The sequence below is a fragment of the Blastococcus sp. TML/M2B genome, assembly GCF_016612865.1.
Taxonomy (GTDB): Bacteria; Actinomycetota; Actinomycetes; order Mycobacteriales; family Geodermatophilaceae; genus Blastococcus.
The window spans coordinates 451,253-566,595 of sequence record NZ_JAENZZ010000002.1 but is presented as its reverse complement, the minus strand read 5'-3'; the positions used below and the strand labels follow the sequence as shown (position 1 = coordinate 566,595).

Here is a 115,343-nt window from a genome sequence, read left to right as displayed (position 1 = left end):
GTCCGCGACATCGGCGTCCTCTCGGCCATGTACGGCCGATTCTTCTTCACCGCGCTCACGCTCGTCGCCGCGCTGGCCACCGCCCTGGTCTACGGGCTGGGCGGCTGGCTGGCGTTCACCGGGTCGTTGAGCCCCGGTGACGTCGTCGCCCTGGCGCTGCTGCTGTCCCGGCTGTACGGGCCGCTGACCGCGCTGGCGAACGTCCGGGTCGACGTCATGAGCGCCATGGTCAGCTTCGACCGGGTGTTCGAGGTGCTCGACCTGCCGCCGATGATCCGCGAGGCGGAGGACGCCGTCCCGGTGCCCGCCGATGACCGGTCGATCGAGTTCGACGCCGTCTCCTTCAGCTACCCCGCGGCCGAGGACGTCTCGTTGCCGTCACTGGAAGAGGTGTCGCTGCCCGAGCACGGCGGCCCGGTCGACGTGCTGCACGACGTCTCCTTCCGGGTGGAGCCGGGAGAACTGGTCGCCCTGGTGGGCCACTCGGGTGCCGGGAAGTCGACCGTCGCCGCGCTGGTCTCCCGGCTGTACGACGTCACCGGGGGAGCGGTGCGGGTCGGCGGCGTCGACGTCCGCCGGGCGACGCTGGCCTCGCTGCGGGACGCCATCGGGGTGGTGAGCCAGGACGCGCACCTGTTCCACGACACGATGCGCGGCAACCTGCTCTACGCGCGGCCCGAGGCGACCGAGGAGCAGCTGTGGGCGGCGCTGGAGGGGGCGCACATCGCCGACCTCGTCCGCGGGCTGCCCGACGGGCTGGACACCGTCGTCGGCGACCGCGGCCACCGGCTCTCCGGCGGGGAGAAGCAGCGGCTGGCGATCGCGCGGGTGCTGCTCAAGGCGCCGGGCATCGTGATCCTCGACGAGGCGACCGCGCACCTGGACAGCGAGTCCGAGGCGGCCGTGCAGCGGGCGCTGGACGCCGCGTTGACCGGCCGGACGTCGCTGGTGATCGCGCACCGGCTCTCCACTGTGCGCGACGCCGACCAGATCCTCGTGGTGGACGGCGGTCGCATCGTGGAGTCGGGTACGCACGCTGAGTTGCTGGCGCTCGGGGGTCGGCTACGCCGACCTGCACCGCACGCAGTTCGCCGACGGCGAGGGTCGAGCGGTCGCCGCGACCGGACCACTACCGTCACTTCCGTGACATCCGCGCATCCGCACGACGCCCAGCTCCGATCCCTCTACGCCGCCTACCTCGACGGGTGGAACCGGCGCAGCGGTGCGGCCGTGGCGGCCTGCTTCGCGGACGACGGCGACATCGTCGGCTACGACGGGACGCACCACCACGGCCGGCTGGCGATCGCCGCCCACCTGCGCCAGGTCTTCGGCAGCCACCAGACCGCCGCCTACGTCGCGGTCATCCGCTCGGTGCGCGCGGTCGCCCCGGGGACGGCGCTGCTCATCGCGCACGCCGGGATGATCCCGCCGGGTGCCAGCGACGTGGAGGACCGGTTCCACACCGTGCACACGCTCCTGGCGGTCGACGACGGCGACGGCCGCTGGCGCATCCAGCTGCTGCAGGCGACGCCGGCCGCCTGGCACCAGCACCCCGAGGCCCGCGACGCCCTGACCGAGGAGCTGCGCGGCCTGCTGGCGGCCCAGTGACCCTCCCCCCTGCTCCTCCCGGGAACAGCGGTCTGCCTCTCCGCGGACAGGCAGCGGTACTGGTGTCGGCGGAGCAGCTGCAGGCCGAGGGGGAGCGGCCGGTGCTGCTCGACGTCCGCTGGGCGCTCGGCGACGACCGAGGGCGGGAGAAGTACCTCGCCGGTCACCTGCCGGGGGCAGTGTTCGTCGACCTCGAGACCGAGCTCGCCGACCCGCCGGAACCGGCCCGCGGCCGGCACCCTGTTCCGTCGGTACAGCGACTGCAAGCAGCCGCGCGGCGCTGGGGCGTCACGTTCGACCGGCCGGTCGTGGCCTACGACGACTCCGGTGGTCTGGCCGCCGCGCGCGCGTGGTGGCTGCTGCGCTGGGGCGGGCTGACCGACGTCCGGCTGCTGGACGGCGGGCTCGGCGCGTGGACCCGCGCCGGCGGGGAACTGGCGACCGGCGACGTCGTCCCACCGCCCGGGGACGTCGTCCTGCGGGGCGGCGGGTTGGCGGTGCTGGAGGCGGACGACGCTGCGGCGCTGCCCGGCCGCGGCGGGGTGCTGCTCGACGCCCGCGCCGCGGAGCGCTTCCGCGGCGAGGTGGAGCCGGTCGACCCGCGGGCGGGTCACGTCCCCGGTGCGACGAGCGCCCCGACGACGGCGAACCTGGCCGCGGACGGCACCTTCCTCCCCGCCGCGGAGCTGGCCGACCGATTCGCCGCGCTCGGCGTCCGGCCGGGTGCGGAGGTCGGGGTCTACTGCGGGTCCGGGGTGACCGCCGCGCACGAGGTGGCCGCGCTGGCGGTCGCCGGGGTCGAGGCGGCGTTGTGGCCGGGCTCGTGGTCGCAGTGGTCGGCCGACCCGGCGCGCCGGTGGCCACGGGCGGCTGATCCGCGGGCGGTCGGGCGGTCAGCCGCCGTCGACGAGGCTGTCGATGGAGATCTCCTCGACCTGCGTGACCGAGGCGGTGCCGCCGGTGCGGGCGACGTCGGCCACCACGCCGCCGGAGACGTTGAGCGCCACCTCCAGATCGGTGGGCGGGCCGATCGCCAGGACCTCGTAGGGCGAACTGAGCGGCCGGCCGTCCACGGTGAGCTTGCCGGGGGTGCCGCCGACGTAGCTGGACACCACCACCCGGACGCCGTCGACCTCGATCGCCTCGGCGCCCGCGCCGCGGAGCTCCTGGATGGCGTCGAGCAGGACCGCCGGGGTGACCGCCCCCTCCGGGTCCTTGATCAGCAGCCGCAGCCCGGGGCCGCGCGCCGGCAGGGTGCCGGCCATGATGCCGAGCGCCTCCGCGCGCCGCTGCGCCTCCGCCAGGGCGGAGCCGGACTGAGTGCGGCTGCCGCTGAGCTCCTCGACCGCCTGCTCGCGCTCGGCGAGCTGCTGGCGGAGCTGCTCCTCGCGGGTGTCCAGCTCGTCGAGGATGCGCACCAGGTCGTCCTCGGTGGTGCCGGTGATCGCCTCCTCGCCGGTGCTGCGGATCTGCACGACCAGCCCGAACCCGAGCGCCACCGCGAGCACGGCGGTGACGATGCCGGCGGTCACCCGGTTCCAGCTGCGGCCGCCCGACGGCGTCGTCTCGGCCGGAGCTTCGTCGGCGGGGGCGTCCTGGGCGGGCGCATCCTCCGCGGCCGGGTCCTCGGCGGGAGCGTCGGGGGCCGACGCGTCCTCGAGGGGCGTTGCCGGCCGCCCGCCGTCGTCCGCCGGGCGGTTGTCGGTGGGGTCGTTCATCGTGGCCCCGCAGCAGGTAGCCCGTCCGCGGGGGCGGCCGCCTCCGGGGATGCGCCGACGGCGGCGTCGTAGCGGTCGAGCAGCACGGCCGCGATCCGGGCGTCGGGCAGCAGGGGAGCGGTGACCAGGTCCGCGCCCGCGCCGGCCAGCTTGTCGTGGAAGTGCCCCGGCGCCAGCAGGTAGGCGGCCAGCACGACCCGGTCGGCGCCGGCGCGACGGGCGGCGTCGACGGCGTCGGGCACCGGGGGCTGCGCGGCCGAGCCGAACCCGGTGGTGACCGGACCGGCCCACGACTGCTGCAGCAGCGCGGCGGTGCGCTCGACGTCGGCGACCGAGCGGGCGTCGCTGGAGCCCGCGGCGGCGACCACGACGGCGGTCCGCGGGTCGGCGGCGTCGGCACCGGCCTCCACCAGCCGGTCCAGCAGCACCGCGGCCAGCCGCGGATCGGGGCCCAGCGGCCGCGCGGCCACCGTGCCCTCGGCGCCCGCGACGGCGTCCGCGATGTCGACGTGCACGTGGTAGCCGCCCGACAGCAGCAGCGGGACGACGACGGCGGGTCGGCCTCCCGCGGCGAGCCCGGCGACCACGTCCACCACGGTGGGAGGCTGGACGTCGACGAAGGCCGCCGTCGTCACCAGGCCGGGGCGGAGCTGCTTCGCGGCGAGCGCGAGTTCGGCGATCAGCCGCCGGCCGGTGGGGTTGCGCGTCCCGTGCGCGCAGGCGACCAGCACGGGTTGTGCACTCATCGTGGTCTCCGGCGCCGGGTGACGACGGTTCGTGCACACAGCGCGGAGGGTGCGGGCGTGGCGCTCACAGCGCCCGGGTCATGCCGCCGTCGACCGGGATCATGACCCCGGTCAGGTAGGAGGCAGCGGGGGAGAGTGCGAAGGCGGCGACCCGGCCGAACTCCTCGGGCCGGCCGACCCGGCGCAGCGGGATGCCGGCCTCGGTCCGGGCGCGGGCCTTCACGGGGTCGCCGGAGGCCGCCTCGATCTCGGCGATCCGGTCGGTGGCGACGGTGCCCGGCAGCAACCCGAGGACCCGGATGCCCTGCGGGCCGAGCTCGTCGGCGAGTGCCTTCGCGGTCATGGCCAGGCCGGGGCGCAGGCCGTTGGAGATGGCCAGGTGGCCGATCGGCTGGCGCACCGAGATGGACAGCACGAAACCGATCGCCGCGCCCTCGCCCAGGTGCGGGACCAGCGCCCGGACCAGCCGGAGCGGACCGAGCAGCACCGACTCGACCCCGGCCCGCCAGGCGTCCTCGGGGGTCGAGAGCACCGTGCCGGGGGCGGGGCCGCCGACCGAGATGAGCACGCCGTCGACCTGCCCCAGCTGCTCGCGGGCCTCGGCGACCAGCCGCTCGGCGGCGTCGGGGTCCGCCAGGTCGGCGGACACCCCGGACGCCGCCGGCGCGCCGCCCAGCGAGGCGACGGCGGCGTCCACGGACTCCGCGGACCGCGAGCTGATCAGCACGCGGGCCCCGTCGTCGACGAGGGCCCGGGCGGTCGCGAACCCCAATCCCCGGCTCGCGCCGGTGAGCAGGAAGCCACGACCGCCCAGGCCCAGGTCCATCAGGTGCTCCTCGGTGCAGCGTCGGTCAGGCGGCCGTACCGCGCAGCGAGCGCAGCACGTACTGCATGATCCCGCCGTTGCGGTAGTAGTTCGCCTCGCCGGGGGTGTCGATGCGGACGCGGGCGTCAAAGTCCACGTCGCCGGCCTTCACCTTCACCGTGCGGGGCACCGAGCCGTCGTTCAGCGCGGTGATGCCGGTGATGGTGAACTCCTCGTCGCCGGTCAGGCCGAGCGACTCGCGGGTCTGGCCCTCCGGGTACTGCAGCGGCAGCACGCCCATACCGATGAGGTTGGAGCGGTGGATGCGCTCGTAGCTCTCGGCGATGACGGCCTTGACGCCCAGCAGCGCGGTGCCCTTGGCCGCCCAGTCGCGCGACGAGCCCGAGCCGTACTCCTTGCCGGCCAGCACGACCAGCGGGATGCCGGCGTCGATGTAGGCGCGGGAGGCGTCGTAGATCGTCGTCGTCTCGCCGGTCAGGTGGTTCTTGGTGACGCCACCCTCGGTGCCGGGCACCAGCTGGTTGCGCAGCCGGATGTTGGCGAAGGTGCCGCGGATCATGACCTCGTGGTTCCCGCGGCGCGAGCCGTAGGAGTTGAAGTCGCGGCGGTCCACGCCGTGCTCGCGGAGGTACTTGCCCGCGGGGCTGTCGGCCTTGATCGAGCCGAGGCCGGCGAGATGTGGTCGGTGGTCACCGAGTCGCCGAGCACCGCGAGGGTGCGGGCGCCGGAGATGTCCTCGACCGGCGCCGGCTCGGCCGGCATGCCCTCGAAGTACGGAGGACGGCGGACGTAGGTGCTCTCCGCGTCCCACTCGAAGGTGTCGCCGGTCGGGGTGGGCAGGTTCTGCCACTGCTCGGTGCCGGCGAACACGTCCTCGTAGGAGCGGCCGAACTGCTCCGCGGAGACGGCGTGGTCGATGACCCGCTGGACCTCCTGCGGGGAGGGCCAGATGTCGCGCAGGAAGACGTCGTTGCCGTCGGCGTCCTGGCCCAGGGGGTCGTTGTTCAGGTCGACGTCCATGGAGCCGGCGAGCGCGTAGGCGATGACCAGTGGCGGGGAGGCCAGGTAGTTCATCTTGACGTCGGGGTTGATCCGGCCCTCGAAGTTGCGGTTGCCCGAGAGCACCGAGACGACGGCGAGGTCGGCCTCGTTGACCGCCGCGGAGACCCGGCTCGGGGAGCGGGCCGGAGTTGCCGATGCAGGTCGTGCAGCCGTAGCCGACCAGGTAGAAGCCCAGCTTCTCCAGGTACGGGGTGAGCTCCGCCTTCTCGTAGTAGTCCATGACGACCTTGGACCCGGGGGCCAGCGTCGTCTTGACCCAGGGCTTGGTGGCCAGGCCCTTCTCGACGGCGTTCTTCGCCAGCAGCGCCGCGCCGATCATCACCTGCGGGTTGGAGGTGTTGGTGCAGGAGGTGATGGCGGCGATGACGACGTGGCCGTGGTCGACCTCGGTCTCCGTGCCGTCCTCCATGACCACGCGGGTCGGCTTGGACGGGCGGCTGGAGTTCGAGCCGTTGACGGCGGTGTGCGGCTTGCCGGCCTCACCGTTGCCGTGGGTCTCCGCGATCGGGTCGGACGCCGGGAAGGTGTTGGCGACGGCGTCGTCCACCGACGACGTGACGCCGAAGGGCTTCTCCTGCGCCGGGACGCCGGGCTTGCGGTCCTCGCCACCGGTCTCGTCGGCCTGCACGTAGTCGGCGAGCGCCTCGCGGAAGGCCTCCTTGGCCTCGGCGATCTCGACGCGGTCCTGCGGGCGCTTCGGGCCGGCGATCGAGGGGACGACGGTGCCGAGGTCGAGCTCGAGGTACTCGGAGAAGGAGGGCTCGCGCGACGGGTCGTGCCAGAGGCCCTGCTCCTTGGCGTAGGCCTCGACCAGCGCCACCTGGGCGGCGTCGCGGCCGGTGAGCTTCAGGTAGGTGATGGTCTCCTCGTCGATGGGGAACATCGCCGCGGTGGAGCCGAACTCCGGGCTCATGTTGCCGATCGTGGCGCGGTTGGCCAGCGGCACCGCGGAGACGCCCTCGCCGTAGAACTCGACGAACTTCCCGACGACGCCGTGCTGGCGCAGCATCTCGGTGATGGTGAGGACCAGGTCGGTCGCGGTGGCGCCGTCCGGCAGCTGGCCGAACAGCTTGAAGCCCACGACGCGCGGGATGAGCATCGAGACCGGCTGGCCGAGCATCGCGGCCTCGGCCTCGATGCCGCCGACGCCCCAGCCCAGGACGCCGAGGCCGTTGACCATCGTGGTGTGCGAGTCGGTGCCCACGCAGGTGTCGGGGTAGGCGACCACGCGGTCACCCTCCTGCCGCGGGAAGATCACGCGGGCCAGGTGCTCGATGTTGACCTGGTGGACGATGCCGGTGCCCGGGGGGACGACCTTGAAGTCGCTGAAGGCGCCCTGGCCCCAGCGGAGGAACTGGTAGCGCTCGCCGTTGCGCTCGTACTCGATCTCGACGTTGCGCTGGAACGAGTCCTCGGTGCCGAAGATGTCGGCGATCACCGAGTGGTCGATGACCAGCTCGGCGGGGGCGAGCGGGTTGATCTTCTGCGGGTCGCCGCCCAGCTCGGCCATGGCCTCGCGCATGGTGGCGAGGTCGACGATGCAGGGGACGCCGGTGAAGTCCTGCATGACCACGCGGGCCGGGGTGAACTGGATCTCCTGGTCGGGCTCGGCCGACGGGTCCCAGTTCGCGATCGCCCGGATGTGGTCGGCGGTGATGTCCGCGCCGTCCTCGGTACGCAGCAGGTTCTCGAGGAGGACCTTCAGGCTGAAGGGCAGCTTCTCGGAGCCCTCCACCGCGTCGAGTCGGTAGATGTCGTAGTCGGTTCCGTCGACGCTGAGCGTCGACCGGGCTCCGAAGCTGTCCTTGCTGGCTGCCACTCTTCTGCGCCTACCCCTCGCTGGTTCGTCGCGTGCTGGTTCCTCGCGGCTGGCTCACGCGCTCGTGTCCACCCGCGATCATCCCAGTTCCCGCAAGCAGCCACCGGGTGAGGCGACCCTTACCGTGGACGGCGTGACCGGCACAGTCCCCGAGCCCCTGCCCGACTGGCTGACCGGCGCCGCGCGGATCACCGCGCTGACGGGCGCCGGCATCTCCACCGACAGCGGCATCCCCGACTACCGGGGGCCGCAGGGCGTGTGGACCCGGGACCCGGACGCCGAGAAGATGGTGACGCTCTCCTACTACGTCGCCGACCCCGGGATCCGGCGCCGGGCCTGGCTCGCGCGCCGGGACATGGCCGCGCTGCAGGCCCGGCCGAACGCCGGTCACGCCGCGCTCGCCGACCTCGAGGCCCAGGGCCGGCTGCGCACGATCGTCACGCAGAACGTCGACGGGCTGCACCAGGCGGCCGGCTCGTCGCCGGAGCGGGTGGTCGAGATCCACGGGACGGTGCACGAGGTCGAGTGCCTGGGCTGCCGGGCGCGGACGACGATGTCCGAGGCGCTGGAGCGGGTGGCGGCGGGGGAGCCCGACCCGGCCTGCCGCAGCTGCGGCGGGATCCTCAAGTCGGCGACGATCAGCTTCGGGCAGGAGCTCGACGGCGGGGCGGTCGACGCGGCGGTCGCCGCGGCCCGCGACTGCGACGTCTTCCTCGCCGTCGGCACCTCGCTCCAGGTGTGGCCGGTAGCCGGGCTCGTCGAGGTGGCGCTGCGCGCCGGGGCGCGGGTGGTGATCGTCAACGCCGAGCCGACGCCGTTCGACGACCTGGCGTCGCTACTGGTGCCCGAGCCGATCGGGACGGCGCTGCCGCGGCTGCTCGCGCGGGCCTGAGCGGGGGAGCCCTCGTCGGCGTCGGTGCCGACGGTTAGCGTGACGGGCACCACGTCGAGCGGCCGGCGGGACGCCGGTCGCGCACCCCAGGGAGCCGGCATGCGCGTGCCCTTGACCACCCGCGACTTCCTCGAGCGGGCCGAGCTCGTCTACGGCGACCGCATCGGCATCGTCGACGAGCCCTCGCAGCCCGCGCCGTCGCTGGGCGGGCTCAGCTACCGCGAGGTCGCCCGCCGCGCCCGGGCGCTGCAGGCCGGGCTCGACGAGCTGGGCATCGCCGAGGGCGAGCGGGTGGCGATCGTCAGCCACAACGCCGCGCGGCTGCTCGAGGTGCTGCTCGCCGTCCCCATGTCGGGCCGGGTCGCGGTGCCGATCAACTTCCGGCTCTCCCCGGAGGAGGTCGAGTACATCGTCGGGCACTGCGGCGCGCGGGTGCTGCTCGTCGACCCGGAGCTGGAGTCCTCGCTCAAGGGCGTGCGGGCCGAGCACCGCTTCGGCACGGGGGAGGAGTACGAGCAGCTGCTCCGCTACGACGTCGAGCCGCGGCCCTGGTCGGCGCCGGACGAGGACGCCACCGCGACGATCAACTACACGTCGGGGACGACGGCGCGGCCCAAGGGCGTGCAGATGACGCACCGCAACCTGTGGGTCAACGCGGTCACCTTCGGCCTGCACATGCAGGTCAGCGACCGCGACGTCTACCTGCACACGCTGCCGATGTTCCACTGCAACGGCTGGGGCCTGCCGTACACGATGGCCGGTGTGGGCGCGAAGCAGGTCGTCCTGCGCAAGGTCGACGGCGCGGAGATCCTCCGCCGCGTCGAGGAGCACGGCGTGACGATCATGGCCGGCGCCCCCGCGGTGTGGAACGCCGTGCTCGACGCCGCCGCCGAGTGGGAGGGCGAGATCCCGGGGCGGGACAAGGTGCGCATCGTCGTCGCCGGCGCGCCGCCGCCGTCGAAGACCATCGCCCGCGTCGAGGCCGAGCTCGGCTGGGAGTTCAACCAGATCTACGGCCTGACCGAGACCGCGCCGCTGCTCACCATCAACCGGCCGCGCGCCGAGTACGACGACCTGGAGCCCGAGGAGCGGGCCAAGCGGCTCTCCCGGGCCGGTGTCCCGGCGCTGGGCACCCGGATGTCGGTCAGCGAGTCCGGCGAGGTCCTGGCGCAGGGCAACACCGTGCTCGCGGGCTACTGGGAGAACCCGGACGCCTCGGCCGAGGCCCTGGAGGGCGGCTGGTTCCACACCGGCGACGGCGGCACGATCGACGACGGCGGCTACCTGACGATCTCCGACCGCAAGAAGGACGTGATCATCACCGGCGGTGAGAACGTCTCCTCCATCGAGGTGGAGGACGTCGTGTTCAGCCACCCGGCGGTCGCGGAGGTCGCGGTCATCGGCGTCCCCGACGACAAGTGGGGCGAGATGGTCACCGCGATCGTCGTCGTCACCGAGGGCGAGCAGGTCACCGAGGCCGACATCGTGGCCCACTGCCGCGGGAAGATCGCCGGCTACAAGATCCCGAAGCGGGTCGAGTTCCGCGACGAGCTGGCCCGCACCGCCACGGGCAAGATCCAGAAGTTCAAGCTGCGCGAGTCGTTCTGGGAGGGCTCGGAGCGGCAGGTCAACTGAACCGAACCGCCCGCCGCACCCGCTGGTGGCGCCTCACCCCTCGGGGTGAGGCGCCCTCAACGACCCCGTCCGTCCGACCGATGGCCCACGGAGCGGCACCTCTCCGGGTGCCCGACGTCGAGCAGTCGGAGGTCACGACGTGGTCAGCCGGAACCCGAACAGCCCGGCGCGAGCGACGTGGGGTCGCCGCGCGCTGCGCGTGGGCGGAACGGCGGTCGCCGCCGCGGTGCTCCTCGGGCTGACCCCCGCCGTCGCCGACGCCGCACCCCGTCGCCCGGGGGACGGTGAGATCGCCGCCGCGCAGAGCGAGGCCGACCGCGTCGGCGCCCGCATCGGGGAGCTCAACGACCGGCTGTCCGCCGCCCAGGCAGGCGTGGAGAGCGCGCGCACCGAGGCGCTGCTGGCCCTCGACGAGTTCCAGGCCACGCAGGCCGCCGCCGAGGCCGCCCGCGAGCGCGCCGAGGCCGCCGCCGCCGAGGTCGAGGCGAAGACCGCCGAGCTGGGCCTGGCCCGCGACGACGTCGTCGCCTTCGCCCGCCGCAGCTACATGGAGGGCAGCACCAACCCCGGTGCCAGCGCCCTGCTCACGGCCGGCAACCCGTCCCAGCTCATCGAGCGCGCCGCCCTGCTCGAGGCGGCCGGCTCGCACCGCACCGACGTGCTGGGTCGGGTCACCGTGGTGCAGCAGGAGGCCACCGCCGCCGAGGCCGTCGCCCGCACCGCCGTCACCGAGGCCGATCAGCTGCAGCAGGCGGCCGAGCAGCAGCTCGAGGCCGCCACCGCCGCGGAGCAGTCCGCCCGCGCCCAGCGCGCCGAGGTCGCCACGCAGCAGGCCGCCGTGCAGGCCGAGCTCGACGCCGCCAAGGCCACGCTCACCCAGCTCGTCGGCGCCCGCGCCGCCGCGGACCGCGCCGCCGCGGAGCAGGCCGCCGCGGCCGCCCGCACCGTGCAGCGCGCCGCCGCGCAGGCGCCCTCGCCGTCCTCGTCCTCGTCGCCGTCGTCCTCGTCGTCGAACCCCGCGCCGGCGCCGGCCGCGCCGAAGCCGTCCGCCCCGCCGGCGGTGCAGAACCCCGCCGGCCCGGGCTCTGCCTCGGCGGCGTCCACCGCGATCTCCGCGGCGCGGAGCTACATCGGCACGCCGTACGCCTGGGGTGGCGGCGGCCGCCGCGGCCCCGGCCCCGGTCAGGACCCCGACCTCGGCGTCATCGGCTTCGACTGCAGCGGGCTGACCCAGTACGCCTACGGCCAGGCCGGCATCTCGATCTCGCGCAACAGCCGCGACCAGTACGCCGAGTCGCCGAAGGTGGCCCGCGGCTCGCTGCAGCCCGGGGACCTGGTCTTCTGGGCCAACGACGTGAGCCGCCCGTCGACGATCTACCACGTCGCCATCTACCTGGGCGGGGACCGCATGATCGAGGCGCCGGAGAGCGGCAAGACCGTCCGGGAGACCGCGATGCGGTGGGGCGGGTACATCGGCGCGGTGCGACCCAGCGCCTGAGACCCAGCGCCTGAGACCCAGCCCGGCACTCGCGGCGCCTGACCGGCCGGACGCCTGCTCCCGCGGGAGCGCCGGCGTGAGGAGTGAGGCGTCGGGCAGCCACGGGGGGAGCTGCCCGACGCGTGTCCGAGGCTAGCAGTCGAGGGGCGCACCGGGCAGTCGTCGCGCGCGCCCTGATCGTGGATCACGGCGCGTCGTCGAGGCCCGTGTCGCGGCGTGCAGGTGCCGCTCAGCAAGGTGTAGGACACTGGCGTCCGGGGACGGCTGCGCCGCCCCGTCGACGGCCCCACAGCCCGGGGGTCGCGGCCCGGCACGACCAGGGAGCCCCGTGACGAGCGCTGCCAGCACGCCGACCGAGAACGCGACCGCGCAGGCGGGCGCACCGGTACCCCCGGCGACCGACGCCGCTCGGCTGGAGCGGGTGCTGTTCGAGATCAAGCGGGTGATCGTCGGCCAGGACCGGCTGATCGAGCGGATGCTCGTCGCCCTCCTGGCCCGCGGGCACGTCCTGCTCGAGGGCGTGCCGGGCGTGGCGAAGACCCTCGCGGTGGAGACGCTCGCGACCGTCGTCGGCGGGAAGTTCGCCCGCCTGCAGTTCACCCCGGACCTGGTGCCGGCCGACATCATCGGCACGCGCATCTACAAGTCCGGCCAGGACGCCTTCGACACCGAGCTCGGCCCGGTGTTCGCCAACTTCGTGCTCACCGACGAGATCAACCGCGCGCCCGCCAAGGTGCAGTCGGCGCTGCTGGAGGTCATGGCCGAGCGGCAGGTCTCCATCGGCGGCGTGACGCACGCGCTGCCGGACCCGTTCCTCGTGCTGGCCACGCAGAACTCGATCGAGTCCGAGGGCGTCTACCCGCTGCCCGAGGCGCAGCGCGACCGCTTTCTCATGAAGGTGCTCGTGGACTACCCGAGCTCCGAGGAGGAGCGGGAGATCATCTACCGGATGGGCTCGGAGCCGCCCGTCGCCGAGACGGTGCTGGGCCCCGACGAGCTGCGCCGGCTCCAGAAGACCGCCTCGCAGGTGTTCGTCCACCACGCGCTGGTCGACTACGTCGTCCGCCTGGTGGTGGCCACCCGCACGCCCCGCGAGCACGGCATGGACGACGTCGCGACGTGGGTCTCCTACGGCGCCAGCCCGCGCGCCTCGCTGGGGCTGATCGCGGCCAGCCGGGCGCTCGCGCTGGTGCGCGGCCGGGACTACGTGCTGCCGCAGGACGTCCTCGACATCACCGCCGACGTGCTGCGGCACCGGCTGGTGCTCTCCTACGACGCGCTCGCCGACGGCGTGCCGGCCGACCACATCGTGAAGCGGATCGTGCAGACGGTGCCGCTGCCGCAGGTCGCACCGCGGCAGAACGCGGGCGGCTTCGGTCCGGCCGGTCCCGGTCCGCAGGTGCCCCAGTACGGGCCGCCGCAGGGCGCGCCGCTCCAGGCTCCGCAGGGTGCGCCCGGCCAGGGTGCGACGGCGTACGGCGGTCCGGGCTCCAACGGGCACGGGCCGCACCCGGCGTGATCCGGCGCCGCCGCCGCAGCGCCGACCCGTCCCCCGCGGGGGCGGCGCACCCGGGCCTCCTGCTCCACCCGGCGGGGGAGAGCCCGGGGGCGGACAAGGGTGCCCCGCCGCGGTTCACCGACGGCCCGGCCGACGTGCTGCTGCGCCGCCTGGAGCTGACCGTCCGCCGGCGGCTGGACGGCCTGCTGCAGGGCGACCACCTCGGCCTGGTGCCCGGCTCCGGCTCCGAGGCCGGTGACTCGCGGACCTACCACCCGGGCGACGACGTCCGGCGGATGGACTGGCCGGTCACCGCGCGCACCCAGGTGCCGCACGTGCGCGAGACGATCGCCGACCGCGAGCTGGAGACGTGGGCGGTGGTCGACCTGTCGGCCAGCCTCGACTTCGGCACCGCGAACTGCCTCAAGCGCGACCTGGCGATCGCCGGGCTGGCCGCCGTCGGGCACCTCACCGTGCACGGCGGCAACCGGCTGGGCGCGGTGGTGACCACGGGGGAGCAGGTCGTCCGGCACCCGGCGCTGCCGGGCCGGCTGGCCGCCGAGCGGCTGCTGCGCTCCGTCGTCGCCACCCCGCGGGCCGCGGGCGGGCGGCGCGGCGACCTCGCCGCCGCCCTGGAGACCTTGCGCCGGCCGGAGCGCCGGCGCGGGCTGGTCGTCGTCATCTCCGACTTCCTGGGCGACAGCGACTGGGAGCGGCCGCTGCGCGGGCTGGGCACCCGGCACGAGCTGCTGGCGATCGAGGTGCTCGACCCGCGCGAGCTGGAGCTGCCCGACGTGGGCCTGCTGACCGTCGTCGACCCGGAGACCGGGCAGACGCTGGAGGTGCCGACCGGGGACGCCGAGTTCCGGGCGCGGTTCGCGGCCGGGGCCGCCGAGGAGCGGGCCCGCATCGCCGCGGCGCTGCGCCGGGCGGGTGCGGGGCACCTGCAGCTGCGCACCGACCGGGACTGGTTGATGGACGTCGTCCGCTTCGTCGGCGAGCGCCGGCGGGCCGGCAGCGGAGGAGCGTCGCGATGACCTTCCAGGCACCCCTCTGGCTGCTGGGGCTGATCGCGGTCGCCGCGCTGGTGGCGTTCTACGTCGTCCTCCAGCTGCGCCGGAAGGCGTACGCGGCGCGGTTCACCAACGTGGCGCTGCTCGGCTCGCTGGTGCCCAAGCGGCCCGGCTGGCGCCGGCACGTGGCGTTCGCGCTGGTCGCGGCGGGGCTGGCCACGCTGGTCGTGTCGCTGGCGATGCCGAGCATCCGAGGTGCGGGTCCCCCGCGAGCGGGCGACGGTGATCATGGCCGTGGACGTCTCGCTGTCGATGGAGGCCCGCGACGTCGAGCCCAACCGCTTCGAGGCGATGCAGAAGGCGGCCAAGGAGTTCGTCGACGTCCTGCCCGAGCGGATCAACCTCGGGCTGGTCACCTTCGCCGGGACGGCGACCACGCTGGTGCCGCCGACGACCGACCGCGAGCAGGTGCGCGGCGCGATCGACAACCTGGACCTGGCCGAGTCGACGGCGATCGGCGAGGCGATCTTCACCTCGCTGACCGCGATCCAGAACTTCCAGTCGACGCTGGAGGACGCCGGCGAGGAGGCCCCGCCCGCGCGGGTCGTGCTGCTCTCGGACGGCTACCCGACGGTGGGCCGCGACGAGACGCTGGCGATCGACGCGGCGAAGGACGTCTCGATCCCGGTCTCGACGATCGCGTTCGGCACCGACTACGGCACCCTCGACCTGGACGGCGACACCGTGCCCGTGCCGGTCGACCGGGCGACGCTGGAGCGGATCGCCGACGAGACCGGCGGCAGCTACAGCGAGGCGGCCAGCGCCGAGGAGCTGGAGGAGGTGTACGCCGACCTGGGCAGCCAGATCGGGTACACCACCGAGCCGAAGGACATCAGCCCGCGGTTCGTCCGGGTCGGCGTCCTGGTGCTGCTCGTCGGCGCCGTCCTCAGCCTGCTCTGGACCAACCGCCTCGTCTGACCGGGGCAGGGGACTTTCGGTACCGAAAGTCCCCATCAGCCGGGGACTTTCGGTACCGAGAGTCCCGAAGAGCGTGGGACTTTCGGTACCGAAAGTCCGTCAGCGGGTGGGGTCGAGGACGAGCTTGCCGGTGGTGCGGCGGGCGAGCAGGTCCTGGTGCGCGTCGCGCACGTTGGACAGGGGGTACCGGCCGCCGGCGATCGGCTTGAGCGAGCCGTCGGCGGTCATGGCCAACAAGTCGGTCATGGCGGCGTCGAGCATCTCGGGCCGAGCCATGCAGTGGGCCAGCCAGAAGCCGATGACCGCACGGCTCGTGCCCATGAGCATCCCTGGGGGCACCGACGGCGTCTCCTGGCGGGCGGCCATGCCGTAGGTGACCAGCCGGCCGAAGGGGGCCAGTGCCGACAGCGAGCCGGAGAAGACGTTGCCGCCGGTCATCTCCAGCACGATGTCGACCTTCTTGCCCTCGTTGGCCTCGCGCAGCGCCGCGGCGAACTGCTTCGGGTCGTCGTCGGCGAGCGCCGGGTCGACCGTGGCGTGCGCGCCGAGCTCCTCGGTGAGCGCGCGCTTCTCGGCGCTGGAGGCGGTGGCGATGACGCGGCCGGCGCCCCAGCGGCGGGCCAGCTGGACGGCGATCGAGCCGACGCCGCCGGCACCGGCGATGACGACGACGGACTCGCCCTCGGCCAGGTGTGCGCAGGTGCGCAGCAGGTGCCAGGCGGTCGAGCCCTGGAGCACCAGCGAGAGCGCCTGCTCGTCGGTGACGCCGTCCGGCACCGCCCAGGTCAGCCGGTCGTTGGCGGCCACCCGTTCGGCGTAGCCACCGCCGTCGAGCAGCCCGACGACGCGCTGCCCGCCGCCGACGGGCGTGCCGACGAACTCGGCGCCCGGGATCAGCGGCAGCTGCTGGGCGGCGAGGTAGGAGTTCTCGATCTGGTGGGTGTCGGCGTAGTTGACGCCGGCGGCGGAGACGTCGTGGAGCGTCCGGCCCGGGCCGGCCTCCGGCTCGGGGACGTCGACGACCTTCAGGACCTCGGGGCCACCGAATTCGGTGATCTGGACTGCGCGCATGGAGGTGAGGCTATGGCCTGCGCGCGCCCGGACGTCGACCCGGCAGGTCGCGCCGGTCAGCCGCCGGCGAGCTTCTGCAACCGGGTCGCCAGCGCGGCCCGCCGGTCGGCATTGCCGTGCAGGTCGACGTACCGCTGCCCGAACTGGGCCAGCAGGGTGTCGTCCAGCCGGCGGACCGCGCCCGGGGGATACCGGTAGTCCATCCGGGCGGTGATGCCGCTGTCGTCGGCGCCGCGCAGCACCTCGCCCAGCTCCACCAGGCTGGTCACGCCCAGTTCGAGCAGCAGGCCGGAGATCCAGGTGTAGTGGTCCGGGCGCGACCAGCCGGCGTCGGCGTACTGCCCGGCGAGGAAGGCAGCCAGTTCCCGGGGCGCGATCCGTGGGTCGTCGGGGTCGACGTCGTCGGCGTCGTCACCGGGAACCGGCCCCCGGAGGCGCTCGCGGATCGCGGTGAACTCCTGGTCGGCCAGCTCCAGCAACCCGGCGGCCAGGGTGAACCGGCGGTCGAACTCGGACGCGTGCTCGTCGGGCACCGTTCCCTTGTAGCGGATGTCGTGCTCGAACTCGGCCCACGCGTGCTGCAGCACCGTGCGCACCTGCACCTGCACCACCCGGCCGTCCAGCTCCGGCCACTCGGCCACCCGGGCGGGGTCCACGGCGATCAGCAGGTGCCGGCTGGCGTAGCCGAACCGGCCCTGCTGCGCGGTCTGCCGCCCCATGTCCCGGTCGTCGATCACGACCACCTGCGCGGCCAGCAGCTCGGCGACCGCCTCCACGTCGCTCTGCACGTAGGCGATCACCCGCACGCCGATCTGGTCGGTGATGTCCCGCAGCGGGTCGGGATAGGCGGGCACGCCGTCGACCGTGCGGGCCGCCTTCTCGGCGAACGAGGTCACGCTCTTGGTCCGCCCGGTCACCGTCAGGTAGTTGATCCCGGCGTCGTCGAGCAGCTCGGTGACGAGCGCGAGCGCCTGCGTCCCGGCGACCAGGGTCTCGGGCCGCCTGTCGGCGTATGCCTGGATGGCCTGCTGCAGCGGGTCCGGCGGGGGCGCGGTCACCCGGGGGCCGGGCTCCAGGTCCGGCGGTAAGGTCGGGGTCACGATGGCGCCGGCGGCCGCGTCGCCGTAGGTGGTCACCTCGTCCGGCCGCCGGACGGCGATCCAGCCCACGTAGGCGCAGACCACGGCGTCCACCTGGTCTTCGGCCACCCGCAGCTCGCTCTTGCGGGCGGCGGTGAGCACCTGCTCGCGCAGCGCGGCGAACGGCGCCCCGAGGTCGAGCTCCACCACCGCGCCCAGGAGGTCGACGAGCAGGAGCAGCTCCGCGCGCATCTGCTCGAGCGTCCGGCCCGGCTTGTTCTTGTACTTGAGCGTGCGGCCCAGCCGGAACAGCGCCACCGTCGCCGCGTGCGGGTAGACCTCGATGGCCCGGCGGTCGCGGCCCGAGCGGGGGTCGAGGTCCAGCTTCAGGCGCCGGGCGATCCGTCCGCCGCGGGTGTCACCGTCGGTGAACTCGGGTTTGCCGGTGTTCGTCGGGTGCGCCCCGGCCTGGAACCTCGCGAAGTCGGCGTTGAGCGCCCGCTCGGCGGCCCGGTTCCCGGTGGCGTTGGTGACCACCAGCGGGGCGTCGATCGCCACGATGCACGGGCCGGCGGTGAACGGGGCCAGCGCCGTCTCGATCTCGTCGTCTGTGCGCACCGCGCTGACGTGGACGAGCCGGCCGTCGTCGTCCAGCACGGCGAGGCCGCTGGGTTGCCTGAGCCCCCAGGCGAGGTCGATCCCGATGTGGTGCACGGGGTCAGCTTGCCCTGCGGCACCGACGACCGGCAGCGAACGCAGCGAGGGGTGGGCGTTCCCGCGGGAACGCCCACCCCTCGCTCAGGTCATCCGGCGGTCTGCGCCTCGCGCCGCGGGAGCACCCAGTCCGGCCGTACGTAGTGGCACGTGTAGCCGAACGGGATCTTCTGCAGGTAGTCCTGGTGCTCCTCCTCGGCCTCCCAGAACGCGCCGGCCGGCTCCACCTCGGTGACGACCTTGCCCGGCCAGATGCCCGAGGCGTCGACGTCGGCGATCGTGTCCTCGGCGACGCGCTTCTGCTCGTCGCTCAGGTAGAAGATCGCCGAGCGGTAGCTGCGGCCGATGTCGTTGCCCTGCCGGTTCTTCGTCGACGGGTCGTGGATCTGGAAGAAGAACTCCAGCAGCTCGCGGTACGAGATGACGTCGGGGTCGAAGACGATCTCCACCGCCTCCGCGTGGTCACCGTGGTTGCGGTAGGTGGCGTTCGGGGTGTCGCCCCCGGAGTAGCCGACGCGGCTCGAGAGGACGCCGGGGCGCTTGCGCAGCAGCTCCTGGGCTCCCCAGAAGCAGCCGCCGGCGAGGATCGCGGTCTCAGTGGTCAACGTGTGCCTCCTTCTTGTCCAGCACACCTGGTGAACGCCGTGAGCGGGGATGTGTTCCGGTGAGGTCAGGCGGGGCCGGCCACCGGTGGGGAGTCGAGGATGCGGGGCCGGTACTCGACCAGCTGGATGCCGCCGTCGAACGTACGGTGCTCGGTCATCTCCAGGGCGACGTCGGGGTAGCCGTCGTAGATGCGCTCCTCGCCCGTGGCCCCCGTGATGACCGGGAACATGCCGACGCGGAAGCGGTCGACCAGGCCGGCGGCCATCAGGGCGCGGCACAGGGTGAGGCTGCCGATCGTGCTGAGGATGCCCGTCCGCTCCTCCTTGAGGGCACGGACCGCTCCGACGGCGTCGCCGCGCACCAGCGTGCAGTTCGCCCAGGACAACGGCTCCTGCAGGGACGACGAGAACACGACCTTGGGCGCCTGTGTCAGCTCGTCGACCGACGCCTCCTCCTCGGGCCGGAACTCCTCCAGGCCGTCCGGGACCTCGCCCGCGGCGAAGCCCGACATCAGGCGGTAGGTGTTCGCGCCCATCAGGTAGGTGACCGGCGGCTGCTCGCCGAGCCAGGCGAGGTACTCCGGGCCCTCCATCCCCCAGAAGCCGGGCCAGCCCCTGCCCGACGCGTAGCCGTCGAGGGAGGTGATGAAGTCGACGAGCAGCTCTGCCATGGGTCCTGTCCCTCCGTGGTGGTGATGCTCCGACCCGGCGGGAGCCGCGAACTCATCGGCGGCGGTGGTTGCTGAGCTCGTGCTCGGTGCGCTGGGCTCGATAGGCGGCCAGTTCTGCGGCGGCGCGGTGCGCGGTGGGCTCGTCGAGCACGGGTGGCAGGTCTGCGAGGTGGGCGCGCCACATCTCGTTGTCGCGGAGAGGGAGGACGAGGACGTCCCCGCGGCGCTCGGGGGACGTCATCTCGGGGGCTCCCGACCCGGTGAGCACGAGGACGGGGGACACCGGGACTGCGACCCCGCGGCTGGCCAGCAGCCGTTCGATCCGCCGCGCCCCGTCGCGCGCCTGGGCCAGCTTGTCGTCCAGCGCCAGCACGCGGTCCAGGTGTCCGCGGCGGCTGAAGCTGGCTTTGACCTCCACCGCGAAGCAGCCGGCCGGTGCGAGGACGACGTGGTCGACGTCGACGTGCTCGAAGGAGACGCCGCTGACGACGTCGAACACCCCCGGCGTGCTCAGGAGCGCGGTGCCGGCGTCGTCTTCCAGCGCGCGGCCGAGCCGGGGGAACAGGCTGCCGTCGGCGATCGCCAGCATGACGATGACGAGCACCGTGACGGCCCCGAGGTAGGTGCCCACCGCGACCCCGGACCAGAAGGACCAGGCGCGCAGCAGGAACGCGGCCAGCGCGCCCGAGACGGCGAAGGCGCCCAGGGTGACCGCGAGCTCGCGCCAGCGGGCCCGGAGCAGGTGCTGCCGTCGGGTGCGCAGGTCCCGATCGAGCCAGGACGCCCGTCGCCGGGGACGCGCCTCCCTCCACCGACCCAGCGCTCGGCGGCGGTCCCTCCCGGTGTCGCTCACGACCTCCTATCGGCCGGACGGGCGGAATACCTGAGCCGTCAGGTGACGTGGTGGGCGAAGAACCGGTTGCCGTTCTCGCCCCCGAACTCCGGATCGCCGATGTGCCCACCTGGTGCGCGCGGGGCTCGGTCGAGCGGATGTCAGGGTTCCCCCGCGCCGGACCACCAGGCCGGAGTGCCGGAGGCCGGCGGGGCGGCCTGCCGCCAGTCGCGCGGTGGCGAGCCGAAGGCCTGCCGGAACCGTCGGCTGAAGTAGGAGGGGTCGGTGAACCCCCAGCGCCGGGCGACGACGGCGATCGGGCGGTGCCGGTGCGCGACGTCGAGGAGGTCCCGGCGTGCGCCCTCCAGCCGCTGGTCGATGATCCACTGCTCCAGGCTGAAGCCGGCCGCCGCGCACAACCGGTAGAGCTGGCGGACCGACACCGCGTGCGCCGCGGCGATGCGCCCGACGTCGAGGTCGGGCTCGCCGAGGTGCTGGTGGACGTAGGCGCGCACCTGGGTGAGCAGGGTTTCCTGGAGGACCTCGTCGACCGACCGGCCGGCCGCGCCGGCGGAGGCGAGCAGCGTGCGCACCAGGTCCACGGTCGCGGCCGCGATCGACGGCACCGTCGGTTCCGCGGACAGCAGCTCGGCGTCCCGGGTCACCTGCTGGAGGTGGACCCGCACCAGCCCGTGCAGCGAGCTGCGGTGGATCCGGGGGAGCGCCCGGCGGACGACGTCGACGGGCAGGCCGAGCCGGCCGACCGGCACCTGGACCGCCCGGCAGACCCCGGGCCCGGTCCACCGGTACCCGTAGGGGGAGGCGACCTCGGTCGCGGCGAGGCTGCCTCGGGGCACCACCCGCTGGCGCCCGAACTGCTCGTGCAGCGCGACGCCCCGTTCCTGGACGGCGAAGGAGACGGTGGGCACGGCGTCCGCGCCGATGTCGCGACGTGACCGGTCCAGCGCCACCTCGCCGGCGAGCGCCAGCCGCAGCACCGGGACACCGGCGAGGTCCCAGGAGTCGAGGCGGGCGCTGGCGGGCCGGCGGGGATCGGGAAAGCGGATGCGGGAGACGAGGACCGCCTGGAGCCGCTCGGCCACCTCGTCGGGGCGGCGATGGGCCGGATCCAGCCGCTCGGTGTCGAGCACAGTGACCACGGGCGCTCCCTGCGCGACGACCAGGCGACTGCTGACCGGGTGGAGCCTGACCTCCGGCCGACCCGCTGGGAAGGCCTTCGGGAGCGCTGCCGGCGGCGGCAGGCAGGGTCCACAGCCTGGCGGTCAGGGCACATCGCTGGGCCCTGCGCCCCGCCCCTAGCGTCGGGTTCCCCGCGACCGGTGCGGCCGCGGCCGGCGTCGACGCATCCGGGAGCAGGAGGCCCACCATGCCCGTCATCACGAGCCCCGACGGAACCGAGATCTCTACAAGGACTGGGGCTCCGGTCGGCCGATCGTCTTCAGCCATGGCTGGCCGCTGTCCGCCGACGACTGGGACGCGCAGCTGATGTTCTTCCTCGCCCAGGGCTACCGGGTCATCGCCCACGACCGGCGCGGCCACGGCCGCTCGGCGCAGGTGGCCGACGGCCACGACATGGACCACTACGCCGACGACCTCGCCGCGCTCACCGAGCACCTGGACCTGCGGGACGCCGTGCACGTCGGGCACTCCACCGGTGGCGGGGAGGTGGCGCACTACATCGCCCGGCACGGCCAGGACCGGGTCGCGAAGGGCGTGCTGATCAGCGCGGTGCCGCCGCTCATGGTGCAGACCGACGCCAACCCCGGCGGCCTGCCCAAGGCCGTCTTCGACGGCATCCAGCAGCAGGTGGCCACCAACCGCTCCGCCTTCTACCGGGAGCTGGCGGCGACCGCGTTCTACGGCTTCAACCGGCCGGGCGTGGAACCGGTCGAGGCGATCATCGCCAACTGGTGGCGGCAGGGGATGGCCGGCGGGGCGAAGGTCCACTACGACGGCGTCGTCGCCTTCTCCCAGACCGACTTCACCGACGACCTTAAGAAGATCACCGTTTCCGTGCTGGTCATGCACGGCGACGACGACCAGGTCGTGCCCTACGCCGACTCCGCGCCGCTGTCGGCCGAGCTGCTGCCGAACGGAACGCTGAAGACCTACGCGGGTTTCCCGCACGGCATGCCGACGACGCAGGCCGAGACCATCAACGCCGACCTCCTGGAGTTCATCCGCAGCTGAGCCGGGGCACCCGGTGGGCGCACCGCCGGTCCGGGCCTCCTAGGGTCGCCGGTCGTGCTCGATCGACGGACCGGACTGCTCGGACTGCTGCTGGCGGTGCTCTCCGCCGCGGCCTTCGGCACGTCCGGGGTCTTCGCCGCGGCGCTGCTGGAGGCCGGCTGGAGCGCCGGGGCCACCGCCGCCGTCCGGATGGCCCTGGGCGCCCTGGCGCTGACCGTCCCGGCCGCCCTCCAGCTGCGCGGCCGCTGGTCGCTGCTGCGCGCCAACGCCCGCGCGGTGCTGGCCTTCGGCGCGCTCGCCGTCGCGCTGCCCCAGCTGGCCTTCTTCTCCGCGGTCGCCCGCCTCTCGGTGGGCGTCGCGCTGCTGCTCGAGTACTCCGCCGTCCTGCTGGTGGTGGCGTGGACCTGGGCCCGGCTCGGGCAGCGACCCAGCGCGGTCACCGGCGTCGGGGTCGCCGTGGCGCTCGCCGGGCTGGTGCTCGTGCTCGACGTCGCTAGCGGCGCCCGGCTCGACCCCGTCGGCATCGCCTGGGGCCTGGCGGCCGCGCTGGGCCTGGCCGCGTACTTCGTGCTCTCCGCCCGGTCCGACGGCGCCCTGCCCCCGCTGGTCAGCGCGTGGGCCGGGCTGGCCGTCGGCGCGCTGCTGCTCGGAGCGGCGGCGCTGATCCGCGTCGTGCCCTGGTCGACGACGGCGGACGACGTGGAGCTCGCCGGCCGCTCGACCGGCTGGCTGGTCCCCGTCCTCGGCCTGGCGCTGGTGACGGCCGCCTTCGCCTATGCGACCGGCATCGCCGCCGTCCGCCTGCTCGGCTCCCGGCTGAGCTCGTTCGTCGGGCTGAGCGAGGTGCTGTTCGCGGTCGTGACGGCGTGGCTGGCGCTGGGGCAGCAGCCCGGCGCCGTCCAGCTGGTCGGTGGCGTCGTCGTCCTGGCCGGGATCGTGCTGGTGAGGCTCGGCGAGCGACCGGCCGGCGACCCGGCCCTCGCCGTCGTCCCCGACCCGGTCAGCGCGCAGACCCCCTGACCGCCCGGCCCCCGCTCACCAGGGGACGACGCCGGCGTCCTCGAAGAAGCCGCCGGTGGGGCCGCCGTCGGGCAGGGTGGCCAGCCGGATCGGCGTCGCCGCGCCCTGCTGCGGGGTGCGCACGCCGCGGAAGCCGTTGAGGTCGGTGGCCACGTAGCCCGGGCAGGCGGCGTTGACGAGGATGCCCGTGCCGTCGAGCTCGCGGACGTACTGCAGCATCACCGCGTTGAGGAAGGTCTTCGAGGGGGAGTAGGCGACCGCCACCGGCCCGGCGGAGTCGTTCCCGACGGAGCCCACCTGCCGGGTCAGCGACCCGACCCCGCTGGACACGTTCACGATCCGCGGCGACGGCGAGCGGCGCAGCAGCGGCAGCATCGCGTTGGTCACCCGGATGACGCCCAGAACGTTGGTCTCCACGACCGTGCGGATGACGTCGAGGTCCGACGTCGTCGGCAGCTGCTCCCGCGAGCCGCTGATCCCGGCGTTGTTCACGAGCGCGTCCAGGCCGCCGACCCGCTCCTCGACCAGCGCGGCGGCCGCGGCGACGCTGCCGTCGTCGGTGACGTCCAGGCGGGACGCCGAAGGCGTCGACGCCGGCGTCGCGCAGCCGGGTCACCGCCTCCTCCCGCCGGGCCTCGCCCCGGGCGCCCACGCCCACCGTGTAGCCCAGCGCGCCCAGGCCTGCCGCGATCTCGTAGCCGATCCCCTTGTTGGCGCCGGTGACCAGCGCACTCTTCGTCTCCGTCATGGCATCGAGCCTGCGCCCGGGGAGGACCGCGGGTCCAACACCACCTGGGTACCGACCGATACCGCGGGGGTATGGATGACGGCGCGAGCGGAGCTACGCTGGGTCGTGGACACGCGGGAGCTGCGCTACTTCGTCGCCGTCGCCGAGGAGCTGCACTTCGGCCGGGCGGCCCAGCGGCTCGGCATCGCCCAGCCGCCGCTGTCCCGGGCGATCAGCCGGCTCGAACGCCGGCTCGGGGTCGCGCTGCTGACCCGCACCAGCCGGTCGGTCGTCCTCACCGCACCGGGTGCGGTCCTGCTGGAGGAGGGCCGCGCCGCCCTCGACGCGCTCGACGCCGCCGAGAACCGGGTCCGCCGGGCAGCGCTGGCCGCCGACGGCGAGCCGGGCGTCGTCCTCGCGGTCAAGGCGGGCGCCTCCGGCGAACTGCTGGCCAAGCTGCTGTCCGCGCACGCCGTCGAGCCGGGTGCCGCCCGGATCGAGGTGGAGCTGTGCGGGCCGGGGCAGCAGACGCGGCTGCTGCGCAGCGGGCGGGCCGACGTCGCCCTGCTGCACCTGCCGTTCGACGACGTCGCCGGCCTCGACACCGAGGAGCTGCTCACCGAGGGCCAGGTCGCGGTCCTGCCGGCCGGGCACCCGCTGACCACGCGCCGGGGGCTGCGCCTCGCCGACCTCGACGGCGTGCCCGACCTGCCGCACCCCCGCTGGCCCGGGCCGGACGGGGGCTACCCCGACGGGCCCGGGCCCGAGGTGCACGACTCCGCCCAGCTGCTCCAGCTCGTGTCCCTCGGCCGGACGCTGGTGGTGGTGCCCGAGTCGGTGCGGGCGCAGCTGCCCGAGGGCGTCGTCGCCGTTCCGGTCGTCGATGCGCAGCCGGTCACCACCGTCATAGCCTGGCCGCCGCACAGCCGCTCGCTCGCCGTGGCGCAGCTGGTCGAGACCGCCCTCCGGCTGTGAGCCGGCAGCCGAGAACGAACGAGAGGACGCGCGTTGCTGCTCCGGCTGCTCCGTGACCACCTGAGGTCCTACCGGGCGCCGCTGCTCGCGGTCGGCGGGCTGCAGCTGGTCAGCACCATCGCCTCGCTGTACCTGCCCCGGCTCAACGCCGACATCATCGACAACGGCATCGCCCGCGGCGACACCGGCTACATCGTCAGCACCGGCGGCTGGATGCTCGCGGTCACGCTGCTGCAGATTCTCGGCTCGATCGGCGCCGTCTGGTTCGGCGCGCGCACCGCGATGGGTTTCGGCCGCGACCTGCGCGCCGCGGTCTTCGAGCGCGTGGGCACGTTCTCGGCACGGGAGATGAACGCGTTCGGCGCCCCGTCGCTGATCACGCGCAACACCAACGACGTGCAGCAGGTCCAGATGCTGGTGCTGCTCTCCTGCACGATGCTCGTGTCCGCCCCGATCATGTGCGTCGGCGGCGTGGTCATGGCGCTGCGCGAGGACATCGGCCTGTCCTGGCTGATGGTCGTCTCCGTGCCGGTGCTGGTCGTCTCCATCGGCCTGGTGATCCGCCGGATGGTGCCGCTGTTCCAGCTCGTCCAGACGCGCATCGACGTGGTCAACCGGGTGCTGCGCGAGCAGATCACCGGCATCCGGGTGGTGCGGGCCTTCGTGCGCGAGCCGCAGGAGGTCGCCCGGTTCGCCCGCGCCAACGCCGACCTCACCGACGTCGCGACCGTCGCGGGTCGGCTGCAGGCGCTGATCTTCCCGATCGTCATGCTCGTGCTCAACGTGTCCAGCGTCGGCGTGCTGTGGTTCGGCGCCGGGCGGATCGACGCAGGGCAGATGCAGATCGGTGCGCTGACGGCGTTCCTCGCCTACCTGCTGCAGATCCTCATGGCGGTCATGATGGCCACCTTCATGGCGATCATGATCCCGCGCGCCGCGGTCTGCGCCGACCGCATCGCCGAGGTCCTGGACACCGAGGGTTCGGTCCGGCCGCCCACGGCGCCGGTCACCCCCGAGCGCTCGGACGGCGAACTGGTCTTCGACGCGGTGACCTTCCGCTATCCCGGCGCCGGCGCCCCGGTGCTCTCCGACGTCTCCTTCACCGCCGCGCCCGGCCGCACCACCGCGGTCATCGGCAGCACCGGTGCGGGGAAGACGACGCTGATCTCCCTGGTCCCGCGGCTGTTCGACGCCACCGGCGGCGTCGTCCGGCTGGACGGCGTGGACGTGCGCGACCTGGACCAAGAGCTGTTGTGGAGCCGGATCGGCCTGGTCCCGCAGCGGCCCTACCTGTTCACCGGCACGGTGGCCAGCAACCTGCGCTACGGCAACCCGGAGGCGACCGACGAGGAGCTGTGGGCCGCCCTCGAGGTCGCCCAGGGCGCCGACTTCGTGCGCGCCATGCCCGACGGGCTGGACACCGCGGTCGCCCAGGGCGGCACGAGCGTCTCCGGCGGCCAGCGGCAGCGGCTGGCGATCGCCCGGGCGCTCATCCGCCGTCCCGAGGTCTACCTGTTCGACGACTCGTTCTCCGCGCTCGACCTCGGTACCGACGCCCGCCTGCGGGCCGCGCTCAAGCCGGTGACCGCCGACGCGACCGTCGTCATCGTCGCCCAGCGGGTCTCCACCATCGCCGACGCCGACCAGATCGTGGTGCTCGACGACGGCGCCGTGGTCGGCATCGGCCGGCACGAGGAGCTGCTGACCTCCTGTGCCGCCTACGGCGAGATCGTCGCCTCCCAGCTCAGCACCGAGGGGGCGGCGGCATGAGCGAGGCCACGGAGGACGACGCCCGGGGTCAGGACGCCGAGACCGCCGAGGCGGCCCGCGGCATGGCGACCCAGCGGCGCGGCGGTGGCCCGCCGTGGGCGGGGGCCGGGCAGCCGGCCGAGAAGGCGTCGCACTTCGTCCCCTCCGCCACGCGGCTCGCCGGCCGGCTCCGCATCGAGCGGCTCGGCGTGTGGGTCGTGCTCGCTCTCGGCGTGCTCAGCGTCGCGCTCAACGTCATCGGCCCCTGGCTGCTGGGCCGCGCCACCGACGTCGTCTTCGCCGGCGTCATCGGGCGGCAGCTGCCCGAGGGGCTCACGCCGGCCGAGGCTGCCGCCCGGGCGCGCGCGGACGGCGACAGCACCGTGGCCGGCGTCATCGAGAACCACGACGTCGTCCCCGGCGCCGGCGTCGACTTCTCCGCGCTCGGCTCGGTCCTGCTCGCCGTCGTCGCGGTGTACCTGTTCGCCTCGGTGCTCGGCTACGGGCAGGGCTACCTGCTCAACGGCATCGTCCAGCGCACCGTCTACCGGCTCCGGGAGGACGCCGAGGCCAAGCTCAACCGGCTGCCGCTGGCCTACTTCGACGGCCGGCAGCGCGGCGAGGTGCTCTCCCGTGTCACCAACGACATCGACAACGTCTCGACCAGCCTCCAGCAGACGATGAGCCAGCTCCTGACCTCGCTGCTCACCGTCGTCGGCGTGCTGGTGATGATGGTCGTCATCTCGCCGCTGCTGGCGCTCATCGCGCTGCTCACTGTGCCGCTGTCGGTGCTGCTCACGCGGGCGATCGCGAAGCGCAGCCAGAAGCACTTCGTCGCGCAGTGGCGGCACACCGGCGCGCTCAACGGTCAGATCGAGGAGTCCTTCACCGGGCACGAGCTGGTCCGCGTGTTCGGCCGGCGACGCGAGGTCGAGGAGACCTTCCGGCAGAAGAACGACGAGCTGCTCGAGTCGAGTTTCGGTGCGCAGTTCATCTCCGGCCTGATCATGCCGTCGATGATGTTCATCGGGAACCTCAACTACGTCGCGGTCGCCGTCGTCGGCGGGCTGCGGGTGGCCTCGGGGTCGATGAGCCTGGGCGACGTCCAGGCGTTCATCCAGTACTCGCGGCAGTTCACGCAGCCGCTCACCCAGGTGGCCTCGATGGCCAACGTGGTGCAGTCCGGCGTCGCGTCGGCCGAGCGCGTCTTCCAGCTGCTCGACGCCCCGGAGCAGTCGCCGGACCCCGCGGTGCCCGCGGTGCCCGCGGTGCCCGCGAGCCGCCGCGGCCGGGTCGCGTTCGAGCACGTCGCCTTCTCCTACCGGCCCGACGCGCCGCTGATCCGCGACCTCTCCCTGGTGGCCGAGCCCGGCCAGACCGTGGCGATCGTGGGCCCCACCGGCGCGGGCAAGACCACGCTGGTCAACCTGATCATGCGGTTCTACGAGATCGGCGCCGGCCGGATCACCCTGGACGGCGTCGACACCGCGACGATGAGCCGCGCCGAGCTGCGCTCCGCGGTCGGGATGGTCCTGCAGGACACCTGGCTGTTCGGCGGCACGATCTTCGACAACATCGCCTACGGCAACCCGCGCGCGACGCGCGAGCAGGTGCTCGAGGCGGCCCGGGCCACCTACGTCGACCGGTTCGTGCAGAGCCTCCCCGACGGCTACGACACCGTCATCGACGAGGAGGCCTCCAACGTCTCGGCGGGGGAGAAGCAGCTCATCACGATCGCCCGCGCCTTCCTGGTCGACCCGGCGCTGCTCATCCTCGACGAGGCGACCAGCTCGGTGGACACCCGCACCGAGCTGCTGCTGCAGAAGGCCATGGCCGCGCTGCGCACCGACCGGACCAGCTTCGTCATCGCCCACCGGCTCTCCACGATCCGGGACGCCGACCTGATCCTCGTCATGGAGGACGGCGCGATCGTCGAGCAGGGCCGGCACGACGAGCTGCTGGCGGCCCAGGGCGCCTACTTCCGGCTCTACGACGCGCAGTTCGCCGGCGCGCAGACCTGATCCGAGGTGCGGGGGCTCAGGCCTCCGACGCCTGACCGGCGGTCGCCAGGGTGAGGAAGGTGGCCGCCAGCCGGCGGCCGAACTCCTCGTCGATCGGCAGGCCCGTGACCGCGACCCGGGTGAGCAGGGGGGCGACCAGCAGCTCGACGAGCATGCCGACGTCGGTGTCCGGGGGGAGCTCACCGCGGTCGATCGCCCGGTCGAACGGCAGGCGCATGAAGGCGGTGTCCTGCTGGGCCAGCTCGTGCAGCCCCGCCCGCAGCTCCGGGTCGTCGGCGGTGGCGCGGGTCTGCACGAACGCCACGGTCGTCGGGCTCCGGAACAGCCGGACCAGGCCGCGGACCAGCGCGTCGACGTCGGCGGCCAGGCTGCCCTCGTCGACCCGCGGGTAGTGCTCCAGCTCGCCGGCGACGAGCACGTCCCGCACCAGCTGGCCCTTGGTCGCCCACTGCCGGTAGAGGGTGGACTTGTGCACGCCGGCCGCCGCCGCGACGTCGTCCAGCCGCAGCGCGGCGTAACCCTCGGCGACCAGGAGACGGCGGACCGCGGCGTGCACCTCCAGGCGCACCCGCTCGCTCAGCCCCCGCGGTCGCCCACCGGCTCGTCGTCCCGGTCACGGGGGCAGCGTCGCACGACGCGGAGGTTTTCTGCGACGGACCGTTGCAAAAAATGGCCCGCGCTGGCTAGCTTCACCGGGGCGGGCCGCCGGGGTCCCTGCACGCGCAGGGCCGGACGGCCGCCCGCAGCCACCGTCGTCCCAACCAGGGGAGTGCTCCGTGCAGCTCGAGAATGTGTCCGCCATCGTCACCGGAGGCGCGTCCGGTCTGGGGGCGGCCACCGCCCGCGCCCTCGCCGCCCGCGGCGCCAAGGTCGTCGTCGCCGACATCGCCGACGACAAGGGCAACGCGCTCGCCACCGAGATCGACGGCGCATTCGCCCACGTCGACGTCACCAAGACCGACGACATCATCGCCGCCACCGAGCTGGCCAAGACCCTCGGCCCGCTCCGCGTGCTGGTGAACTGCGCCGGCATCGGCTCGGCCAGCCGCACCGTCGGCCGCGGCGGCTACGAGACCGCGTTCAACCTCGACACCTTCCGCCGGGTCCTCGAGATCAACACCGTCGGCACCTTCGACTGCATCCGCATCGTCGGTACCGCGATGGCCGAGAACGAGCCGCTGGAGGACGGCGAGCGGGGCTCGATCCTGAACACCGCCTCCGTCGCCGCGCTCGACGGCCAGATCGGCCAGGCCGCCTACTCGGCGTCCAAGGGCGCCGTCGTCTCGATGACGCTGCCGATCGCCCGTGACCTCTCCGCCATCGGCGTGCGGGTGAACACGATCGCCCCCGGCCTGATCGACACCCCGATCTACGGCTCGGGCGAGGCCTCCGAGGCGTTCAAGGACAAGCTCAAGCGCGACGTGCTCTTCCCCAAGCGCCTGGGCTACTCGGAGGAGTTCGCCACCCTCGCCGTCGAGGTGCTGGCCAACAGCTACATGAACGCCGAGCTCATCCGCCTCGACGGCGGGGCGCGCCTCCAGCCGAAGTGACGCCTGCCTGACGGCGTCCTCCGGCGGGGAACGGGGCCGCCGGCCGCCCGGCTGCCTCCGGGCGGCCGCGGCCGGCGCCCGTTCCCCTCCTGCACCACCGCACGACATCGCGGAACGACGACCAACCCACCGAAGGAGAAGGCTGTGCCCGACGAGGTGCTCCTGGACCGCCAGGACGGCGTGCTCACCATCACGATCAACCGTCCGGAGGCGCGCAACGCCCTCAACCGGGCCGTCGCCGAGGGGGTCGCGGCCGCCGTCGACGAGCTCGACGCCTCCGACGACCTGCGGGTCGGCATCCTGACCGGCGCCGGCGGGACGTTCTCCTCCGGCATGGACCTCAAGGCGTTCATGCGCGGCGAGACGCCGAGCATCGAGGGCCGCGGCCTGTGCGGGATCGCCGAGACCCCACCGCGCAAGCCGCTCATCGGCGCGGTCGAGGGCTGGGCGCTGGCCGGTGGCTTCGAGCTGCTGCTCGCCTGCGACCTCGTCGTCGCCGCGGAGGACTCCCGCTTCGGCGTCCCCGAGGTCAAGCGGTCGCTGGTGGCGGCCGGCGGTGCGGCCCTGGCGCTGCCCCGTCGCATCCCCCAGTCGATCGCGCTGGAGATGCTGCTGACCGGTGACCCGATCTCCGCGCCCCGCGCGGCCGAGGTCGGCCTGGTCAACCGCGTCACGCCCTCGGGCGAGGCGCTGGCCGGGGCGCGCGCCCTCGCCGCGGTGATCGCGGCGAACGGCCCGCTCGCCGTCGCCGCCACCAAGCACCTGGTCCGCTCCGCGCCGGACTGGACCTTCGCGCAGGGCTGGAAGGAGCAGGCATCGGTCATCGCGCCGGTCTTCGCCAGCGAGGACGCCCGCGAGGGCGCCACCGCGTTCGCCGAGAAGCGCGCGCCCCAGTGGAAGAACCGCTGACCGCGTTCCGGACGCGCTGACCAGGCAGGTCGCCCTCGGGGGCGCCGGCCGGCCGTACCTGGCCGGCCGGCGCCCCCGTTCGCGTTCCCGGAGGGGAGTCGACGTCCCTCCGGGACCCGCGAGAAACGCCACCGAGGGGGGCCTGTTGCCCTCGATGCTTCGAGTGTGAAACCGTCCGGGTGTAGCCGGGGTCACTCGGCGGTCCTGTTGCCCATCCGCCGAGGAGGCGTCGTTCCCGTGTCGTTGAGTCATCAGGAGGCCGTGGCACAAGTCACCAGCCCCGGGCAGATGTTCGAGCTCGCGCCGTGGACGCGGCCTGATGGCGTGACCTACGAGATCTTCAAGAACGCGCCGCCGAGCATGCGCGAGATCTTCGCCCTCTGCCGGGCCCACGGTGACGCGCCCTACCTCGTCTTCGGCGAGGAGCGGCGCAGCTTCAACCAGACGTTCGCCGAGGCCGACGCCTTCGCCGCGGCCCTGGTCGAGCGCTACGGCGTGCAGAAGGGCGACCGGGTCGCCATCGCGATGCGCAACTTCCCCGAGTGGGTCGAGGCCTTCATCGCGATCCTCTCGATCGGCGCCATCAGCGTCTCCATGAACGCGTGGTGGACCGAGGACGAGCTCGACTTCGCGCTCGAGGACTCCGGCGCCACCGTCATCGTCGCCGACGAGCAGCGGGCCGCGCTCGCCGCCGCCTCCGCCCGCCGCCTGGGTGCCCGCACCGTCGTCGTCCGGGCCTCCGCCCCGATCGAGGGTGCGGACCGCTGGGAGGACGTCGTCGTGACCGGCACGCCGCTGCCGGACGTGACCGTGGACCCCGAGGACGACGCCACGATCCTCTACACCTCGGGCACCACCGGCCGGCCCAAGGGTGCGGTCTCCACGCAGCGGGCCCTGGTCAACACCGTCATGGGCTTCCTGGCCCGCGGCGCCGTCGCCGCGCTGGTGACGCCGCCCGAGGACCCCGACGCCCCGCCCGGTGGCGCGATCCTCGCCGTCCCGCTGTTCCACGTCACCGGCTGCGTCGCGGTGATGCTGGGCTCGCTGGTCGCCGGCCGGAAGCTCGCGATCATGTACAAGTGGGACCCCGAGGCGGCCCTGAAGCTCATCGAGAGCGAGCGGCTCAGCGCCTTCGTCGGCGTGCCGACGCAGAGCATCGACATGCTGCAGCACCCCCGGTTCGCCGAGTTCGACACCTCGAGCCTGCTGTCGGTCGGTGGTGGCGGTGCCCCCACGCCGCCGGCGCTGATCGCCAACATCGACAACTCGTTCAAGGCGGCCACCCCCGGCTTCTCCTACGGGATGACCGAGACCAACGCGCTCGGCCCGAGCCTCGCCGGGCAGGAGGCCCTGGACAAGCCGATGGCCGCCGGCCGGGTGCCGCTGCCGATGCAGGCCGAGATCCGCGACCCCTCCACCTTCGAGGTGCTGCCGGTCGGCGAGCGCGGCGAGATCTGGTTCCGCGGCGTCAACCTCATCCGCGGCTACTGGAACCGTCCCGACGCCACCGCCGAGACGATCGTGGACGGCTGGCTGCGCACCGGTGACATCGGGCACCTCGACGACGAGGGCCTGGTCTACGTCGACGACCGGCTCAAGGACATGGTCCTGCGGGGCGGCGAGAACGTGTACTGCGCCGCAGGTCGAGGCCGCGATCTACGAGCACCCCGCCGTCATGGAGGCCGCCGTGCTCGGCGTCCCCCACGAGCGGCTCGGTGAGGAGGTCGCCACCGTCATCGTGCTCAACGATGGCGCCTCGCTGACCAAGGACGAGCTGGTCGGCTTCCTGGGGGAGCGGCTCGCCTCGTTCAAGATCCCGACGGTGATCGACATCCGCACCACCGCGCTGCCGCGCAACCCGGCCGGCAAGTTCCTCAAGCGGGAGCTGCGCGGCGAGCTGGAGCCCCAGCAGGGCTGATCGCCGCACCACCGCACGTACTCGGGCCGGACCCCTCCGCGGGGTCCGGCCCGAGCCGTGTCAGGCGGCGAGGCGGGCGGCGAGGTCGGCGCCGGCCTCCGTGGCGGCCTCCTCGGCCGTCTTGCGCATCAGCGCGGCCACCTCGCTGAACTCGTCGAGGGCGGGGTTGACCCCGACGAGGGTGAACTCCCGTTCGACCAGCGTGAGGTCGGCGTCCCAGATGTCGACGAGGATCCGCCGCAGGTAGTCGGTGCAGTGGTCCCAGCCCTCCCGAGGGGTGCCCGGACCGTAGGCGCCGCCCCGGGTGAGGACGGCGACGGTCGGCGTCCCCTCCAGCAGCCGGGTGCCCTGGGGTGCGCCGGCCAGGGCGAGGTCGATCCAGGTCTTCACGTGCTGGGAGACGCCGAAGTTGTACAGCGGCAGGGCGAGGACGGCGGCGGTCGCGTCCTGCAGCTCGGTGGCGACCTCGCCGGCCAGGGCGAGCGCCGCGCGCTGGGCGTCGCTGCGGTCGGCCTCGGGGGAGAAGGAGCCGGCGACGGCGTCGGCCCAGGCGGTGGCCGGCAAGGGCTGCTCGCCGAGGTGACGGCGCACGACCGGGACGTCGGGGCGGGCGGTGGTGAAGGAGTCGAGCACGCGGTCGGCGAGCGCGCTGCCGGCGGAGCGGGACCCCTGGATGGAGGCGTCGATGCGGAGCAGGGTCATGGGGTTCCTCGAGGCTCGGACTTGAATGTTCAACCCGGAGGTAGGACGTCGGACTTGAATGTTCAAGCGCGGCGGTACGATGGGCTCGTGAGTGCCGACACGGGCCGGGGGAGCGGCAGCGACGTCCTGTGGCTGTCGTCCGAGCAGCAGCAGGACTGGGCCGCCCTCATGCAGCTGGTCATGACGTTGCCGGCCGCACTCGACGCCCAGCTCAAGCGGGACGCCGGCGTGAACTCCTTCGAGTACCACGTGCTCGCCCGCCTCTCGATGGCCCGCGACCGCACCCTGGTGCTCAGCGAGCTCGCCGAGCAGGCGCAGGGCTCGCTGTCCCGGCTCTCGCACGCCGTCACCCGCCTGGAGCGGGCGGGCTGGGTGGTGCGGCGGACCTGCACCGACGGTGGTCGGCGCGTCGAGGCCCGGCTGACCGACGAGGGCTTCGCGAAGCTCGAGGCCATCGCCCCGGGGCACGTCCGCGAGGTGCGCCGGCTCGTCGTGGACGTCCTCACGCCGGCACAGCTCGGCGGCGCTCGGCGAGGCGGCCCGCGCCGTCGCGGCCGCCGTCCTCGAGGGTGCGCCGGAGGCCTGCGGGGAGGCCGGCGACTGCTGACCGGTCGGCCGGGGAGGCCCGCCGGTGTCCACCGCCGCGGGGCACCGGACGATGCTGTGCGTGCGCCCCCGGATCCGGGGGCGCGTCCGATCGAACGGGAGGTCTGCGGTGGACGGGGTGCCCGACGCGCTGCTGGACGAGGCGACGCGGATCGCCGACCTGCTGGTCGAGGTCCAGACGCGGGTGAACGCGCAGATCGACGCCGCGCTGGTCGAGCTGCTCCCGGAGGTCGCCCAGCGGCTCGGGGTCGCCGACGTGCCGCCGGTCGACCTCTCCGGGTTGGTGAACGCGCGGATCACCGGCCTGAGCGTCGTCGTCACCCCGGCGGCGGTGGCCTCGGTCGTCCCGCTGTCCGAGGCCTCCGTGGCCACCACCCGGGCGGCCCGCGGCGCGGTGGCCGACGCGCTGACCGGGGCCGACGACCGGCTCGTCGTCATCGCCGGCCCCTGCTCGATCCACGACCCGGCGGCCGCGCTGGAGTACGCCGGCTTCCTCGCCCGCATGCGCGAGCGGCACGCCGCCGACCTCGAGATCGTCATGCGCACCTACACCGAGAAGCCGCGCACCGAGGTGGACTGGAAGGGGTTCGCCTACGACCCGTTCCTCGACGGGTCCAGCCGGATCAGCGTCGGCCTCGTCGCCACCCGCATGCTCATGTGCCGGATCACCGAGCTCGGCGTCCCGGTCGCGGCCGAGCCGCTCAACGCGCTCACCCCGCAGTACGTCAACGGGCTGGTCACCTACAACGGCGTCGGCGCCCGCAACGTCACCGACCAGACCGCCCGCGAGCGGGTCTCGGGCTTCTCGTCCGTCGTCGGGTTCAAGAACTCCCCGGAGGGGAGCATCGACGCCGCCATCCAGGCGATCGTCGCCGCCCGTGCGCCGCACGAGTTCCTCGGCGTCGACGCGCACGGCGTCAGCGCCCAGCTGTCGACGACGGGCAACGACACCGGCCACGTCATCCTCCGCGGTGACAAGGCCGGGCCCAACTACTCGGCGGCGCACATCGCGGCGACGCGGGCCAAGCTCGCCGCGCGCGGGCTGCCCGAGGTGGTCGTCGTCGACGCCTCGCACGGCAACAGCCAGAAGGACCACCGGCGCCAGATCGAGGTCGTCCGCGACCTCGCCGGGCAGATCGCCGGCGGCGAGCGGGCGATCCGCGGCGTGATGGTCGAGAGCAACCTGGTCGCGGGCCGGCAGGACCTCGACCAGCGCAACCCCGAGCGGCTGGTCTACGGGTGCAGCGTCACCGACGCCTGCGTCGACCTGGCCACCACCGAGGCCATGCTGGCCGAGCTGGCCGGGGCGGCCCGGGCACGGCGCGCGCTCGGCTGACCCCGGCCGCCCGGGCGGCTCAGGCGACCTGCAGCGAGCGCTTGGACAGTCCCATCCAGAAGCCGTCGATCGCGAAGTCGCGCGGGGCCTCCGGGTCGGTGGCCGCGCCGAGGGTGACGAACAGCGGCGTGAAGTGCTCGACCGTGGGGTGCGCGTAGGGCATGCCCGGCGCCCGGTGCTGGTAGTCGGCCAGCGCGTCGACATCGCCCCGGGCGAGCTGCTCGGCGGCCCAGGCGTCGAAGTCCGCCGACCAGCCCGGCAGCGTCTGGCCGAGCCAGTCCGACCGGCTGAGGAACGGCAGCCCGTGGGTGGTGAACCCGGAGCCGATCACCAGCACGCCCTCCTCGCGCAGCGCCCGGAGCCGTCCACCCAGCCGGATCAGCTCGTCGGGGTCCGACGTCGGCAGGCTCAGCTGCAGGACCGGGATGTCGGCCTCGGGGTACATCACCTTCAGCGGCACCCACGCGCCGTGGTCCAGGCCGCGGTTCTGCTGCTGGTGCACCCCGGTGCCGCCGCCGAGCGCGCCCAGCACGCGGGCGCCGAACGCGGAGGCGTCCGGGGTGTCGTAGCGCATCCGGAAGTACATCGGGTCGAAGCCGCCGAAGTCGTAGATCGGCGTCACGTTCGCCTCGGTGCTGGACAGGCTCAGCGGTGCCGCCTCCCAGTGCGCCGAGACGATCAGGATCGCCCTCGGCCGGGGCATGGACCGCGCCCAGCCGAACAGCTGCGTCATCCAGGCGGTGTCCTCGAGCAGCGGCGGTGCGCCGTGGCTGAGGTACAGCGCCGGGAGGGCGCCGTCGGCCGGGGTCCACGGGGTCTGCGGACCCGCGGCGGCGACCCGGTCCAGGTGGCCGGCGTAGGGGTGGGACGAGGGCAGGGTCATGGCGGATCTCCGGATGTCGGTGCGACGGGCGGGGCGGGGGCGGTCAGTCGACGAGCCCGAAGCCGCCGGTCCACGAGATCTTCTCGCCGGCGGCCAGGGTGAGCTGCAGGAAGCCGAGCGCCTCGAGCTCGCGGGCCCGGCGCAGCGAGCCCGCGTCGACGGCGCGCAGGCCGCCGGCGGAGACGATCCCGGCGAGCAGCGCCTTGGCGTCCGCGTCGTCCCCGGCGATCAGCACGGTGGTGGGCAGCGGGCCGACCGTGCCGGCGGCCAGGGTGCCGGCGAAGGTGGTGTTGAAGGCCTTGAGGACGCGGGACTGCGGCAGCTGCGCGGCGATCTCGGCGGCGGCCGAGCTGTCGGCCGGGACGACGAGCGAGTCGAACGTCGCGAAGTCCAGCGGGTTGGTGATGTCGACGACGACCTTGCCGGCGAGGCTCTCGCCGCGCTGCGCCAGGACCTCCGCGACGGCGGGGTAGGGGACGGCGAGGACGACGACGTCGCCGGTGACCGCGCGGGCGCCGTCGGCGGAGCCGATCAGCTCCACGCCGTTGCCGCCCTTGGCGGCGATCGCCGCGATGGCCTGACCCATGGTCCCGGTTCCGATGATGCTGACGGTGCTCACGGCTGCTCTCCCTCTATTTGGTTGAAACGACAACAAACAAGGTACGCGGGTTTGGTTGAAGCGTCAAGTGACCTAGTGATGGCGGCATGGCAACCCGGTGGCTGACCGACGAGGAGCGCGTCGCATGGGTGCGGCTGGCCGCCGTGCTCGAGCTGCTGCCCGGCGTGCTGGACGGCCAGCTGCGCCGCGACGACGGGCTGAGCCACTTCGAGTACTTCGTCCTGGCGATGCTCTCCGAGGCCCCCGACCGCACCCTGCGGATGACGGCGCTCGCCGCGCGCACGAACGCGACCCTGCCTCGGCTCTCCCACGTGGTGAAGCGGCTGGAGGACCGCGGCCTGGTCCGGCGCTTCCCGTGCCCCGAGGACGGGCGCGCGACCAACGCGCAGCTGACGGGGGAGGGGTGGGACGCCGTCGTCGCCGCTGCGCCCGGGCACGTCGAGAACGTGCGCGCCTCGGTGCTGGACGCCCTCGACCCCGAGCAGGTCGGCCAGCTGGCCGCCATCACGGGGGCGATCCTGGGCCGGCTCGACCCGGACGGTGTCGTCCTGTCCCCGCAGCGGGACACCGGTTCCGGGCGCCCCGCCGAGGGCTGATCAGCCCAGCGCTGCCGTCACGCACCGCCCGGCGAGCGCGCGGGTGCGGGCGAGCGCGTCGTCGTCCGGCAGGTCCGGCGTCGTGGCCTGGCGGGCGAAGCGGCTGAGCAGCCCGTCGTAGAGCAGCAGCAGCGTGGCGGCCAGGTCGTCGGGACCGTCGGCGCCGGCGTCGACGGCCAGTCCGCGCAGCCGGTCCACGAGCAGCCGCGAGTCGGCGTCCAGCCACGGCCGGCCGGGGTGGCCCGGGGGCAGCTCGACCGCCGCCGCGAGGAAGCCGCAGCCGCGCCGGTTGCCCTCGGTCCGCCGGTAGGCGGCGAGGGCGTCGAACACCGAGAGCAACCGCTCGACCGGGTCGGCCGCCTGCTCCAGGACGTCGTCCCACGTCCGGCGCCAGACCTCGTGCCGCTGCTCGAGGTAGGCGGCCACGAGGGCGTCCTTGCCGCCGAAGTGGGCGTACATCGTCGCGGGCGACACCCCGGCCCGGCGCAGCACGGCGTCCACGCCGGTCGCGGCGATGCCCTGCTCGTAGAACAGCTCGCCGGCCGCGGCCAGCAGTCGCTCGCGCGCCGGTCGGGATGCGGGGGTCGCTGCCACGGACCTACTGTAACGATCGTTATGGCAACCGCATCGGCTCGTCCCGGCACCGTCCTCGTCGCGGCGGGCCTGGCCATCATCGCGGTCACCTACGGCCTGGCGCGGTACGGCTACGGGCTCTTCCTCCCCGAGTTCCGCGCGGACTTCGGGCTCTCCGCCGGCGCCGCCGGGGTGATCGCGGCGGGCAGCTACGCGGGCTACTGCGCCGCCGCGGTGCTGGCCGGCCGGCTGGTCGCCGGCGGGCGGGCGCGCGCCGCGCTATGGTGCGCCGGCGGGAGCGCCGCGCTGGGATGCCTGCTGGTCGCCGCGGCGTGGAGCGGGCCGGTGCTGGCCGCCGGGGCGCTCCTGGCCGGGAGCGGCGCGGGGGCGGCGACTCCGGCCACGGTCGCCGCGGTCGCGCGGACCGTGCCGCCCGCCGGGGTGCCGCGCGCCCAGGGGGTGGTCAACAGCGGCACCGGAGCCGGGGTCGTCGCCGGCGGGCTGCTGGTGCTGTCGGTGCCCGGCGCGTGGCGCTGGTCCTGGATCGCGTTCGCGGTCGCGGCGCTGGCCGCCACCGCCTGGGCCGACCGGAGCGCGCGGTGGGACGCCGCCCCCGCGTCGGCGCCGGAGGACCTCGGGACGCCGGGTGGTGGCCCGGCCCGCGCCCGGCTCACCCGGCCGATGGTCGCCGCCGTCCTGGCCGGTACCGGGTGCGCCGGGGTGTGGACCTTCGGCCGCGACCTGCTGGCCGACGACGGCGGGCTGCCCGACCGGCTGACCGGGCTGCTGTGGTGCGTCCTCGGCGCCGCCGGGCTGCTCGGCGGCATCAGCGGGGTGCTGGTGGTCCGCTTCGGTGTGCGGGCCGCCTGGATCGCCACCGTGCTCGCCGCCGCCGCCGGGACCGTCGCGCTCGGGCTCTCGGCCGGCGCGCCGCTCCGCGCCGCGCTCGCGCTGGCCTGCTTCGGGGGAGCGTTCGTCGCGCTGAGCGGCGTGCTGCTCGCCTGGGGCGGCCTGCGCGCCCCGGACAGCGCCCCGGCCGCCGCGGCCGCCCTGTTCACCGGGCTGACCGTCGGCCAGGCCGCCGGCGCCGTGATGCTGGGGTGGGTCGCCGACGCGACCAGCGCACCGGTGGCCTTCGGCGTGGCCGCCGCGGTGCTCGCGCTCTCCGCCGCGGCCGCCGAACCACGCCGGGCGGACGCACGGCCGGTGCGCGCCGGGCAGCGCTCGGGAGTGCCGGAACCCATGGTCTAGGGTGAGGCGAATTCTAGAACCGTGATCTAGGAGGCGCTCGTCGTGTGGACCCGGGACAACGCGCCCCCGAGCGTCGGCGACCCGTCGTCCCAGACCGAGCGGGCCACCCTGGTCCTCGCGCCCAACGCCAACGCCTGGACCTTCGAGGGCACCAACACCTGGCTGCTCGCCGAGCCCGGCGCTGACGTCTGCGCCGTCGTCGACCCCGGTCCCGACGACGACGCGCACCTGGCCGCGATCCTCGCCGCAGCCGGCGACCGCCGCATCGTCGGCGTCTGGGTCACCCACGCGCACACCGACCACGCCGAGCTCGCCGGCCGGCTGGCCCGTGTGACCGGCGCCCCGCTACGCGGCTCGGGCCGTCGCGTCGCCGGCCGGCCGTTCCAGCCCGGCGAGGTGCTGCCCGTCGGGCCGCTCGAGGTGCGGGTGCTCGCGACGCCGGGGCACACCGGCGACTCCGTCTGCTTCCACCTGCCGGCCGAGGGCAGCGTCCTCACCGGTGACACCGTGCTGGGCCGCGGCGCCCCGATCGTCGAGCCCGGCCGGCTCGGCCAGTTCTTCGCCAGCCTCGACCTGCTCAGCGAGGTGCTCGCCCCCGCCGGCTCGGTGATCCTCCCCGGGCACGGCCCCGTCCTGCCCGACCCGCTGCCCGAGCTCGGGCGCCGCCGCCAGGCGCGCCAGCGCCGCGTCGACCAGGTCGCCCGGGCGATGGCCGACGGGCTGACCGAGCCCGACGCGCTGGTCGACCACATGTACCCCGACCTCTCCCCGGACCTGCGCGACGCCGCGCGGATCTCGGTGGAGGCGTCGATCGCGCACGTGCAGACCGCGCGCAGCTGACCGTTCCCGTCCCGTCCCGTCCCGTCCTGAGGAGAACCACGCCGGTGCCGCCACCCACGAAGCCCGCCCCCGTGCCCACCCCGGAGACCCTGCCCTTCTGGGAGGGCTGCGCCGCCGGTGAGCTGCGCATCCAGCGGTGCACGTCCTGCGGGAAGCACGTCTTCTACCCGCGGCCCGCGTGCCCGCACTGCTACTCCACCAACCTCGAGTGGGTGGTCAGCGACGGCACCGCCACGCTGCACTCCTACGTCATCAGCCACCGGGCCGGCCCCGGGTTCGCCGAGGAGGTGCCCTACGTCATCGCGATCGTGGAGCTCCCCGAGGGCGTCCGCATGATGACCAACCTCGTCGAGGTCGAGGCCGACCCCGAGAAGCTGGAGCTGGACATGCCGCTGCGCGTGGTCTTCGAGCCGCGCGGCGACGTCCACCTGCCGCTGTTCGCACCTGCCGGGAGTGCCGCATGAGCGCCAAGGACGACATCGTCATCATCGGTGCCGCCGAGACCGACCAGCTGGGCAAGCTGCCCCACCTGTCGACGCTCAGCCTGCACCTCGAGGGCGCCCGCAACGCCCTCGCCGACGCCGGGATGACCCCCGCCGACATCGACGGCATCGCGACCGTCCAGACGCCGGGCCCGGTGAGCATCGCGCACGCCATGGGCATCGAGGCCAGGTGGCTCGACGGCACCGGCGTCGGCGGCACCTCGTTCCTGTTCCACGTCCGGCACGCCGCCGCCGCGATCCGCAGCGGCCTGGCCGAGACGGTGCTGATCACCCACGGCGAGTCCGGCCGGTCCCGCGTGGACGCACCGGCGTGGGGGCCGCAGCCCGCAGTCGCTCAACGGCCAGTTCGAGGCGCCGTTCGGCGTCTTCGGCCCGCCGACCGCCTTCACGCTCACCGCCCTGCGGTACATGAAGGAGACCGGCACGACGCTGGAGCAGCTCGCCGAGGTCGCGGTCGCGCAGCGCCGCTGGGCGAACAAGAACCCGCGGGCGCTCATGCAGGACCTCGTCACCGTCGACGACGTCCTCAACTCCAAGATGATCGCCTGGCCGTTCACGCTGCTCATGTGCTGCCTCGTGACCGACGGCGGTGGCGCGCTGGTCGTCACCACGCGGGAGAAGGCCGAGGCCCGCGGGTACGACAAGCCGCTGGTGCACCTGCTCGGTGCCGGTGAGGCCGCGGATTCCCCGATGGTCAGCCAGATGCCCGACCTCACCACGTTCGGCGCCTTCAAGCGCTCGAGCGCGGCGGCGTTCGCCGAGGCGGGCATCACGCACGCCGACGTCGACCACCTGATGATCTACGACGCCTTCGCGCCACGTGCCCGTCTACGGGCTCGAGGACGCCGGCTTCGTCGGCCGCGGCGAGGCCGGTGCGTTCATCGCCGAGGGCAACACCTCGCCGGGCGGCAAGCTGCCGATGAACACCAACGGCGGTGGCATGTCCTACACCCACACCGGGATGTACGGCATGTTCGCCATCCAGGAGGCCGTGCGCCAGGTGCGCGGCGAAGCGGCCGCGCAGGTCGAGGGCGTCGAGCGCAGCGTCGTGCTCGGCAACGGCGGCATGTTCATGGCCGGCGCGACCCTCGTGCTGGGGAACTCGCCCCGCTGATCGGAGAGCCGGCCGCCGCTCCGCCCCGCGGGGCGGCGGCCGGCTCCGCTCGTTCCCGGGGTGGTGCGTCTCTCGCCCGGAACGGCCCTCCGGGGCCTGCGGGTGCCCTACGCTGTTCTAGAACGACGTTCTAGCGACCAGGGGAGAGCAGATGCCGCGCGACGCCGGATCCGCCCCGGGGCGCAGTGCCTGGAAGTGGAGCCGCACCGGGGAGACCCGCCGGGTGCTGCTCGACGCGGCCCGCGAGGTCTTCGCCGAGCGCGGGTTCGCCGAGTCCAGCGTCGCCGACGTCGTCGAGCGCGCCGGCTCCAGCGTCGGCAGCCTCTACCACCACTTCGGCGGCAAGAGCGAGCTGTTCCTCGCCCTCTGGGAGGACTGGCAGAGCAGCCAGGAGAAGTACGCGGCCGAGGGAGTGGCCGCGGCCCGCCGGGCGGGGGAGGAGCGGCCGCTCGCGCTGTTCGTCGCGGGCGCGCGGGGCTTCCTCCGCGGCTCCTGGGAGGGTCGGGCGCTGGGCAGCCTGTTCGTGGACAAGGACGGCCCGCCCGGCTTCGAGCTGATGCGGCGGACCCGCGGTCACGAGTGGCTGCGGCAGAACTCCCTGCTGCTGCGCGCGCGGGACGACGCGATCGGCCGCGTGACGGTCTCGGTGCTCACGACGGTCATCGGCGAGGCCGGCCGGGAGGTCATGGCCAGCCGGACCCGGCGCGAGGCCGAGGCGATCGTCGACGCCGCGGTGGCGATGATCGAGCGGCTCGGCGTGCTGTCCGACGAGGTGGCGGCCGTCGACCCCGCCGGGGCCGTCGCCGGCCCGGACGGGACGGATCCCGCCTGGGCCGACGACGCGGTGCCGCAGCCAGGCGCCGGCACGGCGATCGCCGGCGCCTGACCCCGGGTCACTGCGGAGCGCCGACCTCCGCGCGGCCGCGGTCGATGACGACCGTGCCGTCGCCGCGGAAGGTCCGGAACAGCAGCCCGCCCTCGGGGCCGCCGTCCTGGCGCCAGATGCGCACGGTCAGCTCGTCACCGGGCATGACCGGCGAGCTGAACCGCCCCGACATGGCGCGGAACTGGCCCGGGTCGCCCCCCATGGCGGTCATCAGCAGCGCGCGGCCGGTGATGCCGTAGGTGCACAGCCCGTGCAGGATCGGCCGCTCGAAGCCGGCGCGCGCGGCGAACGCCGGGTCGGAGTGCAGCGGGTTGCGGTCGCCGTTGAGCCGGTAGAGCAGCGCCTGCTCCGGCCGGGTGGCCAGCGTGAGCTCCCAGTCGGGCTCGCGGTCGGGCTGCGCCCAGTCGTCGGCCTGCGCCGGGGAGCCGCCCTCGATCTGCTCGCCGCGGATGAAGATCGAGCTGCGCGTGGTGATCATCGGGGCGCCGTCGGCGTCGACCGCCGTCGAGGACGTCGTCACCAGGGCGCCGCTGCGCTTGCCCTCCATCGACTCCACGCGGGCCTGGGCGCGGAGGGTGCCCTCGACCGGCAGCACCTGGTGCAGCCGGATCTCCTGCTCGGCGTGCACGAGCATCGCCCGGTTGAAGTCACCGATGCCCACCCCCGGCGCCTGCGCGAGCAGCACGCCGTAGGTGGGCAGCACCTGCTGCTGCACGCCGTGGCTGTTCTCCGTGGTGAACGGCAGCTCCTGGCTCGGGTCACCGAGCCCCGCGCCGACGCCGACGGCGTAGAGCAGGGCGTCCTTCGACGTCCAGCTGCGCTCGTGGACGGTTCCCTCGCGGCCGACGGCCGACAGGTCCAGTGGCATGGGGTTCAAGCCTCTCCTCGACGTGGTGGCGCTGCGCTGCGCCGCCCGGCCAGCATGCCGCACCGCCGTCCTCAGCTCTAGAGCCCTGTTCTAGTATTGCTCCGACAACGGGGGAGGGCGCATGTCCTGGTCGACCGCGTCGCGTCCGGACGGGCTCGAGCAACCGGTCGTCGGCACGTCCGGCGCGACGGACAGTCCGGAACCGGCCTTCCCGGCGGTCCCCCCGCCCGAGCCCGCGTCGTCCCACGACGACCCGGCCGTCATGCGCGAGGCCTGGCGGACGCTGTCCGTCGTCGGCCTGGCGAGCATGTTCTCCGGCCTGTCGAACAGCGCGCTCAACGTCGCGCTGCCGGCGATCGCGCGGGAGTACGACGCCTCGGCGACGGCGTCCAGCTGGATCCTGCTGTCGTTCATGCTCACCCAGACGCTGCTCATGGTGTCCTTCGGGCGGCTCGCCGACCTCTTCGGCCGGCGTTCGATGTACCTGACCGGCCTGGCCGTCTTCACCCTCGGCAACCTGCTCGCCGGGTTCGCCCCCGACGCGTGGTGGCTGGTGGCCTGCCGGGTGCTCCAGGCCGCGGGCGCGGCGATGCTGCTGACCAACAGCGCGGCTCTGGTCACCGGCGCCTTCCCGCGGCACCGCCTGGGTCAGGGCATGGGCATCTACCTGGCGTCGTTCTCCGTCGCCCAGCTCGTCGGGCCGACGCTGGGCGGGTTCCTCGCCGAGCACGTCGGCGTCCAGTGGCTGTTCTGGTCCAACGTGCCGGTCGGCATCGGCTGCCTGGTCTGGGGCGCGGTCGCGCTGCGCCCGGTGCCGCGGTCGGGCGAGCGGCTCTCGCTCGACGTCCCGGGCAACCTGCTGGCCTTCCTCGGCCTGGGCTGCGGGCTGGTCGCGCTCTCCCAGGTGACCTCGCTGGGCTGGTCGGACCCGCTGGTCGTCGGCGGGCTCGTGGCCTTCGCCGTCCTGCTGCCGACGTTCATCCTCGTCGAGCGGCGGGTGCGCGACCCGCTCATGGACACCCGGCTGTTCGAGGACCGCAGCTTCTCCTGGGGGCTGAGCGCCTCGTTCCTCAACGCGATCGGCAACTTCGGCGTCGTCCTGCTGGTCTCGCTGTACCTGCAGGCCGTCGGCGGGGAGGACGCGCTGTCGGCCGGGTGGAAGGTGCTCCCGCTCGCGGTGTCGGCGCTGGTCTTCTCCGCGGCGTCGGGCTTCTTCCAGCGCTGGATCGAGGCGCACACCCTCACTGTGCTCGGCAACGCGGCCACCGCGGCCGGGCTCGGCGTGCTGCTCCTGTTCACCGGCGCCGAGGTGAACGACGCCGCCGTCATGGCCGCGCTCATCCTGGTGGGCGCGGGCTCCGGGCTCTTCATGCCGTCGAACACCCAGGTCCTGCTCGCCACGATGCCCAGCGAGCGGCTGGGCATCGCCAACGGCATGCGGCTGATGCTGCAGAACACCGGCGCCGTCCTGGGCACCGCGGTGATCCTGACCGTGCTGACCACGCCGTTGCCGTTCGAGCTCCGGCGCTACGTCTTCGCCGGCACGATCTCCGAGGTCTCCGCCGAGGGCCGGCTCGACCTGGTCACCGGCTACCAGTGGACGGCGATCACCATGCTGCTGATCTGCCTCGGCGCCATGGCCTGCTCGCTGGGCGCCCGGCGGGCCGGGCTGCGGGCCGGCCGCCAGGGCTGACCGGCCCGCCGCGGGATCAGCGCGGGCCGAGCGCGCGGACCATGCCCTCCTGGGCGACGGTCATGACCAGCCGGCCGGACCGGTCGAACACCCGCCCGTGCATGAGCGAGCGGCCGCCCGCGGCCCAGCTGCTCTCCTGCTCGTAGCAGTGCCAGTCGTCGACCCGGGTGGGCCGGTGGAACCAGACGGCGTGGTCGAGGCTGGCCGCGGCGACGTCGGGCGCCCCGACAGCGCGGGCGTGCGGGGCGAGGGACGGTCGACAGCAGCAGCATGTCCGAGGCGTAGGCCAGCGCCGCCGCGTGCACGAGCGGCTCGTCGGGCAGTGCTCCGGGGGCGCGCAGCCAGAACCGCTGGTGCGGCGGAGCGGCCTCCCCGCGGGCGGCGGCGACGCGCGGCAGCTCGCCGTCGAAGCGCAGCTCGAAGGGGTGCCGGCGGAACAGGTCGCCGAACCACGACCGCAGCGGTTCGGGCGCGTCGGCGGCGGCGTCCTCGACCGTGGGCAGCGACTCCGGGTCCGGCGCGTCCAGGCCGGGCACCTGGTGGGTGAAGCCGGGCTCGGGGACCTGGAAGGACGCGGTGACGTCGAGGATCGCGCGGCCGTCCTGCTCGGCGGTGACCCGCCGGGTGCCGTAGGAGCGGCCGTCGCGCACCCGGTCGACCCGCAGGTCGGTGGGGGAGGACGCCTCGCCGACGCGGAGGAAGTAGGCGTGCAGCGAGTGGACGGCGCGGTCCGGGCCGACCGTGGCACCCGCCGCGAGCAGTGCCTGGGCGACGACGGCGCCCCCGAACGACCGCTCGGGACGGCGCCGACGCGGCCCGGCGCGGAAGGTGTCCTCGCCCGTCGCTGAGACCGAGAGCACGTCCGCGAGCGAGCCGCCCGGAGCCTGCGCGTCGTCCGTCGGACCGTCTACCTGCATGAATTCTCGACCCCTTCGTGCCAGCCCTCTTGACCTGTTAAGTGAATCACTATTCAATTCGTGGTGTGGGACGCATCGCAGGCGCGACGGGCGCGCAGACACGGCAGCGGCTGCTGCGTGCTGCCGCCGACGTGTTCGCCCGCCGCGGCTACGACGGCACCCGGGTGGCCGACATCGCCTCCGAGGCCGGGTTGAGCAACAGCGCGCTGTATGCGTACTTCACCTCCAAGGCCGAGCTGCTCGTGGGTGCCCTGCGCACCCACGGCCGCCGTCCGCTGGCCGACATGGTGGCGGCGAACCCCGACGGCCCGATCGTCGACGTGTTCATGCGCACCGGCGCGGGGCTGCGGGAGCGGCCCGACGCCGACCGCTACCTCGTCGTCGAGGCGCTCATCGCCGCCCGGCGCGACCCCGAGGTCGCCGCGGAGATGACGGCCTACATCCGCGAGCGCGCCGAGTGGATGACCGGCCTGGTCGAGCAGGCGCAGCTGCGCGGCGAGATCGACGCCACCGTCTCGGCGGGGGCGATCGCCCACCTGGCCACCTCGCTGGCCATCGGCAGCACGCTGCTCACCCCTGATCTGCACGACGTCGACGACGAGGACTGGTCGGCCCTGCTGACCCGGGTCGTGACGAGCATCGCCCGTACCGCAGAACAGATAGGAACCCCCGCATGAAGGTGCAGATCGACTCGAATCTGTGTCAGGGCCACGGCCGCTGCTACGACCTCGCTCCCGACCTGTTCGGTGAGGACGAGGAGGGCTACGCCACGCTCACCGCTCTCACCGCCGACGGCAACGTGCCCGCCGGCCGCGAGGGCGACATCCGTCTCGCTGCAGCCAACTGCCCCGAGTCCGCCGTTCTAGTGTTCGAGGAGGCCTGAATGACCGTCGATGACAGGTTCACCGACTCGCCGTTCCAGAAAGCTGATCCCGAGGAGCTCACCCGGTTCGAGGTGATGGACGGCCCGGTCTCCGACTGGGCCACCGACTTCTCGCACATGGACGAGAAGTACGCGGAGAACGCCCACGAGATCTGGGACGACCTGCGCGGTCGCTGCCCGGTGGCGCACACCGAGCGCTTCGGCGGGGCCTGGCTGCCCACCCGCTACGAGGACGTCCAGGCGATCGCCTACGACACCGAGCACTTCACCTCGCGGGCGATCATCGTCGGCAACTACCGGCCTCCGCTGGACCTGGCGCCGGTCGGCGGGGTCCCCCCGATCTCGTCCGACCCGCCGTTCCACCACGACGCGCGCAAGCTGCTGCTGCCGGCGTTCACCAAGGCGAACGTCGCGAAGCAGGAGATCACCACGCGCGACTTCTGCCACCAGCTGCATCGACGCCTTCGAGGGTCGGGACCTGGTCGACGCCGCCACCGAGTACGCGATGCACATCCCCGTGCGCGTGATCGCGGACATGCTGGGCTTCCCGACGGAGGACACGGACAAGTTCAAGCACTTCGTCGAGAACGCCCTCGAGGGTGTCAACAAGTCGCCCGAGGAGCGCGAGGCCGGCACCGCCGAGCTGTTCGAGTACCTGCTCGCGCAGGTCCGCGACCACATCGACAACCCGCGGGACGACCTGACGACGTACCTGATCAACGCCGAGCTCTACGGGCAGAAGCTGGCGCCGAACCACGTCGTGGGCACCATGGCGCTGCTGCTGATCGCCGGCATCGACACCACGTGGAGCGCCATCGGCGCCTCGCTGTGGCACCTGGCGAAGAACCCCGAGGACCGCAAGCGCCTGGTGGCCGAGCCCGCCCTGCGCACCACCGCGGTCGAGGAGTTCCTGCGTGCCTACGCCCCCGTGACCATGGCCCGCCTGGTCAAGGAGGACGTCGAGCTCGGTGGCGTCGAGATGAAGAAGGAGGACTGGGTCCTGCTTCCCTTCCCGGCCGCCAACCGCGACCCGGAGCGCTTCGAGGACGCCGACAAGGTGATCATCGACCGCGAGGTCAACCGGCACGCCGCGTTCGGCCTGGGCATCCACCGCTGCGCCGGCTCGCACCTGGCCCGCATGGAGCTGCGCGTCGCGCTCGACGTCTGGCTGGACCGGATCCCGGAGTTCACCCTGGCCGAGGACGCGCCGATGCGCTGGTCCACCGGTCAGATCCGTGGCCCGCGGATGCTGCCGATCCGGATCGGCTGATCTCCCCCGGAGCCCCGGAGGCCGTACGCGTACGGTCGCCGGGGCTCCGGCATGTCTCCACCCGCTCGATCAGCAAGGGGTTCCATCCGTGTCCAACCAGACCGTCGTGGTCGTCGGCTCCTCGGTCGGCGGGGTGCGCACCGCGCAGGCCCTTCGCCGCGAGGGGTTCACCGGCCGCATCGTGGTCGTCGGGGAGGAGGCGGCGGCGCCCTACGACAAGCCGCCGCTGTCCAAGCAGTACCTGGCGGGGGAGTGGGAGCTCGACCGGCTCGCCCTGCTCCCGCCCGGCGCGGCCGAGGCCGCGGAGCTCGAGCTGCGGCTCGGCGTCGCCGCCGTCCGGCTGGACGTCGCGGCGCGGCAGGTGCTGCTGGCCGACGGCACCGCGCTCGACTTCGACCACGTCGTCGTCGCCACCGGCGCGACCGCCCGGCCCTCGCCCTGGCCGGCCGCGTCCGGCGTGCACGTCATCCGCACCCTGGCCGACGTCGAGGGGCTGCGCGCCGACCTGGCTGCCGGCGGCCCCGTCGTCGTCGTGGGCGGCGGGGTCATCGGCGCCGAGGCGGCCGCGACCATCGCCACCCTCGGCCACGCGGTCACCGTCGTCGACCCGCTGGCCACCCCGCTCGCGCGGCTCGTCGGTCCCGAGGTCGGCACGCCGCTGGAGGAGCTGCACCGCCGGCACGGCGTGGACACCCGCTTCGGCGTCGGCGTCGAGGGCATCGACGGCACCGCCGGCGACCTCACCGTCCGGCTGACCGACGGCTCGGAGCTGCGCGCAGCGACCGTGCTCGTCGGCATCGGCGCGGTGCCCAACGACGGCTGGCTCGCCGACTCGGGCCTGCTGGTCGACAACGGCGTCGTCTGCGACCGGTACTGCCGCGCCGTGGACTCCGACGTCGTCTGGGCCGTCGGCGACGTCGCCCGCTGGCAGGACCCGCGCTACCCGGCCGAGGTGCGCGTCGAGCACTGGACCAACGCCGTCGAGCAGGGCGCCGCGGTCGCGCACAACATCGTGCACGGCGACGACCTGCAGCCCTACAGCCCGCTCGAGTACGTGTGGAGCGACCAGTACGACTGGAAGCTGCAGATCGTCGGGCACGCCACCCGCGGCGCCCGGCACGAGGTCGTCGGCGACCTGTCGGTCGACCCGGCGAAGGGCGCCGTCCTCTACTCCGACGACGACGGCGTGCTCATCGGCGCGGTCACCGTCAACTGGCCGAAGGCGCTGGTCACCAGCCGCCGCGCGCTGACCGCCGGCGGCACCGACTTCGCGGAGTTCGTCGCCTCGCTGCGCGAGCTGCTGGCCAAGCAGCAGGCGGCCGCCCCCGCCCGCTGACCCAGCGCAGACGCACAGGAGCCCGGGGACGCCGTTGTCCCCGGGCTCCTGTTGTCCGTGTGCGGGTCAGCCGTGCAGCAGCGCCCGGAACTTCCCGCAGGTCTCCTCGACGGCCGCGAGCGCGGCGGGGGAGAGCGAGCCCATGTCGAAGAAGCCGTGGATCAGGCCGTCGTAGCGCGTCAGCTGGACCGGCACGCCGGCGGCCCGGAGCGCCTCGGCGTAGGCCTCGCCCTCGTCGCGCAGCGGGTCGAACTCCGCGGTGACGACGACGGCCGGCGGCTGCCCGGTGAGGTTGGCGTGCAGCGGGGCCAGCCGGCGATCCTTGGTGTCCTCCCAGGCGCCGGCGTAGTGGCCGTAGAACCAGTCCATGGTCGGCTGCTCGAGGAAGTAGCCCTTCGCGTTCTCCACCCGCGAGGCGTACTCCCCGGCGGCGTCGACCGCCGGGTAGATGAGCAGCTGGGCGGTGACCGGCGTCCCCTCGGCGTGCAGCGTCTGGGCGACGACGGCGGCCAGGTTGCCGCCGGCGCTGTCGCCGGCGACGCCGAGCCGGTCGTCCCCGCCGAAGCGGGCCCGGTTCGCCGCGATCCAGCGGGCCGACACCTCGGCGTCGTCCGCGGCGGCGGGGAACGGGTGCTCCGGGGCCAGCCGGTAGTCCACCGAGACGACGACGGCCGCGGAGTCGCGGCAGATGTGCCGGGCCATGTTGTCGTGGGTCTCGAGGTCACCGATGACCCAGCCGCCGCCGTGGAAGAAGATCACCGTCGGGAACGGCCCGTCGCCCTCGGGGCGGTAGACCCGTGCCCGCAGGTCGCCCTCGGCGCCGGGGACGGTGATGTCCTCGGTGCTCGCCACGGGCACGATCTGCTCGGGGCCGCGCAGGCCGGTCGTCATGGCCAGGTACTGCGCGCGGCCGGCCTCCGGCGGGCCCTCGTACATCGGGGGCAGGTCCGAGGACTGGGCCATGGCGAGCAGTGCGGCGATGTGCTGGTCGACCGGCACGGGGTCTCCTGTCAGCGAGAGGGGGTGGGGGCGAGCGGGGTCAGGAGTAGACGAGGCCGTCGTCGAGGTCGGCGGTCGGCAGCAGCGTCCGCTCCTCGGCGTACTCCTTGTGGTGCGTCCACGGCTCCCGGTCGCCGCGCTTGTACATCCGGTGCTGGGAGCGCATGACGTAGCCGGGGTTGAAGTTCTCCGGGTCCGACCAGTCCAGCAGCGGCATGTCGGCGTCCTCCGGCCGCAGCTGCGGGACGACGACCGGGGTGCCCTGGTCGTCCATCTTGGCCAGCAGCCGGCACACGAACTGGCTGACCAGGTCGGCGCGCAGGGTCCAGCTGGCCCGGAAGTACCCGAACACGTAGGCCATGTTCGGCACACCGGTGATCATCAGCCCGCGGTAGGTGACCTGCTGGGTGAAGTCGACCGGCGCGCCGTCGACGGTGAAGGCGACGTTGCCGAACACCGACAGGTCGAAGCCGGTGGCGGTGACGACGATGTCGGCCTCGAGCTCCTCGCCCGAGGCGAGCCGGATGCCGGTCGGGGTGAACCGCTCGATGGTGTCGGTGACGACCGAGGCGTTGCCCTCGCGCAGGGCGGTGAACAGGTCGCCCTCGGGGACGGCGGCCAGGCGCTGCTGCCACGGCCGGTAGGTCGGGTTGAAGTGCTTGTCGATGTCGAAGCCCTCGGGGAGCAGCGGGCGCATCGAGTCGATGAGGAACGCCCGCAGCGCGTCGGGCTGCTCCTTGGACATGCGGTGGATCTCCTCGCCCTGCACGAACGAGGCGCGCCGCATGATCTCGTGCGTCCACTCGTCCGGGATCTCCAGCGCGCGCAGCGTCGCGGCGAGCTCGGCGACCTTGGGGCGGGAGATGAAGAACGTGGGCGAGCGCTGCAGCATCGTCACGTGCTTGGCGTCCGCGGCGATCGCGGGCACGAGGGTGGCGGCGGTGGCGCCGGAGCCGATGACGACGACGCGCTTGCCGGAGTAGTCGAGGTCCTCGGGCCAGTGCTGCGGGTGCACGACCTGGCCGCGGAACTCGTCCATGCCCTCCCAGCGCGGCTGGAACGGCTTGTCGTGGTCGTAGTAGCCCTGGCACATCCAGAGGAAGCCGGTGGTGAAGCGCAGCTGCTCGCCGGTGTCCTCGCGGGTCACCTCGACGGTGTACTGCTTCTCCTCCGACGACCAGCTCGCCGCGGTGACCCGGTGCCGGTAGCGGATCTTCCCGGCCAGGTCGTTCTCCTCGATGACCTCGTCGAGGTAGGTGAGGATCTCGTCGGCGGTGGCGATCGAGGGCCCGCGCCACGGCTTGAAGCCGTAGCCGAAGGTGAACAGGTCGCTGTCCGAGCGGGCGCCAGGGGTAGCGGTGCGTCCGCCACGTGCCGCCGCGGGTGTCGAGCGCGTCCAGGATCAGGAAGCTGCGGTCGGGCTGCTCCTGCTGGAGGTGGTAGGCGGCGCCGATGCCGGAGATGCCGGCCCCGACGATCAGGACGTCCACGTGCTGGACGTCGGTGCTGCTGGTGCGGCCGGCGGGGGCCTGCATCGTGGTCATCGGGTGCTCCTCGCAGGCGCGTGACGTACGTCGCAGAACCTACCGACGACCAGGTCGAATTGCTAGAACGTCGCTCTGGTTTGTGCGGCCGTCGCGGGCACCCATCCGATCCGTGGACGCCCCGGCGGTCCGGTCGTACGGTGCGGGCATGCACGAGCCCGCGCACCCCGTGCGCTTCGTGACCGCGGCCAGCCTCTTCGACGGGCACGACGCGTCGATCAACATCATGCGGCGGATGCTGCAGGCGCAGGGGGCCGAGGTCGTGCACCTCGGCCACGACCGCAGCGTCGACGCCGTCGTCCGAGCGGCCGTCGAGGAGGACGTCCAGGGCGTCGCGATCTCGTCCTACCAGGGCGGTCACGTCGAGTACTTCGGCTACCTCGTCGACCGGCTGGCCGAGGCCGGCGCCGGGCACGTGCAGGTCTTCGGCGGCGGCGGCGGCGTCATCGTCCCGGAGGAGATCGCCGCGCTGCGCGAGCGGGGCGTCACGATCTTCGCGCCCGAGGACGGCCAGCGGCTCGGGCTGCCGGGCATGATCAACGAGCTGGTCCGCGCCTGCGACGTCGACCTCGCCGCCGAGGGCCCGGACGTCGACGCCGTGCTGGCCGGCGACCCGGCCGCGCTGGCGCGGGCCGTCACCGTCCTGCAGAGCGGCCGCTCGCCGGAGCTCGCCGAGCGGCTCCGGGCGGCGGCCGGCCGGCGCCGGGTGCCCGTCCTCGGCATCACCGGGACCGGCGGGTCGGGGAAGTCCTCGCTCACCGACGAGCTGCTGCGCCGGCTGCGGCTGGATCAGGAGGACAAGCTCCGCGTCGCCGTCCTCGCCATCGACCCCACCCGGCGGCGCGGCGGCGGGGCGCTGCTCGGCGACCGGATCCGGATGAACGCTCTCGAGTCCGGCGACGGGCACCGCACCTTCTTCCGCTCGATGGCCACCCGCAGCGCCGGCGCGCAGGTGCCCGAGCACCTCGACGACGTCCTCGCCGCGGTGCGGGCGGCCGGCTACGACCTGGTGGTCGTGGAGACCCCGGGCATCGGCCAGGGCGACGCCGCGATCGTGCCTTTCAGCGACGTCTCGCTGTACGTGATGACGCCGGAGTTCGGCGCCGCCTCGCAGCTGGAGAAGATCGACATGCTCGACTTCGCCGACGTCGTGGCGATCAACAAGTTCGAGCGGCGCGGCGCCGAGGACGCCCGCCGGGACGTCGCCCGCCAGCTGGTGCGCAACCGCGAGGCGTTCGGGGTGCCCTGGGAGCAGATGCCGGTCTACGGCACGAGCGCCGCGCGGTTCAACGACGACGGCGTGACCGCCCTGTACCAGCACCTGCTGGGCCTGCTCGCCGAGGCGGGTCTGGCCGCCGGCCCCGGCGCGCTGCCCCGGGTCGACGTCATGGCCTCGACCGGGCTGACCAGCGTCGTCCCGGCGCAGCGGGCGCGGTACCTGGCCGAGATCAGCGAGGCCGTGCGCGGCTACCACGCGGCGACGGCCGCGCAGGCCGACGTCGCCCGCCGCCGTCAGCACCTGACCACGGCCGCCGAGGTCCTCGAGGGGGCCGCCGCCGACGCCGCCCGTGCCGCGGCCGAGGCGGCCGCCGCCGAGCTGCTGCCCGACGTCCGGGCACTGCTCGAGGGCTGGCCGGCCACGGTCGAGGCGTACTCGGGGGAGGAGTACGGCTACTCCGTCCGCGGCACCGAGCACCGCACCCCGCTGACCCGCACCACCCTCTCGGGCACCGCCGTCCGCCGGGTGTCCCTGCCGCGCACGCAGGACGACGCCGAGCTGCTGCGCTTCCTGCGGGCGGAGAACCTGCCGGGCGCGTTCCCGTTCACCGCCGGCGTCTTCCCGTTCAAGCGCTCCGGCGAGGCGCCGGCCCGGATGTTCGCCGGCGAGGGCGACCCGTTGCGCACCAACCGGCGGTTCCGGCTCCTGTCGGCGGGCAACGAGGCGACCCGGCTCTCCACGGCGTTCGACTCGGTGACGCTCTACGGCCGCGACCCCGATCCGCGGCCGGACATCTACGGCAAGGTCGGCACCTCCGGGGTCTCCATCGCCACGCTCGAGGACATGCGGGTCCTCTACGACGGCTTCGACCTGTGCTCGCCCACCACCTCGGTGTCGATGACCATCAACGGTCCGGCGCCGACGATCCTGGCGATGTTCCTCAACACCGCGATCGACCAGCGGCTGGCCGCCTTCCGCGCCGAGGAGGGCCGCGAGCCCGACGCGGCGGAGGCCGAGGAGCTGCGCGCCTGGGTGCTGGCGAACGTCCGCGGCACCGTGCAGGCCGACATCCTCAAGGAGGACCAGGGGCAGAACACCTGCATCTTCTCCACCGAGTTCGCGCTGCGCGCCATGGGCGACATCCAGCAGTGGTTCATCGACCACGGCGTCCGGAACTTCTACTCGGTGTCGATCTCCGGCTACCACATCGCCGAGGCCGGGGCGAACCCCATCAGCCAGCTCGCGTTCACCCTCGCCAACGGCTTCACCTACGTGGAGAGCTACCTGGCCCGCGGGATGTCGATCGACGACTTCGCGCCCAACCTGTCGTTCTTCTTCTCCAACGGCATGGACGCCGAGTACTCGGTGATCGGCCGGGTGGCCCGCCGCATCTGGGCGGTCGCGATGCGCGAGCGGTACGGGGCGAACGCGCGGTCCCAGCAGCTGAAGTACCACGTGCAGACGTCGGGCCGGTCGCTGCACGCGCAGGAGATGGACTTCAACGACATCCGGACGACGCTGCAGGCGCTCTGCGCGATCTACGACAACGCCAACAGCCTGCACACCAACGCCTTCGACGAGGCGGTGACGACGCCGTCGGAGCAGTCGGTGCGCCGGGCGCTGGCGATCCAGATGATCATCGACCGCGAGTGGGGGCTGGCCGGCAACGAGAACCCGCTGCAGGGCTCGTTCGTGATCGAGGAGCTCACCGAGCTGGTCGAGGAGGCCGTGCTCGCCGAGTTCGACCGGATCGCCGAGCGCGGCGGCGTGCTGGGGGCCATGGAGACCGGCTACCAGCGCGGCCGCATCCAGGACGAGTCGATGCTCTACGAGCACCGCAAGCACGACGGCAGCCTGCCCATCGTCGGCGTCAACACCTTCCTGGCGCCCGACCGCGGTGACGCGCCGCCCGCGCCGGTGGAGCTCGCCCGCGCCACCGAGGCGGAGAAGCGCTCGCAGCTGGACCGGCTGGCCACCTTCCACGCCGCGCACGCCGACGAGGCGCCGGCGGCCCTGGCCCGCCTCCAGCAGGTGGCCATGGACGGCGGGAACGTCTTCGCCGAGCTCATGGAGACCGTGCGCGTGCTGCTCGCTGGGGCAGATCACCGAGGCGTTCTTCGAGGTGGGCGGCCAGTACCGCCGCAACGTGTGACCCGGCCCCCCGAGGGCAGAAATGGCCATTTCTGCCCTGTCGACGACCTCGGGACGCCGGTCGAGCTGGCGGGCCCGCCGCAGCGGATCGTCTCGCTGGTGCCGTCGCTGACCGAGGCGCTGGCGGTCACCGTGCCCGACCGGCTCGTCGGCGCCACCGACTGGTGCACGCACCCGGCCGGCCTCGACGTGGCACGGGTCCGCGGCACCAAGAACCCCGACCGGGCGGCGATCACAGCGCTCGCCCCGGACCTCGTCGTCGCCAACCGCGAGGAGAACAGGCAGCTCGACGTGCAGCGGCTGCGGGCGGCGGGCGTGCCGGTGTGGGTGACGGTCATCGAGTCGGTCGACGAGGCGCCGGCGTCGATGCGCCGGCTGTTCGGCGAGGTGCTGGACGCGGGTGAACCGGACTGGCTGCGCACCGCCGCCGCGGAGTGGGCCCGGCCGGCGCCCGGGCCGGAGCTGCGGGTCGCCGTCCCGATCTGGCGCGATCCGTGGATGGTGGTCGGCGGGCGGACGTTCGCCGCCGACCTGCTCGCCCGGCTCGGCCTGCGCACCCCCTTCGCGGACGGCGGGGAGCGCTACCCGCGGGTCGAGGTCGACGAGCTGCGCGGCGCCGACCTCGACCTCGTGCTCCTGCCGGACGAGCCCTACGTGTTCACCGCCGACGACGGACCGGAGGCCTTCCCTGGACTCCGGTCCGTCCTGGTCTCCGGGCGCGACCTCACCTGGTACGGCCCGTCCCTGGCGACGGCGCGCGAGCGGCTGCTCGCCACGGTGCGCGGCTGAGCGATCGGTCCAGCGCTGGGCGACCCGGTCCAGCGCTGGGCAACCCGGTTCAGCGCTTGGCCAGCCGGGCGCGGACGACGGCGGCCTGCTCCGGCGAGCCGATCAGCTTGCCGATCTCGGTCTGCTCGGCGGCCAGCCCCTCGGCCAGCGGCACCCGCCCGGCGAGGTCGACCAGTCGCTTGATCGCGCGGGTCGCGTTCCTGCTGTGCCCGGCGATCTCGGCGGCCAGGGCCTGCGCGGCGGCCAGCGGGTCGGCCTCCTCGCGGGTGGCCATGCCGATGCGGGCCGCCTCCGTGCCGGAGATCTTCCGCCCGGTCAGCGCCAGTTCCTTGGCGACGTCGCGGCCGACCAGCTCGGGCAGCAGCTGGGTGCCGCACATGTCGGGGCAGATGCCCCACTGGATCTCCATGAGCGAGAGCTGCGTGTCCGGGGCGACCAGCCGGATGTCGGCGCCCAGGGCGATCTGCAGGCCGCCGCCGAAGGCGACGCCGTGCACCGCGGCGATGACCGGCGCGGGCACCAGCGACCACACGTGCACGACCTGCTGGGCCAGCGCGCCTGCCGCGCCCAGCGGCTCGCGCGGCTCGGGAGCCCGCCGCTCGCCGTCGGCCTGGCCGCGGTCGGCCATCGCGGCGAAGGAGCCGAAGTCCAGGCCGGCGCAGAACGCCCGCCCGGCGCCGTGCAGGACGACCGCGCCGACGTCGTCGCGGGTCATGAGCTCGCGGCCGGTGGCCAGGATCGCCTCGAACATCGCCGGGTCCAGGGCGTTCATCTTCTCGGGCCGGTCCAGCCGGACGGTCGCCACGCCGTCGGTCACGTCGAGCGCTACGCGGGATGCATCCTCATTCGCCATGCCGGCTGTCTACGGGCGGCGGGAGGTGGCTGTCAACGAGCGGGTCGCAGACCGGCCCGCCTAGGGTGCGCGCATGGCCTCCGCTGCGCGCACCGCCGCCCGCCTGCTGCTCGGAGGCGCCATGGTCGGCGCCGGGGTGCTGCACCTGACCACCCAGCGCCAGGAGTTCCAGGCGCAGGTGCCCGGCTGGTTCCCGATCGACGAGGACCTCACCGTGCTGGGCTCCGGCGTCGCCGAGATCGCGCTCGGTGCGTCCTTCGTGGCGCTGCCGCGGAGGAAGCGGTTCGTCGGCGCGCTGCTCGCCGCGTTCTTCGTGGTGATCTTCCCGGGCAACGTCGGCCAGTACCTGGAGGGCACCGACGCGTTCGGCCTGGACACCGACACCAAGCGCCTGGTCCGGCTGTTCTTCCAGCCGGTGCTCGTGCTCCTGGCGCTGTTCGGCGGCGGCTGGTCCCGCCGCGACCTGCGTCGCCGCTGAACGGCCGCTGGTCGGCGCGGGCCGGAGTTCAGCGCCGCGGGAACAGGGCCCACACGTGCTTGCAGTGCGGCTCGGGCACCCAGCCGTAGGCGGTGGCGTAGGCGGCGATCATGAACAGCCCGTACCCGCCCAGCCCCTCGGCTCGACCGGGGTCCGGGGTGGGGGGCACGGCCCGAGCGGCGTCGGTGACGTCCACGAGCCAGTGCTCGGGGAGGGGGCACACGCGCAGCACCACCGGCTGCCGACCGTGGCGGAGCCCGTTCGACGCCAGCTCGTCGAGGGCCAGGATCATGCGCTCGACCGACTCCTCGTCCGAGCGGCCGTCCGGGAGTTCGGCCGCGAGCCGCTGCCGCACCGCCGAGCGGGCGCGGGTCACGTCGCGCAGGGTGCCGAGCTCCCACGTCCAGCAGTCGTGGGCGTGCGGCAGGGGCTCCTGGCCCCAGGCCAGCGACGCCAGCGGTGCGGCCGCGGTGACGGAGGGCTCGACGGGCTCAGCCACGGGCGGGACGGCGGGCGTCGACAGGGGTCACGGTGAGTGCGCTGCTCTCGGTCGTGGCCCGGGGGAGCGGGCGGCGTGGTTCGGATCGAGCAGGAACTCGGTGCGGCGGCCCCACGAAAGCAGCCCGCGCACCCGGCCGCACGTCGGACCGGTCGGTTCCGGTCGCTCAGTCGAGAACCGTGCCGGTCGGGACCGCCCGGACGACGCCGCGGGCCAGTTCGTCGTCACGCGGGGGACCGGACCACTCGATCATGAGCAGCGAGGCGTCGTCGGACGTGCGGCCGCCGCGCCCCTGCAGGAGGGACTGCGACAGCAGCCGCACCGTCTCCGCCGGCGGGAGCCGGTGGACGGCGTTGGCCTCGATGAACTCGCGCAGCCGTTGCTCGCCGAACTGGGCGCCGTCGTCGAGGCGCTCCTCGACCACGCCGTCGGTGAAGAAGAGCAGCCGGTCGTGCGGCTCCAGGGTGATCGAGTGGAGGTGCGGCTCGGCGTCGCCGAACCCGACGGGCCGGCTGACCCGGCCGGTCAGCTCCCGGACCACCCGACCACCGCGGATCAGCAGGCCCGGCGGGTGGCCGGCGTTGATCCAGGTCAGCCGGCCGGTACCGGTCTCGAGCCGGCCGATCAGCGCCGTGGCGAACCGCCCGGGGAAGGAGGAGCCGAGGACCGAGTCCATCTCGGCGTACATGTCCCGCAGGTCGCTGCCGTTCACCCGGCCGTGCCGGTAGGCGGCGATGAGCAGGGTGGCCATGGTGGCCGCCTCCACGCCGTGGCCCATGGCGTCGAAGACGGCCAGGTGCAGCGTGCGCTCGTCGAGGGCGTAGTCGAAGCTGTCCCCGCCGACGTCGTAGGCCGGCTCGAGGGCGCCGGCGAGCGCGAGGTCCGGCGTGGTCATGACCAGCGGCGGCAGCATCTGCCACTGCAGGTGCGCCGACAGGCTCATCGGCGAGGACATGCGGGTGCGGGCGAAGGTGTCCGTGTACCCGGACTTCGTCACCACGAGGTCGGCGGTGAGGCCGGCGATCCGCTGGGCCAGCCGGCGGTCGTTGTCGTCGACCCGGGGCAGGGTGAGGCCGAGGACGCCGACGCGGTCGGAGCCGTCCAGCATCGGGACGTACAGGCGGACCGTCCCGTCGGCCTGGCGCACCTCGCACGGGCTGTCGGTGCGGAACGCCGCCCCCGCCATGCTGCCGTCGATCGGCTCGGGGTCACCGCCGAGGCCGGCGCCTTGCAGGGGGCGGAGCACGGAGTGCTCGAAGTCCTGCAGCCAGATCGCCACGTCGCTGCCGCCCATGGCCTCGATCTCCTGCGCGACCAGCGGGCCGACCAGCCGGGGCGGCATCAGGTGGGCGCGATCGAGCAGCGAGCCCAGGATGCGCTCGCCGAGGCTCTCCGCGCGGGACCGCCCGTCCGGATCGGTGAAGCCGACCCCGGTGAGGGTTCCCTCGGCTGCGCCCCGTGTGTACGTCGAACCTGCGTCGTGCTGCGTCATCCCTCGCCCACTGCGTGTGGCCGCGATGCCGCGACGGAGTGACTCTTCCTCGGCCGACCGCGGTTTGGCAAGCACGTGGGGGCGGCGGGTCCTACCGGTCGGTAGGCGGTACCGGATCCGGCCACGGGATAGGTTCGACGCAGGACGTCGACGTCGGCAGGGGAGTGGCGCGGTGGTTTCGAGCGGCAGATCGGTGCTGGTGACCGGCGGCAACCGCGGCATCGGGCTGGCGATCGCCCGGGCCTTCGCCGAGCAGGGCGACTCCGTCGCGGTGACCCACCGCGGCAGCGGCGCTCCCGACGGGCTGTTCGGCGTGCAGTGCGACGTCACCAGCAGCGAGGACGTCGACCGCGCCTTCACCGAGGTCGAGGAGCACCAGGGCCCGGTGGAGGTGCTGGTCAGCAACGCCGGTATCACCCGCGACGGCCTGCTCATGCGGATGAAGGAGGAGGACTTCGCCGACGTCCTCGACGCCAACCTGACCGCCGCCTACCGGGTGGCCAAGCGGGCCAGCGCCAAGATGGTGCGCGCCCGCGCCGGGCGGATGATCTTCGTGTCCTCCGTCGTCGGCCTGCTCGGGTCGGCCGGGCAGACCAACTACGCGGCGTCGAAGTCGGGCCTGGTCGGCCTGGCGCGGTCGATCGCCCGCGAGCTCGGCAGCCGGGGCATCACGGCCAACGTCGTGGCGCCCGGCTTCGTGACCACGGACATGACCGCGGCGCTGCCGGAGGCCCGGCAGAAGGAGATCCTGGGGCAGGTGCCGCTGGGGCGGTACGCCTCGGCGGAGGAGGTCGCCGGCGTCGTGCGCTTCCTCGCCGGCGACGCGGCCGGCTACATCACCGGGGCGGTCGTCCCGGTCGACGGCGGACTGGGGATGGGGCACTGATGAGCGGCGGCATTCTCGAGGGCAAGAAGGTCCTCGTCACCGGCGTGCTGACCGAGGCGTCGATCGCCTTCGCGACGGCGCGCCTCGCGCAGGAGCAGGGCGCCACCGTCGTCCTGTCGAACTTCGGCCGCGCGCTGTCGCTGTGCCAGCGGATCGCGAAGCGGCTGCCCCAGGAGGCCGCCGTCGTCGAGCTCGACGTGACCGACACCGAGCACCTGGGCTCGCTCGCCGACCGGCTGCGGGAGCAGGGCTTCGACTCCCTCGACGGCGTCGTCCACTCCATCGGCTTCGCGCCGCAGGAGGCGATGGGGGAGGGCTTCCCGGAGGTCGCCTGGGAGCACGCCGCCACGGCGTTCCAGGTGTCCGCCTGGTCCTACGCCTCGCTCACCCAGGCGTGCCGGCCGCTGCTGGCCAACCCCTCGTCGGTGGTCGGGCTGACCTTCGACGCCTCCGTCGCCTGGCCGGTCTACGGCTGGATGGGCGCGGCCAAGGCGGCGCTGGAGTCGACCAGCCGGTACGTCGCCCGCGAGCTGGGCCCCGACGGCGTCCGGTCCAACATCGTGGCGGCCGGGCCGCTGCGCAGCATGGCGATGAAGTCGATCCCCGGCAGCGCGCAGTTCGAGGAGGCCTGGGAGGGCCGGGCGCCGCTGGGCTGGTCGGTCACCGACACCGAGCCCGCCGGCAAGGCCGTCGTCGCCCTGCTCTCGGACTGGTTCCCCGCCACCACCGGCGAGATCGTCCACGTCGACGGCGGGTTCCACGCCGTCGGCGTGTGACGTCCCCGACCCCTGCATCCAGCACCGCCCCGCAACCGGAAAGAACCCACGTGCCCCGCGCCATCGTCGACATCACCCCTGCCGGTCAGCGTCCCGACCAGGAGCCGTCCCTGGCCGTCCGCAACAACGGCGGCGTCGAGCCCTCCGCTGCCCCCGCTCCGGAGGGTCGCCGGGACGCGCTGCTGCTGCTCTCGTTCGGCGGGCCCGAGGGCCACGACGACGTCATGCCGTTCCTCGAGAACGTCACCCGCGGCCGCGGCATCCCCCGCGAGCGGCTCGAGGAGGTGGCCGAGCACTACCACCACTTCGGCGGCGTGAGCCCGATCAACGACCAGAACAAGGCGCTGATCGGCGCGCTGCAGGGTGCGCTCCGCTCCGCCGGCGTCACGCTGCCGGTGTACTGGGGCAACCGGAACTGGGCGCCCTACGTCGAGGACGTCTGGCAGCAGATGGCCGACGACGGCATCCAGCACGCCTACGTCCTGGCGACGTCGGCCTACGCGTCGTTCTCCGGCTGCCGGCAGTACCACGAGGACATCGCCCGGGCCCGCGCCGCGATGACCGGCGACGCCTCGGCGCCCGGCGGCCCGACGGCGGAGAAGCTGCCGCACTACTTCGACGCCGAGGGCTTCCTGCGGGCCAACGCCGACGCGCTGGCCGCGGCGCTGGCCGAGCTGCCCGAGGAGCTCCGCGAGGGCGCCCGGCTGGTCGCCACCGCGCACAGCATCCCCGACTCGATGGCCGCCGTCGCCGGCCCGCAGGGGCACGCCTACGAGGCCGAGCTGGAGGCCGCCGCCCGGCAGGTCGTGGACCTGGTCGCTCCCGGCCGGGCGTTCGACCTGGTCTGGCAGAGCCGCAGCGGCCCGCCCTCGGTGCCGTGGCTCGAGCCGGACGTCAACGACCACCTGAAGGCGCTGGCCGCCGCGGGCGAGCAGGCTGTCGTGCTCTTCCCGGTCGGGTTCGTCAGCGACCACCTCGAGGTGATCTGGGACCTCGACAACGAGGCGAAGGAGACCGCCGAGGAGCTGGGGCTGGCGTTCGCCCGCGCCGCGACGGCGGGCACCCACCCGGCGTTCGTCGACGCGCTGGTGCAGCTGCTCGCCGAGCGCCGCGCCGGGGGAGAGCCCCGCCTGGGCACCAACTGCCCCGCGAACTGCTGTTTCGTGCCGCCGAGGCCGCGCCCCACCAGCTGACCGATCGCGAGGGGGTCGGCGTCAGTCGGTGCCGGACTCCATCGCCGCGCGGTCGAGCGCCTCGTCGAGCTCGGATACCCGGCCGCGGGAGGCGATCGTCTCCGCGCCGCCCTGGACGGAGGCGTCGATGAGGCCGGTCGAGGCCGCCTGCGCGGCGCCGATCGCCGCCTGCACCGAGCCGCCGACCATGCCGATCCGGGCGTACTGCTCGAGCCGCGCGCGGGAGTCGGCGATGTCGAGGTTGCGCATCGTCAGCTGGCCGATCCGGTCGACCGGGCCGAAGGCGGAGTCCGACGTGCGCTCCATCGACAGCTTGTCCGGGTGGTAGCTGAACGACGGGCCGCTGGTGTCGACGATCGAGTAGTCCTCGCCGCGGCGCAGCCGGATGGTCACCTCGCCGGTGACGGCCATGCCCACCCAGCGCTGCAGCGACTCCCTGAGCATGAGCGCCTGGGGGTCCAGCCAGCGGCCCTCGTACATGAGCCGGCCCAGGCGGCGGCCCTCTGAGTGGTAGGTCGCCAGGGTGTCCTCGTTGTGGATGGCGTTGACCAGCCGCTCGTAGGCGATGTGGAGCAGCGCCATGCCGGGCGCCTCGTAGATGCCCCGGCTCTTGGCCTCGATGATCCGGTTCTCGATCTGGTCGGACATGCCCAGGCCGTGCCGGCCGCCGATGGCGTTGGCCGCCATCACCAGGTCGACGGCGGAGGCGAACTCCTGGCCGTCGATGGTCACGGGGCGGCCCTGCTCGAAGCCGATGGTCACCGTCTCCGGGGCGATCTCCACCGACTCGTCCCAGAACCGGACGCCCATGATCGGCTCGACGGTCTCCAGGCCGGTGTCCAGGTGCTCGAGGGTCTTCGCCTCGTGCGTGGCACCCCAGATGTTGGCGTCGGTCGAGTACGCCTTCTCCGTGCTGTCGCGGTAGGGCAGGTCGTGGGCGACCAGCCACTCCGACATCTCCTTGCGCCCGCCGAGCTCGGTGACGAAGTCGGCGTCGAGCCACGGCTTGTAGATCCGCAGCCCTGGGTTGGCCAGCAGGCCGTAGCGGTAGAACCGCTCGATGTCGTTGCCCTTGTAGGTCGAGCCGTCGCCCCAGATCTGGACGTCGTCCTCGAGCATCGCGCGGACCAGCAGCGTGCCGGTGACGGCGCGGCCCAGCGGCGTGGTGTTGAAGTAGTTGCGCCCGCCGGAGCGGATGTGGAAGGCGCCGCAGGTCAGCGCGGCCAGGCCCTCCTCGACCAGCGCGGCGCGGCAGTCGACCAGGCGGGCGATCTCGGCGCCGTAGGCCGCGGCGCGGTCGGGCACCGACTCGATGTCCGGCTCGTCGTACTGGCCGATGTCGGCCGTGTAGGTGCAGGGCACCGCGCCCTTGTCGCGCATCCACGCGACCGCCACCGACGTGTCGAGACCACCGGAGAACGCGATGCCGACGCGTTCGCCGACCGGGAGAGAGGTGAGGACCTTGGACACGGGCACAAGTATGCACAGGGCTGCATGATCATGCAGCACCGGGTCAGCGCGGCAGCGCGTTGTAGGCCGCCGTCACCGCCTCGCGGACGGCGCCGGACAGCGGCCGGAGGACGGCGTCGCGGCGGGCGGCCTGCGCCTGGTTGACCGCCCCGCCGGGGGCATCGGCCATGGCCAGGTCGAGGACGGCGGCCACCCGCACCGCGCGGCCCAGGATGGCCAGGGCCAGCGGGTCGTGGTCGTCCGGGAGGCCGGGAGCGGCCCCCGGGCGGGCCAGCCCGGCCAGCAGCTCGGGCACCTCGGGGTGCCAGCGGGCCAGGTCGAGCTCGGCCAGCGTGCGCGCCGACCCGGTGATCGCCAGGTCCAGCTGGCCGGCCGCGGCGCGCAGCGTGCCCTCCACCGGTGGCGGCGGGGGTGCGACCCCGTCCAGGACGAACGCCGTCCACCCGAGCACCTCCGAGCCCAGCGGCTCGGGCACGAGCACCAGCCGCTCGCCGACGGCGGCCTGCCCGGCCTCCAGGGCGAGGGCGGCCAGGCCGGGCACCGCGGGCAGGCCGCGGACGTCCCCGGGTGCGGGGAGCACCAGGCGCAGCCGGCGCTCGCCCAGGCCGCGCAGCGCGCTGAGCGCCGAGCCCAGCGGCACGGCGCCGTCGGTGCCCGGCAGCCCGGTCACGCGGTGCGCGGCGTCGCCGGTGACGGCGTCGAGGGTCTCGTCGTAGGAGGTGCGTCCGGTGAGCCAGGCGGTGGCCCACGCCGCGAACCGACCGGCGGGGAAGTCGTGCACCGGGCGAGGCTACGTCGGCCGCGCGCCTGCCGCCGCGGCCGGCCGACGGCTCTGCCAGACTCCGGACCATGGCTGCCTGGCTGCTCTGGCTCATCGCCGCCGGCCTGTTCGTCGGCGGGGAGGTCGTCACCCTCGACCTCGTGCTGCTGATGTTCGCCGGCGGTGCCCTGGGCGGCGCCGCGGTGGCGGTCGCCGGAGGCGCGACGGCGCTCCAGCTCGTGGCGTTCATCGCCGTGTCCCTGGCGCTGCTCGCCGTGGTCCGCCCGATCGCCAAGCGGCACCTGGAGCACCGGACGCCGGCCCAGCTGGACGGCGTGGACACCCTCGTCGGGCGCACCGCCGTCGTCACCCGGGCCGTGGACGTCGCGGGCGGCCGGATCCGGCTCGGGGCCGACGAGTGGACGGCCCGCAGCCAGTACGACGGCGAGGCCTTCGCGGTCGGCACGACGGTGCGCATCCTGCAGATCGACGGCGCGACCGCCGTGGTGGGCGACGCGCTGGGGTGAACCGCCGGCCGCGACCGTGACCTGGGGATGCGGACGTGGGAGGGTCGGGAGCATCCGCCCCCGACGGAAGAGGTCCCGTGGAACCCGCCCTGATCGCCCTGGCCGTGATCGCGCTGCTGCTGGTCGTCGTCCTGGCCAAGAGCGTCACGATCGTGCCGCAGGCCCAGGCCAAGGTCGTCGAGCGGCTCGGCCGGTACAGCCGCACGCTCACCCCGGGCCTGTCCGTCCTGGTGCCCTTCGTGGACCGCGTGCGGGCCACGATCGACCTGCGCGAGCAGGTCGTCTCCTTCCCGCCGCAGCCGGTGATCACCGCCGACAACCTGCAGGTCGGCATCGACACCGTCGTCTACTTCCAGGTCACCGACCCCAAGCTCGCGGTCTACGGGATCGCGAACTACATCACCGGCATGGAGCAGCTGACCACCACGACGCTGCGCAACGTCGTCGGCGGGCTGAACCTCGAGGGCGCGCTGACCGGCCGCGACGGCATCAACAGCCAGCTGCGCGAGGTGCTCGACGGCACCACCGGCCCGTGGGGCCTGCGCGTGGCGCGCGTGGAGATCAAGGCGATCGACCCGCCGCACTCCATCCAGGACTCGATGGAGAAGCAGATGCGCGCCGACCGCGACAAGCGTGCGGTCATCCTCACCGCCGAGGGTCACCGCCAGGCGGCCATCACCTCGGCCGAGGGCGAGAAGGCCTCGGCCATCCTCTCCGCGGAGGGTCGCAAGCAGGCCGCGATCCTGGAGGCGGAAGCCGAGCGGCAGAGCCGGATCCTGCGCGCCGAGGGCGAGCGGGCCGCGCTGTTCCTGCAGGCGCAGGGTCAGGCGAAGTCGATCGAGACGGTCTTCCAGGCCATCCACGACGGCAAGCCCGACCAGGGGCTCCTGGCCTACCAGTACCTGCAGACCCTGCCGCAGATCGCGCAGGGTGACGCCAACAAGATGTGGATCGTCCCGAGCGAGTTCAGCAAGGCGCTGGAGGGGCTGGCCAGCCTCGGGGGGGCCGACAAGGGCACCTCGTGGATGGACGTCGGGCCGTCCACCGACGGTCGCACCGCCCCGCCCGAGGGCGGCATCGACACGAGCAGCTGGTTCGAGTCCGCGGTGCCCAAGGCCGCCGACCAGCCCGAGGCGAAGATCGAGCTGACCAGCATCACCGACACGACGCCGGTGGTGCCCACCCCGCCGCCGCTGTCGGAGATCACCCCCCGAGCTGCCGGCCCGGGACGAGCCCCCGCAGCAGTAGTCGCAGGAACGACCGCGGCCCAGGACCCCGGGAGGTCCTGGGCCGCCGCCGTCGTCGTGGCTCAATCTTTCAGCAAGCCCTCGCGGAGCTTGGCCAGGGTCTGGGACAGCAGCCGGGACACGTGCATCTGCGAGATGCCGATGTCGGCGGCGATCTGCGACTGGGTCATGTTGCCGAAGAACCGCAGGATGAGGATGCGGCGCTCGCGGGCCGGGATGGTGGCCAGCAGCGGCTGGAGCGACTCGCGGTACTCCACGCCCTCGAGCGCGGCGTCCTCCTCGCCCAGGGTGGCGGCGAGGGTGGGGGAGTCGTCGTCGCCCGACAGCCGCTCGTCCAGCGAGCTGCTGCGGTAGGCGTTGGCGACGGCGAGGCCCTCGAGGACCTCCTCGCGCGGGATGCCCAGGTGCTGGGCGAGCTCGCTGGGCGTCGGTGCGCGGCCGTTCTTCTGCGCCAGCTCGCCGACCGCCGCGTTGAGCGAGAGGTGCAGCTCCTGCAGCCGGCGCGGCACGCGCACCGACCAGCCCTGGTCGCGGAAGTGCCGCTTGATCTCACCGGTGATCGTCGGCACCGCGAAGGAGAGGAACTCCACCCCCCGGGTCGGGTCGAACCGGTCGATCGCCGCGATCAGGCCCAGCGTGCCGACCTGCAGGAGGTCGTCGAAGGGCTCGCCGCGGTTGCTGAACCGGCGGGCGAAGTGCCGGACGAGGGGCAGGTGCTCCTCGACGAGGATCTCGCGCAGCCGCTCGCGGCGCGGGTCGCCCTTCTCCAGGGTGGCCAGCTCGGCGAACAGCGGCGCGGTGCGCTGCGCGCGGCGGCGGTTGTCCGACAGCGGCGGGGCGTCCGGGGCGGGGGCGTCCGGTGCGGGGGCCTCCGCGGCGGGGGCCTCCGCGGCGGGTGCCTCGTCGGCCGGCGTCGCGTCGTCGGCGCGTGTCGCGTCGTCGGCGGGCGTCGCGTCCGCGGCCCCGCTCGCGGGACGCGCTGCGGCGTCCTGCTCCGGGGCCTCGCGCGGCTCGGGAGCCACGGCGTCCCGGAGATCCACCCTGATCCCGGTGGGATCGGTGGCGGGGGACCGGGTCACCGGGCCACCGAGAGGTTCTGCTCCGAGCCGCCCGCCAGCTCGGCGGGGCGCTGGCCGGGCAGGTACTTGTCCATGGCGATCACCGCGACGGGGGAGTCCGAGCCGTCGCCGCCGGGCACTGCGCCCTGGGTGGCCGGGCGGCCCTCGACGGCATCCACGAGCGTGGCCAGCACGGCCCACCCGAAGCCGTCGCGGGGGACGTCGACCCCGGCGGCCGTGGGCACCCAGGCCTCGATGTGCAGCCCGGCGCGGGTCGTCTCGAACACGACCGTGAGCGGCGCGTCGCCGGCGGCGATGCTGGCCAGCGTCGCGCAGGCCTCGTCCACGGCGAGCCGGAGGTCCTCGACGCTGTCCAGGTCGTAGTCCATCCGGATGGCGAGGTCGCCGGCCATGGCCCGCACGGCCGGGAGCTGCATCGGGGTGATCGGTACCCGGAGCTCCAGTCGTTCCGCGCGCCGTGCATCCGGCGCGAGGGCGCCCCTCGAGTCGACCATCCGCTTGCAGCTCCTTCGTCCCGGCGCTCCCCGGCTCTCGGGTCGCGCGGTGTCCATTCTGCCCACGCGGCACGGGTACGCGCCGAGCCGACTGCCTCTACTACCCCTGCGCCGCGGCGCGGGAAACGTGCGTTGTCCCACGCCCGGCCGCTCCCCGGCGCGGTTGCCGAGGTCGTGGGGCTGTTGTTCCCTGGCCTGGGATGAGCACCAGCCAGGGCAGTCTGCCACCTCCTCCGCCTGCTCCCGGGCCGGACGGCGGGGCCGTCCTGCTCGCGGCCATGGAGGCTGCCGCCACCCCCATCTACTGCCTGGTCGCCGGGGGGCGCACGGTCTGGGCCAACGCCGGTGCCCGCCGCATGGGCACCGCGCCGGACGAGCTCCCGGTGGTCCGCCGGGCGCCCGCTGGCCGACGTCGTCGACACGGTCATCGGCACGGGGCTGCCGGAGACCGTGCACGGGGCGCTGGGCGCCGGCGGCCCCGCGGTGACGGTCGCGCTGCGGCCGCTGGAGGTGGCCGGCGAGCCGGGCGCGGTGGTGGTCATCGAGCGCGACGGACGGCTCGCGGTGCCCGCTCCGCCCCTGGGCGCCGCCGCGGTCGAGGCCGCGCAGTCCTCGCTGCTGCCCCCGTTCCTGCCGATGCTGCCCGACGTCGCGCTGGCCGGCAGCTACCACCAGGCGACGTCGGTGCGGGCCGCCGGAGGGGACTGGTACGACGCCGTGCCGCTGGGCGGCGGGCGGGTCGCGCTCGTCGTCGGCGACGCCGTCGGGCACGGGATCGCCGCGGCCGGCGCGATGAGCCGGCTGCGCGGGGCGATGCGGTCCTCGGCGCTCACCGACCCCTCGCCCGCAGCGGTGCTCGCCGGCCTGGACTCCTTCGCCGCGATCATGGACGACGTCGAGGGCGCCTCGGTCTTCTACGGCGTGCTGGACTCCGCCAGCGGGGAGCTGGCCTACACCACCGCGGGCCACCCCGCGCCGCTCGTCGTCGGCAGCGACGGGGCCGCCGCGTTCCTCCCCGTCACGCCGCGGCCGCCGCTGGGCAGCGTGCCCGGGGTCGGGGCGCCGGTGCACCGGTCGGTCCTCCCGCACGGCGCGACGCTGGTGCTGTTCTCCAACGGCGCGCTGGCCGGGAGCAGCAGCGACTACGCCGTCGCCCTCGAGAAGCTCGTGGCGGCCTCCCGCGAGGTGCTGGCCCGGCCCGGTGCCGGCGACCCGGCGACCGCCTCGGGTCTGGCCGTGGAGATCGCGGAGCTGGTGCGCTCGCCGCACGACTGGCCGGACGACGTCGCCGTCCTGGTGGCGCACCGCCGCGCGACCACCCAGCGGCCGCTGCAGCTGGACCTGCCCGCGGTGCCCGCCTCCCTGCCCGCGATCCGCCGCCGGCTCACCGCCTGGCTCACCGAGCTGGGCATGGACGAGAACGACCGGGTCGGCGTCATGACCGCCGTCGGCGAGGCCGCTGCGAACGCCGCCGAGCACGCCTACCGGGGCACCGAGCCCGGGGCGGTGCAGGTGCGCGCGTCGGTCGACCGCGACGGCGTGCTCACCGTGACCGTCCACGACGACGGGTCCTGGCGGCCCCCGGACCACGACCCGGGCGACCGCGGCCGCGGGCTGCTCATCATGCGGCAGCTCGTCGACGGCGTCTCGCTCGACGACCGCAGCGGCACGACGGTGACGTTGACGGTCCGGCTGCGGCGCAGCGCCGAGGCGCCGCCGGTGCCGGCTCCGGGCGGGGAGCGGGCCGGCCTGGTCGTCGACCGCACCGGCCCGCGCCCCGTCGTGCGCGCCACCGGGGCGGTGGACGAGGCCGCCGCCGACCCGCTGCGCATCCGGCTGCTGGAGGCCAGCCACGGCGGCACCGCGCGGGTGGAGCTCGACCTGGCCGGCGTGACGCTGTTCAGCAGCGCCGCGGTGCGGGTGGTGCTCGCCGTCGCCCGGATCGCCCGCGACGAGGGATGGCGGCTGGTCGTGCACGCGGCCGAGGGTGGCGTGACCCGGCAGGTGCTCGAGGTGAGCGGCCTGGGTGGTCTGGTCGACCTGCGCTGACGGGTGACGGGCCACGGCGCGGCGTTTGCGCCGCGTCGTCGCTGCCCATCCTCCGGCGGTGAGACTGCGGCGGAGTGACGTGAACGGCCCCGGCTGGACCCGGCGCCGGGCGGGGCGCGGCTTTGCGTACCACGACGACGCGGGTGCCCTGATCAAGGACGACCGGCTCGACCGGATCCGCGGCCTGGCGATCCCGCCGGCGTGGAAGGACGTCTGGATCTGCCCGTGGCCCAACGGGCACATCCAGGCCACCGGGGTGGACGCCGCCGGACGCCGGCAGTACCGCTACCACGACCAGTGGCGGGCGCGGCGGGACGCCGAGAAGCACGAGCGGGTGCTCGAGATCGCCCATCAGCTGCCCGACGTCCGCGACGAGGTGGTCGCCGCGCTGCGCACCCGGGGGCTCAACCGGGAGCGGGTGCTCGCGACCGCGATCCGGCTGCTGGACCTCGCCGCGTTCCGCATCGGCAGCGAGCAGTACGCCGAGGAGAACGGGACCTACGGGCTGGCCACGCTGCGCCGCGAGCACGTCCGCGTGCGCGGTGAGCGGACGTTCTTCGCCTACACCGCGAAGGGGGGCATCGAGCGCGAGGTGGAGCTCACCGACCGGCCCGTCGCCACCGTCGTCCGACAGCTGCTCGAGCGGCCGGAGGGCACGGGGGAGGAGCTGCTGGCCTACCGGGTGGAGGACGGCACCTGGCGGGACGTCACGAGCACCGAGATCAACGCCTTCCTCAAGGAGATCAGCGGCGCGGAGCTCACCGCCAAGGACTTCCGCACCTGGAACGCCACGGTGCTCATGGCCGCGCGGCTGGCCGAGGCGCCCCCGCCCCGGTCGAAGACCGCGCGCAAGAAGATCATCAGCGCGGCCTACAAGGCGGTCAGCGAGCAGCTCGGCAACACCCCGGCGGTCTGCAAGGCCAGCTACGTCGACCCCCGCGTGGTGGACCACTACGAGCACGGCGAGACCGTCGCGCACGCCCTGGGCGCCGCCGAGGAGGCCGACGCCGACCGCGACGTCCAGCGGGTGCTGGAGCAGGCGGTCTGCCAGATGCTGTCCGCCTGAGCCGGCCCACCCCGCGAACGACGCAGGGCCCGTCCGGTTCCCCGGACGGGCCCTGCGTCGTCGGGCTCCCGGAGGAGCCCCGCCGTCAGCGGGCGGTGCTGTCGGCGATGGTGAAGAGGTCGATCAGGCCGGTCACCTCGAGCGGGCGGGTGACGGCGCGGGTCGTGGCGATCAGGCGGAGGGCGACCTCGCGGCTGCGCGCGGACTTCTGCGTCTCCACGAGCACGGCCAGGCCGGCCGAGCCCAGGAACTGGACGCCGGACAGGTCGATCACGAGCTCGCGGGGCGACTGCTCGAGCTGGCCGTCCAGCGTCGAACGCAGCACCGGCGCGGTGAAGGTGTCCACCTCGCCGACGACCGTCACGGTCACGACGCCGTCCTCGTCGGTGGAGGTGGAGAGCGTGATCACGTCGTCGAAGGGCGCGTCGGTGCCCTCGTTCGGCACGTCGGGCTGTCCCTCGGCGGGCAGGTCGGAAGTGGTCACGGATCGTGCTCCTCTCGGCGGCGGCGCGCTGGCACACCGCCCGGTCAATCTACCGCTGCGCGATCCGAGGTGCGGATCCCCCCGGTTCCGCGCGTGGTCGACGCGGCCGGAACCGACCCTCGTGGGATCTGCTCCGGTGCGGCTACCTGCTGAACCGCGGACCCAAGGTAGACAACCGGACCGGCACGCGCCAACCCGCCCCGGGGCCACGGCGTGTGCCGCGTCCCCGGGGCGGGCGACGGAGGAGGAGCGGTCAGGCGTCGGTGACGTGGACCGCCGACTCCTCGGGGCCCTCGCCGCCGATCGCGGCGTCGCCGGTGGCGTCGACGTCGTCCGCCGTGCGGTCGGTCCCGGAGTCGCTCGTGTCGAGGTCCTGCTCCAGCTGGACCTCCCCGCGCTGCGGGTCCTCCGCCGGTCGCACGTCGACGCTGTCGTCGGGGAGCTCGCGGTCCAGCCGGCCGTCCAGCGGCTCGCCCTCGGCCTGCTCGGCGGCGGTGGTGCCGAAGTCCGTCGTCGCCGTCGGGCTCTCGCCGGGCAGCGCCTCGAACTGCGGGTCCTCGGCGCGCTCCATCGTGGGCGAGTCGTCCTGCGCGGTCTCGGGGATGCCGTCGGCCTCGGGGAGGATGTCCCGGGCGGTCTGGCCCTCGGTCCGGGTGGCGCCGTCGGTGGTGCCGGGATCGGTCATGCGGGTCTCCGTTCGTCGCGCGGGCGCACCCGCTCTCGTCGTCCCCGGGGGGACGGGGAGCCGGTCGTCGCCGACCGGCGTCGTGCACCCGCCCTACCCGGGACCTCCGTCGCCATGCCTCGTGTGCGGTGGCGCACGGTCGGGCGCCGGGAGGTTCACCCGGCCGACGGCGGGTAGCGCGGCCCCATGGCGATCGCAGACGAGGTGCAGCGGATCGGGGCCCCGGTCCGCCGGTGGGCCCGCACGCAGAAGCGCGAGTACACCGACGGCGAGCCCCGGCCGCTGGGTGCCGATCTCGGCGCGATGGGCGTGTACGTCGGCCTGGTGTCGGCTGCGGCCGCGGCCGTGCGGGCCTCGGGCCGGGAGCTGCCGGAGCGGATCCCGCTCGGCGACGCCGCCCTGCTGACGGTGGCCACCTTCCGGCTCGCGCGCCGGATCGCGAAGGACCCGGTCACCGCGCCCGTGCGGGCGCCCTTCGTCCGGTTCGAGGGGCCCTCGGGGCACGCGGAGGTCGCCGAGGAGGTGCGCGAGCACGGCGGGGTGAAGCACGCCGTCGGGGAGCTGCTCACCTGCCCCTTCTGCCTCGCCCAGTGGGTGGGCACCGGCTTCGTGTTCGGCTACGTCAGCGCGCCCAGGGCAACGCGGCTGGCCGCGCTGACGATGACGATGGTCGCGGGTTCGGACGTGCTGCAGTTCGCCTACGACGCCATCCAGAACGGCCTGTTCACCGGATCCGTGCGGGCGGACGAGCCCGAGGGCGTCGAGGCGTAGGTCCTCCGACCGGGGGAGGCGGCAGGTCCGCCGACCTGCCGAGGGGGCGCCCGCGGACCTATCGTGTGATCTTGGCCCGGTCGCGGGCCGGCGCGGGCCCTCGGCGGCCCACTCGGGAAGGGGCGGCATGCGATCCATCTGGCGCGGGGCCGTGTCGTTCGGCCTGGTCAGCATCGGGGTGAAGCTGTACTCCGCGACGGAGGACAAGGACATCCGGTTCCACCAGGTGCACGCCACCGACGGCGGCCGGGTGAAGTACCGGCGGGTCTGCTCGATCGACGGCGAGGAGGTCGAGTACAGCGACATCGCCAAGGGCTACGAGCTGCCCGACGGGCCAGGTCGTCGTCCTCACCGACGAGGACTTCGACGAGCTGCCGCTGAGCACCCGGCGGGAGATCGAGGTGCTGCAGTTCGTCGACCAGTCCGAGATCGACCCCATCCAGTTCGAGAAGACCTACTACCTGGAGCCCGACGGTCCGGCGACGCGCCCCTACGTGCTGCTGCGCGACGCCCTCGAGAACGCCGGCCAGGTGGCGATCACCAAGATCGCGATCCGGCAGCGCGAGTCGCTGGCCGCCATGCGCGTGCGCGACGGCGTGCTGGTGCTGCACACGATGCGCTGGCCCGACGAGATCCGCCGGCCCGACTTCGCCTTCCTCGACGAGGACGTCTCGGTGCGCCCGCAGGAGCTGAAGATGGCCGAGGCGCTGATCTCGTCCATGTCCGGCGAGTTCGACCCCACCGAGTTCACCGACGACTACCGCGAGGCGATGACCGCCCTGCTGGAGGCCAAGCAGTCCGGCGGCGAGGTGCAGCAGCCGCCGGAGGTCTCCGACGATGACGGCGCCGCGGTGGTCGACCTGATGAGCGCGCTGCGCCGCAGCGTGGAGCGGGCCAAGGGCGGCTCCGCCCCGGCCGCCGACGACGACGCAGCCGACGCGGAGGACGCCGACGACGCCGACGACGTCGCGGAGGAGGCGCCCGCCAAGAAGGCGCCGGCCAAGCGCGCGCCGGCGAAGAAGGCGGCCGCGGCGAAGGCCCCCGCGAAGAAGGCGGCGGCGAAGAAGACGACGGCCACGAAGGCGACCGCGGCGAAGAAGACCGCGAGCGCGGCCAAGCCGCCGGCCAAGCGCGCCCGCCGCAGCGCCTGACGTGCCGGCCCGCGGCCGCGGCCGGCAGGACGGCGACGACGCCTTCGCCGTCCTCGAGCAGCGCACGCCCGGGGAGCCGGTGCGCTGGGAGCTGCGCCTGGAGCGCGGCGGCGTGGCGACGGCGTGGGCGATGCCCGACGGTCTGCCCACCGGACCGGGCCCGGGGCGGGTCGCCGTCCCCACCAGTCCGACGGCGGCGGGGGTTCGGTCTGGGACGCCGGCCGGTACGCGGCCGAGACGTGGACCGACGACCGGATCACGGTGACCGTCGACGGCCGGCGGCTGGTCGGCCGGTACGGCCTGGAGCGGCAGGCCGACGGCACCTGGAGCGTGCGCAAGCTGGACGCGACGCCGGCCCCCACGCCGGCGCCGCTGCCGATGCTCGCCACCGCCGGCGTCCTGCCCGGGCCCGATGAGGACCACCGCTGGGGCTACGAGTTCAAGTGGGACGGCGTCCGCGCGGTCGCTGCCGTGCGCGCCGGCTCGCTGGTGCTCACCTCGCGCAAGGGCACCGCGATCACCGTCCGCTACCCGGAGGTGGGCCGGTTGCCCGCCGCCCTCGACGGCCACGACGCGGTGGTGGACGGCGAGATCGTGCTGATGGACGCCGACGGGCGGCCCGACTTCGGTGCGCTGCAGAACCGCATGCACCGCACCGGCCCCGAGGTGCCGCGCATGGCGGCCGGCCCGGCCGGTCAGCTACCTGGTGTTCGACCTGCTCGCCTGGGACGGAGAGGACCTGACCGGGCGGCCCTACGCCGAGCGCCGGGCCCGGCTCGACGCCCTCGGCCTGGCGGGGCACCGCTGGGTGGCCACGCCGTGGTTCTCGGGCGGAGGCGAGGGGGTCCTGGCGGCGAGCGAGGAGAACGGGCTGGAGGGCGTCGTCGCCAAGCGGCTGGACTCCGCCTACCGGCCCGGCGTGCGCAGCCCGGACTGGCGCAAGCTGAAGAACGTCCGCACGCAGGCCGTCGTCGTCGGCGGCTGGCGGCCCGGGCAGGGCAGACGGGCCGGCGGCATCGGCTCGCTGCTGGTCGGCGTGCCGGACGGCGAGGGCCGGCTGGTCTACGTCGGCCACGTCGGCACCGGCTTCCGCGCCCGGGACCTCGTCGACCTGGAGCGCGGCTTCACGCCCCGCGCGGACCCGCCGTTCGACGGCACGCTGCCCCGCGAGATCACCCGGGACGCGCACTGGGTCGAGCCCGACCTCGTCGGCGAGGTGGCCTACGCGGTGTGGACGGCGGACAACCGGCTGCGGCACCCGTCGTGGAAGGGCGTGCGCGACGACCTGGAGCCCGACGACGTGGTGGTCGAGCCGTGAGCCCGTCGAAGCAGCGGGTGGAGATCGACGGGCGGACGCTGGGCGTCTCCAACCTGGACAAAGTGCTCTTCCCCGAGGTCGGGTTCACCAAGGCGCAGGTCATCGACTACTACGTGCGCATCGCGCCGGTGCTGCTGCCGCACGTGGCCGGTCGCCCGGTCACCTTCACCCGCTGGCCGGACGGCGTCGAGGGGCAGACGTTCTTCGAGAAGAACAGCGCCCGGCACGCGCCCGAGTGGGTCCGGCGGGTCACCATCCCGAGCCCGGGCAGCTCGCGTGGCCGGGAGACCCTCGACATGGTGCTGCTGGAGTCGACGGCGGACCTCGCGTGGGCGGCCAACCTGGCGGCGCTGGAGGTGCACGTCCCGCAGTGGCGGGTCGACGACGACGGGCAGCCGGCCCTGCCGGACCTGCTCGTGCTCGACCTGGACCCCGGGCCCGACACCGGGATCGCCGAGTGCTGCGGCGTCGCCGAGCGGCTGGGGCAGCGGCTGGAGGCCGACGGGCTGGACCCGGTGGTCAAGACCTCGGGCTCCAAGGGCCTCCAGGTGTACGCGCCGATCGACGTCCCCACCGACCGCGAGCAGCCCAGCCGGTACGCCCGGCAGCTCGCGCAGGAGCTCTCGGCCGAGACCCCCGACGACGTCGTCTGGCGGATGGAGAAGGCGCTGCGCCCGGGCAAGGTGCTCATCGACTGGAGCCAGAACAACCCGGCGAAGACGACGGTGGCGCCCTACTCGCTGCGCGCCCGCGCCGGCGCGACGGTCTCGACCCCGATCGGCTGGGACGAGGTGGATGCGGTGCGCGACGGGTCGCTGGACCCGGCCGCGCTGCGGTTCACCACCGACCAGGTGCTCGCGCGGGTGGAGGAGTACGGCGACCTGTTCGACGTCGCCGGCGCCACCCGGGCCCCGCTGCCCGAGGTCTGACCGCGGCACCCCCGGGCCGGGACGTGCCGGGGTGACCGCCCCACCCGGGTGGCCGCGGGCGGGTGCGCGCCTGCCACGATTCCGGGCATGTCCGCCGCAGGCCCGCACGACCCCAGCACCGCCGACCTGGGACGGCTCGTCGTCCGCTGCCCGGACCGGCCGGGCATCGTCCACCTGCTCAGCGGGGTGATGACCGAGCTGGGCGCGAACATCACCGAGTCCCAGCAGCACTCCTCCGACCCCAGCGGCGGCATCTTCACGCTGCGGCTGGAGTTCGTGCTCGCCGGGCTGGCGCAGCGCCGGGCCGAGCTGGAGGCGCGGCTGGCCGCGGTGGCGGGGGAGTGGCAGCTCACCTGGCGGCTGACCGAGGCGGCGCACCGGCCGACGGTCGCGGTCTTCGTCAGCAAGGCCGACCACGTGCTGCAGGAGCTGATCTACCGGGTGCGTGCCGGTGACCTGCGCGCCGACCTGGTCGCGGTGCTGTCCAACCACCCCGACCTCGCGCCGGTGGCCGCCGCGGCGGGCATCCCGTTCCACCACGTGCCGGTGACGCCGGCGACGAAGGCAAAGGCGGAGGCGCGCGCGCTCGAGCTGATCGGCGACGTCGACCTGGTCGTGCTGGCCCGCTACATGCAGATCGTGTCCGCGGACTTCTGCAGCCGGTTCCCCGAGCGGCTGATCAACATCCACCACAGCTTCCTGCCGGCGTTCGTCGGGGCGAACCCGTACCAGGCCGCGCACGACCGCGGGGTGAAGCTGATCGGGGCGACGGCGCACTACGTCACCCCCGAGCTCGACGCCGGGCCGATCATCGAGCAGGAGGTCGCGCGGGTCGACCACCGCGCGACGGTCGAGGACATGCGCCGCGTGGGCCGGTACGTCGAGCGGCAGGTGCTCGCCCAGGCCGTGACGTGGCACGTCGAGGACCGCGTGATCGGTCGAGGGCCCGCGGACGATCGTCTTCGCCTGACCCCGCCACGATCAGGGACCCTGATCATCGAGCGTCCTCCCTCACCGTGCACCACGAGGGAGGACGCTCGACGATCAGGTGGGCTGATCGTCGCGCGGGGTCGTGGGAGGCCACGCGTTCGCCATCGAGGGCGTGACGCACGGCGGGCCGGACGAGCAGGTCGTCGTCCCCCCGGTCACATCCGCGCCCGCCCGTCCGTCAGAGGGGCAGGAGCACGACGACGACCGGAGGGACAGCGATGAAGACCATGACCTGCCGACAGCTGGGTGGCCCCTGCGACCTGGAGCTGAGCGGGGCGACCGCCGACGAGGTCATCAAGGCCCAGGACCGGCACCTGCGCGAGGCCGTCGCGGCAGGGGACAGCGCGCACGAGGCCGCCCACGAGGAGATGAAGGCGCGCTGGCGGCGGCCGCTGCGCGCGATGGGCTGGTACCGCGACACGAAGAAGGCGTTCGCCGAGCAGCCCTCGCGCTGACGGGGCGTGGGGCGCGCGCGTCTCTCAGCCGGGCGCGCCCCGCCCCTCGGCCGCCGTGCCGCGACGCGGCCGGACGCCGGCGAGCAGCCCGGGGTCGGCGCGGAAGTCGATCCGGGTCACCACGCCGTCGGCGACGCTGATGTCGAAGACCACCCGCGGCTCGCCGCGCTGGAACCAGGCGGCAGCGGGCCGGTCGCCGACCAGCACCGGGCGCGCGCTGCGCGCGGCGCCGTCGAAGAACCCGGCGACCGCCTCGCGCCCGGCCAGGTGCGCGGGGGTGCCCAGCGCGACCGCGGCGGCATCCCCGGCGACGACGACGTCGGGGGCCAGCAGCCCCAGCAGGCGCCGCAGGTCCCCGCCCCGCGCCGCGGCCAGGAAGGCGTCGACCACCGCGGCGTCGGCCGACGCGTGCTCCGGCACCGGTGCGCCGACCTTGGCCCGCGCCCGGGAGGCCAGCTTGCGGGCCGCGGCCGGGGTGCACTCCAGCACCGCGGCGACGGTCGCGAAGTCGACGGCGAAGCTGTCGTGCAGCACGAACGCCACCCGCTCGGCCGGGGTGAGCCGATCCACGACCGCGTGCAGCGCCACGCCGACGGTGTCGGCGAGCACCACCTCGTCGGCCGGGTCGCCGGTCTCCCCGGCGTCGTCGCCGGCGAGCTCGGTGGGCTCGGGCACCCGTGCGCGCAGCCGGTCCAGGCACAGGCGGGTGGTGACGGTGGTCAACCAGCCGGGCAGGTTGGCGATCTCCCCGTCGGTGCCGTGCAGCCGCAGCCACGCCTGCTGGACGACGTCCTCGGCCTCGGCGTCGTCGGCCAGCACCCGCGCCGCGAGCCGCACCAGCCGGGGGCGCTCGGCCTCGAAGGCGGCGGTCCGCTCCTCGGGAGTCACGGGCGCGAGTCTGCCGCCTCCAGCAGCACCGCGGGGCGCCAGCCGCGCAGCGAGCTGACCACCGCCAGCTCCTCGGCCGATGCCAGGTCGGCGGGGGTGAGCCGGCGCTCGCGCAGCACACCGGCCTCCACCAGCCGGCCGCGCTCGACGCCGGGCAGGCACCCGGCCTCGACCGGCGGGGTGAACCAGCACCCGTCGAGGCGGACGGCGAGGTTGGCGATCGTGGTCTCGGTGACCTCCCCGCGCGAGGAGGTGAGGACGACGTCGTCGGCGGCGGGCCACCGGGCCGCCCGCTCGGTGTAGACGCCGCGCCGGGTGGTCTTGTGCCGGAGCCAGACGTCGTCGGCGTCGACCGGGACGTCGTCCACGGCGAGCCGGACCGGGCCGGCCACGGTGGGCGGGAGCGGTCCGGCCTCCACCGCGAGCGCGCCGTCCCGGTGCAGCAGGACCCGCACCCGGGCCGGCTCCGGGTCGGCGGCGACCTGGTCGAGCCTGCGGCGGAGCTCCGCCTCGTCGAGCGCGAACCCGGCCCAGGCCGCCGAGTCGGCCAGCCGGGCGACGTGCCGCTCGCCATTGCGGAGCCCGCCGCCGGGGAGCCGGGCCAGCGTCTCCAGCAGCGCGAACTCCTCGTAGGGCTCGGCGAGGATCGCGGCCTTGGCGAGCAGCTCGGCGTGCTCGGCGTCCGGGTCGGAGGACCAGGTGATGCCCCCACCGGTGCCGTACACCGCGGTGCCGGTGGCCCGCTCGACGGTGACCGTCCGGATCGCCACGGAGAACCGGGCGCGAAACGCCTCCCCGGGCGGCGCGACCACCCCGATCGCGCCGCAGTACACCCCGCGCGGCTCCGCCTCGAGCGCGCGGATGATCTCCATCGTCCGCCGCTTCGGGGCGCCGGTGACCGAGCCGGAGGGGAACAGCGCGCGGAACACGTCGACCAGCCCGACGTCGGCCCGCGGCCGCGCGGTCACGTCGGAGGTCAGCTGCCACACCGTCCCGTACCGCTCGGTGCGGAACAGCGCGGGGACGTCGACGCTGCCCACCTCGGCGACCACGCCCAGGTCGTTGCGCAGCAGGTCGACGATCATCAGGTTCTCGGCCCGCTCCTTGTCGCTGCCCAGCAGCCGGGCCCGGGCGGCGTCGTCCTCGGCGGGGGTGGCGCCGCGGCGCGCGGTGCCCTTCATCGGCCGGGTCCGCAGCTCGTCGCCGGTCCAGTCGAAGAAGAGCTCCGGGCTGGCGCTGGCGACGACGTGGCTGCCGAGGTCCAGGTACGCGGCCCAGGACCCGCGCTGGGCGTGCGCGAGGTCGGCGTACAGCTGCTCGAGGTCCCCGGTCACGGGCGCGTGCATCCGCACGGTCAGGTTCACCTGGTAGGCGTCCCCGGCGGCGATCGCCTCCCGGACGGCGGCGACGGCGTCCCGGTACCCGGCCGGTGTCCAGCCCGGCCGCCACGGACCGGCGGTGTACCCGCGGGCGCGGCCCGGTGGGGGCGCGATCGGCGGGGGCGTGGTGGCGTGCCCCGTGAGCCCGAACACCGCCAGCGGGAGGGTTACGCCGGGCGCCCGGTCGGGGACGGCGCAGCCGGGATCCAGGCCGGCGGCCGCCTCGTAGGCGAGGTAGCCGAAGGCCCACGCGCCGGCGGCGGTCGCCCGCTCCACCTCGGCGAGGACGGGCACGACCTCGGCGGCCTCGCGGGCGACGAGCACCCGGTCGGCGCCCGGGAAGGCGAGCGCGGTGCCGGCGACCAGGTCGTCGAACCGCCCGTGCACGCCGGTGGTCAGCGCGGCGCCGCCCAGGGGGAGGTCACTCGCCGCCACGGGGGTGCTTGCGGTCCTGGTCGGCCAGGAACCGCTCGAACTCCGCGCCGATCTCCTCGGCCGTGGGCACCGCGCCCTCGGTGCTCAGCAGGTCGCTGTTCTCCCGCGCGGTGGTGAAGGCGTCGTACTGCTGCTCGAGCGCCGCCACGACCGCGGTGTTCTCCGTGGACCGGCCGATCTGCTCGTCGACCTCGGTGCGGTGCGCCTCGGCGGCCTCGCGCAGCGACTCCGTCGGCACGTGCAGGCCGGTGAGCTGCTCGAGGTGCTCGAGCAGGGTGAGGCTGGCGGCCGGGTAGGTGGCCTGGGAGAGGTAGTGCGGCACGTGCGCGGCCACGCCGAGCGCGTCGACCCCGGCCTCGCCGAGCCGGAGCTCGAGCAGTGCGGCGACGCTGCCGGGGATGCGCATCTCGCCCCAGTAGATCGGGTACTGCGCGATCAGCGCGCGGCGCGTGGCGTGCGCGGTGACGGTGACCGGGCGGGTGTGCGGCACCGGCATGGGGATCGCCTGGAGCGCCACCACGGTGCTCACCCCGAGCCGCTCGACCAGGTGCGAGACGGCGGCGACGAAGCGCTCCCACTGGTAGTCCGGCTCGGTGCCGTGCAGCAGCAGGAACGGCGTCCCGCCGTCGTCCTCGACCGCGTAGAGCTGGATCTCCGGTGCCAGGAAGGCCTCGTAGCGGTCACCGCTGAAGGTGACCCGCGGCCGGTGCGCCCGGTAGTCGACCAGGGCGTCGGCGTCGAACCGCGCGATCGCCTCGTGCGGCAGGCCGGCGAGCAGGTGGGAACCGGCCAGGGCGCCGGCGGAGGCGGCGTCGAAGTCGCCGCCGATGTCGTGGACGAGCACCAGCCCCGGCCGGCGAGCCGGGTCGCCGGCGAGGAAGCGATCAGCACCGGGGAGGAGCTCGACGAGGTCCTCGGGTCGCTGGGTCACGGGGGTGGTCCTCTCGACGGGAACGGCAGCTTGCTGGTGCAGCCCTGCGGGCGACCGGTGCATTCCCGGCGCCCGGCCGGGTCAGCCCGAGGTGGCGGGCCCGGCGGGCGGCTGGACGCCGGGAGGCGCCGGCTCGTCCTCGAGCTCGGTGCCGTGCTGGTCGCCCTCGAGGCTGGCCCGGGTGCCGTCGGCCATCACCTCGGGGTGCCGGCCGTCCAGCTCGTCGCGGAGGTAGCGGTAGACCACGGCGATGAGCGCGGCGACCGGGACGGCGAGGAAGGCGCCGATGATGCCCGACAGGCTGCCCCCCGCGGTGACCGCGAGGATCACCACGCCGGCGTGCAGGTTGAACCCGCGCCCCTGGATGATCGGCTGGAGGACGTTGCCCTCGATCTGCTGCACGATCAGCACGATGATCAGCACGATCAGCGCCGTCGTGAAGCCCTGGTCGACCAGCGCGATGAGCACGGCGAAGGCGCCGGCGACGAAGGCGCCGATGATCGGGATGAACGCGCCGAAGAACGTGAGGATCGCCAGCGGGAGGACCAGGGGGACGTCGAGGACCCACAGGCCGATCCCGATGAGGAAGGCGTCGACGAAGCCGACGAGCGCCTGCTGGCGGATGAACTCCGACAGCGTCGACCAGGTCTTGTAGGAGAGCGCCGCGACGTGCCGGGCGGCGCGCGGCCCGGTCTGCGCCGACAGCCACGGCACCCAGCGGGTGCCGTCCTTGAGGAAGAAGAAGCAGAGGACCAGCGCCAGCACCAGGTTGATCAGCCCGTTGCCGACGGCGGAGACGCCGGTCACCGCGTACCCGGCGATGTTCTGCGCGTTGCCCTGGATGGAGTTGATCGCCGAGTCGACGGCGTCGCCGATCTGGTCCTCGCCGAGCCTGAACGGCGGGCCCTGGAGCCACTCCTGGACGTCCTGCAGGCCGGCGCTGGCCTGGTCGGCCAGCTCGGTCACCTGGTCGGCGATCGACGGCGCGATCGCGGCGATGAGCGCGCCGAAGAGGCCGAGGAAGGTCAGCAGCACGACGGCGGCGGCGAGCGCGGCCGGGATGCCGTGGTTGCGGAGGAACCGCGTGGGCGGCCACAGCACGGTGGCGATGAGCAGGCCCAGGACGATCGGCAGCAGGATCACCCAGAGCTTGCCCAGGACGTAGCCCAGGACGACGACGGCGGCGACGATCAGCAGGAACTGGGCCGCGACGGTGGCCAGCGTGCGGGAGGCCGCCTGCAGGCGGGGGCCGCGGCCCTCGTCGGGCGCCGGGGCCTGCGTGTCGGGTTCACCGGTGACGGCATCGGTGACCGGGGCCGCGGTGACACCCGAGGCGTGCGGGTGCGGGGCGGGCTGCGCGCGGGAGCGGGCGCGGCCGGGGCGGACCCCTCGCGGGGGGCGAGCTTCAGACCGGGCAGGCGCAACCTCATGGCAGTGATCAGAGCACACGTCGCCGACCGCGACCGGCCGGACGGCGGTTGTCACACCCGCGTCGTAGCGTCGGGTCATGCCGAGGACCGCCACAGCCGACCGCGTCGACCGCGACGCCCTCCTGGAGTTCCTGCGCCCGCGCCACCGGGCGGTGCTGCTGACCCACCGCCGCGAGGCCGGCGTGCAGCTCTCGCCGGTGAGCTGCGGGGTCGACGGCGAGGGGCGCATCGTGGTCTCCACGTACCCGCAGCGCGCGAAGACGGCGAACGCCCGTCGCACGCCGGCGGTCTCGCTCTGCGTGCTCTCCGACGACTTCGACGGCCCGTGGGTGCAGGTGGACGGCGAGGCCGAGGTGCTCGACCTGCCGGAGGCGCTGGAGCCGCTCGTCGACTACTACCGCGCCATCAGCGGCGAGCACCCCGACTGGGACGACTACCGCGCGGCCATGGTCCGGCAGGGCAAGTCGCTGCTGCGGATCACGCCCACCGGCTGGGGGCCGATCGCGACCGGCGGTTTCCCGCCGGAGATCGTCGACAAGCTCTGACCCTTGCATCTGGCGGTGAAAGCTGTCAGGCTTGCCCGGTGCCGTACGTGCTCACCGTGGACCAGCAGGGCAGCCGACGCGGCCCCGACCGGGTCGCCGGCGTGCTGACCCGGCTCGAGGGCGCCGTGCCGGTGCTGCTCGGCTTCGAGCGCACGGCCGGTGACGAGTTCCAGGGCGTGGTCGAGGAGCCCGACGTCGCCGTCGACGTCGTCGTCGACCTGCTGCGTGACGGCGGCTGGAGCATCGGCGTCGGCGCGGGCCCGGTGCAGACGCCGCTCCCGGCCAGCACCCGGGCCGCTACAGGCCCGGCCTTCCTCGCCGCGCGCCGGGCGGTCGACGCGGCCAAGCAGCGCCCCGGCCGGCTCGCGGTCCGCGGCGCCTCGGCCCCCGACGCCGAGGACGCGCAGGCGGTGCTGAGCGCGCTGGCCGCGGTGGTCGAGAAGCGCAGCGCCCAGGCGTGGGAGGCCATCGCCCTGGTCGAGGACGGCCGCACCCAGGCCGAGGCCGCCGCCGAGCTCGGCATCTCCCGGCAGGCGGTGGGGCAGCGCCTCGCGGCCGGGCTGTGGGAACTGGAACGCGAGCTGCGGCCCACCGCCGCGCGGCTGCTCGCGCGGGCGGCGGGATGACCGCCCTCGCCCTCGTGCTGCTGGGCGTCACCGCGGTCGCCGGGCTGGGCCTGGTCCTGGTCGGCGGCCGCCCGGTGCCACAGCTGCGCGCGCTGGTCGTGACGGCGCTGCTGGCCGGCACCGCCGCGGCGGCCTGGGCCGCCGGCGAGGGGTCCGACGCCGTCGTGGGCACCGCGACCGTCCTGGCGGTGCTCGCCTCGGTCACCGGCGGGGGGCCCGTGGCCACCGGCGTGCTGCACGCCGCCGACCCGGCCGCGGTCGGGGTGGGCGGCGGTGCGCAGGACCCGGAGTTGCTGCGCGGGGGTGCCTGGATCGGCGTCCTCGAGCGGGCCGCGATCACCGGCACCCTGCTGGCCGGCTGGCCGGAGGGGCTCGCCGTCGTCCTCGCCGTCAAGGGCCTCGGCCGCTTCGACGAGCTGCGCACGCCGGCCGCCGCCGAGCGCTTCATCGTGGGCACGCTGGCCAGTGCCCTGTGGGCCGCCGCCTGCGCGGGCGTCGTCGTCCTGCTGCGCGGCTGAGGCGCGATCCGGCCGACCGCCGGCGGCACGCCGAGCGGGGGAGCGGCCCCGCGACGAGAATGGCGGCCATCCCGTCGTCGTCAGGAGGCACCGTGACCGAGTCGTCCACCGGGGGCGCGATCCGCAACCCCGAGCTGCTGGGCGTCTACTGCAACGACCACCTGGCCGCGGCCACCGGCGGCATCGAGCTGGTGACCCGGATGCTCGGCCGCTGGCGGGGTACCCCGTACGAGCAGCCGCTCGAGCGGCTGCTCGACGAGCTCCGCGAGGAGCGTGCCGGCCTGCGCACGACGATGTCCTCGATCGGGGTGCCGATCCGCCAGTACAAGCAGCTGGCCACCTGGATCGGCGAGAAGCTCACGCGGATCAAGCTCAACGGGCGGGTGCTCTCCCGGTCCCCGCTGAGCGACGTCGTCGAGTTCGAGTTCATCGCCACCGCGGTGCTGGCCAAGCGGGCCGGCTTCGAGAGCCTGCGGGAGGTCGCCGAGGTGGACCGGCGGATCGACGCCGCGCTGTTCGACCGGCTGATCGACCAGGCCGACGAGCAGCACGCCTGGCTGGCCGAGGCCCGCCGCGAGGTCGCCGCCGACGTCTTCGGTGGCCGGCCGCAGGCGGCCAGCGAGGCGGCCGACACCTGAGCCGGCGCACCGGCGGACCCCGGAACGCACGCAGACCCGTGGTCCACCCCCGGAGGGGCGGGCCACGGGTCTCCGTGGGTGCGGTGCGCGCTACTGGGACTGGGTGCCCGTCCGCAGCGAGCGGAACGGGACGTCCTTCGACGCGTCGGGCTCGCGGGGGAGGCCGAGCACCCGCTCACCGATGATGTTGTGCTGGACCTCGTCGGACCCGCCGTAGATCGAGGGGGCGGGAGCGCCGAGGAACTGCAGCGCGAGGGCGCCGTTGAGCGGGCCGTCCTCGCCGGCCAGCATGCCCGACGGGCCGGCGATCTCCATGCCGACGTCGCGCGACATCCGGGTGATGCGCGAGACCATCAGCTTGCCCAGCGACGCCTCGGGACCGGGGCGGCCACCCGCCTCGACCGCGGCGCGCGCACGGAGCGTGTTCCAGCGGTTGAGCGAGGTGAGCGCGTGCACGCGGGCGATGCCCTGCCGGACGGCCGGGTCCTGGTCGCGGCCCATGGACTTGGCCATCTTCGCCAGCGCCTCGCCGTTGCGGACCATCATCATGGCCGGCACGCGGCCCCCGGTGGCGGCCTTGCGCTGGGACTCGATGAACTCGCCGACGGACTGCTCGAGCAGCTGCGCCGAGCGGCGGCCGGCGGGCGCGGACAGCGGGAACCCGAGAGAACCGCCGCCACCGAGGCCGACGCGCTCGTTGGCCAGCGTCGTCCGGGCGACGTTCCAGCCGTTGTTGAGGCCACCGATGATGTTCTCGGCGCTGACGCGGGCGTCGGTGAGGAAGACCTCGGCGAAGTGCGCCTCGCCGGTGATCTGGCGCAGCGGGCGGACCTCGATGCCCGGCTGGTCCATCTCGATGGCGAAGTAGGTGATGCCGGCGTGCTTGACGGCGTCGGGGTCGGTGCGGGCGATCAGCATGCCGACGTCCGAGCCCATGGCGCCCGACGTCCACACCTTCTGGCCGTTGACGACGTACTCGTCGCCGTCCAGCTCGGCGCGCGTCTGCAGCGAGGCGAGGTCGGAACCGGCGCCCGGCTCGCTGAACAGCTGGCACCAGGCGTCCTCGCCGACGAGGATCCGGCGGATGTAGGCCTGGCGCTGCTCGTCGGTGCCGTGCGAGATGATCGTCGGCGCGGCGAGCATGCGGGACAGCCCGGCCGGCGGCCCGACCGCGCCGACCTTCTTGAACTCGTCGTAGGCGACGGCGGCGAGGTCGTTGGTCAGCCCCTTGCCGAACCACTGCGCGGGCCACTGGGGAACCGCCCAGCCGGAGTCCGCCAGGACACCCAGCCACTCCTGGAGGGACACCGAAGGGTCCCAGTGCTCGTCGATGAAAGCCTTGACGGCGCGGCGGACGTCGTTCGGGTCGTCCAGTCGCTCGGCCGTGGTGTCGGTGGCCATACGCACTCCTTCGGGCGCTCGGGTTCGGACCGAACCTAGTGGTCGCCCGGAAAAGTGCAAGGCTCTAACTAATCGTCGTGCCCGCCACCCGCACCGGCACCGGGAACGCCCTCCGGGGAACACTCGGGACCGCCACCGTCCGTCATCCGCCCGCACCCGCCGGGCGCCGTCCCCAGGAGGCGACGTGCCCGAGCCGCTCGAGACCGGGCCGGTGCGGTCCTGCCCGTCGTGGCGGGGCGGTGAGGGCACCACCCCGCCGGTGCTGGCCGTCATCGCCGAGGAGCTGCTCGACGAGGATCTCGCCGCGCTCGCCGACGAGGTGGTGCAGCGGCTGCGCGCCGACGAGCCGTCCTACCGACGGCTGGCCGCCGGGGAGCTCGCCGACGACGTGACCGCGCACCTCGAGGGAACGCTGGGCCGGATCGCCGGTGTCCCGTCGGCGACCGGGGCCACCGGTCCGGCCGCGATCGGCCGCCGCCGGGCCGAGTGCGGCATCCCACTGACCGTCGCGCTGCGCGGGCTCGGGGTGGGCGCATCGATCGTCTGGCGCGAGCTGGCGGCGCGCGCCGCCGCGCGACCGGCGGAGGACATGACCGCGGCCCTGCACCAGTCGGCCGACCTCTGGGCGGTGCTCGACGAGCAGTGCCGGGCGCTGGTCACGGGGTACGACGAGGGGCTCGTCGCGCTGACCGAAGCCGACCGCGAGCGCCGGCGGCTGCTGCTCGACGCGCTGGTCGACGGGCGCATGGGGGAGTGGGCCCGGCTGGGCGGGACCCTCACCCTCCTCGGGCTGCCCGAGGAGGGGCCCTACGTCGCCGTCTCCGCCGAACGGGACGCCACCGGTGCCCCGGGGCTGGCCGGAGTGGAGGACTTCCTCGCCGGGCACGGCGTGCGCTCGACGTGGCGGACCACGGTGGACGGCACCGTCGGCATCGTCGCGATCGGGGAGTGGCGCACCGTCACCTCCATCCGCGAGCTGCTCGGCACCCTGGCCAGGGGCCGGGTCGGGCTGAGCCGTTCCTACGCCGACGCCCTGCAGACCTCGGTCGCCGTGGCGCGGGCGATGGTGGCGCGCCGGTGCCTGCCGGCCGGTGCCGTCGGCGTCACCGCGATCGACGACGACCCGGTCGCCGCGCTGCTCGCCTCGTCGGTCGAGACCTCGACGGAAGTGTCCCGCCTGCTGCTCGGCGCGGTCATGGAGCTGCCCGACGCGGAGCAGCAGACGCTGCTGGCGACGCTCGCCACGTGGCTGGCCACCAACGGGAACTCCACCGAGACCGGACGGCTGCTCTTCTGCCACCGCAACACGGTGCGCAACAGGCTGGCCCGCCTCGAGCAGCTCAGCGGCCAGTCCCTGGAGGACCCACGCAGCGTGGCCCGGCTGTTCGTCGCGGTCGAGGCACTGCGGCTGCTCGACCCCTCGGTGCTCGGCGACGTCGGCGGCACCTGACCGGCGGCTCCCTCGACCGGCCCGTGCCACGGCCCCGTTGTGCGGTCCGCATAGCCGAACCCCCCGTGACAGTGGCGTGACGGCTAGTGATGCCCCTCACTGTGCTGGAGGACACTTCGGCGCAGCGCGGTCAGCGCGCGCACACCAGGGGAACTGCCGCTCGCGCGCCACGAGCCCCGGTGCCGCCGACGTCGAGGGGTGAGCAATGCGCAGTCAACTGCAGCGGGCGGGGAGGTGGCGCCGCTCGGGTCGCGCCATCGTCTCCGCAGGGATCGTCGGCCTCCTGATGGCGACGGCCGCCTGCGGTTCCGACGACGGGGGTGGCGACGGGGAGGCCGAGGGTGCGGTGGTCGACGCCTCGGACGCCGGTGACCCGGTCGACGGCGGCGAGATCACCGTCGGCCTGGAGGCCGAGACCAACAGCTGGCTCCCCGGCGTGGCCAACTTCGGCAACCCCGGCTACAACGTCGCCTACGCCATCTACGACGCGCTGATGAAGCGGACGCCCGACGGCGAGGTCAAGCCGTACCTGGCCGAGTCGATGGAGCCGAACGCCGACCTGACCCAGTGGACGCTGAAGCTCCGTCCCGAGGTGCAGTTCCACGACGGGACGCCGCTGGACGCGCAGGCGCTGAAGACGGTCTGGGACACCTACCTGGTCGCGCCGGGCTCGAACCTGGCGGCCAACCTGGCGGAGGTGCAGTCGCTCGACGTCGTCGACGACCTCACCGTCACCTACACCCTGAGGGCGCCCAACGCGGCGTTCCCGGACCTGCTCACCGACGCGGCCGGCTGGCCCTTCTCCCCGACCGCCGCGGCGGCCGCGGGTCCGGACGCGGGCTCCAGCCCGGTCGGCACCGGGCCGTTCAGGTTCGTGAGCTGGCAGCGGGACAGCCAGCTGGTCGTCGAGAAGAACGAGGACTACTGGCAGCCGGGCCTACCGCACCTGGACAAGATCACTTTCCGGCCGATCCCCGACGAGGACACCCGCCTCTCGAGCCTGCAGAGCGGTGACATCGACGCTCTGCAGTCGCTGCGGCAGAGCACGGTCTCCCGCGCGCGGGACATCGACGGCGTCGACAACTACGAGTTCCTGGGCAACAACAGCGGTGGGTCGAACATCAACACCGCCAAGCCGCCGTTCGACGACCTCCGGGTGCGCAGGGCCCTCGCCCTGGCCCTCGACCAGGAGGCGCTGATCGAGGTGCTGGGCGGCACCGGGCTCACCCCGCCGTCGACCCAGTTCTTCGGCCCGGAGGACCCGTTTTACTCGGAGAAGGCGGCCGAGGCCTGGCCGACGAACCGGCCCGACGAGGCGCAGGAGCTGTACGACGAGTACAAGAACGACCCGCAGCGCTCCGACGGCAAGGCGGTCGGCGAGGACATCTCCTTCACCTACACCTGCCCGCCCGACCCGAGCCTGAACGAGTTGTCCCAGCTCTACCAGTCCTTCTGGAACGCGCTGGGCATGCAGGTCGAGCTGGAGCAGGTGGAGCAGGCGGCCTACACCTCGCAGGTCGTCGCCGGGGACTACGACGCAGGCTGCACCCGGCACGGGGCCGCGCGGGACCCGTACTACGTCTTCCAGCGCGCCTTCACCGAGGGCGTGCCCAACGTGACGAAGTTCCAGGACCCGCGGATCGAGGAGGCCCTGGACACCATGCGCGGCTCGACCGACATCGAGGAGCGCAAGGCGGCGGCCGAGGAGATCAGCCTCGTGATCGCCGAACAGGTGCCCGTCACCTTCACCGGCGGCACGCTGACGGTCGTGGCGGTCCGGGACGTGGTGAAGAACGTCGACGGCTGGGTCTTCCCCGACGGCGGGAAGGGCAACGGCACCCCGGACGGCACCGCGATGTGGGGCCACGTCTGGACAGTCGAGTAGTCCCTCCGATCGGACGACGGCCCGGGCGGATTCCCGCCCGGGCCGCCGTGCTGCGCGCCGACTAGCACACCGACCCCGCTGTGCGGATCGCCGGGTGTCACCCTCAGTGACGGTGGCGAGCCGCCCAATGACTCTCCGCATGTCCGCGGGGAGACTGCGACCAGGCGCTTCGTGCGCCCGCGCCTCGACGTGCCCGCTCCCGGGTCCTGCGTCGCGGTGCCACACGCAACTGGTCTAGGGGTACAACACATGCAACGACACCGGCGCCCGATGAGGTGCCCGTGGAAGCGCGCGCTCGTGGCCGCGGGCCTGGCAGGTCTCCTGCTGGGGACCGCAGCCTGCGGTGGGGGCGAATCGGACGACACCGACGCCGAGGCCGGCGCGGTCACCGACGTCGGCGAGGCCGGGGACCCGGTCGAGGGCGGCGAGCTCACCGTCGGCCTGGAGGCCGAGACCAACAGTTGGCTGCCGAGCGAGGGCACCTTCAACCAGCCGGGGACGAACGTCGCCTACGCGATCTACGACCCGCTGATGCACCGCACCGAGGACGGCTCGGTCGAGCCCTACCTCGCCGAGACGATGGAGCCCAACGCCGAGCTCACCGAGTGGACGCTCACGCTGCGTCCCGGCGTGCAGTTCCACGACGGCACCCCGCTGAACGCCCAGGCGCTCAAGACTGTCTTCGACGACTACCTGACCGCCCCCGACTCGCGCCTGGCCGCCAGCCTCGCGCAGGTCACCGCCCTGGACGTGGTGGACGACCTCACCGTCGTGTACCGGCTGTCCGGGCCGAACTCGGCGTTCCCGGACGAGCTCGTCACGGCCGCCGGCTGGCCGTTCTCGCCGACCGCGGCGGCCGCCGCGGGCGCCGACGCCGGCGCCAACCCCGTGGGCACCGGCCCGTTCCGCTTCGTCTCCTGGCAACGCGACAGCAACCTGGTCGTCGAGAAGAACGAGAACTACTGGCAGGAGGGTCTCCCGCACCTGGACAAGATCACCTTCCGGCCGATCCCGGACGAGGACACCCGTCTGTCCAGCCTGCAGACCGGTGACATCGACGTCCTGCAGTCCCTGCGGCAGAGCACCGTGGTGAAGGCGCGCGAGCTCGACGGCGTCAGCAACTACGAACACCTGGGCAGCAACTCCGGTGCCATGACGATGAACACCAGCAAGCCGCCGTTCGACGACGTCCGCGTCCGCCGGGCCATGGCCTACGCCATGGATCAGGAGGCGCTGATCGAGGTCCTCGGTGGCGCCGGCGTCACCCCGCCGCAGACGCAGTTCTTCAGCCCGGACAGCCCGTACTACTCGGAGGCCCTCGAGGAGAGCTACCCGAAGTACGACCCGGAGAAGGCCCAGGAGCTCTAACGACGAGTACGTGAACGACGCCGACCGCTCCGACGGCAAGGCGGTCGGCGAGCCGATCTCCTTCACCTTCCAGTGCCCGCCGGACCCGAGCCTCAACGAGCTCTCGCAGCTATACCAGGCATTCTTCAGCGCACTGGGTGCCGAGGTCGAGCTCCAGCAGACCGAGCAGGCCGCCTGGATCCAGGACATGCTCGCCCGTGACTACGAGGCCGGCTGCACCCGCGTGGGTGCCGACCGCGACCCGTACATCGTGTTCAGCCAGGCCTTCCAGGAGAACCCGCTGAACATGACTGCCTTCCAGAGCCCGCAGATCGACGAGCAGCTGGAGATCCTGAAGACGACGACCGACATCGACGCGCGCAAGGCGGCCGTCGAGGCCATCGGCGAAGTGATCAACGAGAACGTGCCCAACACCTTCACCGCCGGCACCCTGACGGTCATGGCCACCCGCGACGCGGTGAAGAACCTCGACGGCTGGGTCTTCCCGGACGGCACGGCGGGGAACGGTGCCAGCAACTCGCAGGTCATGTGGGGACACGTGTGGGTCACCGACTGATCTGACGCTCCGCACCACGCAGCGGCCCGGGCGGGATCCTCGCCCGGGCCGCTGTGCAGGTCCCGGAGCTGCACGGACAGGGCAACGGCTGTGCACAGCGCGTGACGGACTCTGCGTGGCGGCAGCGCAGGGCGACGCGCGTCACTGCGGTGCAGACCCCCGTCCGGGCCGCTGCGTTCCCTGCCCGACCGGTACGAGCACGGCACGCCGTTGTGCGCAACGCCTCACCCAGGGGATCGGCGGTGTGGCGGGTCGCTCAGTGACGCAGATCACGAGTAGGGGCCACACTTCCCAGGACGCCCCCGAGGGCGCCGAGGACGCGCCGCCCGGCCGGCAGGCCGGGCAGCCGGAACTGGTTGAGGAGTGTGGAGATGCGAGCAATGCACCGCCCGACGAGACGGCCCTGGAGGCGTTCCGTCGTCTCGCTCGGGGCCGCGGCTCTGCTGCTGGGCGCGGCCGCTTGTGGCGGTGATGACGGGGACGGGGGTGACTCGAGCGGTGGGGCCCAGTCGGATGAGATCTCCGAGCAGGGCGAGCCGGTCACCGGGGGAACCATCGAGGTGGGCCTGGAGGCGGAGACCAACAGCTGGCTCCCGGGTGAGGGCAGCTTCGGCAACCCGGGCACCACGGTCGCCTATGCCATCTACGACCCGTTGATCAAGCGCTCGGAGGACGGTGAGCTCCAGCCCTACCTCGCCGAGTCGATGGAGCCCAACGAGGACCTCAGCCAGTGGACGCTGACGTTGCGTCCCGACGTGCTCTTCCATGACGGCACCCCGCTGAACGCCCAGGCGCTGAAGACCATCTTCGACACCTACCTCACGGCCCCGACGTCGAACGTCGCCACCACGCTGGCCGAGGTGACCTCGCTGGAGGTCGTGGACGACCTCACCGTGCGTTACGTCCTCGAGGCGCCCAACGCCGCCTTCCCCGACGTCCTCACGCTTGCCCCGGGCTGGCCGTTCTCGCCGACCGCGGCCGCACGGTTCGGTCCGGACGCCGGCGCCAACCCGGTGGGGACCGGCCCGTTCAGGTTCGTCAGCTGGCAGCGGGACAGCGCACTGGAGGTGGAACGCAACGAGGACTACTGGCAGGAGGGCCTGCCCTACCTCGACGGGATCACCTTCCGGCCGATCCCGGACGAGGACACCCGGCTGGCAAGCCTGCAGAGCGGTGACATCCACGCGCTGCAGACGCTGCGGCAGAGCACCGTGGCGCGTGCCCGGGAGTTCGACGGCGTGGACAACTACGAGTTCCTGGGCAACAACAGCGGTGTGTCGCTGATCAACACCTCCAGGCCGCCGTTCGACGACGTGCGGGTGCGGCAGGCGCTGGCGTACTCCATCGACCAGCCGGCGCTCATCGACGTACTCGGCGGCACCGGGCTGACCCCGGAGGCCACCCAGTACTTCAGCCCGGACAGCCCCTACTACTCGGAGAAGGCGGCCGAGGCGTACCCGACCTACGACGTGGAGCGGGCCCAGGAGCTCTACGACGACTACATCAACGACCCGGAGCGCTCCGACGGGCAACCGGTGGGCACTGACCTCTCCTTCACCTACAACTGCCCGCCCGACCCCAGCCTCAACGAGCTCTCCCAGCTCTACCAGTCGTTCTGGAGCGCGCTGGGCATGGACGTGCAGCTCAACACGGTGGAGCAGGCCGCCCACATCCAGAACGCGCTCGCCAAGGACTACGACGCCCAGTGCTACCGGGTCGGCTCCCAGCGGGACCCCTACGTCGTGCTCGGGGATGCGTTCACCCCCGGCCCACTCAACGTCACCGGCTACACGAGCCCGGTGATCGACGAGAACCTGGAGATCCTCCGCACGACCACGGGCGTGGAAGCGCGGCGGGCCGCGGTCGAGGAGATCAGCCTCGACCTGGCCGAGAACGTGCCCAACGTCTTCACCGGGTACACGCTCACCGACGTGGCCGTGCGCGACGAGGTGAAGAACGTCGACGGCTGGACCTTCCCCGACGGCACGATGGGGAACGGGGCGGCGGACGCCACCACCATGTGGGGCTTCGTCTGGCTGGCCGACTAGGCCCTGACCTCGTCACGACGGCCCGGGCGCACCGCGCCCGGGCCGTCGTGCATCCGCCACCCGGACGGGTCACCCGGCGGGCAGGGTTGTGTGCTGCGTCACACAGACTTGGCATCGAGCCGTGCGCCGGCCCGGTGGCGCAGTTCACAGTCGTGGTCCACACTCCGACCACGCCCCCGAGGGCGCTGCCAACGCGCTGGTCGACCGGCTGCCGGGGCCTGGCGCATCTGCTGTGAGGAGTGTGGACATGCGAGGACTTCGCCGCCCGACGAGACGTCCCTGGAGGCGCAGGCTCGCCTCGATGGGGGCCGCGGCACTGCTGCTCGGCACGGCCGCCTGTGGCGGTGACGACGGCGGGAACGAGGACACGTCGTCCGGGGGAGCGGGGACCGACCGAGATCTCCGAGCAGGGCGAGCCGGTCGAGGGCGGTGAGATCACGATCGGCCTGGAGGCGGAGACCAACAGCTGGCTGCCCGGGGAGGGTTTGTTCGCCGAGCCGGGCACCAACGTGGCGTTCGCCATCTACGACCCGCTGATGAAGCGCACGGCGGACGGCGAGCTCAAGCCCTACCTCGCCGAGTCCATGGAGCCCAACGAGGAGCTCACCGTCTGGACGCTGACGCTGCGACCGGACGTCCAGTTCCACGACGGCACGCCGTTGAACGCCGAGGCGCTCAAGAGCAACTTCGACGAGTACCTGACCGCGCCGACGTCCAACGTGGCCGCCTCCCTGGCCGCGGTGACCTCGCTGGACGTGGTGGACGACCTGACCGTGCGGTACAACCTCGCCGCGCCCGATGCCGCCTTCCCCGACGTGCTCACCAGCGCCTCGGGCATGCCGTTCTCGCCCACCGCCGCGGCCGCCGCCGGCCCGGACGCCGGGGCCAACCCGGTCGGCACCGGCCCCTTCCGGTTCGTCAGCTGGCAGCGGGACAGCGCCCTGGTGGTGGAGCGGAACGAGAACTACTGGCAAGAGGGGCTACCCCACCTGGACAAGATCACCTTCCGCCCGATCCCCGACGAGGACACCCGGCTGTCCAGCCTGCAGAGCGGCGACATCGACGCGCTGCAGACCCTGCGGCAGAGCACCGTCGGACGCGCCCGTGAGTTCGACGGCGTGGACAACTACGAGTACCTGGGCAACAGCAGCACCGTCTCGCTGATCAACACCACCCGGCCGCCGTTCGACGACGTCCGGGTGCGCCAGGCCCTGGCCCACGCGATCGACCAGCCGGCGCTGATCGACGTGCTCGGCGGCACCGGCCTGACGCCGGAGGCCACCCAGTACTTCAGCCCGGACAGCCCGTTCTACTCCGAGGAGGCGGCGGAGGCATTCCCCACCTACGACGTGGAGCGGGCCCAGGAGCTCTACGACGAGTACATCAACGACCCGCAGCGCTCCGACGGCCAGCCGGTGGGAACCGACCTCTCGTTCACGTTCAACTGCCCGCCCGACCCCAGCCTCAACGAGCTCTCCCAGCTCTACCAGTCGTTCTGGAGCTCGCTCGGCATGGAGGTGAGCCTCAACACCGTCGAGCAGGCAGCTCACATCCAGAACGCCATCGCGAAGGACTACGACGTCCAGTGCTTCCGGGCCGGCAGCCAGGCCGATCCGGGGTTCACCCTCAGTCGGGCCTTCACCCCGGGCGCGCTGAACTTCACCGGTTACACCAGCCCGGAGATCGACGAACAACTCCAGGTGCTCCGCACCACGACGGACCTCGAGGCGCGCAAGGATGCGGTGGAGGCGATCAGCATGGAGGTCTCGGAGAACGTGCCGAACCTCTTCACCGGCCACAACCTGACCGACATCGCGGTGCGGGAAGTGGTCAAGAACGTCGACGGCTGGACGTTCCCGGACGGTACGCCGGGTGACGGCGTCCCGAGCGGCTCCGCCATGTGGGGCCACGCCTGGCTGGCCGACTAGGCTCCGACCTCGCCCACGGCGGCCCGGGCGCACCGCGCCCGGGCCGCCGTCGCGTTCCGCCACGGCGCTCCCGCGTGCGGCGCTGACCCAGGTCACCTCCTGGCGCACGCTGCTGCGGTGGGCAGCCACGCGCACGTCCCCGACGATGCGTGCGAGCACCTCGGCGCCCGTTCAGGAGCCCGTCGACGGCGAGCTCGTCGTCGGGTCGGAGGCCGTCGTGCGTCGGGGCCCGGGCGATCCGCGACACACGTCGACACGTGGTGACGTGGCTCACTGCGTGGGTCACACTGCGTCCGCGCGCATCGGCGCGCACGCGTCGACGCGCCGGCCTTCACGGCGTCGTCGTGCGGTACGCACCTCCGGTCGGGGAGATCCACATGCGAGGACATCGACGTCCGCAGGACGGCCCGTGGACGCGGGTCGTCGTCTCGGCCGGCCTGGCGGCCCTGCTGCTCGGCTCCGCCGCCTGCGGCGGTGGGGACGACGACGGGGGCGGCGACGGCGGCGGGGAGCGGGAGGTCGGTGCGGTCACCGACGTCTCGGAGCAGGGCGACCCGGTCGACGGCGGCGAGATCGTCGTGGGCCTGGAAGCGGAGACCAGCAGCTGGCTGCCCGGCCAGGGCACCTTCAACCAGCCCGGCGTGAATGTCGCCTACTCGATCTACGACCCGCTCATGCACCGCACCGCCGAGGGCGAGGTCGAGCCGTACCTGGCCGAGTCGATGGAGCCCAACGCCGAGCTCACCGAGTGGACGCTCACGCTGCGCCCCGGCGTGCGCTTCCACGACGGCACGCCCCTGGACGCGCAGGCGCTCAAGACCATCTTCGACGACTACCTGACCGCGCCGGGGGCGAACACCGCCGCCTCGCTCGACGAGGTCACGGCGCTGGACGTCGTCGACCAACTCACCGTCGTCTACCGGCTGCGGGAGGCCAACGCCGCCTTCCCGGTGCTGCTCATCTCCTCGCCCGGCTGGCCCTTCTCGCCCACGGCGGCCGCCGCGGCCGGCGAGGACGCCGGCGCCCGGCCGGTGGGCACCGGCCCCTTCCGGTTCGTCTCCTGGCAGCGCGACAGCCAGCTGGTCGTCGAGAAGAACGAGGACTACTGGCAGCCGGGCCTCCCGCACCTGGACAAGATCACGTTCCGGCCCATGCCCGACGAGGACACCCGGCTGGCCAGCCTGCGCAGCGGTGACATCGACGCGATGCAGTCGCTGCGGCAGAGCACCGTCATCCGCGCCCGCGACCTGGACGGCATCGACAGCTACGAGCACCTCGGCAGCAATTCCGGCGCGGGGACGCTCAACACCAGCAAGCCGCCGTTCGACGACGTCCGCGTCCGCCGGGCGCTGGCCCACGCGCTGGACCAGGAGGCGATCATCGAGGTGCTGGGCGGTGCCGGCGTCACCCCGCCGACGACGCAGTTCTTCAGCGAGGACAGCCCCTACTACTCCGAGAAGGTCGCCGAGGCATACCCGTCCTACGACCCGGAGAAGGCGCAGGAGCTCTACGACGAGTACGTGAACGACCCCGAGCGCTCCGACGGCAAGCCGGTCGGCACCGACCTCGCCTTCACCTACAGCTGCCCGCCCGACCCCAGCCTGAACGAGGTCGCCCAGCTGGTGCAGTCGCTCTACGGTGCGCTGGGCGCCCAGGTGGAGCTCGAGCAGGTCGAGCAGGCCACCTGGATCCAGAAGATGCTGGCGCGCGACTACGACACAGGATGCACCCGCGTCGGGGCCGACAGCGACCCCTACATCGTGTTCGACGCGGCCTTCACCGAGGGGCCGCTGAACATGACGGCCTTCCAGAGCCCGGAGATCGACGAGCAGCTGGACATCCTGCGGACGACGACCGACCTCGACCTGCGCAAGGCAGCCGTGGAGGAGATCGGGCTGATCGTCAACGAGAACGTGCCCAACACGTTCAGCGGCGGGACGCTGACGGTCATGGCGACCCGGGAGGCCGTCAAGAACGTCGACGGCTGGGTGTTCCCGGACGGCGGCCCCCGGGGCAACGGCGCGGCCTCCGCGCAGGTCATGTGGGGCCACGTCTGGCTGGCCGGCTGACGGAGCGCCTGCGCGGCCCGGGAGGGGGCCCGTGGTGGCACTCTCCCGGGCGCCCGGAGACGTTGTGCGCATCGCATAGTTCGACACCCGACGAGAGTGGCGAGCCGCCTAGTGACGCAGCCCACTGCCGTAGGACAGACTCCCAGCACGCGCTGTGGGCGCTCGCACATCGACGCGCCGTTCGCCGGCCTGGTCGCTGTGCCGGTACGACACTGGTCAAGGAGAAATTTGATGCGAGGACATCGGCGCCCGATGCGAGGCCCGTGGAAGCAGGCTGTCGCTTCCGTGGGGCTCGTGGGAGTGCTGCTCGGGAGCGCCGCCTGCGGCGGTGGCGACGACGAGGGCGGCGACGCCGAGGCCGGTGCGGTCAGCGAGTCGGTGGAGGCCGGTGACCCGGTCGAGGGCGGTGAGATCGTCGTCGGCCTGGAGGCCGAGACCAACAGCTGGCTGCCCAGCGAGGGCACGTTCAACCAGCCCGGGCTCAACGTGGCGTACGCGATCTACGACCCGCTGATGCAGCGCAGCGAGGACGGTCCCGTCGAGCCCTATCTCGCCGAGTCGCTCACGCCGAACGACGACCTCACCGAGTGGACGCTGAAGCTCCGCCCGGACGTGCAGTTCCACGACGGCACCCCGCTGAACGCCGAGGCGCTGAAGACTGTGTTCGACACCTACCTCAAGGCGCCCGGCTCGCGGCTCTCCGCGCAGCTCGCCGAGGTCACCTCGCTGGACGTCGTCGACGACCTGACCGTCAGCTACAAGCTCGCGCAGACCAACGCGGCCTTCCCCGACATCCTGGTCGGTGCCGCCGGCTGGCCGTTCTCCCCCACCGCCGCCGCGGCGGCCGGCCCCGACGCCGGCGCCAACCCGGTCGGCACCGGCCCGTTCACGTTCGTCTCCTGGCAGCGCGACTCCAACCTCGTCGTGCAGAAGAACGAGAACTACTGGCAGGAGGGCAAGCCCTACCTGGACAAGATCACGTTCCGGCCGATCCCCGACGAGGACACCCGCCTGTCGAGCCTCCGCAGCGGTGACATCGACGTCATGCAGTCGCTGCGCCAGAGTACCGTCATCAAGGCGCGCGAGCTGGACGGCGTGAACAACTTCGAGCACCTGGGCAGCAACGCCGGCGCCCTGACGCTCAACGTCAGCCGGGCGCCGTTCGACGACATCCGCGTGCGCCAGGCGCTGGTGTACGCCGTCGACCAGGAGGGCCTGATCGAGGTCCTCGGTGGCTCCGGCGTCACGCCCCCGCAGACGCAGTTCTGGAGCCCGGACAGCCCCTGGTACTCCGAGAGGGTCGCCGAGGCCTACCCGGCGTTCGACCCGGAGAAGGCCCAGGAGCTCTACGACGACTACGTCAACGACCCGGAGCGCTCCGACGGCAAGCCGGTCGGCACGCCGCTGTCCTTCACCTTCCAGTGCCCGCCGGACCCCAGCCTCAACGAGCTCTCCCAGCTCTACCAGGCGCTGTGGGGCAACCTGGGTGCCGAGGTCGAGCTGCAGCAGACCGAGCAGGCCGCCTGGATCCAGGACATGATCGCCCGCGACTACGACACCGGCTGCACCCGCGTCGGTGCCGACCGTGACCCCTACCTCGTGTTCGACGACGCCTTCACCGAGGGCCCGCTGAACATGACCGCCTTCCAGAGCCCCGAGATCGACGAGCAGCTCGAGATCCTGCGCACGACGACCGACGTCGACGCGCGCAAGGCAGCCGTCGAGGAGATCGGCCTGGTCCTGAACGAGAACGTCCCCAACGCGTTCAGCGGCGGCACGCTCACCGTCCTGGCCACCGACGAGTCGGTCCGGAACCTGGACGGCTGGACCTTCCCCGACGGCACCATGGGCAACGGGGCGAACGCCTCGACGGCCATGTGGGGCCACGTCTGGCGAGTGGAGTAACCGCCCGTGTACGTCCTCCGCAGGCTCCCGTCGTTGCTGGCCACGCTCTTCGCGGTGTCGTTGCTGACCTTCCTCATGACCAGTCTGCTGCCCGGTGACCCGGCGCTGCAGATCCTGGGTGCGGAGAACGCAACGCCCGAGGCGATCGCGGCCGTCCGCGCCGATCTCGGCCTCGACGACCCGCTCCCCGTGCGCTACCTGCACTGGATCGGTGACGCGCTGACCGGCGACTTCGGTCGCTCCTACCGGACCAACGAGCCGGTCAGCGACGCCATCCTGGACCGGCTGCCGGTCACCGCCGAGATCGGCATCCTCGCGATCGTCATCGCGCTGCTCGTGGCCATCCCGGTCGGGATGCTGTCGGCCTACCGGGCCGGCACGCGGACCGACAAGCTGATCAGCAGCACGAGCTTCGGCCTCCTCGCGGTGCCGAACTTCATGGTGGCGATCTTCCTGATCCTGATCTTCGCCGTGTGGTTGGGCGTGCTGCCCGCCACGGGCTGGGTGAACTTCACCGACGACCCGGTGCAGAACCTCAGATCGGCGTTGCTCCCGGCGTTGTCCCTCGCGATCGCGGAGATGGCGGTCTACACCCGACTGCTCCGCACGGACATGATCGCAACGCTGCAGCAGGACTTCGTGACGATGGCGCGCGTCAAGGGCGTCTCGAACCGGCGGATCCTCTTCCGGCACGCACTGCGCCCGTCGTCGTTCTCCCTGATGACGGTCGCGGGCGTGCAGGTCGGGGCGATCATCGGCGGCTCGGTCGTCATCGAGACGCTGTTCGCGCTGCCCGGGGTCGGTCGCCTGCTGCTCGAGGCGGTACTCGTCCGCGACCTGCTCATGGTCCAGGGCGTCGCACTGGTGATCGCCATCAGCTACGTCGTCGTGAACTTCACCGTCGACATCCTGTACTCGTATCTCGACCCGAGGATCTCGCATGGACGCTCTGCGGCACGAGTCTGACCCCCTGTCCGCCGCGCACCTCTCGACCGAACGGGACGACGCATGAGCACCCCTGTGCCCAATCTCGGCGCTCCGCACCCGGGGGCCACCTCGGAGCTGGCGCTCGGCGACGGTCTCGTCGCCGAGACCAGCGGCGGTGCCGCGGCTGCCGCGGCACCCGCGGCGAAGCGGAAGAAGCGCGGCTACGGCATCAGCTTCTGGCTGGCCACGGCCTGGCTGGTGGTGGTGCTCATCTGCGCTGTCTTCGCCGACCTGCTGCCGGTCAAGGACCCGCTCACCCCGGACGTCATCAACAAGCTGGCCTACCCCGGTCCCGAGCACTGGCTCGGTACCGACGGCCTGGGCCGTGACAACCTGGCCCGGCTGGTCCACGGTGCGCGCGTCTCGGTGACGATCAGCGTCACGGCGGTGGCCATCGGCATGGTGGTCGGTGGCTTCATCGGCATCGTCGCGGGCTTCTTCCGCGGCAAGCTGGAGACCGTCCTCATGACGATCATCAACGTCATCCTGGCCTTCCCGGCCCTGAGTGCTGCTGCTGGTCCTGCTGGCCTTCGTCGGCCGCAGCCTCGTCGTGATCTCCCTGATCGTCGGCTTCCTGTCCATCCCGATCTACACCCGTGTGGCCCGGGCGACCACGCTGGCCGTCGCCGAGCGCGAGTTCGTCCGGGCGGCCCGGACGATGGGCGCGAAGAACTCGCGAGTCCTGGCCCGCGAGATCCTGCCCAACGTCGTGCTCCCGGTGGCCGCGTTCGGCCTGGTGGCCATGGGCGTGGTGATCGTGCTGGAAGGGACGCTGGCCTTCCTGGGCCTCAGCGTCCAGCAGCCGGCGCCCACCTGGGGCGGCATGATCTTCGACGGCAAGCGGTACCTCAGCGAGGCCCCGCACGTCGTGCTGATCCCCTCGATCGCCATGTTCCTCACGGTGCTGTCGCTGAACCTGGTCGGCGACTCGCTCCGCAGCCGCTTCGACGTCCGAGGGAGCAACCTGTGACGACCGCGCCGCCGCTGGACGGCCGAGCGAACGAGCCCCTGCTCGAGGTGGACGACCTCCGCACCTACTTCGACACGCCGCGAGGCATCGTCAAGGCGGTGGACGGGGTCTCCCTCCGGGTGGACCGGGGCAAGACACTCGGCATCGTGGGGGAGTCCGGTTCGGGGAAGACCGTGCTGTCGCGGTCGATCATGAACCTGCTGCCCCGCACGAACACCATCCGCGAGGGCTCCGTGCGCTTCGAGGGTCGTGAGCTCACGACCATGAAGAACAAGGAGATGCGGACCATCTGGGGCGCCGAGCTGGCGATGATCCTGCAGGACCCGATGACCTCGCTGAACCCGGTCACCAAGATCGGCGAGCAGATCACCGAGTCCCTGGGCATCCACCTGGGTGAGAAGGGCAAGGTCGCGCGGGCGCACGCCGTCGAGCTGCTCAAGTCGGTGGGCATCCCGGCCGCCGAGCGGCGGCTGGGGGAGTACCCCCACCAGCTGTCGGGCGGCATGCGGCAGCGCGTGACCATCGCGATCGCGCTGGCCTGCGGCCCCAAGCTGCTGGTCGCCGACGAGCCGACGACGGCGCTGGACGTCACCGTGCAGCGCCAGATCCTGGACCTGCTCGAGTCCCAGCAGAGCCAGCGCAACATGGGTCTGATCATCATCACCCACGACCTCGGTGTCGTCGCCGGGCGAGCGGACGAGATCGCCGTCATGTACGCGGGCCGGGTCGTCGAGCGGGCGCCCACCCGGGAGCTCTTCGCCCGCCATCGGCACCCGTACACGGAGGGGCTGTTGCGGTCCATCCCGCGGCTGCACCAGCCCAGCCACACCAGGCTGCAGGCCATCCCGGGGCGCCCGCCGGACCTGGTGGACCCGCCGGCCGGGTGCGCGTTCGCCCCGCGGTGCAACTACGCGCAGGACAAGTGCCTGACGGAGACGCCGCCGCTGGCGCCGCATGCCGCCGGGCACGAGGCGGCCTGCCACTTCCCGGTGGGGACGGCCGCCGGCCAGGAGGCGCTCGCGCGGAACGTGGCCGCCGGGCGCACCGCCGCCGGCACCCCCCTCGATGAGACGGTTCTCGCAACGGCAGGAGCAGCCTGATGGCCGGAAGTGGTACCGCGCACCTGCGGGACCAGGACGACATCGTCCTGCGTGTCGAGGGCCTGGTCGTGGAGTTCCCGCTGGAGAAGGGGCAGAAGGTCCACGCCGTCTCGGGCATCAGCTTCGACATCGCCAAGGGCGAGACGCTGGGCCTGGTCGGTGAGTCCGGCTGTGGCAAGTCGACGACCGGGCGGGCGATCATGCAGGCTCCCCGCCCGACCGGCGGCAAGATCCTCTTCGACGACAAGGACCTCAGCGGTCTGTCCGCCGACGAGCTCCGCCGCAGCCGCACGAAGCTGCAGATGATCTACCAGGACCCGATCTCGTCGCTGAACCCCCGGCGCCGGGTGAAGGACATCGTGGCCGAGGGGCTGTCGATCTGGGAGGGCAAGGGCAGCGACGACCCGCGGGTCAACGACATGCTGGCGGAGGTCGGGCTGGACCCCGAGCGGGCCGGCTCGCGACGTCCGCACGAGATGTCCGGTGGCCAGTGCCAGCGCGTCTCCATCGCGCGGTCGCTGATCATGCGGCCCGAGGTGCTCATCTGCGACGAGCCGGTGTCGGCGCTCGACGTCTCCGTGCAGGCGCAGATCCTCAACCTGCTCGAGGACCTCAAGGCCGAGTACAACCTGACGATGGTGTTCATCGCCCACGACCTCGCCGTCGTGAAGAACATCAGCGACCGGGTGGCTGTCATGTACCTCGGCAAGATCTGCGAGGTGGCACCGTCCGACCAGCTGTACGCGCAGCCGGCGCACCCGTACACGGCTGCCCTGCTGGCCTCCATCCCGGAGCCGGATCCGGACGCCAAGCACAGCGACGCCGGCCTGGGTGGCGAGCTGCCCTCCCCGGTCGATCCGCCGAGCGGCTGCCGGTTCCGGACCCGCTGCCCGCGGGCCGCGGACCTGTGCGCCGGGGAGGAGCCGCAGATGCGCCGAGGTCGCCCAGGGCCAGTACGTCGCCTGCCACTTCCCGCTGGTGGGGGAGCAGGCACCCGAGGGCGACCGGGCGATGGCGTCGACCCCCGCCTGAGCCCAGCAGCACCCACCGCGGCTGAGCCGACCGGTTCCCCGGTCGGCTCAGCCGCGGTCGTGCGTCCGGGCTCGGTTCGTCCAGGTCAGGACCGGGACACGCGGTCGGTGAGCGCCAGGACGTGCTGCCAGGCGTCTTGGCAGGCGTCGGCCCAGTCTCCGAAGGCGCGGTCGAAGAAGGAGTGCGGCGCGCCCTCGTAAACGGGGGCGTCCACGTCGGCGCCGGCGGCGCGCATCCTCCCGGCCAGGGCGAGCTGGTCCTCGACCGGCGTCGCCGCGTCGGCGCCGGCGATGACCATGACGGTGGGCAGGGCGGCCCGCTCGGCGGCGTCGCCGACCATCGAGGGCCGGCCGTAGAACCCCGCGCACCCGGCCAGACCCAGGTCGCCGCCGGACTGCCGCCAGGAGTGGCTGCCGCCGAAGCAGAAACCGACCGTGACCACGGGCAGATCGGCGCCGTGCCGCTCCCGCAGCGCGGCGATGGCGGCGGCGATGTCGGCGTCGATGCCCTCAGGCGTCGTCTGCGGGATGTGCTCCTGCCAGCCGAAGTCCTCCCCGCGGGTTCCGCCCTCGGGCAGGCCGGCGGTGCGCCCGAACCAGTCGATCGCGACGGCGGCGACTCCGGCCTCGGCGAAGCGCTCGGTCAGCGCCACGTAGTAGGGGTGCAGGCCGCGGATGTCAGGGAGGACGACCACGCCGGTGCCCGGCGTGTCCGCCGGCGCGGCGTAGGCGGCGGCGAACTGCGTGCCGTCGGCGGCGGTCAGGGTGAGGGAGGCGCGTTCTGCCACCTCACCGCTGCGGGGTGGGGCGGGCGGGCGGCTGTCGTGGTCATGGCACATGAGTCCGTTGTAGCCGTTCTCGGGGGCGGCCGCCCGTCGGTGGCGGACCCCGGACGTGCGACGGCCCCCGTGCCGGCCGGGTGGCCGGCACGGGGGCCGAGGTGCGCGGGAGGTCAGGCGAGCAGCTGCTCGGCCACGGCGTCCCAGTGCTCGGTCGGGGTGCCGAAGAGCAGACCCGTGGACTTGGCGCGGCGGTAGTACAGGTGGGCGTCGTGCTCCCACGTGAACGCGATGCCACCGTGCAGCTGGATCGAGTCGGAGGCGGCCAGCCAGTAGGCTTCTGAGCAGTACGCCTTGGCGAGGTCGACCGAGATCTCGGCGTCCTCGGCACCCTCGGCCAGCGCCCACAGGGCGTAGTAGGCCGCGGAGCGGGCGGACTCGACCTCGAGCAGCATGTCGGCGCAGCGGTGCTTGACGGCCTGGAAGCTGCCGACGGGGCGGCCGAACTGGTAGCGCAGGTTGACGTACTCGACCGTGCGCTCGAGGCAGCGCTGGGCGCCGCCGACCTGTTCGGTGGCGAGCAGGACGATGGCGATGCGCATGAGCTGGGGGACCAGCGTCGCGGCGTCGCCCTCGGCACCGACCAGGCGGGCCGGGGTGCCCGAGAAGCGGACCTCGGCCAGCTTGCGGGTCATGTCGAGGGTGGTGAGCGCCTTGCGGGTCAGGCCGGAGGCCGAGGCGTCGACCGCGAAGACGCTGGGGCCACCGGGGGCCTGGGCGACGACGAGGAGCAGGCCCGCGGTGGTGCCGTCGAGGACGAAGGACTTGGTGCCGTCGATGGTCCAGCCCTCGCCGGCCCGGGTGGCGGTGGTCGACAGGTTCTCCGCCGTCCACCTGCCGTCGGCCTCGGCCAGCGCGACAGTGGCGATCGTCGAGCCCTCGGCGATGCCGGGCAGCAGGTCGGACTTGGCCTGCTGGTCGTCCGACAGCTGGAGCAGGTTGGCCGCGATCACGGTGGCCAGGTAGGGGGCGGGCAGCAGCGCGCGGCCCATCTCCTCGGTGACCAGGGCGGTCTCCAGGATGCTGAAACCGGAGCCGCCGAACTCCTCGGGGATGGCGAGGCCCTGGAGGCCGAGCTGCTCGGCCATCTGCTTCCAGACGCCGGCGTCGTAGCCCTCGTCGGTCTCCATGAGGCGGCGGACCTCCTGCGAGGAGGACCTGGTCTCGAGGAAGCGGCGCAGGGTCCGGCGTAGCTCTTCCTGCTCCTTGTCGAACTGCATCAGCATGGGGTGAACCTCTCAGAAGTCGTGCGGTCAGGACAAGTGACGTGGGGGGTGCGCGGAGTGCGCGGGTGGATCAGTTCCCGAAGTCCCAGCCGCCCTCCGTGGCGTACCGGTCGAGCACGTGCTTGGCGATCAGCACCTTGTGCACCTCGTCCGGTCCGTCGGCGAGACGCAGGGTGCGCGCGCCGAGGTACATACCGGAGAGCGGGAGGTCGCTGGAGACCCCGGCCGCGCCCCACACCTGGATGGCCCGGTCGACGACGCGCGAGTACGCCGCGGGCACGAACACCTTGATCGAGGAGATGTCGGTGCGTGCTCCGCGGTCGTTGCGCGCGACGCGCTCGGCGGCCTGGATGGTCATCAGCCGGGCTGCGCTGATGTCCATGTAGCTGTCGGCGATGAAGCCCTGCACGAACTGCTTGTCCTGGAGCGGGCCCCCGTGGACGGTGCGGGTGGTGGCCCGCTCGACCATGAGGTCGAAAGCGCGCCACATCTGCCCGATCGAGTTCATGCAGTGGAAGACGCGGCCGGCGCCGAGCCGGTCCTGGGCGGCCTGGTGGCCCTGCCCGACGGCGCCGAGCAGGTTGCTCGCCGGCACCCGCACGTCCTCGTAGCGGACCTCCACGTGGTCCGACGTCGGCCGCCCCCAGATGCCCACGCCGCGGACGATGTTCACGCCGGGCGCGTCGGTCGGCACGATCAGCTGCGCCATCTGGCCGCGGCCCGACGCCGGGTCGTGATCGGCCTCGACCACGCGGGTCATGACGATGAAGAAGTCGGCGGCGTGACCGTTCGAGGTGAACCACTTGTGCCCGTTGAGGACGAGCTCGTCGCCGTCGCGGAACCGCTGTCGTGGTCAGCGAGCGCGGGTCGGAGCCCGGGTTCTCCGGCTCGGTCATCGAGAAGCCGGACTCCAGCTCGCCTTCGACGAGCGGGCGCAGCCACCGCTCCTTCTGTTCTTCGGTGCCGTACTTGAGCAGGATCGTCTGGTTGCCCGAGTTGGGAGCGACCACGCCGAAGAGGGAGGCCGCGCCCATCGCGTAGGCGAGCACCTCGTTCATGTAGGCGTGCGCCAGGAAATCCAGGCCCATGCCGCCGTACTCCGGGGGCAGGTGCGGCGCCCACAGGCCCGCCTTCTTGACCTTCTGCTTGATCTCCTCGCGGGCGGCCTTCGCGTCGATGACCGACGGTTCGGTCTCGACGGCGCCGCCGTGCGCGGAGCGCCAGAGCTCGCGCTCCCGCGGCAGGATGTCCTCGTTCACGATCTCCGCGGTGCGCATGCGGATGTCGTTGATGCGGTCGTCGAGCGTGGGGATCGGCCGGACGGTCAGGGGCACGGGGGCGGCCCCTTCAGGCGTCCGTGCCGGCGGCGGCCTGCTGCCGGAAGTTCTCCCGCAGGACCCGCTTGGACAGCTTCCCGGACGGGGTGCGCGGCAATTCCTCGACGAAGTCGATCGTGCGGGGGCACTTGAAGTGGGCCAGCCGATCCCGGGCCCAGGTCAGGAGCTCCTCGGCGAGCGCGGGGGAGGGCTCGTAGCCCGGCTGCACCTCGACGACGGCCTTCACCGACTCGCCCCACTCCGGGTCCGGCACGCCGATGACGCCGACGTCGCCCACGGAGGGGTGGGTGATGAGCACTGCCTCGACCTCGGCGGGGTAGACGTTGACGCCGCCGGAGATGATCAGGTCGACGCTGCGGTCGGTGAGGAAGAGCCAGCCCTCCTCATCGAGGTAGCCGACGTCGCCGAGGGTGAAGTGGTCGCCCTTGTACGACGACGAGGTCTTCCCCTCGTCGCCGTAGTACTCGAACCGGCCGACGTCGGGTGCACGCATGTAGATGGTCCCGGGGACGCCGGCCGGGCACTCCTCGCCGGACTCGTCGAGGATCCGGATGTGTCCGGGTTCCGGATGCCCCACGGTCCCGGGTCGCGCGAGCCACTCGTGCGGCCCGACGATGGTGCCGATGCCTTCGGTGGCCGCGTAGTACTCCCATGCGATCGGGCCCAGCCAGTCCATGAACGCCTGCTTGACCGGGACAGGACAGGGCGCGGCCCCGTGCCAGACGTGGCGAAGGCTGCTCACGTCGTACCGGTCCTTGACCTCCTGGGGCAGCGAGATCAGCCTGTGGAACATCGTGGGCACCAGGTGGGTGTGCGTGATCCGGTGCTGCTCGATCAGCCGCAGCGTCTCCTCGGCGTCCCACTTGTCCATGAGCACCACGCCGGCGCCCCGTGCCATCGGCAGGTTGAGCGAGAAGGCCAGCGGAGCGGAGTGGTACAGCGGGCCGGTGACCAAATTGAGGTCCTGGCCCGCGACGTAATCCGTGGCATCGGAGAACGCCGTCGACGCCGGCGTCCCCGAGGGGCGGTACACGCCCTTCGGGCGGCCGGTCGTCCCGGAGGTGTACAGCATCGTGCTCCCCAGTTGGGGATCCTCGATGTTCTCGGTGGATTCCTTCGCCAGCGCCTGCTCGTAGTCCTCGAAGCCGTCGCCGGTGCCGTCGACGACGAGCAGGGCGCGGGCGTCCACGCCGTCCAGCGCCCGGCTGACCGTGTCGGCGAAACGGCCGTCGACCACGACCGCCCGGGCGCCGCAGTCGCGGAGGATGTAGTTGATCTCGTCCGCGGTGAAGTGCCAGTTGACCGGTGTGAGCCGCAGCCCCGTGCGCTGAGCGGCGTAGAGCGTCTCCACGAACTCGGGGCGGTTGGAGCTGATGAGGGCGATCGAGTCGCCGGCAACGAGGCCCCGGGCGCGCAGGGCCCGGGCGACCTGGTTGACGCGGCCGTTGAGCTCTGAGTACGTGGAGTCGCCCTGCGCGGATCGGATGGCCGGTGCGTCGGGCTGACGGGCCGCCCACAGAGCGAGCAGGGTTCCAGTGGCGGCGGCGCGCTCGACGAGGGCCTCCACGTCTGGTGTCAGCGGGGCGACCTGGGGAGCGGAGGGGGACGACATGCTGTCTCCTGACGGGGAGGGGGCGGGCCAGTGGGGTGCGCGGGCGGCGGTGTCGCGGTAGGAGTCCAGGGCACGTCCCCAGGCGGCCAGGCCCGCGGATGCGTCCGGGAAGTCGTCGGGGACGAGGTGCGTGGCCAGGTCACGGAGCCGGGCGGCCGCGGCGCGGTCGGCCTCGGCGAGGACCTGCCCGCCCAGCTCGGTGACCAGGTGGGTGACGTGCCGGCGGTCTGCTGGGTCGGTGCCGCGCTCGACCATCCCGCGGGCGACCATCCCGCGGGCGACCAGGCCGTCGACCAGCGCGGTGACGCTCGGCCGGCTGACCACGAGCCGCTGGGCGAGGGTGGAGGCGTTCACCGAGCCCTCGGACAGCAGGCTGAGCAGCCGGTACTGAGGCACGGAGAGCTCGCAGCCCGCCAGGGCCACCTCGACGTGCCGGGCCAGACGGGCGACCGTGCGAGCTCCGCTCGCCGTGGGCTCGGTCACAGCCACCAACCATTCAGGTTTCGAAGTTCTTTGGCAAGGCTTTCGGTCCAGCCCGTCCGTACTGCGGCGTGAGCGGAGGGTGACGCAGCCCACTATCCCCCATTAGGGTCGCGCTCGATCGCGGGATCGTCGGGTCGAGGGGTGTGCGCCGGTGCGGACCACCGAAGAGCCTGAGGGCAGCGCCAGGCAGTGGAACCGCACCGCCGAAGCGCGCCGGGCGCTCATCGCCGCTGCCGGCCAGGTGTTCGCCGAGCGCGGGTTCGCCGAGTGCAGCGTGGCCGACGTCGTCGAGCGCGCCGGGCTGAGCGTGGGCAGCCTGTACCACCACTACGGCGGGAAGTCCGAGCTGTTCCTGGCCGTGTGGGAGGACCACCAGGCCGCCTACGAGGAGCAGGCGGCCACCGCGGTCGCACGTGCCCGGCAGGCCGGTACGACCTCGCGCACAGAGCTCTTTCTCGTCGGCGCGCGCGCGTACCTCGAGACCACGTGGGAGCGGCGCGCGCTGGCCCGGTTGTTCCGCGACGGCGACGGGCCACCAGGTTTCTTCCTCGTCCGCAGCCGCCGGCGCAACGACTGGGTGCGGCAGAACGCGGTGCTGCTGGCGGTGGGCACCGGCCCTGCGGACCGGCTGCTGGTCTCCATCCTAACCGCGGCGATGGGCGAGGCCGGACGACAGATCATCGGCTGCACCAGCGAGGACCAGGCCACCGCGGTCACCGAGAGTGCGCTGGCGATCATCAGCCGGCTGTCGGACCCCCGGGCGGGCTGACCGCTTCGGCGTCGGCGCGCCGGCTGGCCCGCAGGGCGGCCAGCGATGTCAGCGCCGTGGCGGCATTGACGGCGAGCATGGTGAGCAGCGTCCAGCGGTAGCCGCGCAGCAGGTCGGCCAGTCCGTCGGCCGAGACGCCGGAGAGCGTCCCGGCGAAGGCGTACTGCCGCAGCTCGGGGGCCAGCGGGGCGGTGAGCACCGACAGGACGACGGCGGTGCCGACGACGAAGCCGCTCTGCTGCAGCATCAGCCGCATCGCGTTGGCGATGCCCAGCCGGTTGTGCGGCATGGCTCCCATGAGCGCGGTGGTGTTCGACGGCATGAACAGCCCCGACCCGGCGCCGGCGAGCACCAGGCCCCCGGCGATCGCCGGGTAGGCGGCGCCGGTGACCACCGACGTGAACAGCACCAGCAGGCCGGCGCCGGTGCACACGTTGCCGACGACGGCGAGGGCACGCGGGGAGATGTGCCGCTGGAACAGGCCCGAGGACGACGAGAAGATCAGCGTCGCCACCGCCAGCGGCAGGACGCGCAGACCGGCCGACAGCGGGTCCACGCCCTGCACGGCTTGGAAGTACAGCGAGAACAGCAGCAGCACGCCGGCCTGCGACGTCGAGTTCAGGAACGAGGCGAGCAGGCCCAGGGCGAAGGGCCGGTCGCGGAACAGCGTCATGTCGACCAGCGGGTGGGCGACCCGGCGCTCGAAGAGCACGAACAGCGGCATGCCGAGGGTGAAGACGGCCAGCCCGCCGACGACCACCCAGCTGGTCCAGCCCAGCGTGGTCGCCTGCGAGAGCGCGGCCAGGCCGCTGCCCAGCGCGACCAGCACGAGCAGGTTGCCGGGGACGTCGATGCCCTGGCGCTCGCCGGAGCGCGCGACCCGGGGGAGGGCCCAGGCGCCCCAGGCCAGGCAGAGCAGGCCGATCGGCACGTTGAACCAGAACACCCAGCGCCAGCCGGCGTGCTCGGCTAGCACGCCGCCGACCGTCGGGCCCAGCAGCTGGGCGACCGAGAAGGAGGCGAGGTAGATGCCCATGCCCTGGCCGAGCCGGGCGCGGGGGAAGGCGGCAGTGACGAGCGCGGCGCTGTTGGTCAGCAGCATCGCGGCGCCCGCGGCCTGGAGCACGCGCAGGCCGACGACGATCCAGGCGTTGGGGGCCAGACCGCACAGGAAGCTGGCGAGGGTGAAGGTGGCCAGGCCCATCAAGTACATCTGCCGGCGCCCGAACATGTCGGCCAGCCGGCCGAAGAAGATCATCAGGCCGGTGTTGGCCAGCATGAAGGCCAGCAGCATCCAGCTCGCCGCGGTGGCGCTGGCCTCGAAGTGCCGCACGACGGTGGGCAGGGCGACGTTGAGGGCGCTGCCCGACATGCCCGAGAAGATGCTGGCCAGGCTGACGACCGAGAGGGTCCGCCAGGCCTCCTTCATGACGGCGGGTTCGTCGGGCGCCTCCTCGGCGCCCACCCCCTCCGGAGCGGCCGGCGGCGGGGGTGCGGCACCCTCGCTGCTGGTGGTCCGCGCGTCGGCAGCCAATGCATCCCCTCGCAGGTCGAGCGGTCGCCCGTCCGGCGGCCCAGCCGGTTGACTCCGGCAATCCTGGAACTGGATTCTAGGGGCACCGACGAGAAGGAGGCCTGCCTGATGCAGTCCAACGAGCAACGCGTGGTCATCGTGACGGGTGCGGCCCGGGGGATCGGCCGGGGTCACGCCCTGGAGTTCGCCCGGCACGGCTATGCCGTCGTGGTCAACGACCTGGGCGCCGAGGTGGACGGTACGGGCGGCTCGACCGGCCCGGCCGGTGAGGTGGTCGACGAGATCCGCGCCCAGGGCGGACAGGCCATCGCCAACGGGGACGACGTCTCGGACTTCGCCGCCGCCGAGCGCCTGGTCCGCTCCACCATCGACCACTTCGGCCGGCTGGACGTGCTGGTCAACAACGCCGGCATCCTGCGCGACCGGATGCTGGTCAACATGAGCGAGCAGGAGTGGGACTCGGTCATCCAGGTGCACCTCAAGGGCACGTTCGGCCCGATGCGCCACGCGGCTGCCTACTGGCGCGAGGAGCACAAGGCCGGGCGTCCGGTGGACGCCCGGGTCATCAACACCACGTCGTCCTCGGGCATCTACGGCAACCCGGGGCAGTCCAACTACGGGGCGGCCAAGGCCGGGATCGCGGCGATGACCGTGATCACCGCGATGGAGCTGGGGCGCTACGGCGTCACTGTCAACGCGGTGGCGCCGGCCGCCCTGACCCGGATGACGGAGAACCTGATGCCGGACCGGCAGAACCCCGACCCGAACGCCTTCGACCCCTCCGCCCCCGACAACATCGCCCCGCTGGTGGTGTGGCTTGCCGGGCCGTCGGCCCGCGAGGTGACCGGCCGGGTGTTCAACGTCCGCGGCGGCACGATCAGCGTCGCCGAGGGCTGGCAGGCCGGACCGGGCGTCGACAAGGGCGCGCGGTGGACGGTCGAGGAGCTGGACGACGTCCTGCCCGGGCTGGTCGCGAAGGCGGCGCCGAACGCCGACCAGCGCGGCATCCGCCCGGCGATCGCGGACTGACCGTGCGGGGCGCGGTGCCGGGCTCCGGTGCCGCGCCCCGTCCCCTCCTAGGCTGGGGGAGTGAGCGGACCGATCGACCCCGAGGTCATCGAGCTGGCCGGCCGACTGTTCGACCTGGCGCGGTTCGGGCACACCGACGAGCTGGTCGCCTACCTGGATGCCGGGGTGCCGGCGAACCTGACCAACGACAAGGGCGACACGCTCCTGCTGCTGGCGGCCTACTACGGCCAGGCGCCGACCGTGGCGGCGCTCCTGGCCCGCGGCGCCGACCACGGCCGGGTGAACGACAAGGGGCAGACGGCGCTGGCGGCGGCGGTGTTCAAGCAGTCCGCCGAGGCGGTCGGGGACCTGCTGGCGGCGGGCGCGGACCCCGACCAGGGTGGGCAGAGCGCCCGGGCGACGGCACAGTTCTTCGGGCTCACGGCGATGACCGAGCTGCTGGACGCCCCGCGCTGACCCGCGGGCCGCACTACCGCCGCGGCGGCGCGGCCTCCTAGGGTGCCCTCCATGACCAGCGGAGGCAGTTCCACCACCGGCACGGTTCCCGCCGGGCACCTGTTCGACCTGGCCCGTCAGGGGAACACCGAGGTGCTCGCGGCGTACATCGACGCCGGCGTGCCCGTGGACCTGACCAACAGCTCGGGGGACACGCTGCTGGTGCTGGCGGCGTACTACAGCCACGGCGAGACGGTGGCGGCGCTGCTCGAGCGCGGTGCCGACCACGCGCGGATCAACGACAAGGGTCAGACGGCGCTGGCCGCGGCGGTGTTCAAGCAGGCCGAGGACGCCGTCCGCCACCTGCTGGCCGCCGGCGCCGACCCGGACGCCGGCGAGATGACCGCGCGCATGACAGCGCAGTTCTTCGGCCTCACCGCCATGACCGAGCTCCTCGACGCCCCGCGCTGACCCGGCTGCTCCCGCTGGACCGACAGCCCGGCGCGCAAGCACGTCCGACCGGGCGCGCGGATGCGTCGTCCCGGGCTGCTGGATGACGCATCCGTGCGCCGGGTCGGGGTCCACCAGGCGCGGTTGTCCTTGTCCGCCGTTCGAGTCCGGGCCGGCGGCGGCGCCCGACCGGGCGCGCGGATGCGTCGTTCCGGGCCGCCGGGTGACGCATCCGCGCGCCGGGTCGGTGCTGGGGAGGGCGGGGTCGGGTTCAGAAGGGCGGGGTGTCCTCGTCGACCGGGCTGGGTCGGGGTGGGGGCAGGGCTCGTTGGGTCTGGGGGTGTCGCAGGCCGGGTGGTCGGGTGGTGCGGGTGACGCCAGAGGGTGTGGTGACGGTGAGGGTGCCGTCGGGGTGCAGGCGGTAGCGCCAGCCGCGGGCGAAGGTCTTGAGCCGGTGGTGGGTGCGGCACAGGCAGCACAGGTTGTGGCAGGTGGTGCGGCCGCCGCAGTCGTAGGGCAGGACGTGGTCGGCGTCGGTGCGGCCGGCGGGTTGGCCGCAGCCGGGGTGGCGGCAGGTGCGGTCGCGCAGCCGCAGGAAGCGTTCCTGGGCGGCGGTGTGGGTGTAGCCGGGCACTGCCGGTGGTGGGCCGAGGGCGGGGCAGCCGCAGTCGGCGTTCTTGCCGTGCGCTGGGCAGCCCCGGGCGGCCAGTCGTGCGAGTTCGGCGGGGGTGGTGGTGGCCAGCAGCGCGCCGTCGTCGTCGGTCAGCGCCAAGGCCAGGCTGCCACCCGGGGGTGCCTGGACGCCGAGCGCGCCGAGCTGGGCGAGCAGTTCGCGCAGGTGCGCGGTGGTGATGGGGGTGCTGCCCAGCTGCGGCACCGGCCCGCCCAGGTCCGTCCGCTCGGCGCTGGCCGCTGTTCCCGGCGGGCGGAGCGCGGACAGCGGGGCGGTGAGGGTGAGGTGCCCGG

At 73.5% G+C, this 115,343-nt stretch carries 102 protein-coding genes and 12 pseudogenes (2 of these 114 running past the window's edge); 68 read left to right on the top strand and 46 right to left on the bottom strand.

Features of this window, described 5'->3' with window-relative positions; all coding sequences use genetic code 11:
• Positions 1-1,608: the 3' portion of an SgcJ/EcaC family oxidoreductase gene (locus JKP75_RS11295; RefSeq protein ID WP_242473301.1), read on the top strand. 768 nt of this gene lie to the left of the window's left edge; only the last 1,608 of its 2,376 coding nucleotides appear in the window; its start codon lies beyond the left edge, outside the window; it ends in the stop codon at positions 1,606-1,608.
• Positions 1,605-2,438 (top strand): annotated as a pseudogene (locus tag JKP75_RS11285) (sulfurtransferase); the annotation flags it as partial. The gene JKP75_RS11295 and the pseudogene JKP75_RS11285, both read left to right, overlap by 4 nt.
• Positions 2,439-2,501: 63 nt before the next feature.
• Here JKP75_RS11285 and JKP75_RS11280 read toward each other — a convergent pair.
• The 6 genes and pseudogenes from JKP75_RS11280 to acnA form a co-directional block, all read right to left on the bottom strand.
• Entirely contained in the window at positions 2,502-3,326 is an 825-nt protein-coding gene (locus JKP75_RS11280) for a DUF881 domain-containing protein (protein ID WP_200491116.1), read from the bottom strand.
• Entirely contained in the window at positions 3,323-4,072 is a 750-nt protein-coding gene (locus JKP75_RS11275; RefSeq protein WP_200491117.1) for a sirohydrochlorin chelatase, read from the bottom strand. The genes JKP75_RS11280 and JKP75_RS11275 overlap by 4 nt, the downstream gene beginning before the upstream one ends.
• Before the next feature lie 64 nt (positions 4,073-4,136).
• Positions 4,137-4,898: an SDR family oxidoreductase gene (locus JKP75_RS11270; RefSeq protein WP_200491118.1), complete on the bottom strand. Its 762-nt coding sequence runs from the start codon at positions 4,896-4,898 to the stop codon at positions 4,137-4,139.
• Between the two features lie 25 nt (positions 4,899-4,923).
• Positions 4,924-5,556 (bottom strand): hypothetical protein, encoded by a 633-nt coding sequence (locus JKP75_RS23430; protein WP_309229997.1) that lies wholly within the window; start codon positions 5,554-5,556, stop codon positions 4,924-4,926.
• Complete coding sequence (locus tag JKP75_RS23900; RefSeq protein WP_309229996.1) at positions 5,454-6,023, bottom strand: aconitase family protein; 570 nt, start codon at positions 6,021-6,023, stop codon at positions 5,454-5,456. The genes JKP75_RS23430 and JKP75_RS23900 overlap by 103 nt, the downstream gene beginning before the upstream one ends.
• A 106-nt stretch (positions 6,024-6,129) precedes the next feature.
• Positions 6,130-7,779: pseudogene (acnA, locus tag JKP75_RS23425) on the bottom strand (aconitate hydratase AcnA); the annotation flags it as partial.
• A 133-nt stretch (positions 7,780-7,912) separates the two neighbouring features.
• Between acnA and JKP75_RS11260 the strand changes: the two are divergent.
• From JKP75_RS11260 to JKP75_RS11235, 6 genes are all read left to right on the top strand, one after another.
• A complete protein-coding gene (locus JKP75_RS11260) occupies positions 7,913-8,671 on the top strand; it encodes a Sir2 family NAD-dependent protein deacetylase (RefSeq protein ID WP_200491120.1) in 759 nt (252 codons plus the stop codon).
• A gap of 99 nt (positions 8,672-8,770) precedes the next feature.
• On the top strand, positions 8,771-10,306 hold the full coding sequence (locus tag JKP75_RS11255) for a long-chain-fatty-acid--CoA ligase (RefSeq protein WP_200493084.1): 1,536 nt from the start codon (positions 8,771-8,773) through the stop codon (positions 10,304-10,306).
• A 139-nt stretch (positions 10,307-10,445) separates the two neighbouring features.
• A complete protein-coding gene (locus tag JKP75_RS11250) occupies positions 10,446-11,804 on the top strand; it encodes a C40 family peptidase (RefSeq protein ID WP_309229766.1) in 1,359 nt (452 codons plus the stop codon).
• Positions 11,805-12,216: 412 nt separating this feature from the next.
• Complete coding sequence (locus tag JKP75_RS11245; RefSeq protein WP_200491415.1) at positions 12,217-13,323, top strand: MoxR family ATPase; 1,107 nt, start codon at positions 12,217-12,219, stop codon at positions 13,321-13,323.
• Positions 13,320-14,339, top strand: coding sequence for a DUF58 domain-containing protein (locus JKP75_RS11240; protein ID WP_309229764.1), 1,020 nt, complete (start codon positions 13,320-13,322; stop codon positions 14,337-14,339). The genes JKP75_RS11245 and JKP75_RS11240 overlap by 4 nt, the downstream gene beginning before the upstream one ends.
• A gap of 231 nt (positions 14,340-14,570) precedes the next feature.
• Entirely contained in the window at positions 14,571-15,293 is a 723-nt protein-coding gene (locus tag JKP75_RS11235; RefSeq protein WP_309229763.1) for a VWA domain-containing protein, read from the top strand.
• Positions 15,294-15,392: 99 nt separating this feature from the next.
• Here the strand turns inward: JKP75_RS11235 and JKP75_RS11230 are convergent, their stop codons facing one another.
• The 6 genes from JKP75_RS11230 to JKP75_RS23895 all read right to left on the bottom strand — a co-directional run bounded on the left by JKP75_RS11230 (position 15,393) and on the right by JKP75_RS23895 (position 21,425).
• Positions 15,393-16,364, bottom strand: a complete 972-nt coding sequence (locus tag JKP75_RS11230) for an NADPH:quinone oxidoreductase family protein (protein ID WP_200491122.1) — start codon at positions 16,362-16,364, stop codon at positions 15,393-15,395.
• Between the two features lie 56 nt (positions 16,365-16,420).
• Positions 16,421-18,157, bottom strand: coding sequence for a DUF429 domain-containing protein (locus JKP75_RS11225; protein WP_309229762.1), 1,737 nt, complete (start codon positions 18,155-18,157; stop codon positions 16,421-16,423).
• 89 nt (positions 18,158-18,246) lie between these two features.
• The gene (gene msrA, locus JKP75_RS11220; protein WP_200491123.1) at positions 18,247-18,762 is read right to left on the bottom strand and encodes a peptide-methionine (S)-S-oxide reductase MsrA; all 516 of its coding nucleotides are present in this window, start codon (positions 18,760-18,762) and stop codon (positions 18,247-18,249) included.
• 65 nt (positions 18,763-18,827) lie between these two features.
• On the bottom strand, positions 18,828-19,433 hold the full coding sequence (locus tag JKP75_RS11215; RefSeq protein ID WP_200491124.1) for a dihydrofolate reductase family protein: 606 nt from the start codon (positions 19,431-19,433) through the stop codon (positions 18,828-18,830).
• 52 nt (positions 19,434-19,485) lie between these two features.
• A complete protein-coding gene (locus JKP75_RS11210; protein WP_200493083.1) occupies positions 19,486-20,286 on the bottom strand; it encodes a nuclease-related domain-containing protein in 801 nt (266 codons plus the stop codon).
• Positions 20,287-20,426: 140 nt separating this feature from the next.
• Positions 20,427-21,425, bottom strand: coding sequence for a helix-turn-helix domain-containing protein (locus JKP75_RS23895; protein ID WP_200493082.1), 999 nt, complete (start codon positions 21,423-21,425; stop codon positions 20,427-20,429).
• Positions 21,426-21,771: 346 nt separating this feature from the next.
• Between JKP75_RS23895 and JKP75_RS11200 the strand changes: the two genes are divergently transcribed.
• Together JKP75_RS11200 and JKP75_RS11195 are read left to right on the top strand one after the other, a co-directional pair.
• Positions 21,772-22,476 carry an alpha/beta fold hydrolase gene (locus tag JKP75_RS11200; RefSeq protein ID WP_242471291.1) on the top strand — a complete coding sequence of 235 codons (705 nt, stop codon included), beginning with the start codon at positions 21,772-21,774 and terminating at the stop codon, positions 22,474-22,476.
• Positions 22,477-22,530: 54 nt separating this feature from the next.
• Positions 22,531-23,496 carry an EamA family transporter gene (locus tag JKP75_RS11195; RefSeq protein ID WP_200491128.1) on the top strand — a complete coding sequence of 322 codons (966 nt, stop codon included), beginning with the start codon at positions 22,531-22,533 and terminating at the stop codon, positions 23,494-23,496.
• A gap of 15 nt (positions 23,497-23,511) precedes the next feature.
• Here the strand turns inward: JKP75_RS11195 and JKP75_RS11190 are convergent, their stop codons facing one another.
• Complete coding sequence (locus JKP75_RS11190; protein ID WP_255523351.1) at positions 23,512-24,024, bottom strand: SDR family NAD(P)-dependent oxidoreductase; 513 nt, start codon at positions 24,022-24,024, stop codon at positions 23,512-23,514.
• Positions 24,025-24,133: 109 nt separating this feature from the next.
• Positions 24,134-24,244, bottom strand: a pseudogene (locus JKP75_RS24595) (dehydrogenase); the annotation flags it as partial.
• 105 nt (positions 24,245-24,349) lie between these two features.
• Here JKP75_RS24595 and JKP75_RS11185 point away from each other — a divergent pair.
• Genes JKP75_RS11185 through JKP75_RS11175 form a run of 3 tightly spaced genes read left to right on the top strand, consistent with a single transcriptional unit; the run spans position 24,350 to position 28,968 of the window.
• Positions 24,350-25,198 carry a LysR family transcriptional regulator gene (locus JKP75_RS11185; RefSeq protein ID WP_309229760.1) on the top strand — a complete coding sequence of 283 codons (849 nt, stop codon included), beginning with the start codon at positions 24,350-24,352 and terminating at the stop codon, positions 25,196-25,198.
• Positions 25,199-25,231: 33 nt separating this feature from the next.
• On the top strand, positions 25,232-26,968 hold the full coding sequence (locus JKP75_RS11180) for an ABC transporter ATP-binding protein (protein WP_200491131.1): 1,737 nt from the start codon (positions 25,232-25,234) through the stop codon (positions 26,966-26,968).
• On the top strand, positions 26,965-28,968 hold the full coding sequence (locus tag JKP75_RS11175) for an ABC transporter ATP-binding protein (protein WP_304504653.1): 2,004 nt from the start codon (positions 26,965-26,967) through the stop codon (positions 28,966-28,968). Before JKP75_RS11180 ends, JKP75_RS11175 begins: the two co-directional genes overlap by 4 nt.
• Before the next feature lie 16 nt (positions 28,969-28,984).
• Here the strand turns inward: JKP75_RS11175 and JKP75_RS11170 are convergent, their stop codons facing one another.
• Positions 28,985-29,536, bottom strand: coding sequence for a TetR/AcrR family transcriptional regulator (locus JKP75_RS11170; RefSeq protein ID WP_200493081.1), 552 nt, complete (start codon positions 29,534-29,536; stop codon positions 28,985-28,987).
• Positions 29,537-29,744: 208 nt separating this feature from the next.
• On the opposite strand from JKP75_RS11170, the gene JKP75_RS11165 reads away from it, so the two are divergent.
• From JKP75_RS11165 to JKP75_RS11150, 4 genes are all read left to right on the top strand, one after another.
• Positions 29,745-30,518 (top strand): SDR family NAD(P)-dependent oxidoreductase, encoded by a 774-nt coding sequence (locus tag JKP75_RS11165; RefSeq protein WP_200491134.1) that lies wholly within the window; start codon positions 29,745-29,747, stop codon positions 30,516-30,518.
• Between the two features lie 144 nt (positions 30,519-30,662).
• Positions 30,663-31,427, top strand: coding sequence for a crotonase/enoyl-CoA hydratase family protein (locus JKP75_RS11160; protein ID WP_200493080.1), 765 nt, complete (start codon positions 30,663-30,665; stop codon positions 31,425-31,427).
• A 261-nt stretch (positions 31,428-31,688) separates the two neighbouring features.
• Complete coding sequence (locus JKP75_RS11155) at positions 31,689-33,146, top strand: class I adenylate-forming enzyme family protein (protein WP_200493079.1); 1,458 nt, start codon at positions 31,689-31,691, stop codon at positions 33,144-33,146.
• Positions 33,115-33,345, top strand: coding sequence for a hypothetical protein (locus tag JKP75_RS11150; RefSeq protein ID WP_309229759.1), 231 nt, complete (start codon positions 33,115-33,117; stop codon positions 33,343-33,345). Before JKP75_RS11155 ends, JKP75_RS11150 begins: the two co-directional genes overlap by 32 nt.
• A gap of 60 nt (positions 33,346-33,405) precedes the next feature.
• Here the strand turns inward: JKP75_RS11150 and JKP75_RS11145 are convergent, their stop codons facing one another.
• The gene (locus tag JKP75_RS11145) at positions 33,406-34,047 is read right to left on the bottom strand and encodes an FMN-dependent NADH-azoreductase (protein ID WP_200491136.1); all 642 of its coding nucleotides are present in this window, start codon (positions 34,045-34,047) and stop codon (positions 33,406-33,408) included.
• Between the two features lie 715 nt (positions 34,048-34,762).
• Between JKP75_RS11145 and JKP75_RS11135 the strand changes: the two genes are divergently transcribed.
• Positions 34,763-35,989, top strand: a complete 1,227-nt coding sequence (locus tag JKP75_RS11135; protein WP_309229758.1) for a 3-deoxy-7-phosphoheptulonate synthase — start codon at positions 34,763-34,765, stop codon at positions 35,987-35,989.
• Between the two features lie 19 nt (positions 35,990-36,008).
• On the opposite strand, the gene JKP75_RS11130 is transcribed toward JKP75_RS11135, so the two are convergent.
• Positions 36,009-36,872, bottom strand: a complete 864-nt coding sequence (locus tag JKP75_RS11130) for a dioxygenase (protein ID WP_200491137.1) — start codon at positions 36,870-36,872, stop codon at positions 36,009-36,011.
• Between the two features lie 43 nt (positions 36,873-36,915).
• A complete protein-coding gene (locus tag JKP75_RS11125) occupies positions 36,916-37,491 on the bottom strand; it encodes an NADPH-dependent F420 reductase (RefSeq protein ID WP_200491138.1) in 576 nt (191 codons plus the stop codon).
• 86 nt (positions 37,492-37,577) lie between these two features.
• On the opposite strand from JKP75_RS11125, the gene JKP75_RS11120 reads away from it, so the two are divergent.
• Positions 37,578-38,087: a MarR family winged helix-turn-helix transcriptional regulator gene (locus JKP75_RS11120; RefSeq protein WP_200491139.1), complete on the top strand. Its 510-nt coding sequence runs from the start codon at positions 37,578-37,580 to the stop codon at positions 38,085-38,087.
• On the opposite strand, the gene JKP75_RS11115 is transcribed toward JKP75_RS11120, so the two are convergent.
• Positions 38,088-38,681: a TetR/AcrR family transcriptional regulator gene (locus JKP75_RS11115; RefSeq protein WP_200491140.1), complete on the bottom strand. Its 594-nt coding sequence runs from the start codon at positions 38,679-38,681 to the stop codon at positions 38,088-38,090.
• Between the two features lie 21 nt (positions 38,682-38,702).
• Here JKP75_RS11115 and JKP75_RS11110 point away from each other — a divergent pair, with 21 nt between their 5' ends.
• From JKP75_RS11110 to JKP75_RS11085, 7 genes and pseudogenes are all read left to right on the top strand, one after another.
• Entirely contained in the window at positions 38,703-39,911 is a 1,209-nt protein-coding gene (locus JKP75_RS11110) for an MFS transporter (RefSeq protein ID WP_200491141.1), read from the top strand.
• Between the two features lie 42 nt (positions 39,912-39,953).
• Positions 39,954-40,751 carry an MBL fold metallo-hydrolase gene (locus tag JKP75_RS11105; protein WP_200491142.1) on the top strand — a complete coding sequence of 266 codons (798 nt, stop codon included), beginning with the start codon at positions 39,954-39,956 and terminating at the stop codon, positions 40,749-40,751.
• Between the two features lie 44 nt (positions 40,752-40,795).
• On the top strand, positions 40,796-41,215 hold the full coding sequence (locus JKP75_RS22830; protein WP_200491143.1) for a Zn-ribbon domain-containing OB-fold protein: 420 nt from the start codon (positions 40,796-40,798) through the stop codon (positions 41,213-41,215).
• Positions 41,212-41,928, top strand: a complete 717-nt coding sequence (locus tag JKP75_RS11095; RefSeq protein WP_200493077.1) for a hypothetical protein — start codon at positions 41,212-41,214, stop codon at positions 41,926-41,928. The genes JKP75_RS22830 and JKP75_RS11095 overlap by 4 nt, the downstream gene beginning before the upstream one ends.
• 16 nt (positions 41,929-41,944) lie before the next feature.
• Positions 41,945-42,019: pseudogene (locus JKP75_RS24590) on the top strand (hypothetical protein); the annotation flags it as partial.
• Positions 42,020-42,074: 55 nt separating this feature from the next.
• Positions 42,075-42,368, top strand: a complete 294-nt coding sequence (locus tag JKP75_RS11090) for a hypothetical protein (RefSeq protein WP_200493076.1) — start codon at positions 42,075-42,077, stop codon at positions 42,366-42,368.
• A gap of 151 nt (positions 42,369-42,519) precedes the next feature.
• Entirely contained in the window at positions 42,520-43,254 is a 735-nt protein-coding gene (locus JKP75_RS11085; RefSeq protein ID WP_200491145.1) for a TetR/AcrR family transcriptional regulator, read from the top strand.
• A gap of 7 nt (positions 43,255-43,261) precedes the next feature.
• Here the strand turns inward: JKP75_RS11085 and JKP75_RS11080 are convergent, their stop codons facing one another.
• Entirely contained in the window at positions 43,262-44,122 is an 861-nt protein-coding gene (locus JKP75_RS11080; RefSeq protein WP_200491146.1) for a MaoC family dehydratase, read from the bottom strand.
• 121 nt (positions 44,123-44,243) lie between these two features.
• Here JKP75_RS11080 and JKP75_RS11075 point away from each other — a divergent pair, with 121 nt between their 5' ends.
• Positions 44,244-45,815, top strand: coding sequence for an MFS transporter (locus JKP75_RS11075; protein WP_200491147.1), 1,572 nt, complete (start codon positions 44,244-44,246; stop codon positions 45,813-45,815).
• Between the two features lie 16 nt (positions 45,816-45,831).
• Here JKP75_RS11075 and JKP75_RS11070 read toward each other — a convergent pair.
• A pseudogene (locus JKP75_RS11070) lies at positions 45,832-46,732 on the bottom strand (acyl-CoA thioesterase).
• 65 nt (positions 46,733-46,797) lie between these two features.
• Here JKP75_RS11070 and JKP75_RS11065 point away from each other — a divergent pair.
• From JKP75_RS11065 to JKP75_RS21275, 4 genes are all read left to right on the top strand, one after another.
• A complete protein-coding gene (locus tag JKP75_RS11065) occupies positions 46,798-47,409 on the top strand; it encodes a TetR/AcrR family transcriptional regulator (RefSeq protein ID WP_309229757.1) in 612 nt (203 codons plus the stop codon).
• Entirely contained in the window at positions 47,406-47,615 is a 210-nt protein-coding gene (locus tag JKP75_RS11060) for a ferredoxin (protein WP_200491149.1), read from the top strand. Before JKP75_RS11065 ends, JKP75_RS11060 begins: the two co-directional genes overlap by 4 nt.
• Before the next feature lie 505 nt (positions 47,616-48,120).
• Positions 48,121-48,885: a cytochrome P450 gene (locus JKP75_RS11055; protein WP_200493074.1), complete on the top strand. Its 765-nt coding sequence runs from the start codon at positions 48,121-48,123 to the stop codon at positions 48,883-48,885.
• Between the two features lie 88 nt (positions 48,886-48,973).
• A complete protein-coding gene (locus JKP75_RS21275; RefSeq protein WP_309229756.1) occupies positions 48,974-50,221 on the top strand; it encodes an FAD-dependent oxidoreductase in 1,248 nt (415 codons plus the stop codon).
• A gap of 66 nt (positions 50,222-50,287) precedes the next feature.
• Here the strand turns inward: JKP75_RS21275 and JKP75_RS11045 are convergent, their stop codons facing one another.
• The 3 genes and pseudogenes from JKP75_RS11045 to JKP75_RS21265 form a co-directional block, all read right to left on the bottom strand.
• A complete protein-coding gene (locus tag JKP75_RS11045) occupies positions 50,288-51,220 on the bottom strand; it encodes an alpha/beta hydrolase (RefSeq protein ID WP_200491151.1) in 933 nt (310 codons plus the stop codon).
• A gap of 40 nt (positions 51,221-51,260) precedes the next feature.
• Positions 51,261-52,445, bottom strand: coding sequence for an NAD(P)/FAD-dependent oxidoreductase (locus tag JKP75_RS11040; protein WP_242473448.1), 1,185 nt, complete (start codon positions 52,443-52,445; stop codon positions 51,261-51,263).
• Positions 52,446-52,626: 181 nt separating this feature from the next.
• Positions 52,627-52,755, bottom strand: a pseudogene (locus JKP75_RS21265) (hypothetical protein); the annotation flags it as partial.
• A gap of 157 nt (positions 52,756-52,912) precedes the next feature.
• Here JKP75_RS21265 and icmF point away from each other — a divergent pair.
• A complete protein-coding gene (gene icmF, locus JKP75_RS11035; protein WP_242473297.1) occupies positions 52,913-56,923 on the top strand; it encodes a fused isobutyryl-CoA mutase/GTPase IcmF in 4,011 nt (1,336 codons plus the stop codon).
• 49 nt (positions 56,924-56,972) lie between these two features.
• On the opposite strand, the gene JKP75_RS11025 is transcribed toward icmF, so the two are convergent.
• Positions 56,973-57,776: a crotonase/enoyl-CoA hydratase family protein gene (locus tag JKP75_RS11025; protein WP_200491155.1), complete on the bottom strand. Its 804-nt coding sequence runs from the start codon at positions 57,774-57,776 to the stop codon at positions 56,973-56,975.
• 73 nt (positions 57,777-57,849) lie between these two features.
• Here JKP75_RS11025 and JKP75_RS11020 point away from each other — a divergent pair, with 73 nt between their 5' ends.
• Positions 57,850-58,254 carry a hypothetical protein gene (locus tag JKP75_RS11020; RefSeq protein ID WP_200491156.1) on the top strand — a complete coding sequence of 135 codons (405 nt, stop codon included), beginning with the start codon at positions 57,850-57,852 and terminating at the stop codon, positions 58,252-58,254.
• 28 nt (positions 58,255-58,282) lie between these two features.
• On the opposite strand, the gene JKP75_RS11015 is transcribed toward JKP75_RS11020, so the two are convergent.
• Entirely contained in the window at positions 58,283-58,753 is a 471-nt protein-coding gene (locus JKP75_RS11015; RefSeq protein ID WP_200491157.1) for an ATP-binding protein, read from the bottom strand.
• 166 nt (positions 58,754-58,919) lie between these two features.
• Entirely contained in the window at positions 58,920-60,245 is a 1,326-nt protein-coding gene (locus JKP75_RS11010; RefSeq protein WP_200491158.1) for a PP2C family protein-serine/threonine phosphatase, read from the bottom strand.
• A 172-nt stretch (positions 60,246-60,417) separates the two neighbouring features.
• Between JKP75_RS11010 and fabG the strand changes: the two genes are divergently transcribed.
• Genes fabG through JKP75_RS10995 form a run of 3 tightly spaced genes read left to right on the top strand, consistent with a single transcriptional unit; the run spans position 60,418 to position 63,100 of the window.
• Positions 60,418-61,131: a beta-ketoacyl-ACP reductase gene (gene fabG / locus JKP75_RS11005; protein ID WP_200491159.1), complete on the top strand. Its 714-nt coding sequence runs from the start codon at positions 60,418-60,420 to the stop codon at positions 61,129-61,131.
• Complete coding sequence (gene fabI / locus JKP75_RS11000; RefSeq protein WP_200491160.1) at positions 61,131-61,907, top strand: enoyl-ACP reductase FabI; 777 nt, start codon at positions 61,131-61,133, stop codon at positions 61,905-61,907. The genes fabG and fabI overlap by 1 nt, the downstream gene beginning before the upstream one ends.
• Before the next feature lie 50 nt (positions 61,908-61,957).
• Positions 61,958-63,100: a ferrochelatase gene (locus JKP75_RS10995; RefSeq protein ID WP_200491161.1), complete on the top strand. Its 1,143-nt coding sequence runs from the start codon at positions 61,958-61,960 to the stop codon at positions 63,098-63,100.
• A gap of 21 nt (positions 63,101-63,121) precedes the next feature.
• Here the strand turns inward: JKP75_RS10995 and argG are convergent, their stop codons facing one another.
• Positions 63,122-64,570, bottom strand: coding sequence for an argininosuccinate synthase (argG, locus tag JKP75_RS10990; protein WP_200491162.1), 1,449 nt, complete (start codon positions 64,568-64,570; stop codon positions 63,122-63,124).
• Positions 64,571-64,613: 43 nt separating this feature from the next.
• Positions 64,614-65,351, bottom strand: coding sequence for a hypothetical protein (locus JKP75_RS10985; protein ID WP_200491163.1), 738 nt, complete (start codon positions 65,349-65,351; stop codon positions 64,614-64,616).
• Positions 65,352-65,419: 68 nt separating this feature from the next.
• On the opposite strand from JKP75_RS10985, the gene JKP75_RS10980 reads away from it, so the two are divergent.
• A complete protein-coding gene (locus JKP75_RS10980) occupies positions 65,420-65,857 on the top strand; it encodes an NfeD family protein (RefSeq protein WP_200491164.1) in 438 nt (145 codons plus the stop codon).
• 35 nt (positions 65,858-65,892) lie between these two features.
• A pseudogene (locus JKP75_RS21260) lies at positions 65,893-66,459 on the top strand (SPFH domain-containing protein); the annotation flags it as partial.
• A gap of 707 nt (positions 66,460-67,166) precedes the next feature.
• Here JKP75_RS21260 and JKP75_RS10970 read toward each other — a convergent pair.
• Both JKP75_RS10970 and JKP75_RS10965 read right to left on the bottom strand, forming a co-directional pair.
• Entirely contained in the window at positions 67,167-68,183 is a 1,017-nt protein-coding gene (locus JKP75_RS10970; protein ID WP_309229755.1) for an RNA polymerase sigma factor SigF, read from the bottom strand.
• Positions 68,180-68,599, bottom strand: a complete 420-nt coding sequence (locus JKP75_RS10965) for an ATP-binding protein (RefSeq protein ID WP_242471292.1) — start codon at positions 68,597-68,599, stop codon at positions 68,180-68,182. The genes JKP75_RS10970 and JKP75_RS10965 overlap by 4 nt, the downstream gene beginning before the upstream one ends.
• Before the next feature lie 423 nt (positions 68,600-69,022).
• Between JKP75_RS10965 and JKP75_RS10960 the strand changes: the two genes are divergently transcribed.
• Together JKP75_RS10960 and JKP75_RS10955 are read left to right on the top strand one after the other, a co-directional pair.
• Positions 69,023-70,726 carry a SpoIIE family protein phosphatase gene (locus JKP75_RS10960; RefSeq protein ID WP_309229754.1) on the top strand — a complete coding sequence of 568 codons (1,704 nt, stop codon included), beginning with the start codon at positions 69,023-69,025 and terminating at the stop codon, positions 70,724-70,726.
• Between the two features lie 79 nt (positions 70,727-70,805).
• A complete protein-coding gene (locus JKP75_RS10955; RefSeq protein ID WP_200491424.1) occupies positions 70,806-71,792 on the top strand; it encodes a DNA topoisomerase IB in 987 nt (328 codons plus the stop codon).
• 85 nt (positions 71,793-71,877) lie between these two features.
• On the opposite strand, the gene JKP75_RS10950 is transcribed toward JKP75_RS10955, so the two are convergent.
• Positions 71,878-72,276: an STAS domain-containing protein gene (locus JKP75_RS10950; protein WP_200491168.1), complete on the bottom strand. Its 399-nt coding sequence runs from the start codon at positions 72,274-72,276 to the stop codon at positions 71,878-71,880.
• 253 nt (positions 72,277-72,529) lie between these two features.
• The gene (locus tag JKP75_RS10945; protein ID WP_200491169.1) at positions 72,530-72,961 is read right to left on the bottom strand and encodes a hypothetical protein; all 432 of its coding nucleotides are present in this window, start codon (positions 72,959-72,961) and stop codon (positions 72,530-72,532) included.
• A gap of 186 nt (positions 72,962-73,147) precedes the next feature.
• On the opposite strand from JKP75_RS10945, the gene JKP75_RS10940 reads away from it, so the two are divergent.
• From JKP75_RS10940 to JKP75_RS10915, 8 genes and pseudogenes are all read left to right on the top strand, one after another.
• Complete coding sequence (locus JKP75_RS10940; protein WP_200491170.1) at positions 73,148-73,732, top strand: DUF1360 domain-containing protein; 585 nt, start codon at positions 73,148-73,150, stop codon at positions 73,730-73,732.
• Positions 73,733-73,859: 127 nt separating this feature from the next.
• Positions 73,860-74,006: pseudogene (locus JKP75_RS22825) on the top strand (Ku protein); the annotation flags it as partial.
• A gap of 97 nt (positions 74,007-74,103) precedes the next feature.
• Positions 74,104-74,883, top strand: a complete 780-nt coding sequence (locus JKP75_RS10935) for a Ku protein (RefSeq protein WP_309229995.1) — start codon at positions 74,104-74,106, stop codon at positions 74,881-74,883.
• Positions 74,884-75,261: 378 nt separating this feature from the next.
• A pseudogene (locus JKP75_RS22820) lies at positions 75,262-75,474 on the top strand (DNA ligase); the annotation flags it as partial.
• Between the two features lie 115 nt (positions 75,475-75,589).
• Entirely contained in the window at positions 75,590-76,201 is a 612-nt protein-coding gene (locus JKP75_RS22815; protein ID WP_309229994.1) for a hypothetical protein, read from the top strand.
• Positions 76,198-77,130: a non-homologous end-joining DNA ligase gene (gene ligD / locus JKP75_RS10925; RefSeq protein ID WP_309229993.1), complete on the top strand. Its 933-nt coding sequence runs from the start codon at positions 76,198-76,200 to the stop codon at positions 77,128-77,130. The genes JKP75_RS22815 and ligD overlap by 4 nt, the downstream gene beginning before the upstream one ends.
• A gap of 87 nt (positions 77,131-77,217) precedes the next feature.
• On the top strand, positions 77,218-78,342 hold the full coding sequence (gene purU / locus JKP75_RS10920) for a formyltetrahydrofolate deformylase (protein WP_200493073.1): 1,125 nt from the start codon (positions 77,218-77,220) through the stop codon (positions 78,340-78,342).
• Between the two features lie 5 nt (positions 78,343-78,347).
• Positions 78,348-78,575 carry a hypothetical protein gene (locus tag JKP75_RS10915; protein WP_200493072.1) on the top strand — a complete coding sequence of 76 codons (228 nt, stop codon included), beginning with the start codon at positions 78,348-78,350 and terminating at the stop codon, positions 78,573-78,575.
• A gap of 24 nt (positions 78,576-78,599) precedes the next feature.
• On the opposite strand, the gene JKP75_RS10910 is transcribed toward JKP75_RS10915, so the two are convergent.
• The 4 genes from JKP75_RS10910 to JKP75_RS10895 form a co-directional block, all read right to left on the bottom strand.
• Entirely contained in the window at positions 78,600-79,463 is an 864-nt protein-coding gene (locus JKP75_RS10910) for a sigma-70 family RNA polymerase sigma factor (protein ID WP_200493071.1), read from the bottom strand.
• Complete coding sequence (gene pabB, locus JKP75_RS10905) at positions 79,460-81,277, bottom strand: aminodeoxychorismate synthase component I (RefSeq protein ID WP_309229753.1); 1,818 nt, start codon at positions 81,275-81,277, stop codon at positions 79,460-79,462. Before pabB ends, JKP75_RS10910 begins: the two co-directional genes overlap by 4 nt.
• Complete coding sequence (locus JKP75_RS10900) at positions 81,264-82,208, bottom strand: proteasome assembly chaperone family protein (protein ID WP_200491173.1); 945 nt, start codon at positions 82,206-82,208, stop codon at positions 81,264-81,266. Before JKP75_RS10900 ends, pabB begins: the two co-directional genes overlap by 14 nt.
• A gap of 81 nt (positions 82,209-82,289) precedes the next feature.
• Positions 82,290-83,693, bottom strand: coding sequence for an AI-2E family transporter (locus tag JKP75_RS10895; protein ID WP_309229752.1), 1,404 nt, complete (start codon positions 83,691-83,693; stop codon positions 82,290-82,292).
• A 22-nt stretch (positions 83,694-83,715) separates the two neighbouring features.
• On the opposite strand from JKP75_RS10895, the gene JKP75_RS10890 reads away from it, so the two are divergent.
• The 4 genes from JKP75_RS10890 (at position 83,716) to JKP75_RS10875 (ending at position 85,965) form a co-directional block, all read left to right on the top strand.
• On the top strand, positions 83,716-84,183 hold the full coding sequence (locus JKP75_RS10890; RefSeq protein ID WP_200491175.1) for a PPOX class F420-dependent oxidoreductase: 468 nt from the start codon (positions 83,716-83,718) through the stop codon (positions 84,181-84,183).
• A gap of 38 nt (positions 84,184-84,221) precedes the next feature.
• On the top strand, positions 84,222-84,809 hold the full coding sequence (locus JKP75_RS10885; protein WP_200491176.1) for a hypothetical protein: 588 nt from the start codon (positions 84,222-84,224) through the stop codon (positions 84,807-84,809).
• Complete coding sequence (locus JKP75_RS10880) at positions 84,806-85,327, top strand: hypothetical protein (RefSeq protein WP_200491177.1); 522 nt, start codon at positions 84,806-84,808, stop codon at positions 85,325-85,327. Before JKP75_RS10885 ends, JKP75_RS10880 begins: the two co-directional genes overlap by 4 nt.
• Before the next feature lie 92 nt (positions 85,328-85,419).
• Complete coding sequence (locus JKP75_RS10875; RefSeq protein ID WP_200491178.1) at positions 85,420-85,965, top strand: hypothetical protein; 546 nt, start codon at positions 85,420-85,422, stop codon at positions 85,963-85,965.
• Positions 85,966-86,055: 90 nt separating this feature from the next.
• Here the strand turns inward: JKP75_RS10875 and JKP75_RS10870 are convergent, their stop codons facing one another.
• Positions 86,056-87,366, bottom strand: coding sequence for an acyl-CoA dehydrogenase family protein (locus JKP75_RS10870; RefSeq protein WP_200491179.1), 1,311 nt, complete (start codon positions 87,364-87,366; stop codon positions 86,056-86,058).
• Between the two features lie 184 nt (positions 87,367-87,550).
• Here JKP75_RS10870 and JKP75_RS23890 point away from each other — a divergent pair, with 184 nt between their 5' ends.
• The 12 genes and pseudogenes from JKP75_RS23890 to JKP75_RS10810 all read left to right on the top strand — a co-directional run bounded on the left by JKP75_RS23890 (position 87,551) and on the right by JKP75_RS10810 (position 104,664).
• Positions 87,551-88,816, top strand: a complete 1,266-nt coding sequence (locus JKP75_RS23890; protein WP_200491180.1) for a CdaR family transcriptional regulator — start codon at positions 87,551-87,553, stop codon at positions 88,814-88,816.
• Positions 88,817-89,102: 286 nt separating this feature from the next.
• Positions 89,103-90,701 (top strand): ABC transporter substrate-binding protein, encoded by a 1,599-nt coding sequence (locus JKP75_RS10860; RefSeq protein WP_200491181.1) that lies wholly within the window; start codon positions 89,103-89,105, stop codon positions 90,699-90,701.
• A 270-nt stretch (positions 90,702-90,971) separates the two neighbouring features.
• Positions 90,972-92,069 (top strand): ABC transporter substrate-binding protein, encoded by a 1,098-nt coding sequence (locus JKP75_RS10855; protein ID WP_200493069.1) that lies wholly within the window; start codon positions 90,972-90,974, stop codon positions 92,067-92,069.
• A 10-nt stretch (positions 92,070-92,079) separates the two neighbouring features.
• On the top strand, positions 92,080-92,625 hold the full coding sequence (locus JKP75_RS10850; protein WP_200493068.1) for a hypothetical protein: 546 nt from the start codon (positions 92,080-92,082) through the stop codon (positions 92,623-92,625).
• A 560-nt stretch (positions 92,626-93,185) separates the two neighbouring features.
• Positions 93,186-94,673: an ABC transporter substrate-binding protein gene (locus tag JKP75_RS10845; RefSeq protein WP_200493067.1), complete on the top strand. Its 1,488-nt coding sequence runs from the start codon at positions 93,186-93,188 to the stop codon at positions 94,671-94,673.
• A 344-nt stretch (positions 94,674-95,017) separates the two neighbouring features.
• A complete protein-coding gene (locus JKP75_RS10840) occupies positions 95,018-96,601 on the top strand; it encodes an ABC transporter substrate-binding protein (RefSeq protein WP_200493066.1) in 1,584 nt (527 codons plus the stop codon).
• A 344-nt stretch (positions 96,602-96,945) separates the two neighbouring features.
• The gene (locus JKP75_RS10835; protein WP_200491186.1) at positions 96,946-98,670 is read left to right on the top strand and encodes an ABC transporter substrate-binding protein; all 1,725 of its coding nucleotides are present in this window, start codon (positions 96,946-96,948) and stop codon (positions 98,668-98,670) included.
• Positions 98,671-98,955: 285 nt separating this feature from the next.
• Positions 98,956-100,575, top strand: a complete 1,620-nt coding sequence (locus JKP75_RS10830) for an ABC transporter substrate-binding protein (protein WP_200491443.1) — start codon at positions 98,956-98,958, stop codon at positions 100,573-100,575.
• 6 nt (positions 100,576-100,581) lie between these two features.
• The gene (locus tag JKP75_RS10825) at positions 100,582-101,541 is read left to right on the top strand and encodes an ABC transporter permease (RefSeq protein WP_309229751.1); all 960 of its coding nucleotides are present in this window, start codon (positions 100,582-100,584) and stop codon (positions 101,539-101,541) included.
• 526 nt (positions 101,542-102,067) lie between these two features.
• On the top strand, positions 102,068-102,532 hold the full coding sequence (locus JKP75_RS10820; RefSeq protein ID WP_200493065.1) for an ABC transporter permease: 465 nt from the start codon (positions 102,068-102,070) through the stop codon (positions 102,530-102,532).
• A complete protein-coding gene (locus JKP75_RS10815) occupies positions 102,529-103,632 on the top strand; it encodes an ABC transporter ATP-binding protein (protein ID WP_309229750.1) in 1,104 nt (367 codons plus the stop codon). The genes JKP75_RS10820 and JKP75_RS10815 overlap by 4 nt, the downstream gene beginning before the upstream one ends.
• Positions 103,632-104,664, top strand: a pseudogene (locus JKP75_RS10810) (ABC transporter ATP-binding protein). Before JKP75_RS10815 ends, JKP75_RS10810 begins: the two are co-directional and overlap by 1 nt.
• A gap of 85 nt (positions 104,665-104,749) precedes the next feature.
• On the opposite strand, the gene JKP75_RS10805 reads toward JKP75_RS10810, so the two are convergent.
• From JKP75_RS10805 to JKP75_RS10785, 6 genes and pseudogenes are all read right to left on the bottom strand, one after another.
• A complete protein-coding gene (locus JKP75_RS10805; protein WP_309229749.1) occupies positions 104,750-105,451 on the bottom strand; it encodes a dienelactone hydrolase family protein in 702 nt (233 codons plus the stop codon).
• A gap of 164 nt (positions 105,452-105,615) precedes the next feature.
• On the bottom strand, positions 105,616-106,728 hold the full coding sequence (locus tag JKP75_RS10800) for an acyl-CoA dehydrogenase family protein (protein ID WP_200491446.1): 1,113 nt from the start codon (positions 106,726-106,728) through the stop codon (positions 105,616-105,618).
• Positions 106,729-106,798: 70 nt separating this feature from the next.
• Positions 106,799-107,323: an acyl-CoA dehydrogenase family protein gene (locus JKP75_RS21240; protein WP_309229992.1), complete on the bottom strand. Its 525-nt coding sequence runs from the start codon at positions 107,321-107,323 to the stop codon at positions 106,799-106,801.
• A gap of 15 nt (positions 107,324-107,338) precedes the next feature.
• Positions 107,339-107,554, bottom strand: a pseudogene (locus JKP75_RS22805) (acyl-CoA dehydrogenase family protein); the annotation flags it as partial.
• A 100-nt stretch (positions 107,555-107,654) separates the two neighbouring features.
• A pseudogene (locus tag JKP75_RS24585) lies at positions 107,655-108,005 on the bottom strand (acyl-CoA dehydrogenase family protein); the annotation flags it as partial.
• A 70-nt stretch (positions 108,006-108,075) separates the two neighbouring features.
• Entirely contained in the window at positions 108,076-110,160 is a 2,085-nt protein-coding gene (locus JKP75_RS10785) for an AMP-binding protein (protein ID WP_200491448.1), read from the bottom strand.
• Between the two features lie 151 nt (positions 110,161-110,311).
• On the opposite strand from JKP75_RS10785, the gene JKP75_RS10780 reads away from it, so the two are divergent.
• On the top strand, positions 110,312-110,929 hold the full coding sequence (locus tag JKP75_RS10780) for a TetR/AcrR family transcriptional regulator (protein WP_200491449.1): 618 nt from the start codon (positions 110,312-110,314) through the stop codon (positions 110,927-110,929).
• Here JKP75_RS10780 and JKP75_RS10775 read toward each other — a convergent pair.
• On the bottom strand, positions 110,898-112,463 hold the full coding sequence (locus JKP75_RS10775; RefSeq protein WP_200491450.1) for an MFS transporter: 1,566 nt from the start codon (positions 112,461-112,463) through the stop codon (positions 110,898-110,900). The two genes, JKP75_RS10780 and JKP75_RS10775, sit on opposite strands and share 32 nt — an antisense overlap.
• Positions 112,464-112,571: 108 nt before the next feature.
• Between JKP75_RS10775 and JKP75_RS10770 the strand changes: the two genes are divergently transcribed.
• Genes JKP75_RS10770 through JKP75_RS10760 form a run of 3 tightly spaced genes read left to right on the top strand, consistent with a single transcriptional unit; the run spans position 112,572 to position 114,398 of the window.
• Entirely contained in the window at positions 112,572-113,492 is a 921-nt protein-coding gene (locus JKP75_RS10770; protein WP_200491451.1) for an SDR family oxidoreductase, read from the top strand.
• Positions 113,493-113,552: 60 nt separating this feature from the next.
• On the top strand, positions 113,553-113,948 hold the full coding sequence (locus JKP75_RS10765) for an ankyrin repeat domain-containing protein (protein ID WP_200491452.1): 396 nt from the start codon (positions 113,553-113,555) through the stop codon (positions 113,946-113,948).
• Between the two features lie 51 nt (positions 113,949-113,999).
• Complete coding sequence (locus tag JKP75_RS10760; protein WP_200491453.1) at positions 114,000-114,398, top strand: ankyrin repeat domain-containing protein; 399 nt, start codon at positions 114,000-114,002, stop codon at positions 114,396-114,398.
• Between the two features lie 250 nt (positions 114,399-114,648).
• Here JKP75_RS10760 and JKP75_RS10755 read toward each other — a convergent pair whose 3' ends face one another.
• Positions 114,649-115,343, bottom strand: partial view of an HNH endonuclease signature motif containing protein gene (locus JKP75_RS10755; protein WP_200491454.1) — the 3' portion only. The gene runs 166 nt beyond the window's last position; the window shows 695 of its 861 coding nt (coding positions 167-861); its start codon lies off the right edge, out of view; the stop codon is at positions 114,649-114,651.

Coding starts and splice junctions, on each gene's coding strand:
- JKP75_RS10800 (WP_200491446.1), bottom strand. CDS start 106,728: ATGCTGATGCAGTTCGACAAGGAGCAGGAAGAGCTACGCCGGACCCTG.
- JKP75_RS11255 (WP_200493084.1), top strand. CDS start 8,771: ATGCGCGTGCCCTTGACCACCCGCGACTTCCTCGAGCGGGCCGAGCTC.
- JKP75_RS11075 (WP_200491147.1), top strand. CDS start 44,244: ATGTCCTGGTCGACCGCGTCGCGTCCGGACGGGCTCGAGCAACCGGTC.
- JKP75_RS11110 (WP_200491141.1), top strand. CDS start 38,703: ATGGCAACCGCATCGGCTCGTCCCGGCACCGTCCTCGTCGCGGCGGGC.
- JKP75_RS11215 (WP_200491124.1), bottom strand. CDS start 19,433: ATGGCAGAGCTGCTCGTCGACTTCATCACCTCCCTCGACGGCTACGCG.
- JKP75_RS11200 (WP_242471291.1), top strand. CDS start 21,772: ATGTTCTTCCTCGCCCAGGGCTACCGGGTCATCGCCCACGACCGGCGC.
- JKP75_RS11175 (WP_304504653.1), top strand. CDS start 26,965: ATGAGCGAGGCCACGGAGGACGACGCCCGGGGTCAGGACGCCGAGACC.
- JKP75_RS11080 (WP_200491146.1), bottom strand. CDS start 44,122: ATGCCACTGGACCTGTCGGCCGTCGGCCGCGAGGGAACCGTCCACGAG.
- JKP75_RS11060 (WP_200491149.1), top strand. CDS start 47,406: ATGAAGGTGCAGATCGACTCGAATCTGTGTCAGGGCCACGGCCGCTGC.
- JKP75_RS10915 (WP_200493072.1), top strand. CDS start 78,348: ATGACCTGCCGACAGCTGGGTGGCCCCTGCGACCTGGAGCTGAGCGGG.
- fabI (WP_200491160.1), top strand. CDS start 61,131: ATGAGCGGCGGCATTCTCGAGGGCAAGAAGGTCCTCGTCACCGGCGTG.
- JKP75_RS11270 (WP_200491118.1), bottom strand. CDS start 4,898: ATGGACCTGGGCCTGGGCGGTCGTGGCTTCCTGCTCACCGGCGCGAGC.
- JKP75_RS11145 (WP_200491136.1), bottom strand. CDS start 34,047: ATGACCCTGCTCCGCATCGACGCCTCCATCCAGGGGTCCCGCTCCGCC.
- JKP75_RS10965 (WP_242471292.1), bottom strand. CDS start 68,599: ATGCAGCTCCCGGCCGTGCGGGCCATGGCCGGCGACCTCGCCATCCGG.
- JKP75_RS10980 (WP_200491164.1), top strand. CDS start 65,420: ATGGCTGCCTGGCTGCTCTGGCTCATCGCCGCCGGCCTGTTCGTCGGC.
- JKP75_RS10890 (WP_200491175.1), top strand. CDS start 83,716: ATGCCGAGGACCGCCACAGCCGACCGCGTCGACCGCGACGCCCTCCTG.
- JKP75_RS11275 (WP_200491117.1), bottom strand. CDS start 4,072: ATGAGTGCACAACCCGTGCTGGTCGCCTGCGCGCACGGGACGCGCAAC.
- JKP75_RS11020 (WP_200491156.1), top strand. CDS start 57,850: ATGGCCTCCGCTGCGCGCACCGCCGCCCGCCTGCTGCTCGGAGGCGCC.
- JKP75_RS11280 (WP_200491116.1), bottom strand. CDS start 3,326: ATGAACGACCCCACCGACAACCGCCCGGCGGACGACGGCGGGCGGCCG.
- JKP75_RS11120 (WP_200491139.1), top strand. CDS start 37,578: ATGGCAACCCGGTGGCTGACCGACGAGGAGCGCGTCGCATGGGTGCGG.
- JKP75_RS11025 (WP_200491155.1), bottom strand. CDS start 57,776: ATGGCGAATGAGGATGCATCCCGCGTAGCGCTCGACGTGACCGACGGC.
- JKP75_RS10855 (WP_200493069.1), top strand. CDS start 90,972: ATGAGGTGCCCGTGGAAGCGCGCGCTCGTGGCCGCGGGCCTGGCAGGT.
- JKP75_RS11130 (WP_200491137.1), bottom strand. CDS start 36,872: ATGACCCTGCCCTCGTCCCACCCCTACGCCGGCCACCTGGACCGGGTC.
- JKP75_RS11055 (WP_200493074.1), top strand. CDS start 48,121: ATGCACATCCCCGTGCGCGTGATCGCGGACATGCTGGGCTTCCCGACG.
- JKP75_RS10770 (WP_200491451.1), top strand. CDS start 112,572: ATGCAGTCCAACGAGCAACGCGTGGTCATCGTGACGGGTGCGGCCCGG.
- JKP75_RS10880 (WP_200491177.1), top strand. CDS start 84,806: ATGACCGCCCTCGCCCTCGTGCTGCTGGGCGTCACCGCGGTCGCCGGG.
- JKP75_RS10945 (WP_200491169.1), bottom strand. CDS start 72,961: ATGACCGATCCCGGCACCACCGACGGCGCCACCCGGACCGAGGGCCAG.
- JKP75_RS10940 (WP_200491170.1), top strand. CDS start 73,148: ATGGCGATCGCAGACGAGGTGCAGCGGATCGGGGCCCCGGTCCGCCGG.
- JKP75_RS11095 (WP_200493077.1), top strand. CDS start 41,212: ATGAGCGCCAAGGACGACATCGTCATCATCGGTGCCGCCGAGACCGAC.
- icmF (WP_242473297.1), top strand. CDS start 52,913: ATGCACGAGCCCGCGCACCCCGTGCGCTTCGTGACCGCGGCCAGCCTC.
- JKP75_RS10870 (WP_200491179.1), bottom strand. CDS start 87,366: ATGGCCACCGACACCACGGCCGAGCGACTGGACGACCCGAACGACGTC.
- JKP75_RS10760 (WP_200491453.1), top strand. CDS start 114,000: ATGACCAGCGGAGGCAGTTCCACCACCGGCACGGTTCCCGCCGGGCAC.
- JKP75_RS11085 (WP_200491145.1), top strand. CDS start 42,520: ATGCCGCGCGACGCCGGATCCGCCCCGGGGCGCAGTGCCTGGAAGTGG.
- purU (WP_200493073.1), top strand. CDS start 77,218: ATGTCCGCCGCAGGCCCGCACGACCCCAGCACCGCCGACCTGGGACGG.
- JKP75_RS10860 (WP_200491181.1), top strand. CDS start 89,103: ATGGCGACGGCCGCCTGCGGTTCCGACGACGGGGGTGGCGACGGGGAG.
- JKP75_RS11230 (WP_200491122.1), bottom strand. CDS start 16,364: ATGCGCGCAGTCCAGATCACCGAATTCGGTGGCCCCGAGGTCCTGAAG.
- JKP75_RS11010 (WP_200491158.1), bottom strand. CDS start 60,245: ATGACGCAGCACGACGCAGGTTCGACGTACACACGGGGCGCAGCCGAG.